Source organism: Algoriphagus hitonicola (assembly GCF_900113375.1).
Lineage (GTDB): Bacteria > Bacteroidota > Bacteroidia > Cytophagales > Cyclobacteriaceae > Algoriphagus > Algoriphagus hitonicola.
In genome coordinates, this window is the sequence record NZ_FOPC01000017.1 from 1 (window position 1) to 82,130 (window position 82,130).

Here is an 82,130-nt window from a genome sequence, read left to right on the forward strand (position 1 = left end):
ATTTCAAATCTCAAACAGCAGAGGTTTTACTGCTGATACCGCTAGGATTTCCTTTTCTTGTCCTTTTGGCTTAGCCCAAAAGGACCAAAAACCCAAGGCTTGGAGCTTTGTTATCTTTCCTAGGAAAGATTTTTTGGCAGGAAAGCTCACCTAAAAATACCCGGATCTCTGAGACAAGCTCAGAGCTAGGGTATTTTTTTGACGGCTCGCTAATCCTTCCAAAAACCACAAATCTCAAGGCCGGTCCAGGTTATGTCTATTCTGGGATAAATTCCGCCGTGGTGAGTAGACTATCCGTCCACGGCAGATCCCGAACAACCTAGCAAAATACCCTCCAAGGGTTCATCTCAATTGAAAAAAAGAATTTCAACTTTCACACAATCATCAGAAAAACCAATCCCTTGGAAGGTAGCCGAAGGAAACTAAAACTAAATTTTTTCAAACTCAACCATCATCTTTTTCCGAAAAAGTCCTAAATTAACTCATCGTTTATTTTTACCGCCATGCAGACGATTAGAGTCAAAAGCGCCGGAAGTAAAAAGAAACCGCTTGTCTATGTGCAGTTTAATTATGATCCGCTTTTGATCCGTACGATAAAAACCTTTTCGGGGGCTACTTGGAGTCCTGGCCAGCGTGCATGGATTCTGCCCTATTCAGATTCCATTATTTCAGACTTGCTTTCCGCTTTTAAAGGACAAGCTTGGCTAGATTATTCAGGGTTTAAGAAAATAGAGAAAGAGCCCTCAAATCTCCTCCCCCAACTTTCTGAAGATCGAAAATCGGATATATTGAAATTTATCGATTCCATGCGGATCAAAAGACTTTCCGAGTCCACCGTAAAACAATATGCCTACAGCCTTAAACTTTTATTCCGCTTTTTGGAAAATAAAAGTCCAGAGAAAATTGATCACCAAGATCTCAAACAATTTCAAAAAGAATACATCCTAAAACATGGCTATTCGTCCTCCTATCAGCGGATTATTTTGGGAAGTGTTAAGAAATATTTTGAAATGGAGGCCAACCGAAAGATCGATCCTGAATCCATTGATTTACCCAAAAAGGAAAATCCTCTGCCTCATGTATTAAGCAAAGAAGAAATCAAATCGATTTTGGAAGCACTCCCAAATATCAAGCACCGCACGGTCCTGTCCTTGATTTATGCTTGTGGTCTTCGTAGGTCTGAGGTCCTGAACCTTAAACTGGAAGATATAGATTCCAAAAGAAAAATCCTGCGAATCAATAAAGGCAAGGGGAACAAAGACAGAATTATCCCCATCAGCAAGAAAATAATTGAAATTCTAAGGGAATACTATAAAAGTTATCGGCCGAAAGCGTACTTATTTGAGGGGACAAAAGAAGGAAAGCCCTATTCAGCAAAAAGCTTGGAAAATATTTTAAACCAGGCAGTTAAAAAAGTTGGCATGAAGAAGAAACCGACCTTACATTGGCTCCGTCATTCTTATGCTACCCATTTGTTGGAAGGAGGCACAGATTTAAGATTTATTCAGGAGTTATTGGGACATAGCAGCAGCCGAACGACCGAGATTTATACCCATGTATCCAATCGATCCCTGAAAGACATAAAATCCCCTTTCGATGATTTATAGCAAAGTGATAAAGCGAAGTTTTACTGCATTTATCCCCCATATTTGGTGGGATAAGCGTAATAAAAGTGCGTTAAAAAGTAAGTTGTATGCCATGCTGAAAAAGCCAACGCACAAATAGGCACATTTGGTTTTTGCCGACCCACAATCCAAACGCAAAAAACCAAAAGAGCCTATTTTTTTGCCTACGCTCGGACAGACCAACAATGAAACGAACGAAATGTATATTGAAAAATGAGATAAACGGAAAATTCGAGCTATTTTAGCGACTTAAATTTATGCGGACATGAACCGAATAAAGGAAGTACTTGAAAAGAAAGGAATTAAACAAACTTGGTTAGCTGAAAAACTCGGAAAGAGTTACAACATGGTAAACGGATACGTACAAAACCGACAGCAACCAAGACTTGAAATCCTTTTTGAGATAGCAAGAATCCTTGAAGTGGAAGTAAAAGACTTAATCAAAGAAGAAAAAAAATAAATATATGTCAGAAGACCAAAAGAAAATACTTGAAAGCCAACTATGGGGAATCGCTAACCTGCTGAGAGGCAAAATCAGTGCGGACGACTATCGAGACTACATTCTTGGCTTTATCTTTTACAAGTATCTTTCAGAGAAGCAAACACTTTACGCCAATGAACTGCTTGTTGGTGAAGCGGTAACCGATTACAAAACTGTAACGGATAAAGAAACCTTAGACGCCATCAAGGAAGAATCTTTGCTGAAATTGGGTTATTTCTTAGAGCCTTCTCAACTCTTCTCTGTTTTAGCTGCCAAAGGAAATGCTGACATTGAAAGTGAAAGCAATTACATCTTGGAAGACCTCAAGTCTGTGCTTAATCATATTGAGCAAAGCACCATGGGTACAGAATCTGAAGAAGATTTTAATGCTTTGTTTGAAGACTTGGATTTGAATTCTACCAAGATTGGTAGAACCGTTGGTGCCCGTAATGAAATCATTGTTAAAATCCTGAATTACCTTGACAAAATAGATTTCAAATTAGAGGAAATTGATTCTGATGTCTTGGGTGATGCTTACGAATATTTGATTGCAAGATTTGCAGCAGGTGCAGGGAAATCGGCAGGTGAGTTTTATACACCTCAACAAGTTTCTAAGATTCTGTCAAAGATTGTAACCACAGGAAAATCTAAAATTAAATCAGTATATGACCCTACGTGCGGTTCAGGTTCATTGCTTTTGCGAGTAGCCAAAGAAGCAGATGTAAGCGAGTTTTACGGACAGGAATTAGGACGCACAACTTACAACCTTGCCCGAATGAACATGATTTTGCATGATGTTCACTTTCGTGAGTTTAACATTGTGCAGGAAGATACATTGGAGAACCCCCAACATTTAGACAAACGCTTTGAAGCGGTAGTTGCCAACCCACCTTTTTCTGCGCATTGGAAAAGTGATGCCAACCCCCTTTTTAATACAGATGAACGCTTTAGCCAGTACGGACGATTAGCACCCAAAACCAAAGCCGATTATGCTTTCTTAACCCACATGCTTTATCAATTAGCTGACAATGGTATTATGGCAAGCGTTTTTCCGCATGGAGTATTATTTAGAGGGGCTGCCGAAGGTCATATTAGGGAGTACATCATCAAAGAGATGAATGCCTTGGATGCCGTGATAGGTTTGCCTGCCAATATTTTTTACGGTACGTCTATTCCTACTTGTATTATGGTGCTGAAAAAATGCCGTGAGGTAGATGACAACATTGTGTTTATTGATGCAAGTGGTGAAGACCATTACATTAAAAATGGTAACCAAAATACTCTTCGTGATGAAGATGTAGAACGTATTGTAGACACCTATCGCAAGCGTGAAACCATTGATAAATACAGCTATGTAGCCACATTAGCGGAGATTGCAGAAAATGACTACAATCTGAACATTCCACGCTATGTGGACACTTTTGAAGCGGAAGAACCAGTGGATTTGGATGTTGTTTCTGCTCAACTCAAAGGAATAGAAACTGATTTACAAAGCACCAACGAGACCATTGCGGGTTTTTGTGCGGAACTAAATATCTCAACACCATTTTAGGCTATGGCAGAAGTTAATGTAACACCTGAGTTGAGATTCCCTGAATTTGATAACCCATTGAATTCAACAATACTTGGAGATATTGCTACTTTCAGCAAAGGAAAAGGAATATCAAAAGCAGATATTGATGAAAATGGAGCTTTAGAATGTATTCGGTATGGTGAACTGTATACACACTATTCTGAAATCATTAATGAAGTATATTCTAAAACAAACGTTCCAGCGAATGAACTTGTGCTAAGTGAATCAAATGATGTAATTATTCCTGCGTCAGGCGAAACCCAAATTGATATTGCAACTGCATCTTGTGTGCTTAGAGAGGGAATCGCCCTTGGTGGCGATTTAAACATTATTAAATCTGCTATTAGTGGGGTCTATTTGTCTTATTACTTGAACAATGCAAGAAAGACGGACATTGCAAGACTCGCTCAAGGTATCTCAGTTGTGCATTTATATTCAAGCCAATTAAAGACTTTATCACTTAAGATCCCTTCGCCAGAGGAACAAGAAAAAATCGCCAGCTTCCTTACAGCCATTGACGACCGAATCCAACTTTTGCAAAAGAAAAAAACCAAGCTAGAAGCCTACAAGAAAGGAGTGATGCAACAACTCTTCTCGCAAGAGGCAAGGTTTAAAGATGAAAATGGAAATGACTTTCCAGATTGGGAGGAGAAGCGATTGGGGGAAATTGGAATCACATTTAATGGGTTAACAGGTAAAACAAAAGTTGATTTTGGAGAAGGCATGCCCTATGTCCAGTACATGCAGATTTTCAGTAATTCTAAAATTAATGTTCAGGAATTTGGTTTCGTGAAAATTGAAGAAAACGAGAACCAAAGCAAGGTACAATACGGTGATGTTTTCTTTACTACTTCATCCGAAACGCCAAATGAAATTGGAACAGCATCTGTAATGCTTGAAGAGGTTGGTGATGTTTACTTAAATAGCTTTTGCTTTGGCTTTCGTCCAAATTCACTCACAGAATTAGTTCCTCAGTTTTCTCGCTATTTATTCAGAAGCGAACTGTTTAGACGGGAAATAATAAAACTAGCTCAAGGAAGTACACGGTTTAACATGTCCAAAGTGGAATTAATGAAGCTGCGAGTGCTTCTACCAAAGGAGGCTGAACAAAATAAAATAGCTGACTTCTTGACTTATTTGGATGATTCAATTGAATCAATCGGGGTTGAAATAGACGGTTCAATAGAGTACAAAAAGGGTTTACTTCAAAAAATGTTTGTGTGATATGGAACTTACCAAACAATCCATATCAAATCATTCCAGACTAATTCCAGGCATAGAGGGATATTTGACGCTCATTGATAAAATTGAAGAAAACAAGAGCATCCATCCTGATATTGCCATAGAAACTTGTAAATCCTTACTTGAAGGTTTGTGTCTTAAAGGACTTTCACTATTAAGCGATAAGTACATCAACAGCAAATCCTTAAGAACCAAGTGCAAAAATGATTTGAAGATACTCACAAACACGGCTTTTGATGAAGTTTACACTGATTATGTAGAGTCACAAGTCCATGAATCACTCGCCAATATGCTTATTGACATTTCTGTGACTCAAAAAATCAAAGACAACGCCAAAAGAAAGGTAAGAGAACAAGCCATTGAAGCTGTTGCAAAAGTCTCTGCTATTCGTAACGAGAGAGGTGATATTTCGCATGGTCGAGATTATCCAAAAACACAGGAGAGTAGTATCACTCTATCCAAATCAATCAGTTCTATCACAGATGGTATTTGCTCGTTTATGATTGAACAAATAGCAGAGAAATATTTACTAAAGCTAAAAACACAAGACAGGTTAATTTATCAAGACTTGACTGATTTCAATGATTGGCTTGATGAAATGCATCACGTTTCCACTATCAAAGTCGATTTTAGTAAAATTCTCTATGAAAATGCCTACGATAAATATGAAGAATACTACTACACAGAATATATAGACCTTGTTGAAACAGAAGAAGAGGCAACTAAAGAAATTTCTGATACACTTGAAGAAGAAGCTAAAGAAGTGATTGCTGAAGCTATTGAGGCTGAAACTTCTATAGAGCAACCAGTTCCTGAAAAAACCGAAAAATCTACTGAAAAGAAAGTTGAAAAACTTGTTACCGACTTTGACGAAGAAACCTTTTGGACTGAGGACAAAATTCAAGCACTTCAAGAATTTGCAGAGGCAGAAAATTTAAAAGTTGAGGAACTAAAAGTAGTGGTTAATGAATATCTGTTTAGTGAGAAACCACCATTACGAGATGATGTTGCGAAAACAATGCTCGAAAGACCTAAGTTGTCGGAACTCAAAACAGTAGTTCCCAGTTTGACCGAGAAAATAATGGCTTTTGCCAATGACCTAAAAAATCCAGAAGCAGAAGCATGACCTCACAACCCGAACAAATATTAGAAAACAATTTAGTTTCCCAACTTGAAAGGCTTGGCTATCAAAAGGTGGTCATTCGTGATGAAAATGAGCTTTTAGCTAATCTCAAAAGTCAATTAGAGAAGCATAATAAGGTACAATTAAGCGAAAACGATTTTAAGCAAATACTCAACTACATCAACAAAGGCAATGTGTTTGAACGTGCTAAAATATTGCGAGACCGAGTGCCATATACCAACGCCCAAGGCGAAACCAAAACTGTAGAACTCATCAACCAAATTCATTGGTGCCAAAATGAGTTTCAGGTTACGCAGCAAATCGCCATGGAAGGCACGCACAAAAACCGCTATGACGTAACTATTCTCATCAATGGTTTGCCATTGGTTCAAATTGAATTAAAACGGAGAGGTTTAGAACTCAAAGAGGCATTTAATCAAACCAATCGCTACGAAAGACATTCCTATTGGGCAGGTCATGGTTTGTTTCAATTTGTGCAGGTTTATGTGATCAGCAACGGAGTAAATACAAAATATTACGCAAACGCACCGTTGAAAGCCCGCTCATTCAAACAAACTTTTTATTGGGCTGATGAAAAAAACCGCCTAATTACTCAGTTAGCGGCATTTTCGGAAGTGTTTTTAGAGCCTTGCCACATTTCTAAAATGATAACCAAGTACACCGTTCTAAACGAATCGCAAAAGATTCTGATGGTGCTTCGACCATATCAATTTTATGCCGTTGAAAATATAGTTGAGCGGGTAAAAACCACAACCAAGTACGGCTACATTTGGCATACAACAGGTTCAGGTAAAACCTTGACTTCCTTCAAAGCTGCTCAAATTCTTACAAATTTACCGCAAGTTCACAAGGTGGTTTTTGTGGTGGATAGAAAAGATTTGGATTACCAAACCACCAAAGAGTTTAACGCATTTAGCAAAGGAAGCATAGACGGAACAAACAATACAAATACTCTTGTTAAGCAACTTTCAGGAGATAACAAACTCATTGTTACCACCATTCAAAAACTCAATACGGCTATCAGTAAAACTCGCTATTTGGGGAAAATGGAAGCTTTGAGAAATGAGCGTATCGTTTTCATTTTTGACGAGTGCCACAGAAGCCAGTTTGGGAAAACTCACGAAGAAATTAATAAATTCTTTGCCAATTGCCAGATGTTTGGGTTTACGGGTACACCCATCTTTGAACCCAATGCAGGTAAAAATGAATATGGCAAACGAACAACCAAAATGCTTTTTGGTGATTGCTTGCACAAGTATGTGATTACAGATGCCATTAGAGACGAAAACGTTTTAAAGTTTTCAGTGGAGTACATCAGAACTTTCAAAAAGAAAGACCATATTCTCGATATCAATGTAGAAGCCATTGATGAAGCAGAAGTAATGGATTCCCCAATTCGCTTAGATAATATTTCGGAATACATCATTGCTAATCACAATCGAAAAACCCATAGCCGAGAGTTTACAGCCATTTTCTGTGTTTCGAGTGTTCCCATTTTGATTGAGTACTATAAATTGTTTTTGCAGAAAAAAGAAGAAGGAAAACACAACCTTCGGTTGGCAACCATATTTTCTTATTCTGCCAATGAAGAAGACAAAGATGCCGTTGGCTTTGTAGATGATGAAGAATTTTTAATGGCAGCAGAACCACAAGCAGAATATAATACCCAGCATACGAGGGACGAATTAGAAGATTTCATCATGCACTATAACAAGCAATTTGGAACAAACTACACCAGCAAAGACAATCAATCATATTACAACTATTACAATGACATAGCCAAACGAGTAAAACACCGCCAAATTGATGTTTTGGTTGTGGTAAATATGTTCTTGACAGGTTTTGACAGTAAGCATTTGAACACGCTTTATGTTGATAAGAATTTGAAATATCACGGACTTATTCAAGCTTATTCCCGAACAAACCGAATTCTGAATGAAGTCAAATCGCAAGGAAACATAGTTTGCTTTAGAAATTTGAAAGAAGCAACGGATGAAGCCATTACCCTATTTTCAAACAAGAATGCCATTGAAGAAATCATCATGCAGCCTTATGAAGAGTATGTTGCGAAATTCAACCAGGCATTTATTGCTTTATTACAGATTGCGCCCACGGTAAACAGTGTTAACGATTTACCAAGCGAAGAAGAAGAATTGGCTTTTATTCAAGCCTTTCGTGAATTGATGCGTTTGAAGAATGTGCTTTCCACATTCACTGAATTCAAGTTTGACGACTTGTCCATGACAGAGCAGTCTTTTGAAGATTACAAAAGCAAATACCTTGACTTGTACGACAAAGCCAAAGGTCACAACCAAAAAGAAAAGGTTAGCATTTTAGGAGATATTGATTTTGAATTGGAGTTGATACACCGTGATGAAATCAATGTAGCTTACATTTTGAAGTTACTCGCCAAATTGAAAGATGCAGCACCTGAGGAACAAGAGAAACAGAAGAAAGCATTGATTGAAATTGTAGCAGGTGATGCACAATTGAGAAGCAAGAGAGAATTGATAGAGAAGTTCATCCAAGAGAACTTACCTCATATTTCAGATTCGGACGACATTCCAGACGAGTTTGAAAGTTATTGGAATGAAGAACGGAAAGAAGCCCTCAAGAAATTAAGTGAAGAAGAAAGCCTTGACAAGGAAAAACTTCAGGATGTAATTGGTAAATACCTTTTTACAGAGAAAAAACCTTTGAGAGATGATGTAATTGGGCTTTTGAATAAAAGACCTGTTCTTAAAGAACGAGCGAATGTAGCAGAAAGAGTAACGGACAAGATTTTAAAGTTCGTTGAGACCTTCATAAATGGAATAACAGGATGAACATAGTTAATTTATTTTTTAGGCTATTCTTAACCTTCAATGCAACATCATTGATTCTAGTAGTGTTCTTGGTTAAAGAAGAGGTTACAGTCAATAAGCTAAGCCCGTATCTCGATAGCTTGCCAGCTTTTGTTTCCTACATTATCTATTTTCTTGTGCCAGTAATTTTTACCTTTTTAAGCGTGTTGCTTGCAAAAGGATTGGGTGATGATAGCATTGAAAAAGAAGGAGAAAACAACTCACCGATAACAGCGATAGAGCAGGCGAACAATGCGTATTTACCTAGCTATTTGGGGTATTTTTTTGTCGCTCTAAGTGTTCCGTTTTATGACACATTGATTTTTGTTTTTGCCATTTTGTTCATTTTCACGTTTTTGTCTCAAACATTATACTTCAATCCTCTTTTCCTTTTCTTCGGATTTCACTTTTACTATCTGACTACAGAGAATAACATCAAAATATTCCTCATAACGAAAAGAATTCTGAAAGACCCAAAAGGCTTGGAGTTTCCAGAATTGAAACGAATAAACGACTTCACGTTTATTGAAATTTAAAAATATGAATCATCTATTAGCTAGAACAAAAGGAAAGAAGGGAAAGCTTTATAAAGTGCTTTCTAAACAGGACATATATAGTTTACCAGATGATCTTGATAGTACTGTTGTCTTTGATTCAGATTACAAATTAGAAGATGATGAATGGTTTGCCATTGCAAACTTTTCAGAAGAAGAATACTGCTTAGATTTTTTAAAGAACAAGTTTGTGTCTGCTGAATATGTTCAAATCCCTAAGTCTGAATTCACAAAGATGGAATTTTTATGTGCCTATCAAAGTGGTGTGTTTTATTTTCAAAAAGTGACCTCTAGCCAAATTATAAGACGCAAATACTTTTCAATATCAGATGACCCTGTATTGAAAGACCAAGAGCCAATTGTCATCATAAACAGTATGGCTGATGCAATTTATGTGAAGGACAATGATACATTATATTTCAAGAAGCTCACCTCAATAACAACTATTTTCAAAGGCATCTATAAACTATACAAAGAAGCAACTCAAGAAGAAACGGAAGAGTTTTTACAAAATGACTTCATTAATTTATCAGAAGACTATTCGGCTGATTCAGTCAAAAAGGCAAACAGGAAGAGAATTGCAATGGCTATGGAAACATTGCAAAAATTTAGTCCAAAGGAGAAAAAGAGTATTTTCCGTTATATCCGAGAATATTGTGAAGACTTAGACTATGATGAGAAAAAGGGAGAATTCAACATTTCCAAGGAGGATGAATTGAAGAAGTTGCTTTTCGGAATAGAAGAACGTTATTACACAACAAGACAAGGAAAAGAAAAAAGATTAGCAAACTCTGTAACGAAGCTATGATGCCACCGCTCAACAGCCACACACATTGCCAAGCCGCTCAAACCAGCCGCACGAGCCAAAGCTTGTCAATAAGTGTGTCTAAGCCAACGCACGGACGAAAAGAAAGCACGGGCATACAACATTGTATAAGCGTAATGCGGGCTGAACGGCTAAAAATAAGCATTTTTGCTTCTAATAAACATTGCGGTATGCGGACAGTGAATCGCTCCGAAACCCCGCACTACGCTTATACTTGGCCGTTGTGTTTAATAGCCGCCAAGACACTTTGGTACTTTTAATGAGCGACAGAAAAAAATAAAAATAAAATGACTGACACGGTTTCCATAGGACAGTTTACGGTTGACAACCAATCTGTTGCTCAAAATCAACCTCGGTGGACTTGGACTATTGGACGATTCCGTGCAAACCGACATCTTTATAGCACAGAGACGATGAGGACTGACCAAGAAGAAAAAATAAAAAGCCCCTGCTTCGCATTTTTGAAAATTCCTGCAACCGCACATTGCACACATTTGCAAAGCCTCACAAGCCAATACACCACCCAAGCTTTGCAAAAGAGTGCAATTTTGCCAGCCCAACTTGTGTTATCGAGTTATTAAACGCCATGAATATGATGAGTTTTGAAAATCAGGTTAGAGCACTTATAGAAGATACAAGAAAGTTTTGCAAAAACCACTCTGACCGAATGGTGAGTGAATACAAGAAGGAAAAAAGTACAGCGAAGGAGTACAAGGGTAGAGAAATATTAGAATTAATTCAAAACGCAGATGATGCTAAATCAGATTCTATTCTGCTGAGTCTCGATACAAAAAGAAACACCTTAACAATAGCAAATCAAGGGGATCCTTTTACCATCCAGGGGGTGCGTTCCCTCATGATTCCCAACCTTAGTCCTAAAATCAAGAAATCCTATATCGGAAACAAGGGCTTAGGATTTAGAGCTATTCTTAACTGGGCCGTCAATATTAACGTTAAATGCAACGGAGTAGCACTAGAATTCTCAGAAGAAATTGTTAAAGAGGAATTTAAGACAATATTTGAAGATAAAACAAGAGAAAGAATATTGCAGGAATGGGAATTTAAAAAAAAGGTTATTCCAATTCCAATTTTAGCTATCCCCAAAGTGGACAAAGAAAGCGAAACAAATAACGACTGGACCACAAAAATTGAAATCAAATTTGACCCATCAATAATTAATCAAATTGAAAAACAGATTAAAGAACTTCGTGACGAAGTATTGCTTTTTTTAAATAATATCAATTCCATTCGGATTAAAGGAGCTACAGAAAAAATGATTCAAAGGGAACCGATAGGTAACGGGTTCAGGATTGCAGAAAAGAAATGGAAAATATACTCTGAGGAAAATGAACTGCCTAAGAAATATCAAGATAAAGATCAACAAGAAAAAGAACATTATTCTCTAAAACTTGCGCTTCAAGATGATTTAACGGATAACGTAAATGTCCTGTTTAATTATTTGCCGACCAAAGTTAATGTTGATTTCCCTATGGTAATTCACGGGACATTTGAGTTAGACGATTCCAGAAATCAATTAATTGAATCAGATAAGAATGAATTTGTCTTAGATAAACTCATTGATTTAATCATAGCAACTGCAAAGAAAATTAAAGAAACCGGTAGAATAGAGGCTACTTGGAATCCGTTAAGATTGTTGATTTATAAAAACACCAACAAGGTTTTAGAAGACCTGTCATTCTATAATAAAATTGAAGACAAGAAAGACAATCTTGAAATTTACCCCTGTCTTGACGATCAATATCGTTTAAAAAAGGATGTGTATTTTTACTCTAACGCATTTTCAGAATTTATCATTGCGTCAAAGCAAACAAGGCTTTTCCCAGAGATATTAAAACCAATCCCTAAAGGCATACCTACAGACGATATCATTTTCTCCCAATATCAGGATTCAGTCTTTGCTGAAAAGATTGATGCACTAAGTCGTGAGTTGAAGACCATAGAACAGAGAGCAGAGCTAATTTATTTACTATCATCTGATAGCATCTTCGCAAGAGAAAATAGGAAATATGCACTGTTGACAAATCAAAAAAACAAACTCATTTCCAAGGATACAGTTGTATATACCCCTAAAACGAAAGATGAAGCAAAGTTTCCATTACCAGATTTCATCAAACTTGATTTCATCAACAATTCTTTGTACGAAAAACTCCTTGAGAAATTTGAGCTTGAATCTAGCCACGGACAAGCGCGTGAACTACAGAGAAAAATAAGATCAATAATCAATATTCAGAGTTATGAACCGGTTCCCGTGCTCGAAAAAATCATTACTGGTACGAGAGGCGAAATCAAAAAATATCCCAAACGGAAGCAGGAGTTCGTTATTTCGATGATTCAGTCTTTGTTTCACATTAGAAAGAATAATCTTGATGAAAAAACCAAGTTGCCAGAAAACGTGAAAGTTGATATAATCAATAAGAATGGAGCGTTGGCCAATATTAAACTTTGTTATCTGAGTAAGGATTACCCGTCAGGAGAATTAACAGAGGATATTTTTGATAACATTTACAAGCGGAGTGAGTTTATTGCTAATAGGAAAAAATTTAAGCTCCAAGATGAAGATCCCCAAGAGGTTGAAGACTTTTTCATCTGGATGGGAGTAAATAAGCATACACAGTTTGAGAAATTGAAGAATCCAGTTGATTATCAGGATTTTATTTTTAAAAAAATAGAAAAGCCTGCCGGATATCACGAGGGAGAAACAGAGGTTAGTACTATAAAGGATTTTGGAGTTATTATTGAAAAACTGTCCCGGGAGAAAGCTGTACTCTGGATATTAAAGGACAATTTTATTAAGCAACAATTCGATCTTAGCGGAAACCAAGACAACCTACGTTGGAAGAAAAAGAGCGAATGGTATTTTCATTATTCTATTCACAATAAACCCTCCTACATCTTATACCAATTTCATCGGACAGAATTATTTAAAGATTTCATTATAGACGATTATAATGTGCCTTTTCTGAACCCCTTTGAATTTAACTTTAACCACCCATTATATGCGAAATATGGTGTTCAAAGAAGGGATATAGAGAACATAGTTCTTAAAATTGGTGCTAAAGAGTCATTTGAAAGTATTAGCATCGACAGGGTCATGAATATTTTGAAAAATCTTCCAGAAACAAATCATGATGGTAGGTTTACACAGAAGATTTATCGTCTCTCTCTTGAACATTACAAGCGAAATAAATCTGAATTGCCAGAAAAGGACTTTCCTCTGTATGCCCAAAACGGGAGTTCAGGAAAGTATGAACCGAATTCAGTGGTGTATTATTCAGATAACATTACTCTGCCAAAAAAAATTATAGATAGTAAACCTTTATTGAATCTTCCTCCTCGATCAGGGGAAGATCAAATATCAAAATTCTTTAGGACGAAGACATTTAAAGATATTACACTAAAAATTAAAAAGCCTATTGAAATTAATAAATCGCTAACTGATAATTTTTCCACAGAATTCAAAAAAATTCTTCCATATCTTTTTTGTTTTAGGCTGAATAAAATTAACAGCCAAAAACAAAAGGAAAAGGAAGCGAAGACACTCAAAGGGATTGGGATCAATATCTACCATAAATGTCATTATACAACGGGTGCATCTAAACTTGAACCACTTGAAATTAATGACTTTATCAATGAGGGGAGTAATTTTCACATCCGAGCAAAGGATGTAGATGTAAATGGTCTAAAATCGGATTCAGGATTTTGCGATGCCTTCGCTGAAATAATGTGCATTGTTCTAAATGTAAATGATCATAGAAACGAATTCCGCTTTGCGTTTAAGAATGACAGAAAAGATACAGAGCATTCGATATTACATGATTTGGGTTCGGAAATATTAGATGAAGCTAAGCAACTAATGGGTGTATCCAATTACGAGAGAAATTTCTGGCATACAATTTTCATGCTCAAGCAAATTGAAATTGAAGGAATTAGAGATACTGATCACATTATAGAAATTGCTCAAACTAAGTTAAACTTAAATATTACCGATTGTCTTAATTATATAGATTTTGAAGATCTTTCTAACAAATCGAATTATGAATATCTGAAAGAACTGTTCAATATTTTACGACTTTCACCTGCTGATTTTAACATTATTTCTGAAATGGAGATTAATCTCACAAATTACCATCTTGAAAAAATAAGAATGGCAATGTTAAATTATGAAAATGACTTTAAAAATATTCTTTGGCATAAGCTATCCAAAAATAGAAATGAGCAGGAATTATTTCTTAATAAGATTTTTTCTTTTACTAAAGATTACCCTGAGTATCTAACCGAGGAATTAAATAAATACAATACCCTGTTTGAGTGTCCTTATGCTGAAATAATAAATGATTATGCACGAAGCATTTTTTCTATAAACCTTGATGATCCAATAGAGGCAAAAGATTACGAATCAATTCTGAAAAGCAACTTAAAAAAAATAGGTTGCGAAAAGGAAGATTTAAGCAATAAACATATTAGCTTGCTGTGTTTCGATGGTAATATAGATGTAGTAAAATCGGACTTGGAAAATGAAACTCAAACTGAAAATGATGATACTGGTTCAGGTAACGATGAGCCGAATGATAATGAACTTCAAGTAAGTGTTTCATCATTAAAGAAGCCTGTATCAACAAACACCGGCAAGAAAAAGCGTAAAGGAAGTGGTGGTACGTATAGTGCAAAACGAGATAGAGAAAACAATAAAAAAGGTGAGCTGGCCGAAAAGAAAACTTATGCCCATTTGCTAAAAGAGTATGGTGAAGATAATGTAGTTTGGGTATCAAAATACTCCAGGAAAGCGGATGCAGATGATGAAGCTGGTTATGATATGAGATATAAACACCAATCAGGTGTATGGAAATATGTTGAGGTAAAGTATGTTTCATCTAACTACTTCTTTTTGTCAAAATCTGAAAAAGAATTTGGACTTGAGCACAAAGAGAATTACGAACTTGCACTAATGAAAGACGGCACCATACATTTTATTAAGGATTTTCTGATCTTCGAGCATCAACAAGAAACATTTGAAAACAACACTAAATATAAGATACAAGAAAATGACTATTTGGTATATTTTGAATTAAAACAAGATGACGAAGGCGATAACAGTCCGGCAACATCGGACAAAGCACACACATTTGCAAGCCGCTAAAAAACAATCGCACAAACCAAAGCTTGCAAAAGAGTGTACTTTAAACGACTGAATGGAAATTTTCAAAAATGCCCCACGCGCAACAAAAAAAGAAAAGGACAAAGTACTATAAAGAAACAGTAGGGAAGGCGGCTACTAAAACACAACAAATGCTTTAGGCAATGGCGGCTGACACGGTAAAAATGAACATTAAAACACATAATAAACATACGGTTTCGGTTGACAGTGACGAACTTCTAAATCGCCACTGCCCATAGCCAGAGCCGTTGTAGCACATTTAAAAAGAACCCACATGAGAGTGATTATTGCCATTTTGATTTTAATAACACCCACAATTTCATATTCACAAGACTATGAAGAACATGATGTGGAAGAATTTTACAAGAAAATTGAACTTGAAAGCGGAACCCTTGACGAAGATGGAGACGAAATAGATTTCATTTTCGTTGAGACTGAACTCGACCAAGGACAATATGAAATTGAAATAACCGATGGACCGGGAGACTTGTACGAAATAAAGGGAACGGACTACTTTATCAAGTTCAAGTTTTACTATGGATATGCAGGTTATGGAGAAGAAGGAATATTAGATGTTGGCACTTCTGCTTGGTCAAGTACATTTTATAAAAAAGAATGAAGGAAAAATCTCCAGAAGAAATTTTCGTAAAGGAACTTGAAAGACTTCTTCTTGCTGCAAAAGAAAAGGACGAGTTTGAATATGTGTGTGCGTTAATGAATTTTAGTGGCATGGGAGACGCAAGAGCTCTCAGTCATATCTATGAAAGTCAAGAACTTCTATTTCAGGTAAGTGAACAGATTAAAGCAGCAAAAAACCTAAATGAAGCCACTAGATTTTTCCTCTTATTGTATTGCCACATTTTCGAGATGGATGAGTTTTATAATATCATTGGCAATATGCTCAGAATTACTCTCGGTGAGAGATATGGTGTCTTACTTTACAACTCACCAACTATAAAACCAGAACTAAAACCCGCAAATAAGATTGATAAGTTGGCAAGTCTTGCTAAAAAGGCAAAATTCGAGTTATTAACTGACACTGTTTATAGCCTTTATTCAAGTCCTTTAAGAAATTCTTTTTTTCACTCCTCATATTCATTAAGTGGAGACAACTATCACATTGTTTCAGGTAAGAATTTTAAGATTAATGGTGTTATGACACCAATGGCTAGTATTAGAGATTATGTAATACCCATGACACAATCGACAGTAAACATGGGCGGAAACTTTTTTAACGTACTTAACCAAGCCAGACTGTCATATAAAGAGAATAAAACTGTAATTGGCAGACTGCAACCCGATGGTGTTAAAATTGAAATTATGGGTCACCCAGAAAATGGACTAAGTGGCTTTAGAACAATAAATGAATAAAAACGTGCTACAACAACTAGGTTTTCGTCGCGTGCGAAGCACAGCCCGTCCCGATGATAATCGGGAAACGATGAAACCGCTGTTGCACGAAACCGGTGAGGTGCCTATGGGGATTGAGTCGGTATTTTTGGAGGCAAACGAGGTGTCCACTAAGATTGAAAAGTAATCCCTGCCATCAGATTCAGTATCGAATCAAAAAAATTAGATCATTTTGAGCCCTTCCAGACCTGTTTTGGAAGGGCTTTTTTGTGGCATTGGCATAGCTTCGCCCCTCCTGCGGCGGGCAGGCACCCTGATCAAAATCAGGAATTAAAATTGGGTGGCTACAGAAGAAAAGTTCGCCTTTGGCGGGCCACGCTTAGGCAAGCGCTGGATGCTCACCATGCTATCCTCCTGACAGCAAGGGCAGTATCGCGGGTTGTAGCTTTCCAGAATTCTGGGCTCTTTTTTCGGAATCGGAATCCCAAGTTCCCGATGGATCAGGGGAATGGTGACCTGATTGGCCGAACTCCCTAAGATTCCAAAATGTCGGATCCGTACCAATCCTCTGGGTAAAATCCCGATGCTCGGGACAGGTAATGCATGGAAAATCTTCTGATAAACTCCAGATTGTCCAGACTCATTTCCAGCTTTTGAGCACCCTGCCGGTAGTCTTTGTAGCTGAACCTGGTCTGTGTTGGACCAATATCCAGAATCCGGTGGTTGGAGATCGCTACTTTGTGGGTGTATCGGCCCAGGTATTCCAGCACGGCCTTGGGATGGCCAAAGGGCCGCTTGGCATAGACCACCCACTCCTTTTGGAAGAGCTGATCGATCAGTTCCTTTTCCGGTTTGATCCGGGACTTGAGTGCTTTGACATACTTGGCCCGAAAGACTTTGCTCATCGCCTTGACCGGAAACAGGTATTTCCCCTGGGTTTTGGCCATCTTCCACCTTCCGCTTTTAGTCAGTCCGTCTCCCGGCACAATGCAGTGCAGATGGGGATGAAGGCTAAGGCTCTGTCCCCAGCTGTGCAGAATGGCGATCATTCCGGCTTTTGCCCCTAAGTGTTTGGGGTCTTTGGCAAAGCAACGGACCGTCTGCCATGCAGCTTCAAACAGACTGTCATAGACGGCCTTGGGCTGGCACATCGCCAGTTGGTTTACCGTGTCTGGCAAAGTAAAGACTACATGAAAATACGGTACGGAAAGTAATTCCGCTTCTCTCTTGGCGATCCAATCTTCCCTATTTTTCCCTTGACACTTTGGGCAGTGCCTGTTCCGACAACTGTTATAGCTGATCCGAGTATTCCCGCAGTCTTTGCAGGCATCTACGTGTCCACCCAAGTCAGCAGTCCGGCAACGCCTTAATGCCGAAAGCGTCCGCACCTGCCAACGGTTGATCTGGGGATGATGCTCCACCTCGGCCCAGTGCTGTCTTAGCACTTGAGCTACTTCAAAGCGGGGCTTCACTTTCTGGACAGATACAGTCGGTCCAATGGACTGAAGGCCCGATACTTTTCTGTCTGGGCGACGTGAAGGTAGATCATGGTGGTATCGATACATTCATGCCCCAGTAAGTCTTTAATGGTCAGGATATCCAGTCCTTCCTCCAGTAGGTGGGTGGCATAAGTGTGCCGAAGCGTATGGACGTTCATCGGCTTGAGAATACCGGCTTTCTTTTTGGCTTCGTTCACAGCCCATTGCACCCCTCGCTGGGAGTAACGTCCGTCAAAATCCCCTCCTGCACGACCGATGATCTGTTCGCCTTTACTGTTGAACAGCCACTCAATGGGCTGTTCGGATTCAAGGTAAGTCTTTATTCCACGGATCAGGATGTCTGCCAAAGGCACATAGCGGTCTTTCTTTCCTTTGCCGTCTTTTACATGCAGGACTTTCCGATCAAAATCCAAGTCCTCGATTTTTAGATTCCTTACTTCAAAACAGCGAAGTCCGCACCCATAGAGCAGCCCGATCAGAATTCGATGCTTAAGCAACTTGGGAGCTTTAAGTAAGCGACGGACCTCTTCTTTACTGAGTACAACAGGGAGTTTTTTGCTGCGCTTGATAGTCGGAAGTTCGATCCGCTTATCTTTCATGCCTTCTATTCGATAGGCGAACCGAAGTGCATAAACAGTAAACTTAAAGTAGGAATCAGAAGGAGTATTATGACTCCGCTTGACCAGATGTAGGTAATCATTGATCCGATCAGGATCTACCAGAGTTGGAAGTTCATTGAAATGGATGGCCAGCTTGGCCAGATGTCTGGCATAGTTTGATAAAGTGCTTTTACTTTTGCCTGCCACTACAACTTTATGCTCAAACTTGGCTAATAGTTCGCTAAAACCTGCTACATTAGAACAGGCAGTCTGGATGAGGTTTTCCTTTTTTTTTCATGATTAAAACGAGATTAAAATTGATCTAAAAAGTTACCTCTTTCTGGCTGCTCTTGAAACTACCACAGGTTTAGTGCAACATCGGTTAGCGAAAATTGAAAAAAACCATGGAAAGCAAAAATTTATATCACAAAACTTTGAAATACTTGTTTCTAGGCTTAGGAATAATAATGTTAATAACGTCCATTTTGTCTTGGTTCTTTCCGGAGTTATTCTGGGTAAATGGTGAGAAAATGGAACAAAGCATCGTTACCACGTTAGTTTTTGGAATGATAGGAATAGTTTGCTTTCTAATATTTATTGCTGTAAAAGATAAATTTGTGACAGTTAAATTGGGAGGTCAAACATTAACCATAAAAAATGGGGATGGGGAGAAAAAAGTAAATTGGATGGAGGTTGAATCCCTTTCTCTTATGCAGTTTTTTTATCCTCCCTTATATAAATTAAAAGTTAAAGGAGACAATAAAGTCTATTGGTTTAACACGGAAAACATATTTATCATGGCATCAGGATTTATTAAAGATTTAAGTGAAATGGGAGATTTAATTCAGAAAAAGAAAAGAGAATTAGGAATTTAAATTTTACAAATCATTTGACCATCAATAAATTATTTCCGTAAATTGAAGAAAAAAAACATGGCAAACCTTACTTTAAATAATAGGACTTTGGAAAAGTATTTTGGTATGTTGCGAGGTCTAGATAATCTTTCCAAGAAAAAGCTGATCATAAAATTGACTGAATCTCTTGAAATAAAGGAAGAGAAAGTTGACTTGAAAACTCTTTTTGGAGCATGGGAAGACAACAAAGATTCTGATGAAATCATCAAAGAAATTAGAGAATCAAGAGTTGAAAAAGCAGAAGATCTTGGTTTCGAATGAAATATCTTTTAGACACAAATATCTGCATCCATTTTTTAAGGGGAAAGTTTGGGATGATAGAAAAGTTTCAGGAGTTAGGAACGGAAAATTTTGCTATTTCTGAAGTTACGTTTGCTGAACTGGTATTTGGAGCCGAGAACAGCACTAATCCCAAGAAGAATCTTGAGTTAATAGAAGTTTTTACCGATCAAGTTCTGATCCTCCCTATTTTCAGTGCCATTTACCTTTATGGAAAAGAGAAAGCCCGATTAAGGTCAATAGGACTGATGATAAGCGATTTTGATCTATTAATCGGTTGTACTGCAGTGGATAAAGATCTGATTATGGTGACCGAAAATCAAAAAGAATTTGAAAGAATATCTGGAATCCAACTAGAAAACTGGGTAAAGAGATAAGATAAACTTTCGCTAACATCACCTTGGATACAGCGGGCGGTTCCGGGTAAATTGAAAGTTTAGAATCTTTAAGAAGTTAGGAGTAGGCTGGAAGAGAACGGCTCCGAATGCCTGCCTGGCGTCAGACAGGCCCGCCATCTCCAAGCTGAATCCCGTTACCTGCAAGCTTAAAAACACAACCTGAAAATGAAGACTTCCCCTTTTTTTGACAATTATAAACTAAACCTATTACCGCTAAATCCCGACAAAAAAACCACCCCGACCAAACCTTTTCAGGTCTAATCGGGGTGGTTTGATTTTTAGGCTAATCCGGCAATCTACCGGCTTCTCCAAAGATCTTTCAGCTGTCTTCCATTGATCAGCATGACAAATCGGGTGGGATTGGGCACCAAGACAATCCGAACATCCTGTCGGTCAAACTGATCGGACTCGATCGGGACTCCCTCCTGTCCTCCGACTTCATAACTCACGACTCCATTGGCATCCGGAAGCATGGGCTTATAATTATTGGCGATATAGGCCGTCGGCAAGAGAATATCGGTATCAGACTTGAGCATACTGTAGATTTTCTCCAGTTCCTTCTCCAAGACATCCTCGTAATCCTCATTAAAATCGTCCTCTAGATCGTGGATTTCCTCCTCCAGGTCATCGTACTGCTCATCACTGTAATCCATGGCTGCGAGTTGATTTCGCTTTTCTACGATTTCGGTTAGCTCCTTATCCAGCTTTTCCCAATTCATTATTCTGATTTTTTTGATTTGGTTTAAGAAAATACAAAGATGGGCATTCCCTTTTGTTTACCCGAATGAATGCCGAAAAATTAACTAGGACTGCCGAAAAACGCTAGAATAGATCAATTGCAGCAAAATAACTGGTTACCCAATCTTCCTTTTCAGCAGTTTTTCAGCAAGGGCATAAAACCGGATAACTTAACTAATCAACAGGATTTTCCCGTTTCGGCCGGGAAGATTATAAGCGGTCAAGGCCTCTTTGAAACTGACCAGGGGAAACTTGCCGGCAATGTCAATCTGGGAATCTTCTTTCATCAAAAAGCCAAACACATTCAAAAAAGCCTGTGATCGGCTTTTGGAATCAATCTCTTCCATCCAGCTACTCAACCAAAAACCTTCGATTGTCAAGCCTTTGAAAATCAACAAACCACTGTTGACGGGCATATTTTCCAAAGCCAAAGCTCCGAAGACCAGCATCTTTCCCTTGTTACGCAAACTCGACAAGGCCCGGGCTCCCAAAGCGCCTCCCACGGCATCAAAAACTACATGAACTCCCCCAGCACAATGCTTAGCGATGACCTTCTGAAGCTTTTCCTTTTCGGTATTGATTACGAGATTTGCTCCGATTTTTTTCAAATAATCTTTTTGATCATCATGTCGGACGGTTGCCGCTACCTTGATCCCCTTTTCTTTGGCCAGTTGGATGGCAAATTTCCCAAATGCCGAAGCTCCCGCAGTGATCAGGAGCCATTGTCCTTCTTCCAAACCGGATTTCTCAATCATTCCATAGGCAGTCATCGGATTGACAAAAGCCTGACAGGCGATTTCATCGGGCATTTGCTCGGGAACCGGAATGGCTACCTCTGCCGGCACGGCAACATACTCTCGCCATGTTCCGATGGTAGTAAACATCACGCGGGTTCCCTCCTCGAATTTTCCCGTAGCATCGGCTTTTTCGACCACTCCACAGGCTTCGAATCCCGCACTACTCGGTAACACCGGAGTGATCCCATACAGGCCTCGGATAAACATGATGTCGGATGGATTGATATTTCGGGCCGTCACTTTGACCAAAATCTCATGATCCTTAGGAATGGGCCGGTCAGATTCTCGGATTTTCAATACCTCTTCCGGCATCCCGGTTTCTTCAAAAATGAGCTCTTTCATTTGAAATAGAATTACTTTTATTGATTAAACTATAAATATATTTTTTATTTGATCCCCGATCAGCAAAATTTTTTCCTATCTTAAGCAGACAATCTAATTTAGCTATTCGATGGATTTATCAACCGTTTTTTCGCTTCAGGATAAAGTAGCATTAATCACCGGAGCTAGCAAAGGAATTGGTTATGCAATTGCAGAAATTTTTGCCGCCGCCGGTGCCAAAGTAATCATCAGCTCCAGAAAACAAGCACTATTGGACGAAAAAGCTGACCAATTGAACGCTAAAGGCTACGAAGTCTGCGGCATTGCCTGCAACGTGGGAAATATGGATGAGCTTTCTGGATTGGTCGAAAAGGCCGTTGCCAAATATGGCCAAATTGATATTTTGGTCAACAATGCCGCTTCCAATCCGGTTTTCGGTCCCGTTCACGAGACCAGTTTGGAGGCTTTTGACAAGATCATGGATGTCAATGTCAAGGCACCTTTCGAACTGACACGACTTTGTTTCCCGCATTTGCGCAAATCTTCCCAAGCTTCTGTCATCAATATCAGTTCGATCGGCGGGATCTCTCCCGAACCCGGTCTTGGAATCTATTCTGTCAGCAAAGCGGCGCTCATTTCGCTGACCAAAGTCTATGCAAAAGAATGGGGAGATGCCAAAATCCGGGTGAATGCAATCTGCCCGGGTTTGATTCAAACTAAATTTTCGGAAGCGCTCTGGTCCAATGACAAAATCATGGCCATGATCATGAAGCAACTCTCCATCAAACGAGCCGGAACCGCCGAAGAAATCGGCGCCATGGCTTTATTTTTAGCCTCTTCTGCTTCTTCCTATACCACGGGGGGAGTTTTCACCGCTGATGGAGGATTTACGATTTGATCATGAGCCATTCCAATCTCCTTTCCCAAAGACCTAATCTTCCGACATTGATCGAAAAATACCAACGATTTGTAGTAGATGAACTTTTCCCCATTGATCTTCAGGTAGTCAATGGCCCGTTTAGGACTTTTCTCCCTCAATTACAGGAGCTGCGGGAAAAAGCAAAATCTGAAAATCTATTTACCCCCCACCTACAGGAAAGTGAAGGTGGATTGGGGCTGAACCTGGTTGAATTTGCGGCAGTTTCGGAGATTTTGGGGCAAAGTCCCATCGGTCACTATGTTTGCAATTGCCAAGCTCCCGATATCGGTAATATGGAATTGCTCGCTCATTTTGGGTCTGATTTTCAAAAAGAACAGTTTCTTCTTCCACTCCAAAAAGGAGAAATCCGAAGTTGCTTTGCGATGACCGAACCTGAAAATGCGGGCAGCAATCCGGTGAACCTGAGTACCACGGCAGTTTTGGAAGGGAACGACTATGTGATCAATGGCCGAAAATGGTTTACCACCGCAGCGGATGGCGCCGATTTTAACATCGTCATGGCGGTAACTGATGCAGAGGCTAATTCCCCCTACGAGCGGGCCAGTATGCTCATCGTCCCCTTGAGTACTCCCGGATACCAACTGGTCAGAAATATCCCGATTATGGGAGATGAGGGAGAGGATTATCTATCGCATGGGGAAGTGCTTTTTGAAAATTGCAGGGTATCAAAAGCGTATCTTATCGGTGAAGAAGGAAAGGGATTTAAACTTGCCCAAGATCGTTTGGGTCCCGGAAGAATTCACCATTGCATGCGTTGGATCGGAATCTGCGAACGGGCTTTTGACATGATGTGTGGCCGTGCCGCCAATCGAATGCTCAGCCCCGGTAAGCCGCTTGCCGAAAAACAAAGCATTCAAAACTGGATCGCCGAGAGCCGTGCTGAAATCAATGCCAGCCGGCTAATGGTCTTGGACACGGCCGAAAAAATGCAGCTTCATGGCGCCAAAGCCGTCAAAGAGGAAATCTCCACCATCAAATTTTTTGTAGCAAATGTACTGATGAATGTCATCGATCGGGCGATTCAAGTGCATGGAGCACTGGGGATTACCGACGATACTTTACTTTCATTTTGGTACCGACATGAGCGGGGTGCCCGGATTTACGATGGTCCGGATGAAGTCCATAAAGCAGCTTTGGCAAGAAGTATTTTGAAAAAATACAGCCAATGAATACCGAGTTACCCATCGAACCACTGAAATCCCGGTTGAAAGAACAATTGGACTGGGATCCCGATCACATCGAAATCAAGCCCCTGTCCGGAGGCTATTCCAACCTGACTTTTTTATTGATCTCGGGTCAACAAAAGTTGGCTCTGCGAAGACCTCCTCATGGCTACAAAATCAGCACGGCTCACGATATGGTGCGGGAATACAAAGTGCTTCAATCCCTAGAAAAAGCAGCTTATTCCAAGAGTCCCAAACCCATTTACTTGGATGAAAATGAAGCGATTGTCGGAGCGCCATTTTTCATCATGGAATTTATCGAAGGGAAAATCCTCCGCCCGCAGTCATCCTTGGCAAAAGAACTAAAACCTGCGCAGTTTCAATCCCTTTCGATCCAATTCCTGGATTCCCTTTTGGAACTTCATCAACTGGATCTGCAGCAATCCGGACTGATCAAACTCGGAAAGCCTGAAGGCTATGTCGAAAGACAAGTCTCGGGCTGGAGCAATCGCTACAAAAATGCCAAAACCCAGCCTATTGGGGAAATGGAAAAAACATCTGATTGGCTGCTCAAAAATCTCCCAAAGAGCTCGGCTACGGCCTTTATCCATAATGACTACAAATACGATAATCTAGTCCTTCAAACCGACCCATCGCTTCAGATCAAATCGGTATTGGATTGGGAAATGGCTACGGTCGGAGATCCCTTAATGGATTTGGGAACAAGTTTGGCTTACTGGGCCGAAGCGGATGATCCAGCTATCCTCAAACAGTTTAATGCCAGCTACCTTCCGGGTAATTTGAGCAGATCCGAAATCATAGCTTATTATGAAAAAACAAGTGGTTTTAGCACGGAAAACATGCTGTTTTACTATGTGTTTGGGCTTTTCAAAGTGGGGGTAATCGCACAGCAAATCTTCAAGCGATTCCAACTCGGTCAGGCCAAAGATCCGCGTTTTGCAGCATTAATTGAAGTCGTCAAAGCCGCGGGAAAATTGGCAGAATCAAGCATTCAATCCGAAAAAATTTAAAATGGAAATTAAGAACGTGTGTATTTTGGGAGCCGGCACACTCGGCTCACGAGTCGCTTTGCAAGCGGCCATTTCAGGCTATCAGATCGGTATTTTTGATATTCATGAGAAAGCCCTGACGGATTCATTTCAGGTGATGAAGGGCATTTTACTCCAACTGGAAAAGGCTGAGAAAATTCAGGAGCCTATTGAAAAAATCCTATCTCGCATCCATTTTACCACTGAAATGGACAAGGCTGTCAATCAAGCCGATATCATCAATGAAAGTGTCACCGAAGACTTGAATATCAAACTTGAAGTCTGGCGAAAAATCGGAGAGATCGCCCCGAAACACACCATTTTCACCACCAATACCTCCTACCTCCTCCCCTCTCACTTGGCAGAAGCTTCGGGTCGGGCTGAGAAGTTTTGTGCTTTTCATTTTCATGATGTGTTTTACGCCCGAGTGGTGGATATCATGCCTCATCCAGGAACTGATCCAAGTTTGATTCCACTTTTAGAAGACTTCGGAAAATCTCTCAATCAGGTTCCTGTTCTGGTCAAAAAAGAGAACCCGGGATATATTTTTAACAGCATGCTGATTGCCTTGATCGGAGCTGCAGGCAAACTTCTGACCGGGGAGGTGGCCAGTATAGAAGACATTGACAAATCCTGGATGGTTAATTTCCACATGCCGATGGGTCCTTTTGGGATCTTGGATTCGATCGGATTAGACACGGCTTGGCATGTGACCAAATCCCGAAAAGACACTGCTTCCAAGGACTTTGCTAGTCTATTAAAAACATATATCGATCAGGGAAAGTTAGGTGAAAAGTCTGGAGCAGGATTTTACTACTATCCCAATCCCGAGTACAAACGACACGATTTCTTGAATTAATCCAAAATGGGTGTTGACTTCGTAAGTGAGATATCGCCCTGATCACCCAATATGAAAAAACTGATATTCTCACTTGCTGTAGTTATTCTCTCGGCTAATTACTGTCTTGGACAGCAGTCAATTGACACGTCGACTAGCTATCCGATATCGATTTTCCAACATGCCGAAATTCTTGACCTTGGTCAGGAAAACATCGATTTGGAGGATTTGCTTTCCAGACAAGAAGATTTCAAGTTCAAAAAATTAACCACTCCCAATGAAAATTTAGGCTTTACGGACCATACCTACTTTGTCAAATTTGAACTCAAAAACGAGCAGAATCATCCTCAAAAACTGTTTCTAGAAACAGCCAGACCCATTACCGACCGGGCAGATTTGTTTGAGGTTTTGGATAATCAAATCATCAGCAATCAAAGCAACGGAGATTTGATTCCATTTTCGGAAAGGGCTTTTGAGCATCGGAAAATAATTTTCCCGATAGCATTGGAGGCGGGAGAAAGCAAGGCTTTTTACCTCAAACTGCAAAGTGACGGAGAAGTCATCAATCTTCCGCTCAATCTTTATGATGACACGGCCCTCGTTTTGGCGACATATCAAGATCAGTTGATTTTTGGGGTGTTCTATGGCTTACTAGTTTTGGCAGCGATTACCTATTTGTTCTTTTATTTTGGAATCAAAGAGCGAAGTTTTCTCCTGTATTCCGCTTATGTAGTTTCGGTCGGATTGCTTCACTCTTCACTGGATGGCTACTTTTTTCAATACATTCTCCAAGAACCCGGATGGTTTGCAGACCGAAGTCTATTGCTGTTTGCGGCGCTCTCAGCTTTGCTTTTTGGTCGATACACGCAAGCTTATATTCGGATGCGAAGTTTTTCGCCATTACTCAACCGGATTTTCAATGGAGTCAACGTCAGCATCTTGGTCTTAATAGCAGGCGTCCTCATTTTTGATCCGGGAAGACCGCTGTATTACCCGCTTGTCAATGCCTTGGCTTTCCTCCTCATTCTGCTTTGTCTGATTGGTGTCGCCATTAGTTATTACAAAAAGCAGCCTGCGGATCCATTTTTTACGATAGGTATATCCATGCTGATGATTGGATTTGTGACCTTTATTTTGAATAATTTCAGTTTGATCGAAAATTCCTTTATCACCGAAAATTCTGCCAAACTCGGAACGGGTATCGAAATCCTATTTCTGTCTCTTTCCATGGCAAACCGTATTCGGATTCTGAGAAATGAAAAGGAAAAGGCCCAAAATATAGCCCTGCAGCAATCTGAGGAAAGTAATGAATTGAAGTCCTTTTTTCTTTCCAACGTGAGTCATGAATTGCGTACGCCTTTAAATGCGATCCTGGGACTTTCCCAATCCATCATGGGGGAAATAAAAGATCAGACGATCAAAGAAAACCTCGAGGTCATCAAGTATTCCAGCCTGTCTTTGCTCTCCTCCATTGACGATATTTTGGATTATTCGAAAATCGAAAAAGGAGAATTGGTACTCGAAAAGCGCGTATTTTCTACCCGAAAAATCATTGGAGAACTCAATGCCTTGACTTTCCAACAGGCAAGGGATAAGAAAATTGCTTTTGTCTACGAAGAACGTGCCCCGCTTCCAGAAAAGCTCTTGGGAGATGCCAACCGATTCCGTCAGATTCTGGGAAATGTACTGAACAATGCCGTAAAATTCACCCAAGAAGGGGAAATCAAATTGCAGCTATCGTCAGTTCAAGAAAATGAACATTCGATCGATCTAACCTTTGAAATTCAGGATACCGGAGTGGGAATCAAACCCGAGAAGTTGGACCGGATTTACGCTTCTTTTATTCAGGAGCAATTGGATGATAAGCGGAAATTTGGCGGTTTTGGTTTGGGTTTGTGTATTGTCAAGGCTTTGGTGGATCTGCATCAGGGAAAAATAAATGTCGAAAGTACTCCACAAAAAGGAACTCGGGTTTCTATTCAGCTAGCACTGGAAAAAGCTCCCATGGATAAACTGGAGTCGATAAAGCGAGATGCGGATCGGATCCTAAAAGGAAAAAATATTTTGGTCGTCGAAGACAATCGCGTCAATCAGCTGGTGATCAAATCCATCCTGAAAAAATGGGATGGGGTGACTTTTGCCTTTGCCAATCATGGAATAGAGGCTTTGGATAGGCTCAATTCAGAAAATTTCGACGTTGTCTTGATGGATCTTCAAATGCCCGAAATGGACGGATACGAAGCCACACAGGCGATTAGATCGGGACAAGGCCGCAAAATCCATCAGGGAATTCCGATCATTGCGGTAACTGCCGATACTACCGAAATCAGCAAAAATAGAGTGCAGGCCGTCGGAATGGATGATTACATGAACAAGCCGGTGGATGCTGAGCTATTAAAAGAAAAGGTGGCCAAAGCGCTATACCTCGAGACAATCCAATTAGAAAAGATTTAAGTAAGGAAGTTTTTCAATCAGTTTTCGAATCGGAATTTGAGGTATTTGATCTTTTCTCCTTTATCTGAAAATATCTTCTCGTAGCGGGTTTGGATCCCAAAATGATCATCTTTCCATTCACTTTGGTAGAAATCATGCGTAAAACCCAACACCTCAACATCCGATCTTGACTGAAGAAGTTCCAAGGTATAATCAAACAGCCCCGTGTTGTCAGTTTTAAAATGAACAATCCCTCCGGACTTGATTAAGGACTTGTACATTTCCAGAAATTTTGGGGAAGTCAATCGTCGCTTTTCATCTCCATCCCGTGGAAAGGGATCCGGAAAAGTAATCCAGAGTTCAGAGATCTCTCCCTGATCAAAAAACTTGTCCAATTGCTGAATTTGGGTTCGGAGAAAAGCTACATTTTGGATTCCCTCTGCCGTGGCAGTTGAGCTTCCTTTCCAGATTCGGCTTCCTTTGATATCGACTCCGATAAAATTGAATTGCGGAAAAACCCGGGCCAAACCCACCGTGAATTCTCCCCGTCCACAAGCCAATTCGACAACGATAGGATTTGAATTGAAAAATTGCGCCTCATTCCAGTTCCCTTTGATCGTTTCAAAAATCGGTTTTCCATCCTGTACGATGTTGGGATTGAGTTCGTTTTCTCTGAAACGAACCAGTTTTTTTCTACTCATGCTAAAGTCCTTCTATTTCTGCGACCACAAAAGTACTCCCTCCGATAAATATCAAATCATCTTTCGCTGCATTTTTTCGGGCAAAATTCAAGGCATCGTTGACATCGGGAACGACCTGACCGGAGAGACCAAACTTCTGGGCCTGTATGGAAAGTTCTTCAGCTTTGAGCGCTCGTGGGATTTGAGCTTCGCAAAAGACATAGTTTGCGTCCTTTGGAAGAAGTTGAAGAATCTTGCTAATGTCCTTATCCTGAACCATTCCCAAAACCATCCAGAGTTTTTGAAATGAATAGGTTTTCAATTGACTGAGAATTTCCCGAATTCCCGGTTCATTATGACCGGTATCAGCAATTACAGTCGGGCTTTCACCGAGAATCTGCCATCTTCCTTTCAAGCCCGTAAGTTCGGAAATGGAAGAAAGCCCCATTTCGATTGCTCCGCTACTGATTGCCCAGCCTAGCTTATCCAATTGGTCAAAAGTCTCCAGAATTCCCGGCAGATTATGGCGCTGATAATCCCCCATCAAACCAAAAAGCAATTCCCGCGAATTCTCGGATTTTTCTATTCGAAAAAGGGCTTTTTGTTCTTGATTTCCTGTTTTATTTACCTTCCAAAACTGATCTGCAAAGAAGATTGGAGCATTTTTTTCGCTAGCCACTTGATTAAAAACCGGAGTAGTTTCAGCCTGGGTTTGACTGATGACCACCGGCGTTTTATCTTTAATAATTCCTGCTTTTTCGAGTGCGATTTTCTCCAAGGTATCTCCGAGAAACTGCATGTGATCCCAACCGATATTGGTAATCAGCGAAAGCTCGGGACTCAGCACATTGGTACTGTCGAGTCTTCCCCCCATCCCCACTTCCACTACAGCGATATCCACTTTTTCTTTGGCAAAATACCAAAAAGCCATTCCCACGGTCATTTCAAAAAAGCTGGGTTTCAACTCCTCTAAAAACTGCTTGTGAAACTTGACAAAAGCGATTACTTCATCTTCAGGAATTTCTATTCCATTGATCCGAATCCGCTCGGTAAATGATTTTAAATGGGGAGAGGTGTAAAGTCCGGTTTTATATCCGGCTGCTTGCAAAACCGCGGCTATGGCATGGGAGGAACTTCCTTTTCCATTCGTGCCAGCGATATGAACAGACTTGATTTCGCGCTCAGGATGTCCGAGATATTCGCACAAAAGCAGGGTATTGGACAAATTCTTTTTGAATGCCGAGGCACCTACGCGCTGAAACATAGGCAGCGCCTGATACAAAAAATCCAGCGTTTCCTGATAATTCATCAATTAATCGACCTTGACGATAAAGGTAATTTTACCGGAAGAAAAATCAGCTACCGCTCCGCCTTGTTTTTTGAAAGAAATCTGATTGACCACTTGACGGTAGTAGGCCAACACATCATTGGAAACATTGTATTCCAAAGGAACTGCCTGCACGACACGTCCGCTATCATCTACGGTAATTTTAAATACGATTCGGCCATTCCGGGTAGAAACCCGGTCATTGATATTAGGACGAGATGCAAAATCCCATCCTGCCAGATCCAAGCTATAACCCGAACCGGAATTTACTCCTTCACCCGAACCTTGTCCCATGATCGCACGGCCATCTACGGTGCCTTTGGGATCACCGGCATCGCCTTTCTCCTTGGAGCTTCCTTCGGCTCCGCCTGAGGCAGGTTGAGTCCCTTTTCCTTTTGTCCCTCCGGCACCCATCAGAGCACGCTCATTAATTTTGAGCTTTTCGGGTGCTTTCTGTGTGGTTTCCTCTGCTTTGGATTCAGCAGGTGTAGTGACCGTTTTGGTCGGTTCTGATTTTTTGGGCTCCGGGGTTTTGGTGTTTTCTGTGGCTTTTTCTTCCCCTCTTATCGGAGAAGGTTTGGTAGTCACTGCCTGATTAACTGCTGGAGTTGGATTACTTTTGGGTTGTGCAGCCTCCGTTTTGGGTGAAGGCGTGGGAGTAGCATCTTGTGTGGGTGTTGGAGAAATTTCACCCGGAGCAGCACTTTCAGTGACTGGGGTGACGGTTTCAGAGGGAGGATTCTCACTGCTGACATCTCCCGATCCGGTGGGTGTAAAACCTAAATTCAACTCCAAACCAAAGGTTGGCAATGGTGGAATAGGCTGCTGCCAAACTACGATAAAGTAGAAGGCAATCAACAAAAGCACATTGAAGATCAAGGTAATGATCCCTGCGCGCTTTTTGTTTTTTTCTTCTACTTGATCTGCGTTCCAGAATTCCATTCTTAAAAAGGTTTTGTGGCGATGGAAACATTGGCTTCCAAACCAGCGGCAATGCCTCCGATTTCTACCAAATACTCCACCGGTACTTCTTTATCTATATGCAAGACAACTTGTCCCTGTTTACCGGATAGCAAGCTGGTTAATTCTGCTTTGATCTGATCCCGATTTACTACACGGTCATTGACAGCATACTTGAGATCTTTGGTGACAGAAACAGTCACCTCCTGCATCGCTATATCAGACGTTTCGCTGGACGGAAGGTTTACCGGCAATCCAGAAGGAGTTATAAACGAGGAAGTTAACATAAAGAAAATCAGCAGCAAGAAGATGATATCAGTCATCGAAGACATGCTGAAATTTGAATCTACTTTATATTTTGATTGAAGTGCCATATTATTTTTCCTGAAGCAATTCGATGAATTCTATGGTCGCATATTCCATTCGGTGAACCAACTTCGAAACCTGAGTTACCAAGTAGTTATACCCTAAATAAGCTAAAATCCCCACCACCAGACCGGCGGCAGTCGTAATCATGGCTTCGTAAATCCCTTCTGACAGGAGTTTTGGAGAAACCATTCCTTCTTCCTGGGCAATGGCGATAAATGCCTGAATCATCCCGGCAACCGTTCCCAAGAAACCAATCATCGGTGCCGCACCGGACACCGTAGCCAAGAGGTTCAGATTTTTTTCTAGTTTATAGATTTCGATTTTCCCGACGTTTTCGATCGAAACTTCAATATTTTTCAAAGGGGAACCGATACGATCCACTCCTTTTGCAATCATATTGGCCACTGGGGATTTTTCATCCGCACAGAGCATTTTGGCTTTTTCTACCTGACCGCTTGAGACCAAAACTTTCACCTGATCCAGAAGATAGGCAGGGGTTTTGGATGCTTTCTTGAGAGTCATTAATCGCTCCACAAAAATAAATATCGCTAAAATAAAGAGCAGATATAGTGGAATCATCATGTATCCGCCTTTGATCAGCAGATCCAAAAGACCTATACTTTCGTTTTGGGCATTCATTGAAAGACTATCCATAGCCGAAAGGCTATCGGTAGAGAGGGTTTGAAGAAGAATCATATTAATATTTCAAAATCCAAAGTGCTTCTGTGTATTGATCTTTGATTTGCTCCAGCTGATTATTGGCTTGGGTGAAAGAATTAAACCTTCCGATAGCCAAACGATAGTTGGGTACATCTTCGTATGGCAAGATCAAAAAGAGCTCATTTACTCGATCATAATATTGACTGGATTCTTCAATGGCTAAGCGCTCGTTTGGTAAGCTACCCACAACGATAAAATATTGGGGCCGTGTTGCTTTGCTGTCAACACGAATCAAAGAATCTACAGCTGATTGCTCAATAGTTGTACCAGATTCTTCGATTGGAGCACTTTCTACTACAGGACTGGATTCCTGTATGCTAGAGTCCTGATTTACAACACCTTCCTCTTCCTCATTTAAAGAAGTATTAGCATCATTTTTCCCAGGCGAAGGTTCCGCTTCAGAAGAGTTTTCGGCAAGATTGTTTTCAATCGGCCGAGGATCCGCTGTATCCTCCTTCATCAATTGCCAAACGACAGCTGAAATCAACAAAATCCCAATGAAAACTGCATAAATCGCCCAATTTGATTTTTTCTTAGGCTCTTTCACAGGAGCGTCTTTCGGCGTCTCTTTTATCTTTTCTTGAATTGGCTCCTTTTGGGGAAAATCATCCTCTTCCTCAAGCAACTCATGGGATACTTTTGGCTTAACTGTTTGAGCCATTTTTGCTCTCAGAGCCGCTGCAGAAAGGTCTTCTCCTTCTGCCTCCTTGGATTCAGTTTCCTCGGAAATAGAGGGAAGCCCTACTGCATCAGCCAAAGGTTTGACTTCTACATAGGGAAGTCCATAATCCTTAGGATCTAACCATTGTGATGTATGTGATTTTTTGTCAGCCATTTGTTAAAAAAGATAGCTACGAAACTAATTGATTTGAAGGGAAAGGCAAACCGATTATCAGAATTTCAGCCATGCTCCTCCGATCAATTGCACTCCCCGGACTGGATAATTCAGCCATCGTTCGTTTCTACCATTGAGCAGGTTATTCCCTTCGGCAAAAATCCCGAATTTATCCGTGATTTTATAATCCGCCTTGAGTTGTAGATCGGCTATGGTTTTGAGATTTACCGTTTGAAAAACCTCCGTTGTTGGTAAAGTTGCTCTTCTTGCTTTTATCCCTCCCATCACATTGATATTGGCCTGAACCAAAAGCTGATCAAGCGGAGTAATTTGGTTGTTGATTCCCAAAACCCAAGTGGGTCGATGCCAAGCTTCCTCCTGCGTGTTCATCGCATAGGAAAATAGATCCAAGCGAGAATTAAGTTGATATTGATCGGTAAGCTGCAAGCCCAATTCAGCATTGATATTGACCACATTCACCTGATCATCATAGATTAGGGTAAATCGGGTGGTGTCAGTCGGTGAATTGACAAAGAGATGAAAATTATTGTATCGGCTGACATCGATTCCAGCTTTGTAATTGACTATTCCTTGCACCTGACCTTCGATTCCTCCGGCGACTTTGTAATTATTGACGGTATTCAGGAGCCTGGTAGATGGCCCCAAAAACGGATTTTCTAATACAAAACCATGATAGGTAGTTCGATTGACATCACCTGAAAATTCCCCATAGAACCCAAATTCCTCAGCAAACTGATAACTGAGTGCAAGATTTGGGAAAATCCTGAAATCACTTGCTTTATCGGGAAGTGAATCATTTTCAGAAATAATATTGATCCCCGCACTGATCAAAAAGTCCTCGTATTGATAGCTTACTTTTGGACGAATACCCAGATATGTCCTGTTCAAATCATAATCTTCATCTTCAGGCGTAGTCATAAAATAGCTCAATCCAACAGTACCTGTCCAATTATCTGCTGGTCTAAACGTTCCTTTTGCCTGTACTCCCAATTCGTTTTCGACCACTAAATAGCTGTCCTTGAAGTTTCTGAAATTCAACTTCGCCTCATAGGAAACGGGACCTGTTTTTTCAATATCTCTTATTCCTGCTTCAAATCTGATTGTATTCAAGACATTCCCTTCGATTCCCATAAATTCCAAATTGGGATCATTGACTACGGAAGTATCTATTCCATAAAACGAATAAGAATCCTGAGCCCAGTTTAACCCACCAAAAACCTCTACCTGATCCAGAAAATAGCTCACCGCTCCACCGGCTGAGGAGTGGGATTCTTTGGACTGTTCGGCCAAAACCGGTCCTTTCCCAAAACTCTGATGCTTGAGATAGGCCGAATAATTCAAATCATAGATTTCCGAAGCCATCAGTCTAGCCTCAATAAGCGGACTGGCAAAATTTCCATACCCCGCTTTTAAAAATCCGGGATAAATATCCATTCGCTCCGGTCGATAAACTTTTTCCACCGGAGTAGCTTCCAGATTGACAGGCGGAAGATTCAAATCATAAAAATTGACCTGATAGTTGAAATCGCTCAAGCCTTTTGGTTGGGGCAAGACCGGCAACTTTTCAAAGATTCTGGGCTGAGTAGGCAGGGTCAAGACCCGATCCTTTCGAATCACAAATTCCTGATCCTGAACCTCACCCCTGGATTGAATTTGAGCTATAGATTGCGCAGCAAAGCCCAAAAAAAACAAGACAAAAGAGAATATAATCAGCTTTTTCATAATCAATTGAGGCTTTGAAGTTTGGTTTCTGCCAGTTGGCGGATTTCGTCATTCGTGGTGTTTTCTACGATGGATTCCAGCGTGGCTTTGGCCTGGAAGTCCTCTCCTACCGTGATGTAATTTTCGGCAAGCAGTAAAAACATCCGACCATACCAATAGCCAAAATCTGCAAAGGGAGCCGATTGATCGAAAATAGCATCGTTGGATTGATCGATTGATCCATTTTTCTGATAGTTTTCTGCGAGTAAAAAGAGACCTTCGGCACCCTGCTCGGTTTTATATTCGTCCACCAGAACTGATAGTGTAACTTCTGCGGCATCATTGCGATTCAAGGCAAACTGGGCCTTGGCTTTTGCCAAAAGTGCTTTAGGGGTGGATTCTGGAATTATCCCGTCCTGTTGTTCCAATCGCTCAGCAGTGCTGATCACCTGATTGAATTTTTTGGTTTCCAAATAGGCTTGAAGCAAGCCTTGGAGCGCTTCCACTTCTTCTACCTTGTTCCGCGCGTTTTCAGAGGCCATTTCCAAATAAGGAATAGCTCCTTCGAAGTTTTCCCGACTCAATTCGATTGCACCAATCCGCTGCATGGCTCTTATGCGCTGCGGAGAGGCAGGTTCATTTTCCAATCGCTTGAATGCCTGAAGTGCCTGATCAAATTGCTCCTGCTGAAAATAAGAATCCCCAAGAAAATAAAGCGCATCGGCCTTTTGCCCCGACTGTGGATAGCTCTGGAGGTAATTTTCAAAGGCTTGAGTAGCTTGCTGATAATCCTTTTCGAAATACAGACTTTTTGCAGCTTCAAACTCCAGCGACTGCACAGAGCCTCCATCAGGATTCGCTTCCTTGTATTCGGTTAGGTATTCCGAAAATTCCCCTGAGCGACCCTGTAATGCCAACGTTTCCTGCAGACCTTTTAAAGCTGTCTCAGCATTTTCCGAATTGGGGTGCTGTGCTAGAATAATGCGATAATCCTCGATGGTTTGATCGTAGTTTTGCAAGCTGAAATTTGCCACGGCTCTACCTTCCAAGGCAAACGGAACAAATGGACTATTGGGGCGTCTTCTAATCAGATCTGTAAATCCAGCCGAAGCATCCTGATAGCGGCTTTCTTCCATGTAAATTTGCCCGCGTTGATATAATGCATCCTCTATGTAAAGCGAGTTGGGATAGTTAGAGACCAACTGATTGAGATTGGCAATTGCATTTTCATTGGAGGATTGGAAATTTTGGACCACAGCCAATCGGAAAAGGGCATAATCGATTCCTGAGTTTTGGTCATTGATAGCTTGCTGAAACACCGATTCAGCTTCTGTAAATCGCTTTTGAACGTAGTAACAATCCCCTAATCGAAGCATGGCATCGTCGTAGTTTTCTTTGTCTTGACGAGTTCGCATGCGGTCCGTATAGGTTTTGAAATATTCTTCGGCCTGGGAATATTGTTGGGAGTTGAAATAGGCATACCCCAAGCCATAAATACTTTTGTTTAAATAGGCACTGGAGGTAGTTCGGCCCATGTCCAAAGCTGCCTCATAGGATTTGATCGCGGATGGCAAATCATCCGAGGCGGCATAAATTTCTCCTTTCCAAAAATGAGATTCTAAAACCAAATCTCTATTAACGGGATATTCAAGTGATTTATCCAAGTAAGAAATGGCTCCGGGAAATCGCTGATCGCGGTAATATACCATGGCCTGATAAAAGGCGACTCTCTGGTAAGCTTCCCGAATTCTCGGTGATTTATTGCTGATTCGGTCCATTTGCTCAATCGCCCGTAGGTAATCGCTGGTATTGATCAAGGCTTCGGAAAGTAAAGTTTCGGCTTCGGAGCGGAATTTTCCATTCGGGTATTCGTTTAGATATTCGTCCAAACCGGAAATCCCTGCCTGAAAACTCCCCTTTTGCAAATTGGCTTTGGCATAATTAAAAAGCGCTTCTTCTTTGATTTCTGTATTGAAGGAAGCATCGGCAGCGGCTTTAAATGATGTGCCGGCAAACTGAAAATTATCCTGCTCCAGATAGGCATGTCCCAAGTAATAACTGGAAGCCTGTCCCAATTCATCGGTAGAAGAGGCAGAAACTTTCAAGTAATCTGTAGCTCTGGGGAAATTCCCCAATTCAAATTGTGAAATCCCGCCCTTGTATACCTGCTCTCGGGTCAGTTCCCCTTTTCGGGCATTAACAAAGGCGTCGTAGTTTTCCGCTGCTTTCCCAAATTCCCTTTTGGCAAAATAGGCCTCTGCCAAGTACAAATGGACCATTTCTTTTTTGTCCAAATTGGGTGTGCCGGCGATTTTGGGCTCTGCATAGGAAATCAATTCCTCATAGCTGCCCTGCTGATAGTAAAGTGCTGCCAATAAATAGGGGACTTTGTTGGTATAAAACTGGGTTTTGCTAGCAGCTTGAAGATCCGAAATCGCTTTTTGATTTTCCCCATTTTCCAAGGCAATAAACCCGCTGTAATAATAGGAGTCATAACTGATGGGCTCCCCCAATGCTTTTGACTGGTCAAAATAAGGAGCGGCCTTCGCATAATCTTTATTTAAAAAATGAGCATATCCCTGCTTAAAGAGTATATCAGCTTTCGCGGCATTATCCAGTTGATTGGTATTGACCAGACTGTAGGCTTCGACTGCTTCCTTATAGTTTCGCTTATAAAAAAAATGATCCCCCAAATACAAGCCTGCGGTATTGACCGAGGGATGATTTCCATTTTCCTGGATATAGGCCTTCATCATTCCCGGACCATTGGGCGCTTCCAGGTTCAATGCCGACTTAGCCTCCAAAAGGGATTTGGCCTTTTGCTGCTCGTTAGAGAAATCAGCATTTTCTACTTCTTGAAAATTTAGCAACACGGCCGAAAACAGTTGCTTATCAAACAATTCAAACTGCCCGTCTAAGGGACGCTGAGACTGTGTTTGATACAGGGTAGATTGGGAAAAAGCTTCAATCGAAAGACCCAAGCTAGCGAGAATCACCAAATGGTATTTCATAAATTGGTTTAGGGGTTCAATGCAAGATCAGATACACCAGTTCTCGGAGGTTTTCAGCATCGCTCATGGCTCCGGAGTCAACTCCTTTGAAACGAAGATCAGCCTCTTTTAGGTATCTAAATACATCAATTACCTTGCCCAAATTGTAGTTTCGTGCTGCCACCACATATTCCTTAGCTACGAATGGCGGTAGTCCTATGATCCCTGCTACCTGGTATTCCGAGGTAGCTCCAGCTTGATGAATCAAGGCTATTTTGGTGAAATAATTATATATCAATGAGAAAAGCGGAATTATTGGATGAGCTTTTGGATTCTGGGAAAAATAATGAATAATCTTATTGGCTTTGGCGACGTCTTTAAAACCAATTGCTTTCAAAAATTCAAAATTATTATAATCCTTATTGATGCCAATATACTTGGAAATATGCTCAGTGGTGACCTTAGTGGGCTCTTTGAAGTTTAAAAACATCTTGCTCAGCTCATTGGTCAATACCTCCAGGTTGTTCCCAATCGAGTCAGCCAAAAGTTGACAAGCTCTAGTGTCTATACTGTGGCCGATTTCTTTGAAATAGTCTTCTATCCATTTGTTCAATTGATATTCGGGAACCTTATCTGAGCGAACGAAAACCGTTTTTTTATCCAATTCCCTGCCCAAGGCCGATCTCCCGTCGAATTTCTTGTGCATATGAGCCAAAACCAAAATGGTGCTTGGCAGCGGATTTTGAAGATAACCCAAGAGTAATTTTTGGGATTCCTCATTATTGAGATCCGGCAAACTCTGAAATTCTTTTACGATGACCACCTGTCGCTCTGCCATCATGGGAAACTTTCGGGCATTGTTCAGAATCACTCCCATATTGGAATCTTTGCCGTAAAGCACAATTTGATTAAATCCACGCTCATGCTCAGCAATCGCGTTTTTTTCAATAATACTGGTAATCAAATCTACATAGAATGGCTCCTCTCCATCGAGAAAATAAATCGGGGCAAATTTCTTTTCCTTTAGGTCCTTGAGTACATCCTGTGGCTTCTGCGGCATAATGATTGGGATTTAAACTTTAAAGATAAGAGCCTTCTGTACTTGCCTGCAAAATCACGGGAAAGATTATTCGATAAACTTATCAGGCCTTAACTTTGTATTATATAAAAACCGAGGAAAATGACATTTGAGCAAGGAATCATTCATTATAAAGAAGGGAAGTTTGATCAGGCATTGGAAATTTTTGATCTGTTGATCGAAAAAGAAAAAGGAAATAGCCAGTACTTTTTATACCGGGGCAGGATACGCTCCCGATTGGGAAAAACGGTGGAGGCTTTGGAGGATTTTGATATCACTGTCTCTTTGGAGCCCTACAATACTGACTTCATCTCAGACCGGGCGGTCGTGCTGCATCTTTTGAAAAGAAATGAAGAAGCCTTGGCAGAATTTGACCGGGCTGCCAACCTAGACCCTGCTAATCCCTATCGCTACAGCAGCCGGGCATTTTTCAAAGATAGAATCGGAGACCTCAATGGCGCGATCGCCGATTATGAAAAAGCCATCGAACTCGATCCAGAAGATGCTGTGGCTTATAACAACAAGGGATTGGTAGAAGAGAAAATGGGTTTTCAATCCAGATCCAAAAAAAGCTTTGAAAGGGCAGATGATTTGGTCGGTTACAAACCCACAACCCAGTCTGAAGAAGTTCCCTCAGCGGATCCCAAAACTCCCAGTGAACCCCTACCAAAGATTTCAAAATCTGTAGAAAAGCCAAAATTGACGCTATCCTATTTCATTCATATCGTCAAGTCACTTTTTACCGATCAAAAAACCCAATCGGAGTTTGTCTCTTTTCTGAAAGGAAAAAAACCAAAATCAGACGCCTAAGTCTATAAAGCTTTAAAATTTCTTGATGACCCAAAGTGGCTTATTGATAAAATAGGCCATTTTTTTTGAGATGGATTCTGTGAAAATGCGTTGGAAAAAGCTGCGTTTTTTGCTCAGCGTGATCAGCATATCTCCTTTGGCTGTTTGCAGGTGATTTTCAAGTCCCAGCGCTAAATCATCCCGAAAAGACTTCAATAAATAATTGACTTTACTGTATCGCACAAAAGGTTTCAACTCGTCAATCATCACCTGATGGAGGGTTTTGTCGATTAGCTTTTGTCGCTCCGTCACATGAACGATGTCGATTTCTGAGTCAAAAAAACTGGCAAATTCTGTGATTTTTTGGATGGCAAGTTTATCCTCTTCGTAATAATCGGTGGCATAGATCAATTTTTGGGGAGCTCTGAAAAATATCTTTCGTGGGATGACCATGACATCGACCTCAGAATTTTCGACAACTTCACTTGCCCGAGAACCCACGATGTTTTTTCGCAGTTCGTTCATGCCTTCCGTCCCAATCACAATCAGGTCCGCTCCCTCCTTTTTTGATTTATCTAAAATCTCACTGACAATCTCCCCTTCTTCCATATCCCATTCGGGTATTGGAACTCTTCCCGCTAATTCCTGCACTACGGCAGCGTGGATCTGGGTCATTTTGTCTTTCAAAAAATCGTTCTGATAAGTCCCATTTTCATCAAGTGGAGAGAGCTTAAGATAATCCTCCCGGTTGATGACATGAAAGAGTATAAGTTTGGCCTGATATTTCAACGCAAGATGGGTGGCATATTCCAGTGCATTGAGCGAACACTCAGAAAAATCCAAGGGGCAAATAATAGTATTGGGCTTAGTCATAATTAAAAGTTAGTAACCTCTTTTGCGATTAACGACATTCAAGAGGTCTTCGTTAGCATTTAGTCTTCTTATATTTTCCAAAACCTGTGGAGCGGCGGCTTCAGGATTGGTAACACTCGCTATATGCGGGGTTAAAATAATCCTTTCTTCATTCCAAAAAGGATGATCCTTGGGCAGCGGTTCGGTTTGATAAACGTCCAAAAGCGCTCCAGAAATCAAGCCGTCGTCCAAGGCCTGCAACAGGTCTTTTTCGACCAGATGTTTTCCTCTCGCCACATTGATCAGAAAGGTGCCGGGTTGACATTTTCCAAACAACTCACTGTTTAAAATCCCCTCTGTCTCCGGGGTCAATGGAAGCAAGCAAACCAGTACGTTGATTTCCTTCAGGAAGTCATCGATGTTATCCTTTGTAAAATAAGGAAATTTAAAATCTTCTTTTTCAGAAAAGCCGAGACCGAAAACAGGGAAATCCAGATAATCCAGCTTATCCAACACATCATAGCCCAAAGCCCCAACTCCCATCACACCTACTTTAACGGGGATTTCAGGATTGCTCATATCCCAAACTTTTCTTTTTTGATCGGTTTGATATCGGACGATCTGTCGGTGAAAATTCAGCACCCCCATGACCACGTAGTTGGTCATAGACCAAGTCAGGCGGTCGTCTACGATCCGTACAATCGGGAGATCTTTTGAGATGGATTTATCCCTCAAAATATGGTCCACACCCGCCCCCATGGAACTGACGAGCTTTAGATTTTTAAAATTTGACAAAATTCCCTCTGGATGCTGCCAAACTAAGACTACTTCGACGGCATCGGGGTCGGTGATTTCAGGATAAACTTGAATCTTTAAATCCGGTTCATTTCGCTGGATTACCTTAATCCATGGACTGGGATCTTTTCCGGGACAAATGATAGCTAAACTCATATCACAAAATTCATCATTTGAAATTCGACTTGGAAGAATTGGAAAGAAGCATTTTCCCACTAATCAAAAAACCCGCTTTTTTTCTCCTATTTTTGGATAAAAAAACATCAATTTGCGTTCCTAACAAACCAAAAGTTAATCAAATAATATGAAAAAAACATTTTCTATGCTTGCAGTGGCCTTGTTCCTAATCGGAACTGCAGCCTATTCTCAGCAATTGCAAATGCCTCAGGCATCCCCGAGTGCTAAAATTTCCCAAAAAGTAGGATTGACTGACGTGACTGTCGATTACTCCAGACCCAGCACCAAAGGAAGAAAAATTTTCGGAGAACTCGTTCCTTACGGTCAGGTATGGAGAACGGGCGCTAATGCTGCCACAATCTTGGATTTTTCGACAGACGTGGAGATTTCTGGAAATCCTATTCCCGCAGGAAAGTATGCGATGTATTCCATCCCGGATAAAGACAAATGGACGATCGTATTCTCCAAAAATACCGAACTCTGGGGAGCTATTGGATACAACACTGACGAGGATGTTCTTCGATTTGAGGTGGAACCCAAAAAACTCAGCCGCAAATATGAAACCTTTGAAATCAGCTTTAACAACATGACTGACGACGGGGCTGATCTTTCTTTAAAATGGGAAAATACCCGAATCGATTTTAGAATTTCCACGGAGGTAGAGCCAATCGTGATGGCTCAAATTCAGGAATTGGTCATTGACACCAAAACCGAAAACCCAAGCTTGCTTTATGCCGCCGCCAACTATTATTTTACTAATCAGAAGGACATGAATCAGGCCTATACCTGGATATCAAAATCGGTAGAATCAGACCCAAAATATTGGACCATGCACCTGAAGGCAAAAATTGAGGCAGCTCTTGGAAAAAATGAGGATGCTATTGCCTCAGCTAAAAAATCGATGGAAATGGCTGAAATCGCCAAAAACCCGGATTATATCGCACTGAATGAGCGCTTGATCAAATCTTTGAAATAACAAATATCAAAAACGAGGCTTTCTCATAAGCCCAGTTTTTGATATTGAGCTTTTGAGCAGAGGGAGTTGGGAAGTTCGAAATATGGCCCGAAACGCTAGAATAGGCAGTTGATTTCGAGCCCCCCCAACTCTCAAGTGCTACCCCTGACGAATTGTGTCTGCCTCAGGCTGAGCGTAGGCTTTGTCAGGCTGAGGCTTAAATATTCTTCGAACATACAAAAAGGAGATGACGAAAATTATGGTTTGAATCAAATTTTTGGTCACGCTGAGCACTTGAGAGACGGGAGTCTCGAAATCGAAGCGTCCTCGTACCTTCAGACTCCCGTCTTTCGGGTGCTCGGACTGACCCCAATTTTTTGATATTAAGCATCTCTGTCATCGGTAGCGTAGTCGTTGTCAGGCTGAGCGTATTTGTTGTCAGGCTGAGCGTAGTCGAAGCCCTAACTTCTTGTATTTCGAACCAATACACGTCCACTCTCTCGAAACAAGTTCGGGGCAGGCTATTAATAAACTATTTTTGAAACAGCTTTTTTATTTGCCTTGGATTAATTTCATCGTACTCTGAATAATCACTGCGAAAAGCATTACCGATAAACAGCCGATGGCATTATACCACAAAAATCCAATGTCCCAGTGAAAGCCAAATAGCCCTTCTCCATTTTTAAAGTGAATGATCAAAATCAATGCTTGAGAAAAAAGCGCCGCAATAAATACCCCTTGCCCTTTGATCCATTTCATCATAAATCCCACGATAAAAATCCCAAGGATGGTTCCGTAAAACAAGGAACCCAACAAATTAACGGCTTGAATCAGGTTTTCAAAAAGCGAGGCGTAAATAGCAAATAAGATAGCCCCTGCACCCCAAAGTGCTGTGAACAACTTGGATGAAATCACATAATGTCCATCGGTAGCCTCTTTTTTTATCGATCTTTTATAAAGGTCAATCGTAGTAGTCGAACCCAAGGAATTGAGCTCGGAAGCACTGGAGGACATAGCCGCCGAAAATATCACGGCAAACAAAAGCCCTACAATTCCCTCCGGAAGATGATCCATCACAAAGCGCATAAATACATAATCTGTATCCCGGGTTTCAGCTACCGGATCATTTTTGACAATTAACTCTTTTACCTCATCCCGAATTACTTCCTGCTCTTCCTTGAGTGATTGGAGTTTGGTGCTAAACTCCGATGCATTTTCATCATTTCCACTCTCAATCGCTTCTAGCATCGAAAGATACTCGGCCTTACTTTGCTCAAAATTCTCCGTATATCGATTTTCCAAGAGCGCAAAATCATCTGAAAACTCACTGTTTTTTAGCTTTTCGGTTTGAACCATATTAAAGACAACCGGCGGCTGATAAAACTGGTAAAAAACAAACACCATCACCCCGATAAAAAGAATGATAAACTGCATGGGGATTTTTAGAAATCCATTCATAATCAATCCCATTCGGCTTTGAGAGAGGGTCTGACCGGATAGATAGCGCTGAACCTGACTTTGGTCAGCTCCGAAATAGGAAAGGAAAAGAAAGACGGCAGCTGTCATTCCAGACCAGACATTGTAGCGATCGGAAGGATCAAATTCAAAGTTGACAATATTGAGTTTTTCCATTTTCCCGGCCACGTGTAGCGCCTCAGTAAAGGAAACAGGCAATAAATTGAGCACGATGATACCTGCTAAAATCATTCCGCCCATCATGACGGCCATTTGTTGTTTTTGCGTAATGGACACAGCTTTGGTTCCACCCGAAACCGTATAAATAATCACCACCGCCCCAATAAAAATTACGGTCCAGGTCAAATTCCAACCCAATAAGGTCGAGAGGATAATCGCTGGAGCATAGATGGTAATCCCCGAAGCCAAACCCCGCTGAATAATAAACAACAAAGCCGCTAAGGTTCTGGTCTTCAGATCAAATCGATTTTCCAGATATTCGTAGGCCGTATAAACTTTAAGCTTGTAATAAATAGGAATGAAAAAAACCGATATGATAATCATCGCTAGTGGCAAACCAAAGTAGAATTGAATAAATCCCATTCCACTTTCGTAAGCTTGCCCAGGAGTACTTAGAAAGGTAATCGCTGAGGCTTGTGTGGCCATGATGGAAAGTCCAATGGTCCACCAGTTCATCGAATTTCCTCCTCTTAGGTATGAATCCAGATTTTTTTTGCCTCGGGTTTTATAAATCCCGTAAATGGCAATGGTCCCCAGCGTACCAAATAAAACAATCCAATCGAGCGCGCTCATGAAAAAGCCTTCATTAACCAATAAAACAAGCCGATCTGAAGGACTAAAAGTCCCATGAGGCCCAAATAAAGATTTGTCCAGTTAACTTTCTTTTCTTCCATTAGGGTTGATCGATCATGTTGATGAATAATTTGATGGCTCCTGGCACTCCTGCCGGCAACTGCCTGAAAAACGACAATCCGGTATAAACATAAGTACCTTCTCCATACTTTCCATAAATCAGAGATCCGGTTTTTGGATCTTCCTCCGGGTCATTCATGACAAAGGGAGTACTGTATTGCTCATCAAGATCTCCTGCAAAATACAATCCCCGCTCCTGAATCCAACCTTCAAAATCCGCTGACTGAATGGGATTTGGTCCTTTTAGCAATGGATGCTCAAAATCAGCAGTCACCTCCGCTGATTCCACGGCTACTCTATCCCTCGTGATGCTAAATGGGAAAGGCCCAAGTTGCGTGGTCAAAAGCGGAGAAGATGTATTGTATTGGACGATCAAATTTCCTCCGGATCGAACATAGCCCATCATGGATTGCTGGTTGGTGGCCAAGTCTGAGTTGACATTGTATGCTCTGATGCCCACTATGATCGTTTTAAATTGAGAAAGATAATCCACAGTATAATCTGAGGGACCGATCATCGTGACAGAATATCCCAAGGCTTGGAGCACAGCAGGCACATCATCCCCTGCACCGGGAATGTACCCGATTCGCTCTCCGGAAATCTCCCAATCCGCTTCAATAAGCGAGATCAGTGCCGGCTGAAAATAAGTGAGATTAGGGATATGATCGTAAATGATCCGATTGGTAATCTGATCAAAAAGCCGACTGTCTTCTGTTTTATAAACCGCTCTGATTGATTTTTTGCCAGGCTTATCCTTTATAAATTGGACTTGATAAATCCGCTGCTTTCTATAGGAATCATCCCTTACTTCTAGAATTCTAAAATTTTCTGACTTTAATCCTTCAAAAACCAATTCCCCGTCTTTAATCCTATCCCGGAAGTTTACCGTGACGGTGACTTCTCCCGGTTTATCGGAAAGATTGAAAACGGTGAACTTTGATAAGGAAAGATCAATTTCGGGAACAATGGCAAAAGGCTGCTTTACCTCCCCGTTTACCTGATCATTGTATTTGAACATCAACGGAACCTTTACCAAAAACTCTTGTCCTTCAACAGTAAATGACATTTCTGATTGGATAGCCGCTGGATTAAAAGCATCCCCAATTTTGAGTTGATCGGTCACCGGATACATCGGACCATCAAGGTAATTTTCCAGCCAATAAGGCTGTGAAAAAGGGGTTTTCGGAGGAATGTTCGCTTTGACGGGAAGTCGAAGGGGTTGATTGTTGCTTACCGAGGCATTGCTCTCAGGGTTGAAAGTTTCCCCAAAAAGCTGAATCGAAAGATTAGAAACTTCAAAATCAGAGGGATTATTGAATACTAATTCTCCTGTGATTTCTGCTCCTGGAAATCCCGTTTCCTTTCGACTATTAAATTCAAAATCCAGCCCTAAGGCATGAATCACCAATTGGTCCAAGGTCTTCAATTTTTCTTCAAACCAAATCTCATCTACCGCTTCATTCAATAATCTTTCTCTTAATTTCAATAAATCAGATGCTATGGCTGAAGGATTTGTAAAATCGTAATCCTCGATTATCTGATCAATCGCAGCTTCAATTTCATCCCCGTTAGATAAGCTTTCCCAGCGGTTTTGAACCCCATCAAAAGGACTTTCAGAAAAGGGTTCTCCTTTGATAAATTGGATATGATCCACGGCCTCGCCGATTCCGGCTGTGGAACCGAAACCTTGAGATTTGTGCATAGTCCGGCTATCAGCAGCGATCTGAGCGTAACTTTTTCCCAAAATAGGATTGAAATTACCCGTCTGAAATTCATGATAAATTTTCCCTTCCTCGGGTTCAAATTCTCCTCGGAAATTATACGCATTCCAAAAAATCCGTTTGGGCGACCAGCTTTCCACATATTGAAGTTGTTCGGGAAAAGCATCCGAGTTACCGGCTAAGTCAAAGGCTTCTTCGGCCATTATCGCAGAAGTCGTGTGATGACCATGAGTAACGCCGGGAATGGTATTGAAGCGGGTGATGATAATGTCCGGGCGGAATCTCCGAATCACCCAGACCACATCCGAAAGGATCGTTTCCCGGTCCCAATTCTGTAAGGTTTCATTGGGATTTTTGCTAAACCCAAAATCCTTTGCACGGGTAAAAAACTGTCTTCCTCCATCCGTTTCCCGGGCTTTTAGGAGTTCTTGAGTTCTGATTTGCCCCAAGCCTATTCCTAATTCCGAACCGATCAAATTTTGGCCTCCATCTCCTCTCGTCAAACTCAAATAACCCACTTGGGCTTTGAGTTCATTTGCCAAAAAGGCGATTAAACGAGTGTTTTCATCATCGGGGTGGGCAGCTACGTAGAGAACTCGCTTGGTTTCTTTAAACTTTAATAATTCATGATAAATTTCAGCTGAGGAAAGGGACTGAGCAGAGATGGTATGAAAAATCGCCCCACAGAAAATCAGCAGGATCATTTTCATAGATTTCAGGTTTATCATAGATGGTTTAACTATTCTTCCCGAAACTAGCCGAAGCAGCATTCAAATAAAAATTTTTTGTGATCAGTGGAGACCTTTTCATTCTAAATCAAGGATTTAAAGGCTTTGGTATTCTCACAAGGATTTTAGAATAGCTAAATGAATCCTGATAATGGATTAAAGCTTTTAATAAAGCTGAAAAAACTTTTATTCTTCCATCATTAAAAAAGGCCGGGCTAGTTACTTGACCCGGCCTTTTTAATTAAAATATAAATTTGGTACTTAGGAAGTTTGACTCTTGATCGGTGATAATTTCATTCAAGAGATGTTTGTTTTCCTCCGTGAGCTTTGCAGCAACTAAGGATCGGATACTAAAAGATCTGAGTGCATCCGAAACGGAAAGTGTACCCTCGGCACTGTCTTTTCGACCTGTGAACGGAAACACATCCGGGCCTCGTTGGCATTGGGAATTGATATTTACCCGACTGACTTGATTCACGAGTGGATCGATTAATTTGGAAAGTTCCTCCGGGTCGCTGCTAAACAAACTCACCTGCTGACCATGTGGAGATTCTATCAAATATTCGATCGGTTCTTCGATCCTCAAAAAAGGAAGCACGGGAATAATCGGTCCAAACTGCTCTTCTCGGTAGAGTTTCATTTTTTCTGTGACCGGATAAACGACCGCGGGATAGACAAAGGATTCATTGGTTTCTCCCCCATGTTCGTTAAGGATTTTTGCTCCATGCTTTTCAGCATCTTTCAGACAGTCCTGCAAGTAATGAGGTTTTTGAGGCTCCGGAAGGGGGGTAATATTCACCCCATTTTCCCATGGCATTCCTACTTTTAGTTTGCCAATGGCCTCTACCAGTTTCTTGTTAAATTCATCCACGATAGACTTATGGACAAAAATGATTTTAAGTGCGGTACAGCGTTGACCATTGAAGGACAAGGATCCGGTAATGCATTCTTTCACGGCCAAGTCCAAGTCAGCATTCGCCGTGACGATTGCCGCATTTTTGGCATCCAATCCCAAAATAGCCCGAAGGCGATTTACTTTAGGATGGAGTTTTTTAAGTTGGTCGGCTACTTTGCTGGAACCGATCAATGTCAAAACATTGATTCGCCCAGACTTCATCAGTGGCGGGATAATATCTGCACCACGTCCATATACAGAATTGACTACGCCTTTTGGAAAACATTCTGCAAAAGCCTCAAGAAGTGGGAAATGCAATAATGAACCATGTTTTGGCGGCTTAAACAAGACAGTATTTCCCATGATCAAAGCAGGAATAAGCGTGGTATAGGTTTCATTTAGCGGATAGTTAAACGGTCCCATACAGAGCACCACCCCAAGAGGAGAGCGTCGAATCTGCGCTGCAATACCATCAACGATCTGAAATCCAGAAGATTGTCGATCCAGGTCTTTAAGAGCGTCTACTGTCGCATAAATGTACTCCACTGTCCGGTCAAATTCCTTCAAAGAATCTGAATAGGACTTACCGATCTCCCAGAGAATAAGTTTGGCTACTTCTTCCCGCTTTTCGATCATTCGTTGGGTAAACTTTTCGATGCATTTGATCCGGTCAGCTACCGACATCGTAGGCCATTCGCCTCTTCCATTGTCATAGGCATGCTCTGCGGCATCCAGTGCTTCCAGTGCTTCTTTTTCACCACAGACAGGATAGGAGCCTACCAAGACTCGGGTTGGTCCTGATTTTTTTTCAACGCAGATGGGAGAAAAAACATCGTGGGATTTTCCTTTCCAGACTTTCATGAGTCCATTGGACAAATAGGTTTTTTGTCGAAGTGGCTCCTTCAGGCGAAAGGATTCAGGAATTTGATCTTCCTTGGGGAATTGTAACTCTTTCATGAAATTAGCTTTGGTACAATTAGGCTTATTGGAATATTAATAGGTTTGAAAGAATAAAATTGCCTATTAATTCAATTAAAACCAATTAAACCCAAAGATTAGAAATTTGATGTGACATGGGGCACAAAAAAAGGTTGTCCCTGGAGAGACAACCTTTTTTACTAATGAATGTTTGTTAAAATCAACCTTCTTCCATCCAGTTTGGACCGAGAAGTTCGATCAGTTTTTGGTTATACTTTTCTGCCTCTTCGGCATTTTTCAAACGCGAGTGAATCTGGAACAAAATAGCCATGACATCGGTATCTTCTGGACGAATCTCCAATGATTTTTCGAAATATGGAACAGCGTCATCGTAATAGCCGTTAATCGTTGCTCCCATTTCGTCGGATCTTTTTTCCCATTCCTCATCAGAAAGTGCATTTAGCTCCGTCATCACCTCTTTGGCCATTTCAAGCAATAAAGCGCCCGTGTAATAGTTTCCTTCATAGAATTCCGGATCCACTTCCACTGACTTTTTGTAATCGGCCAAAGCACCTTCGATGTCACCAGACTGCTCTTTCAAATAACCTGATCTCAAAAGGATCGCAGTGTTTTCTGGATCTTTTTTCAATGCCTCATTGATTTGAGCCATCGCTTCGTCCATTTTATTCAATTGCAAAAGCAACTGAATCTCATATTCCGCCAAAACTTTATCCTCAGGATATTCTTCTCTTGCGTTTTTAACCAATTCGTAAGCACCTTCAGAATCCTCCTCAGCACTTGCGATTTGGATCATGGTGTAATACGCGTTGAGTTTATTGTATTCAGGAATTTCAAACAAAAGGTTGAAGTGTTTTTTCGCATCTTCAGTTCTTCCAAGTTCATTTGCCAAGAACCCGGCATTGTAATGAATAGTAGTATCCATTTGATCAATCTCTCCCGCTAGGTTGAAATATTCATAGGCCATCTCCAAATCTTCATTTTCATAGCTTCTGATGGCTTTGTCAAATGAAGTGTTTTTCAAGGTGAAAATGGAATACGGCCGTAAGTTGTCAGGAACGCCTGTCACATCGTCAGCATAAACATCTTTTCCTACTCCGTCTTCTTTATTGGAACCAGCCATTTCGAAGGTTTTGAAAAAAGTGGCTAATGAAGCCTCTCCAATTTCAAGGTTTTCTGCATTTTGAGTTGAATCTGAACCGAACATCTTGAGCTCGATTTGAGCTTTCAAGAGGTAAGTTTCTGGTTCAGCTCCAGTCTCAGGATCCTCGATTGCTGTATTGATATCAGTAAGTGCCGCTTCCAAATCTCCAGACTTGAAGTTTTTATTAGCAGAACGTACTACTTTCTTTTGTCCAAAAGCTATGGCCGTCACAGCGACCAAGGCCAACGATAGAATTAGCTTTTTCATCTAGTTACGTTTATCTTTAATTGTTTGGTTATTCGTTGTTTTCGGGGGTTTCTTCCGAATTATTATCTGCAATTTGTGAAGAATCTGAATTTTCTTCTACTTCTTCTTTAGAAATTTTTTCAACGGAAGAAATCTCATCTCCTTCACCAACTTTGATCAGTCTTACTCCCTGCGTCGCCCTACCCATAATCCGTAGCGCTTCGACAGATATTCTGATAATGATTCCCGACTTATTGATGATCATCAAATCATCGGTATCCACTACCTCCTTAATCGCTACCAAGGTCCCCGTTTTTTCGGTGGTATTCATGGCTTTAACACCTTTCCCGCCTCGGTTGGTGATTCGGTATTCGTCAAGATTGGAGCGTTTTCCGTAACCTTTCTCAGATACTACCAAGAGGGTGGCATTTTCCTCAGACGCACATACCATGCCAACGACATAGTCATTAACATCTGTTAAGGTTATGGCTTTTACACCAGTGGCAGTCCTTCCCATTGGTCTAACTGCTGTCTCAGGAAAATGTATCGCTCGACCTGATTTTGCCGCTATGACAATGTGTTGACTACCGTTTGTCATTTCTACATTGACCAGCTGATCATCTTCCCGAATATTCAAGGCAATAATGCCATTGGAGCGAGGTCTGCTGTATTGCTCCAGCGTAGTTTTCTTGATGATCCCCTTCTTAGTAACCATGACCAGGAAGTGATTATTTACATAATCCAGGTCATTGATATCATCCACCTGAATAATGGATCGGATTTTATCATCCGCCTGGATATTAATCAGATTTTGAATCGGTCTGCCCTTGGAAGTTTTGCTACCTTCTGGAATCGCGTAGGTTTTCAACCAAAACAGTTTGCCTTTATCGGTGAAAATCAATAAGTAATTGTGCGTAGAAGCCGTAAACAAATATTCGGTGAAATCATCCTCTTTGGTACTGACTCCTCTCGAACCTACTCCACCTCTACCTTGAGTTCTATACTCGGTCAAGGCGGTTCGTTTGATATATCCCTGATGAGAAACGGTAATGATCACTTCTTCATTTGGAATCATATCCTCATAGCTGAAATCTTCGGCATTATGCTCGATTTCAGTTCGTCGATCATCAGCATAACGGTCCTTCATTTCTGCAAGTTCCGTCTTGATGATTTCCATCCGCTTGTCTTCGTTGGCCAGGATTTCTTTCAATTCCTCAATCAATGCCATGATTTCCTTGTATTCTTGGATGATCTTATCCCGCTCCATTCCGGTCAAGCGCTGCAGTCTCATATCGAGAATAGCTCTTGCCTGAATTTCACTTAGTTCAAATCGCTCGATCAACCCATTTCTTGCCGTTTCCGGATCTGCTGAATTTCTAATCAAGGCAATCACTTCATCCAAATGATCTAATGCGATCAGATACCCTTCTAAAATATGTGCCCGCTTTTCAGCCTCCCGAAGTTCATATTCTGTTCTTCTGACCACCACTTCATGGCGATGACTTACATAATGAACTATAAGGTCCTTCAGATTAAGTGTCTGAGGGCGACCTTTTACCAAAGCCACATTATTTACTGAAAATGAGGTCTGAAGCTGCGTATGTTTGTACAGATTGTTGAGGACTACATTGGAGATCGCATCACGCTTTAATTCGTATACAATCCGCATCCCCGAACGATCAGACTCATCTCGGATCGCTGAGATCCCATCAATTTTCTTTTCGTTGATCAAGGCAGCGGTTTTTTCCACCATGTTTGCCTTATTGACCATATATGGAATTTCGGTGATAATGATCATCTCCCGGTTTCCATTATCCTTTAATTCGATATTCGCCTTGCCTCGAACTACAATTCTTCCCCGTCCGGTTTCAAAGGCAGCTTTTACGCCATTATAGCCATAGATAATACCTCCTGTCGGAAAATCGGGAGCTATGATATGCTCCATCAGTTCGGGGATGGTGATATCTCTATTGTCAATGTAGGCGATGATCCCATCAATCACTTCCCCTAGATTGTGCGGGGCCATGTTGGTCGCCATCCCCACGGCAATCCCAGAAGCACCATTCAGTAAAAGTGCTGGAACCTTGGCAGGAAGTACAATGGGTTCTTTCAGCGAATCATCAAAGTTGAATTGGAAATCAACGGTCTCTTTATTGATATCCACCAGCAATTCCTCGGCAATACGTCGTAGTCTAGCCTCGGTATATCGCATGGCGGCGGCATTGTCACCATCGACAGAACCAAAGTTACCTTGACCATCCACCAAAGGATAGCGAAGTGACCAAGGCTGGGCCATTCTGACCATCGTCTCGTAAACGGCCGAATCCCCATGCGGGTGATACTTACCGAGTACTTCCCCTACGATTCTAGCAGATTTTTTATAGGGTTTGTTATGTAATACGCCCAGTTCTTGCATTCCGAAAAGAATTCTTCGGTGAACGGGCTTCAGTCCATCTCGGACATCAGGAAGTGCTCTTGAAACAATAACCGACATCGAATAATCGATGTAGGCACCGCGCATTTCCTCTTCAATGTTAATGGGAATAATGTTCTCGTGTTCTCCTTGAGCCATAGTATGCTATTCACAGGGTATGATAAGGCCGCAAGATAGTAAAAAGGAGGTGCTTTTGAAAAGAGAATGTGATGGTAAAAGAAGCTTATGAAGAGATTAATACCACTGACCTATTTTTCGGTTTTGCAAATTAAAAATCCCACTGCCCCGATATTCGATACCATTGTGTGAATGTTTCATCACTACACCGCATCCACCGATTTTGCATCGCTTGGTGCCAGGAATCCGTAAGGAAAACCCAACTTGCATGGCATATACTTGCTGTTCAATATCTTGGAACTCCGAATAATCTGAGGAGGCATAGCTAAATCCTCGGAATTCAACTCCTCCTTTGACAAAAAACTTGGTGTATTCGGAAAAATCCCGCTCCAATCGCAGCCCAATACCATAATAGGGCTCGTCCGCCACAGCCAATCTAGGCGTGTAGGGAGTCCCATCGGCTACCAAAGAAGGATCAATGGCATTTTTCAAAGTTAACTGTCCAAATTCCGCTTCTGCGATTACCCGCCAGGGATAGACTTGCCGTACCCGCTGACGCAATTCGGATTGCATATAAAGATTTGCAGAGGCGTAGTTTCTATACCTCCACTGTAAATACTTCGCGCGTTTTCTAGCATCCCATAGAATCAATCCCACGGTTCCGTACAACTTACTGACTTGATAGGTACTTCCTTCAAAGGGTATTTCCCAATTCTGTCCTCTCATCGGACTCAGGTTGCCCCACTCCTGTCCATAGCCACCTCCGACGGTGATGATGTTGAAAACATTGATGCGGAGACCGGCATTGAAAACAGGAAACGTCCAGTCCTGACTGTTCATTTCCAAGGGATTTTCCTCTGAAATATCCAATGGCTCGTCGAAATTTTGAAATTGCGATAGGAAATAACTATCGGGCCTTTCGGAATAAAAACTTGTACCAAACTGATGATAGGCTCCTCCGGTGGAAAGTTCCAAGGCAAATTGCTCCAATACATTTCTAAAGATATTCCCAACCGCAGACTCGCTTTTTGGATTTTTGGCCTTGGTCGTTATGCCAAAAATATCATCTTCCTGAGCCAAAATAACTGTACTACTCAAGAGGAAAATTCCGCTGAAAATGAGGATTGATTTTTTCATGAATTAAAAACGTATCAAGTTTCGTTCCAGTGTAAAAGTATAAAAAAAGCCTCCCGTTGGGAAGGCTTTTGATTCAATCGCGAAAATGAATCGTAAAATTTATTTTCCGTCTTCAGCAGCTTCTGCTTCACCGTCCTCTTTTTCAGCAGCACGCTCAGCATCTTTTTCTGCTTTGATTTCTGTAATCATAGAATCCAGCTTTTCTTTCAAAGCAGGATCTTCTTTGGTTGCAGCTAAAACCTTATTATAAACTGGAACACTTATTACATCACTTTCAGTAATCAATTCAGTTTTATAATCCACCATGCTTTGTTGAAGGGAATTCTGAAAATCCAAAATAGCTTGATATGCTGCTTTTTCTTCTTCTGTTACTTCAGCTTCCGCCATTTTTGCATCATCTCCCCACGCTGCTTTGATTTCATTATATCGCGCACCGCCATCGATCACCTCATTCTCGAGAACCATATTTCTCAATTCCTCAGTTTTATCATCTTTATATAATAAGGTCATTGCCTCCATGGTTGCATACTGAGTAAGCTCCTCATCAGTTACTGGTTCAGCAGCTTCTTCTTCCTGCGCATAAGCGGACATCCCGAACAAAGCGAAAAACGCTCCAAATAGCAATACTTTTTTCATAATCAATCGTGAGTTTAGTTTTTTCTAAGATTGCAATAAACTAGCCAATGCCCAATTTATCAAGGATTTTCTCGCTGAATTAAGATTTTTTAGGATAAGTGGTCAAGAAAATAAGCCTATTTACAGTCTTTTCAATTCTGCGATCGTCTCTATGGGTTTTAAAGAACTAAAGACAAAACTTCCCGCAACCAAAACATCTGCTCCAGCTTCAATCAATTTTGGTGCATTTTGCAAATTCACTCCTCCATCAATTTCAATTTGCGTTTTTGCTCCTTTGGATTCAATCAGCTGTTTTAGCTTTCTGACTTTCTGATAGGTGTTTTCGATGAATTTTTGACCACCAAAACCCGGATTAACAGACATCACACAGACCAAATCGATATCCTGAATCACATCTTCCAAAAGATCAACCGAAGTATGGGGATTGATCGCAACTCCCGCCTGGGCACCCAATTGCTTAATCCCTTGCAGCGTGCGATGGAGATGGGTACAGGCTTCGTAGTGAACCGAGATAATTTCTGCCCCGGCATTTCGAAATGCTTCGAGATAGCGATCCGGGTCCACAATCATCAAATGGACGTCAAGTGGCTTTTTGGCATGCTTGGCAATGGCTTCTGTCACCGGAATACCAAAGGAAATATTGGGAACAAAAACACCATCCATGATATCCACATGAATGTAATCTGCTTCGGAAGCATTGAGCATTTCTACTTCTTTTTGCAGATTGGCAAAATCAGAAGCAAGAATAGAGGGAGCAATTTTAGCTGGCATAAGGGGGAAAATTATTCACAAAACAAATAAAATTTTGCTCCCAAGCCAAAAAGGTTTAATACCTAAAAAGCTTGGTTCTTTTAATCGACTTGGAGTCTTGGATTTGTATGATGTACAATCCCGGATTAACGCTCGAAAAATCAACTCGGAAAGGAATCTTGGAATCCTCTCGTTGAACCTCAGTTTTCAAAATGATTTTTCCGCTCATGTCCAGCAATTCGAATTCATAAATTAATCCTGAGCTGTATTCAAGCAAAAGCTCATCTCCATACAAAGGATTGGGATAAACCTTCCAGATTAGTTCCTCTTTTTCATCCTCCACATCTAATATCTCTCCGTAGTATGCATCCCAAAAATTGGGGATGCCATATCCGATGATGGTATCCGGATCATCTGAATTTGTAGCAGATCTCAATAAATTCTCTACCAACTGAGCTCGTGTCCATTCTGGCCGAGCTTCCCAAAGACCAGCGGCCAGAGCGGTAATCTGCGGAGCGGAAAAGGATGTTCCACTTGCAAAACCCACATTATCGTTGGACCGAATGATCGCTGTACCATTTCCAAAAGTGACCAAATCAGGCTTGATTCGATCATCCGCTGTAGGTCCTCTCGAACTGAAAGAAGAAGGCTCCAAATCCTGATTGAGCGAACCGATCGACAAAGCCATAGGAGAATCTGCCGGAGGTGAAATTGAGCGTTCCCCAGGACCTTCATTACCGGAGCTCGCCACGACCAAAATCCCTTTTTCGGAAGCAAAATTGGCCGCTTGGGTCACAATTGCTGTTTTTCCGTCAATTTGCTCTGCGGTATAATTCATATTGGGATCATCGAAGAAATTATTATACCCCAAGGAGCCATTAATAATATCCGCGCCGAGAGAATCTGCATATTCTGCAGCTCTTAGCCAATTAAATTCCTCGATTCGGTATTCGGTAGCCACCTCTTCAGTGATCGCCAAAATGTAATTGGCATCAGGCGCTCCAGCTATAAACTTTTCGGGATCATTGCTGGCAATGACCGATAGTACATTGGTGCCATGCTGATTATCGATAAAGACATTATCATTCCACGGCCGGACTACATCGATAGATCCGACGATTTGATTATTATCCACCAAATGACCAAGTGCCGAACTGGTATTGACCCCGGGATAGCCTGCATCAAAAACCGCAACAGTCACCCCCGCCCCCTTAAAGCCTTCTTCGTGCATCAGATTGATTCCCAATAATTCATTTTGAAAATCAGTGGGAAATTCCATCGACTTGAGCATTCTTGCTGCTTTTCTTCGCTCAGTATTGAATGAAAACTTAGCGTTTAACATCGACCCTAAACTCGTTCGCTCATTCAGCGGAGGCGGATTATACCCGTATCCAATCAGTTCTACCCGTTCCACAAAAGGAAGGGATGATATAGGTTCGATTTGATCTTGCTCCAAGACTACCACAGATGCGTTGAGCCATTTGGTATGATATAAAATAGCAACTGCTTCTTCTTGGACAGCTTCCACATATTTGGGTGAAACAGGAAGATCCGTACTGTCAACCGGAACAGCTTCTCTCAGTCTTCGAAGCAGAGCTTTTTCGGTCAAAAAAGTCTCCGGGTCATCCAAACTTAAATTTTCCTGAGGTTTGAATTTGTAAAAAACTGCAAAACGATCCTGCGCTTGACCCGATGAGCCCAAAAATAAAAACATCAATAATCCGATAAGTAACTTATTGACGCTCATAAGACAGTAAATTCATGTGTAGTTTACTCCCTGAATCAATCAATTGTTCACCTAAGCAATCATTTCTAGAGCAATAGGTCAAAACCTCAGCGTATTTTTCGACCAACCCTACTCCCTTTTGGAATACTTCATATCGATTGTCCCGAAAGGTAATTTCATCGTCACTTTCTTCCTGAAGGATTTTAACCTGCGCATCCGATTCCGATGAGGAAATCACCTGAAGCTCGTATTCATCGCTATTTGCATTTCTGAATAAATTTCCATCCCATTTTTTCCCTTCAATCAAAGGAAAATCCAAGACAACTTCAGGCTGATTATTGACCGTTCGGATCAATTTGTCCTCTCGGACTAGCAGGGTATATTCTTGGTCAAATTCCCAAGATTCCTGATCGGGAGATCGATACCTTGCCAGGACGAAAACCTGTTCTCTTGCATCATTGACATAAATAGTCCGAATATGATCCCGAAGAAAATACGAAGAGTCTTCCGAATCATTTTCCCCAAAGTAAATGGTTTCATCCACGGAATAGGTCCAGGTACTACCCACCAGTAAGGGTTGAAAATCATATCCCTGCTCAAAAGTCGGAACCTCTACTTCCCGATCACAGGAAGCAAAAAGCATCAAAATTACAAGATAAAAGAGAGCTCTAAATCGATCCATAGTTCAATAGCATTTTTAAAAATAGAAGGATTAAATGAAAAAACCGAAAAGAATAATCGGCTCAATTTTCAATTTTATTAGGACTGGTCATGTTTGAGTTTTTACATTTGCGACAAATTCGATCCTATGGCACTCAAGACTTTTGTAAAAATAAGTGGAATTACCAATCTCAGTGACGCCAGATATTGTGCGGGAATGTACGTGGACCTGTTGGGTTTTGAGCTCGAGGAAGACTCGCCTAAATATGTCAGTCCCTCTCAATTTTCCGAAATCACCGGATGGGTTTCAGGTCCTGATTTCATAGGAGAATTTGACAAACTGGAAGCCAATCTGGTTCATCAGGTGATCGAAAACTACCCGGATCTAAACTGGGTGGAGCATTCGGATATTCGTACACTTTTTACCTTGGTAAAATCTGGAAAAAAGGGAATTTTAAAAATCCCGGTTGCAGATATCAATAAATTGGACGAAGCCATCATCAATGAAATTCAAGATCACGAAATTTCCCTTCATGTGTTCACCGAAGACAGGGTTTTGTCTGAATCCGAGATGGCTGATCTCCATCGATTGGCAGCCGAAGTTCCAGTTTTAATCGGCGGTAATCTTCAGCCGGATTTGTTGGTCAACCTTCCCGAAAAGCTCGGATTAAAAGGAATCGCTCTTGATGGCGGAGAGGAAATCAAACCGGGCCTGAAAGATTTTGACGAATTGGCAGAAATACTCGAAGCACTAGAAATTGAGGATTAAGAAGCAAATAAAAAGCAAATCCCGCCCTAATATAGAGCGGGATTTATTTTTTGAGCGGACTTTTCTCTTCGGATTAACTATCCCAAAGATCAGATGGCTTATAGGGACTCTGAGGTCCTGTGAAAAAGCTCCCATCTACAAAGCGATGGGAAACTCCTATATTTTTGAGCGCCTCAAGATCCTCTTGATCCAATTCCAGTTCTGCAGCTTTTAGATTTTCTTGAATTCTCCCTTGGTTTACTGATTTTGGGATGACTACAATATCCCTTGAGATGGACCAGGCAATAAGGACCTGTCCCACGGATGCATCATGCTTTTGGGCAATGTCTTTAACTACTTGATTTTCCAATAATTTGGGGTCGTCTTTGTGTCTCTCTGCCCTGCTATCCGGCGAACCTAAAGGACTATAAGCAGTCATCAAAATTCCATTGCTTTTGCAAAACTCCACCAACTCCTCTTGCGGTAAAAAGGGATGCATTTCCACTTGATTCATTTCTGGCTTTTGACCGGAGACCGACATGATTTCGGTTAGTTTTTTCTGATTAAAATTAGAAACCCCGATATGTTTGGCTTTACCATGAATTCTCTGCTCTTGCATGGCCTGCCAGGTTTGTGTCAACGGCACGTCCTGATAAGTATAAAATTCCTCCCGGTGTGAGGCAAAACCTACCCCGTGCTTGAAAGAAATTGGCCAGTGAACCAAATATAAATCCAAATAATCCAGTCGGAGATCATTCAAAGTCTTATCCAATGCCGGTCCCACGTCCTCATAGCGGTGCGAGTCATTCCAGAGTTTGGAAGTAATAAATACCTCAGAGCGCTTGACCAATCCATCACCGAAAGCATCTGCCAAACCTTGGCCTACCTCCTTCTCGTTCTGATAGATGGCAGCACAGTCTATGTGTCTATATCCGGCTTCCAATGCCCAATAAACTGCCTTTCGGACTTCTCCTGGTTTACTTTTCCAAGTGCCCAAACCGATAATCGGCATGGTATCTCCATTTTCAAATCTGACTATATTCATTTTGGATTTAGGTTTTTTATGGTTGGGTTTAGATTCTGATTGATTTCTCCAAAAGTTAATCAATCTACTTTTCTTTCTAAGTATTTTTTAAAACGATTCATCACCCAAAGGTGAAATCTTGCCTGAGTAGTAACGTATACGTACCAAGGCAATCTCGGAACAAACTCATGAATGGCAGATAAAATATAACTGCCACCCAACACACCCCTAAACTCCAGCCATCCATAATCAAATCGCTTAACCAGCCATCCTCCTGTGATATAAAAAAGCTGACGGTCATTGTCACTTCGATCCGGAATCATGGTCAATTGAAGCATGGGTTTCTTGCCCCATAAGAGGTGAAATCCGATATCTCCGGTTTCCGTTCGCTTTCCATTGATGAGGAATTTGAAAAAGCTCGGCAACCAAATATTGTAGCGATTTGCCACCCAGGTAGCCGAATGTCCACTTCTATTACTCATTCGCTGAATACTACGAACGGTATTTCTCACGCCTTTATTCTTGTAAAAAACCGGTAAAACAGGATTTTCCTTTGAGTTCAGCGCGATATCCGCAGCTTCTTCATAGCTGAGATAATCGATTTCTTTTTCTTTAAATGCCAATTCAGGGGTAACTGTCAAGGTATGGCGTAGACTTTCTACCAAAGGCGAAACCAGCTGCGGAGGACTTTCTCCGAATATACCCACCCATAATTTACTTAACCCTAAAGAAAAAACAGGAACAGAGAATACGAGCCTTTTTTTACCCATTACTTTGGCAGTACGTTCAAGCATATTCCGGTAGGTCATCACCTCAGGATTTCCGATTTCGATCACTTTGTCAAAAACCTGGGCATTACCAATACAGGTATCCATGATATCCAAGGTATCCCTCAAAGAAATCGGCTGAGTTTCGGATTCAGTCCATTTAGGACACATCAAAACAGGCAGTTTTCTAACCAGATTTTTGATCATATCAAAACTCGAGCCTCCAGGTCCTACAATGATAGATGCTCTCAAAGCCGTGAGTTTGGCGGATCGAGATCCCAAGGTTCTCTCTACTTCCAAGCGGCTTCTCAGATGGCGAGAAAGCTTACTTTCAGGCTCCTCTGGAAGCAAGCCTCCCAAATAGATGATTTGCTGAACTTGGTTCAATGCCGCTGCCCTACTAAAATTATCTGCCAGCAATAAATCCGTATCTTCAAAACTCCCCTGATTTAATCGCGTCGAGGCATTCATCGAATGCACCAAATAAATGGCAACATCCACTCCATTGAGCGCCTCCACGGTACTCGTAATCGAATACAATTCCACTTGCCTCCACTCTACTTCGGGATGAGGATTTTTTTTCACCTTTTTCCGACTGAGTGCTACAATATGATATTTATCTTTGAACTGATGAATAAACCAACGACCGATATATCCTCCAGCCCCAGCTATTGCTACGGTTGGTTTTCGTTGATCAAAGGTGCTTGAGACTGGCTTCATAAAAATGATTTCATAAATAATAACTCAAAAAGGAAAGGCCTGTTTGGAAATATCCTATGCAAAAAGTTATTATCAGCCCAATTTAGAGACTTAATCCAACATTTGCGGATCAAAACCGATAATAGTTTTCTCCTTTACCTCTCTACAACAAACTCCCCCATCAATAATTCCCCAAGCTTTCCACATAGCTAGACCAATATGCGTCTGCCTCCTCAAAACTAAGCTCCCCGTCAAACACAATAAGTCGATAGTTCAGCTTGTATTTTTGACCAAAATCCAATTTCCATTCTTCTTCTCTAATGGGTGTAAAGCCCAAAAAAACATTACCTTTTCCTCCATTGGAATCTGAAGGCCAAACCCGTAAAGGCTCGGGATGAGAGTGGTTTTTTGGATTGCTCAAAATCAAAATTCCACTTTTGCCGGAGGCATGTTGACTTTCACCAATGAGCATAATCCATCGCGCTCTTGAAGCATCCGCTTCATCTCTAGATTTGGACTCAGAGGTCAGAATTTGGCTGGTAGCTGAGCCCCAAGTTTCCACAGCTCGGATGAAAACTCCTCCCCCATATCGATATTGATCCAAAACCATTCCCGAAGGAATCATGGTCCAAAATTCACGCTGATAATCCAATACATAACGATTCGAATCAATCGGCTCTAGGGAGATCGTCAGCTCTTCTTCCATTGCCAAGTTACCCTTAGCCGAAGCTGTTAAATCGATGTGATTTTGGCTTACGGTGATCAGGGCACGGTTTGATTCCTCTTTTTTCTGTAAAATTTCTCCAAAATCCACTCTTCCCTTTTCATCTCCCAAATTCCAAAAATCAACTGACCTTCCCTCTATGGTCGCTCTCGTCCACGGTCCCCAAAGTCCATAATGATGATAATGGTCTTCTGGCTGAATCCGAGTCAAAACCTGTCCGCTTAAGGTTCTCAGTGGATGAATAAACCCCGACATGGCAAAGGATTCATTTATACCTTCCGGAACTTTGGCGGTTGCAGTTTGATAGCTGAGTACTGTATTGGAATTTATCAGAAAATCAATACCAGAAGAAGATTCCCGTAATTCCACTTGTTGGCCGAAGGCGGAAAAAGAAACCAGGATCAAAAATTGCAATCCAAATAAAATTCTTTTGATAGACATAAAATTTTCAAGTTATTGGGTGATGCCTATGAAGTTATGACTTTACTGAACAAATTCCTTCTACTAACCCACTTGTTACCCATGAAACCCTCTTTAATCTACGGAATCCTTTTCCTTTTTTTCTGCGGTATTTCCCAAGCCCAAGACCTTCAGGAAGTGTCCTTGGATGATAGCTGGAAATTGAAAATTCAAAATTTAGCCCCAGAAAAATCAACCTTTAAAAGCTCCGGAAAAAAGAAGGTTTTGATTTTTTCACTGCATACCGGATTTGAGCATTGGGTCATTCCGCACACCGAAGAAATGCTCAAAATCATCGGTCAAAAAAGCGGGATTTTTGAAATGGTTGCCAGTAAAAATATTGAGGAATTTGAGGCGGGAAACTTAGAAAACTACGATGCAATTATCCTAAATAACACCTGCTCCAAACCCGATCACCGCAATTTATTTTGGGACAAACTCCGAGAAGAATCAAATGAGGACTCGGTTATTCTGATGAAAGAGGCTTTGCAGTTGGAAAAAAATCTGCTCGATTACGTAGCAAATGGAGGCGGATTGATGGTACTACATGGAGGAATAACCACTCAAAATTCCTCAACTGAATTTGGTAAACTGATCGGAGGAAGCTTTGACTATCATCCTCCACAGCAAAATTTCCGGGTTTATCTCGAGGATCCCGAGCATCCGCTCGTTCAGGCTTTTCCCAAAGAAGGATTTGAGCATATCGATGAGCCTTATTTTTATAAGAATGCCTACGATAAAGGTGATTTCAAGCCTTTGCTTTATTTCAAAAATTCAGAAATCGAAAAACAGCGAAATGGTCAAACCGACCCAAGAGAAAAAATCTACGTCGCATGGATTAGATCAGAAGGTGATGGAAAAGTTTTTTACGCTTCCCCTTCTCACAATGCGCAGAGTTTTGAAAACCCCGATTTGCTCCAATTTTATTTGGATGGAATGCAGTATGTCATAGGTGATGTGGAATGCGATGAAACGCCTGTCGGTCGCTGATCAAAGAATCTCTTCTAATCGAAGAAGTCTATTCATGGCTTCTTCCAGTTCCCTTTCTTCCTTGGCAAAACAAAAACGAATAAACTGATTATCCGTCCCATTATGATAAAAGGATGAAACGGGAATACAGGCCACTTTCAGTTTTTTGCACATGAGTTCGGCCAGCTTTTGATCGCTGATCTTGGATAAATGACCATAGCTGGCCATTTGAAAAAAGCTTCCTTGAGTTGTGCTGAATTTCAGTTTGGTTTGTTTCAATCCTTCCAAAAATAGGTTTCTTTTTTTCTCATAAAATTCCTGAATCGATTGATAGTGATCCGGATTTTCCAAATATTCTGCCAGAGCAAATTGAATCGGAGTGACTGTACTAAAAGTCAGAAATTGATGGATTTTACGAAATTCCTTTGTCAATTCCTTTGGCGCGATACAATAGCCGACTTTCCATCCTGTGACATGAAATGTCTTTCCAAAGGAACCACAAACAAACGTTTTCTTTCTCAACTCCTCATTCCCAAGTAGGGATAAATGGGCTCGACCATCGAAAGTAATATGCTCATAAACTTCATCGCTAACCACAAAAATATTCCGGTCCCGGATCAAGTCCGCCAAGATCTTTAAATCCTCAGCTGTCCACACATATCCGGTCGGATTATGAGGCGAATTGACGACAATCAATTTGGTCTTAAAGCTCACCGCAGATTTGATCCGATCCCAATTCACGGAGAAATCAGCTTCATTGAGTGAGATATGGATCGGAATTCCTCCATTTAGAATAATAGCCGGCTCATAGCTATCGTAAGCAGGCTCTAAAATCAAAGCCTCGTCGCCAGGGCGGATTACGGTGCTGATTGCGGCAAAAAGTGCTTCAGTGGCTCCGGAAACGATCGTCACTTCCTCTTGGTAGTCCGGCAAAAAACCATAACATTTTTCTGTTTTTATTGCCAGATTTTTTCTCAAGGACTCAATACCGCTCATCGGAGCATATTGATTGTGACCAAGTTTGATGTATTTCGCAACCAAATCCAATAATACCGAATCCGCATCAAATCCCGGAAAGCCTTGCGAAAGATTGATCGCCCCCTGATCCTTGGCCATTTGAGACATGATCGTGAAAATAGTGGTTCCGGTATTGGGGAGTTTTGATCGGATATTCATCGGTGGAAATCGTATTTTAGTCGCAAGAAAGAAGGGAAGATAGACACTTCATTAAGTAATATCAAAAATGCAATGGAAAGCTTTCAAGCAAAAATCCAGAAGTTTGACTTTAATCACTGGCAATATCACGTAGCGGTTTCGGATGAAATTGCCACAAAATTCATTGACGTAGATCATCGAAGAGTATTGGTTTGGATCGATTCCCTTGGTCCTTTTCACATGGCCTTGATCAAGTCAAAACATTATTGGTACCTGATGGTCAATCGGCAGATTCGTGAAAAACTCGGGCTTGAAGACGGCTCAACTGTTTCGGTCCAATTGGAAAAAGATCAAAGTGAGTTTGGACTGGAGCTCCCCGAAGAATTTGAAGTTTTGATGGATCAGGATGAGGAAGGTCGTATTTATTTCAATGGATTGACCCCCGGAAAACAGCGAAGTTTGATTCATTTGGTAGTCAGGGTAAAAAATCCTGAAAGTCGGATGAAAAAATCTTTGGCGATCATGCATCATTTGAGATTGGCAAAAGGAAAGTTTGATTTTAAGCAGTTGAATGAGTTGATCAAGTACTACAATAACTTATAAAAAAAGGGAGTCGAAACTCCCTTTTCTTGTCAATCCTTTTTGTCCAGTCCCATCCGCTCGCGGCGAGTCTTTTTATTGGCTGCTGTTTTTGGTCTACTTGCTCCGAAAGTTCCGCGGTTAATCTTTCCTCTTTTGGTTTTCAAATCTCCTTTTCCCATATAGATTATTGATTTTGGTGAAACATGTCACTAAATTAAAAAATCGTAAAATTCAAGTCAAATCCTGTTTTTCAGCCCGATAATCAATGCTCAATCAAAATCTTTTGTAACTTGAATTAATAGATTAATCCTCTACCATTTGTGTTTGAAATCAACTGTGACTTAGGCGAAGGAATTGCTAATGAAGATCTAGTTCTTCCATTTATCGATGCGGCAAGTGTAGCTTGCGGAGGCCATATTGGTGATGCACATAGCATGCGAAATACGCTCAAACGCTGTATCGATTTTGGCAAAAAAGCTGGGGCTCATCCCTCCTATCCGGATCCTCAAAATTTTGGACGAAAGTCTTTGATCATATCCGACAAAAAATTACTCGAAAGTCTTCAAAGACAAATTGACGTTTTTTTGACTATCGCCGGGCAACTTCAAGTCCCCATAGATCACATCAAGTTTCATGGTGCCTTATACAATGATGCAGCAAAAAAAACCGAGTTGGCAGAAGTTCTGTGTGAGTTTATATCCGAAAATTACCCTTCCGTTCCTTTGTTTGTTCCGCCCCATTCCGCTATTGAAAAAGTGGCTAAGGAAAAAGAAATTCCTATCAAGCGTGAGCTATTTGGCGATCGGGCTTACACGGACAATTATTTACTTCTTTCACGTTCAAAAGAACATGCGCTCTTTACTGAATTAGCCGAGGTAGAAAGTCACTTGAAAGCAATCATCGAGGATGGAATAATCGAAAGTAATTCCGGAAAAAAACTACCCATAACTGCCGAAACGATTTGTTTTCACGGAGACAATCCCGGAATCCTTTCTTTCCTCCCCATAATCCGACAAAAATGGTGGCATTAATCCCATCGATAAGAACCATCAGTCCCAGACTTACGGAGTTGTTTTGGGATGTCCCAGTTTCCGACGAGCTGTTGGAAATGAAAATCTATATTTTATCAGAAATCAGTAAGAATTTCGCACCCTCCATCGAGGATATTAGAAGCGGATTCAAAACTATTTCTATCCAGTGGAAAGAGCGATATGGTAATTTTGGCTTTGAAGAATTTTTGGCTAATCTGAGTTTAAAGCCAACTAGTCTTGACACAAAAACCTGGGAAATACCCGTATGCTACGATCTTGAATTTGGATTTGACCTAGACCGACTGGCAAAATTAAAACCCATAACTATTGAGGAGTTTATCCATCTTCATTCATCTCCAACCTACCGAATTCACTTTATCGGATTCTTGCCCGGTTTCCCCTATTTATCTGGCTTGGATCCGAAATTGACGACCCCCCGAAAATCACAACCTGATCGGGCGATTCCATCAGGATCCGTGGCAATTGGCGGAAATCAAACAGGGATATATCCTCAGCAGAGCCCCGGAGGCTGGCATGTCATTGGTCGTACCCCAATTCGTGTTTTCAATTCCAAAGCTAGTCCACCTGTTTTTTTTGAAATGGGTGATCAGATTAAATTCAAACCTATTTCCAAAGAAGAATTTGAAGGATTAAAGAATTTTAACCCTTTGCAATTATCATGATCCGAGATCCAGCTTTTGCAAAAATTATCAAAACAGGACCGGGCACGAAGGTGATTGACCTAGGTCGAAAAGGATGGGGAAAATTCGGAATACCAAGCGCTGGACCTATGGATATCTTAGCTTTTCGATGGGTAAATCACATCCTGAGGAATCCAGAAAACTCGGCGGTTTTGGAAGTTCAACAGCCTGGACTTGTACTCAATTTTGAAGCTCCTACGCTGATCGGACTAGCGGGAGCCCAAGCTGAAATAAAATTGAACGGAGTTCAAAAAAATAGTGGTTGCCTACTGGAAATCCCAGCAGAAAGTGAGTTGAAAATCGGAGGTTTTGATAAGGGTTCCATTTTGTATTTGGGAATCAAACAGGGAATCCAAAGTGAATCGAAATTGGGTTCCAAAAGCTTTTTTGAAGGAATCACCGAACAAATTCAATTTTCCAATGGGGATAAATTCATGTATTTCACGAATCAGGAGATCCCTACCTTTAAGGCAAGGGCAAATCCTGTGTTTTCTACCAGCTATCAGGACAAAACCCATATCAGAGTCTATCCGGGACCGGAGTGGGATTTGCTCCAAAAAGAGATGCAAGACCAATTATTAAACCATACTTTTTTAATTACTCCGTTTAAAAACAGAATGGGTGCGCAAATAGACAGTCCTTTTAAAAATGAGTATTCATCAATCGCCACCGCAGCCGTTTTTCCCGGAACTGTCCAATTAACTCCGAGTGGCAAACTGATGATTTTGCTTCAGGATGCCCAAGTGACGGGAGGTTATCCAAGAATTTTACAACTGGAAGAAAATGACCTTCCAGCGTTCAACCAACTGAAAACTGGCCATGAATTTAGATTTGAGCTTCAATCTTTCACCTAAAAATTGAAATAATTAAGCAGAGAATTGAGATAGACACTTAGGTCAATTATATTAGGTTTTTATAACTAATCAGCCATGAACAAATCTCTTGAATCACAAATAGCAGCCCAAGGCATGAATCCGGAAACGGTCGCCAAACAGATCGAAAATTTCAAATCCGGTTTCCCATTTTTAAAAATAACCGGTCCAGCTACCCCCACAGATGGAATCAAAGTCCTGAGTGAGGAGGAAATCCAACATCATCTGGAAACTTATCCTCAAAAAGCAGCAAAAATCGAGGTAGTCAAATTTGTCCCGGCATCAGGTGCTGCTTCGCGCATGTTCAAAGATTTATTCGCCTTTCTGGAGGGAAACGGGGATTTGTCCTCTAGTAGCTTCGTTCAGAAATTTATTGATCAGATCGAAAAATTCGCTTTTTACCCGGAATTGGATCAGGCCCTTCGGGAAAAGAGAAGCAGTATAAATGACTGTTTGGATCGGCAAGATTATAAGGAAATCATCGCCACTCTTCTTCAGGAGGATGGTTTGGGCTATGGGAATCTTCCTAAGGGACTTTTACGCTTTCACAGCTATGGAGATACCAAGCGAACTCCAGCCCATGAGCATTTGATCGAAGGAAGTCAATATGCCGTTGGAAAAAATGAAACGGTAAAAATTCACTTTACCGTATCTCCCGAGCACGAGGAAAAATTTAAAAATGAAATTGCCTCAATCCTTCCGGGATTGGAATCTGAAACCGGGCTGAGGTTTGAGGTGACTTATTCCCAGCAAAAGAAATCCACCGATACAATCGCGGTGACCACAGAAAATGAACCATTTATCGAAGAAGATGGAAGTATTTTATTCAGACCTGCGGGACATGGGGCTTTACTGGAAAACCTTAATGACATCGAGGCCGACCTGATTTTTATCAAAAACATTGACAATGTCGTTCCTGATCGATTGAAGGAAACGACGAAAAATTACAAGGCTGCAATCGGAGGAGTTCTTTTAGCTATCCAAGAAAAGGTGTTTGCGATTCTCGAAAAACTCGAAACAGATATGTCAGGGGAAAATCTAGCCCTTGCAAAAAAATTGTATTGGGAAGAATTAGGCGGAAAATTACCGGGTGATTTCGAAGCTCAACGTGAAATAGACCAAGCTAAATTTATAAAGGAAAAACTCAATCGACCGATTCGCGTCTGTGGCATGGTCAGAAATACCGGAGAACCCGGAGGTGGGCCTTTTTGGGTGCTTGAAGAAGATGGAAGCCAATCGCTACAAATATTGGAAACCGCACAAATTGATCTCAATGATCCCGATTCCAAAAGCCATTTTCAAGCAGCTACCCATTTCAACCCGGTGGATTTAGTCTGTGGAACCAAAAACTATAAGGGGGAAAAGTTTGACTTATTGGAGTTTCGTGATCTGAAAACGGGCTTTATTACTGAAAAATCAAAAAGTGGACGCGAATTGAAAGCTTTGGAACTGCCAGGCCTATGGAACGGATCCATGGCAAACTGGAACACGATTTTTGTGGAAGTCCCCTTGATTACCTTCAATCCGGTAAAAACCGTAAATGATTTACTCAGGGATGAGCATCAATAAAAATTAGAAAGCTGAAGTGAGAAAGATGAAAAAAATCAGTCTTCAGCTTCCTAATTTATTTCACTCAGCTTTAGGAAGCCCCTTAAAAAACCCTGTGTAGCATTTTCGAATTTAATCTATCAATCTAATAGAATCTCTGCTGGAATTTTTAACCCTTTATATAATGACTTAATCATACCCAAAGTCAAACCTCTTTTTCTATTAAGAATCTCACTTACTCTACTCTGACTACCAAGGTATTTTACCATATCGGCTTTAGTCATTCCCATTTGGTCCATTCGAAATTTGATAGCATCAATCGGGTCAGGCGGAGCAATAGGATAATGTTTCATCTCGTAGGACTCAATCAAAGTCACCAATAAATCTAGTTCATCGCCTTCAGGTGTATCTTTTCTTGCTCCCCATAATTCTTCAACCCTGCTGAGAGCAGAATTGTAATCTTCTTCTGTTTTTATTGGTCGAATATTCATAATCAAATCGTTTTTACATCAATTTTATCATATTGTTTATGCGTTCCTATGAATCTTATGAAAATCACTTGAAACTCATAGTCAATCGCGACAACTAACCTATAATCATTGCCTTTGACATTGAAAACTACGCGTCCCTCTCCAATAATACTTGCACTTTTAAATTGTTCTTTTAGCTCGTTTGAAGTTTTCCACTCAGCTGCTTTAGCATCATGATACCAAGCCCTCAATGAGGCTTCAGAATCTGAGTATTCTGGCTTTTCAAAGAACTCTCTTAAAGTTCTGAAGGCAATGATTCTCATGATTCAAATATACAAAATCAATCTATTTTTTCCCAATTTGGGATATTCTATTCTTCTGACTGTCTAGCAGCTAAGCGGAATAGGCTTGCCATTGAAATTTACAAGAGCGATACAAAATTTCGAAAAAATTAAAACTCCCAAATTTATTAATCCCGGTGATGGATAATTTTTTCTTCTAACTTTAACCCTCTCTAGTCCCCTGATAGAGTTCATATTTCAAAAGGCGACAATCAATCGTTCCATTCCAAAATTCAATTCTCCGGCTGGCTTTGAGTCCTACTTTTTTGGCTAATTCCATATTTCCCGTAAAAATATAACCTCGATAGCCCGCACATTTTTGTTTCATAAAATCCCCTATTCGCTTATAAATCGCCTCCAGCTCTGCTTCCTCACCCAGCCGCTCTCCGTATTCGGGATTAAACATGATGACCCCACGCGGCCTTTCGGGAATCGGCGTTTCGGCAAAGTCGCATACTTCAAACTGTATCATATGATCCACTCCTGCTGTGGCGGCATTTTCTTGTGCAAATGAAATTGCCTGAAGGGAAATATCCGAGGCAATGATTTTGAGTTCGGGGATTTCAGTGATTTTACTTTTCAGCTTGGTTACTTTGGCTTCATAAGCACTTGAGTCATATCCCAAAATAAATTGAAAAGCGTAATGATCCCGATAGAGTCCAGGATATCGTTTGGTAGCCATCAAAGCAGCTTCGATTGCCAAGGTACCCGATCCACACATGGGGTTGATAAAAGGCACACGGGTATTCCATTCAGTAGCATAAATGGTAGCCGCTGCCAAATCCTCCATCATGGGAGCTTTTCCTGGGATTTTTCGATAGCCATGCTTGGCCAGCGTCTCACCTGAGGTGTTGATGTATACGTTAGCGTGGTTTTCTTTCCAAAAAACCTGAAAAACCAAGCCGTCAAAATCAGAACCGGAATCAGGTCTACGTCCAAATTTTTCACGAAACCGATCTACGATGGCATCTTTGACTTTTACATTGACGATAAGCGGCGTAGTCACGGATTCATTATCCACGACCGAATTGACTGAAAAATACCCGTCCACATCCAGATAATCCTCCCAGGGGATCGATTTCATCCGACGATAAATATCATCGGCATGCCTGAGATAAAAGGACTTAATTTCATAAAGCACATGTGAGGCGGTCCGAAGATGGAGGTTTAGATCCATACATTCCTCAAGAGAGGCTTTGATTTCCACGCCAGTTCTACCGACAGATTCCGGCACAAAACCCAATTCACGGATTTCTTTTTCCAAGTATGAAACAGAGCGGTCCTTGCAAGTGACAAAAACTTTTTCCTTCTGATTAAAATCAAGCATGTGCAAAAGTAGGGATTTCGAACCAATCCCTGCTAAAAGCCCAATCTGTGAAATCTATAATTTTTTTGGGGAAAGCCGCAAACGATTGCGTAATTTCAAGCTGTGACTATTTGTTGCAGTGAGCCAAAATCTTGAATTTAGAAAATGAATTAGCAACCCAAAACATGAAAAAGCATTACTCTAAACTATTCCCCACACTTGCCTCGGCCCTTATTTTAGCATGCTCCGCGCCAGAAAAACAAAATGATGGTTGGCAGGAATTATTCAATGGTGAGGACCTGACCGGATGGAAAGCCGTCGCCGGAACTGCTGAATTTTCTGTAGAAGACGGCGTTATTGTCGGAACAGCAGTCGCCGGTTCTCCCAATACTTTTCTGATCTCGGAGGAAAGTTATGGTGATTTTGTCTTAGAACTCGAGCTCAAAGTGGAGCATGAAACCTCAAACTCGGGAATTATGGCAAGAGGGCAGTTTGACCCGGAAGCCCGAGACGGAAATGGGCTGGTTTACGGATATCAAATCGAAGCTGACCCAACCGATCGCGGATGGTCAGCAGGTGTTTACGATGAAGCAAGACGGGGATGGCTTTATCCCCTGGAGCTCAATCCTGAAGCAAAAACGGCCTTCAAACTAGGTGAATTCAATCAATACAGAATCGAAGTCATCGGCGATGAAATCAAAACCTGGCTCAACGGTCAGGAAGTTGCCTATGTCGTGGACGATATGGACAACAGTGGATTTATCGGTTTACAAGTCCATAGCATTTCCAATCCCGAGGACTCGGGGAACAAAACCTATTTTAGAAACATCCGCATCAAAACCGAAAACATTGAGCCAACACCTTTTCAAAAGGATCTTTTTGTAGTCAATAATCGACTCAACGAATTGACCGATTATGAAAAAAATCAGGGATGGCGATTACTCTTTAATGGTGAAAATGCAGAAGGTTGGGTGGGTGCTTATAAAGACAGCTTTCCCGATTTTGGCTGGTCAGTCAATGAGGGGATTTTAACCATTGCCGAGTCCGACGGTGGAGAATCTACCAACGCGGGAGATATTGTGACTACCGAGGAATTCAGCGCATTTGACTTTGCTTTTGAATTTAAGCTTTCCGAAGGAGCCAATAGTGGAGTTAAATATTTTGTCACTTTGGAAGAGGAAAATACCGGATCGGCAATCGGACTGGAATATCAAATTCTTGATGACGAAAGACATCCTGATGCCAAAATGGGCCGGGAAGGGAATCGTACCTTGGCTTCTTTATATGACCTGATCAAAGCTGAAAAACAGGATCGATTCCTCAAACCCATTGGGGAATGGAATAAAGGAAGAATCGTCGTACACCCAGACAATAAAGTGGAGCATTACCTAAACGGTATCCAAGTCCTGGAATATGTTCGTGGATCTGAGGAATTCCGGGATTTGGTCGAAATCAGCAAATATAAGGTTTGGGAAAACTTTGGCGAGGCTCCTCAAGGACACATTCTCCTGCAGGATCACGGCAATGAAGTAAGCTTTAAAAACATCAAAATCAAAACCCTGAATTAACCACCTGAATAACCATGAAAAATCAAAACAGAAGAGATTTTCTCAAGAAAAGCACGGCAGCCACATTAGGGCTTTCCGCACTCGGTGCCGTTGGATTTTCGGCTAAATCATACGGTAGAATCTTAGGAGCCAATGACCGACTCAATGTCGCTATCGCAGGCTTGGGAAGAAGAATGGGCGCTTTTTATGAGCCCATAGCACTGCAGTCCTCAAATGTAAATCTGCTTTACCTGTGCGATGTCATGCAGCGGCAAATGACCAATGCAGCCAATAATTTCAGCAAGCATATTGACTATCAACCTACTCTTGAAGGGAATATAATTAAAGTATTGGAAGACAAGGATTTGGATGTATTGATCAACGCTACACCAGACCATTGGCATGCACCGGGAACCTGGCTTGCCATGGAGCGTGGAAAACACGTCTATGTAGAGAAGCCCTGCTCCCATAATCCCCGCGAAGGCGAACTGCTGATCGCTTTGCAAAAGAAATATAATAAGGTGGTTCAAATGGGAAATCAGCAGCGATCAGCGCCAGAAAGCAGAGAAATCATCACTGCAATTCATAATGGCGAAATCGGAAAAGCTTATAAGGCGGTAGCCTTTTATTCCAATGCCCGAGGTGAAGTAGTCAACCCCTCACCTGCCCCCGTTCCGGAAGGCTTGGATTGGGAACTATTCCAAGGACCTGCTCCACGGAAACCTTACATGCACGACACTTGGGATTACAACTGGCACTGGTACGGATGGGATTATGGAACCGCCGAGACGGGCAACAATGCCACACATGAACTCGATGTGGCAAGATGGGCGCTACAGGTAGATTATCCGGAGCAAGTATTCGTCGATGCAGCAAAAGAACATTACCCCAATGACGGATGGACCATGTACGATACCATGGAAGCTACTTTCAGATTCAAAAATGGTTCGACTATCATTTGGGATGGAAAAAGTAGAAATGCCTACAGCACCTACGGTTCAGATCGGGGAACGATCATTTTTGGGACAGAAGGAAGCGTTTTTGTCAACAGAAATGGCTACAAACACTACGACCGAGGTGGGAAGTTGATCAAAGACAGTACGTCTGGAGGGTCGGAAGCTGGGACAGCCCTTGGTGGCGGAGGAGACATGAGTACTACCCACGTGGTTAATTTCTTCAATGCTGTGAGAGGTACGGAAAAGCAAAACTCCAACATCGAGGAGGGTGCCATCAGTTCACTGATGTGTCACTTGGCAAATATCGGCTACCGAACCGGAGAACTACTGGAATGCGATCCTTCATCAGGACGAATCACCAATTCTGAGGAAGCCATGAAGCTGTGGTCCCGAACTTATGAAAAGGGCTGGGAACCGCCACAGGTTTAAAATTTTTCAGAGCCGCTTCTGAGAAGGGGCGGCTTTTTTTCACCTCACAAGGGTAGATTCTCTGATTGTCAATTGGCTGGGTAATGAAATTACTTCATTGGGTAAATCCGGCTGACGGGGTTTGGTCAGTTTTTTAATTAGGATTTTGGCGCATTCCTGTCCTATAGCCTCGGCGGGTTGAGTAATGGTGGTGAGTGATGGATTCAAAAGATTTGGAATGCTCATATTCGAAAAAGAAATCACTTTCAAATCATCCGGAATCGAAAGATTGTTTTTTTTGACTGCATGATAGGTAGATAGGGCCAGCTTTTCTACTGAAGCCAAAATCCCATCCGGACGATCGCTCGACTGAAGCAATGCTTTGATCAATTGAATATTTTCCTCATCCTGATGACTACAGCAAATACTTAAGTTGGAATCAGCTTCAATACCCTCCTTTTTCAAGGCATCCAAATAGCCCCGATATCGCTCTCGGGTGATGGAAAGCTCCTTGCTGAGCATCAAAAATGCAATGCGTTTACACCCCTGCTGGATCAAGTGCCTGGTTCCTTCAAAAGCACTTTCGTAGTCATTGGTGATAAATTTGGTTGTCGGAATTTCCCCGCAAACCCGATCAAAAAATAAAATGGGAAGACCTCGATCATAAAGATTTTTCAAATGGGAAATATCACTGGTTTGGCTGGAAACCGACATCACAATGGCATCCGCTCTTCCATTTTGCAAAAGGGAAACGATTTTTTTCTCCTTTTCCACATCTTCATGGGTGCTGTATACCAATAGATGATAGCCATGCTCAGAGGTGATCGACTCGATTCCATCGATGACTTGAGCAAAGAAATTATTGATCCGCTCGGGAATAATCACAGCAATGGTTTTACTTTTATTTTCCCGAAGACTTCGTGCAAACGGATTGGGCTGATAGTTCAAATGCTCAGCCATGGAGATGACTTTTTTCTTTGTGGCTTCCGAAATCTCGTAACTATCGTTCAACGCTCTAGACACGGTTGATGGGGCAAGATTGAGTTTTGAAGCCAATTCCTTCAAGCTGATACCGTTTTTCATAACGTTTTTGGGAATAATGGTTTAAAAATCAACAAAATCAGTTTGGAATTAAAATGGATTGGGATAAATGGTCTGAAATATTCGCAAACGATTTCGTAGTTTAATGTAATAAAACCTGTAATTCGAGGTAAATTCAAGGGTACAAAACATTAAAATTTCAGGACTCTAAACTCCATGAATTCACCAAATCAGCCCACTTTCTTTTTATCTGATGACTTTCTACTCCAATCGGATTTTGCCAAAGTTTTATATCATAGCTACGCAAAAAACCTCCCGATCATCGATTATCATAACCATCTTCCTCCATCGGAGGTAAATACCAATAGACAATTTTCAAATCTCACCGAAATCTGGCTGGCAGGAGATCATTACAAATGGCGGGCAATGCGAACCTTAGGGGTTTCCGAACGATTCATCACTGGAAATGCTGAAGCAAATGAGAAGTTTGAAAAATGGGCTTTCACGGTGCCATACACCGTAAGAAATCCACTCTATCATTGGACCCATCTGGAGCTGAATCGCTATTTTGGTTTAGAAGAGTTATTGTCCCAGAAAAATGCAGCAGAGGTTTATGCTCATTGTAATCAATTCCTCCAAACTCCGGATTTTCGTACGGTCCCTCTATTAACTAAAATGAATGTGGAGATAATCTGCTCAACGGATGATCCGGCAGATTCCCTAGATCATCATGTGGAGTTTGCTCAAAAAGGAAATTCCCTTCAGCTTTACCCCGCTTTCCGACCGGATAAATCCTATGCGATTGAAAATCCCGAAAGCTATCTTTCCTATTTGGAAAAATTAGGAGAAGCGGCCAAGTTGAAAATCGACTCTTTTGAAAACTTATTGGCTGCGCTTCAGGATCGGGTAGATTATTTTCACCACCGAGGATGTCGGCTTTCTGATCACGGATTGGAGCAGCTTTATTTTTTTGAAAAAGAAGACTTTCAGATCGAGGAACTATTCAGAAGGATTCGATTGGGGAAAGAGCTCAGTAAACCTGAAACTCAATATTTCAAGTTCAAAACCCTCCAATCCCTATGTCGCATGTACCACAAAAAAGGCTGGGTGCAGCAATTTCACTTGGGAGCGCTGCGCAATACCAATACGCATCAATTGCGGCAATTGGGTCCAGATACGGGATTCGATTCAATTGGGGATTTTGAACAGGCCGAAGCACTTGCGGGATTTTTAAATTCATTGGAAAAAAGCGAGCAGCTATCCAAAACTATCCTCTACAATCTAAATCCACGGGACAATGCCATTTTTGCCGCGATGATTGGTAACTTCAACGGAGGAGAAATCAAGGGCAAAATCCAGTTTGGTTCGGGTTGGTGGTATCTCGACCAAAAGGAAGGAATGGAAGCGCAAATCAATACGCTTTCGAATATGGGACTGATTTCTTGCTTTGTGGGAATGCTAACAGATTCCCGTAGCTTCCTTTCATTTCCGAGACATGAATATTTCCGAAGGATTCTCTGCAATCTTTTTGGGCAGGATGTACAAAACGGAATCCTCCCTTGGGATGAAAAATGGCTCGGAAAAATCATCGCTGATATTTGTTATCACAATGCAGCAAACTATTTTGACTTTTCACCCTCAAACTTTGATCTTAAATAATGAACACGAACCTATTTGACCTTACAGGAAAAAAAATCGTCTTTTCCGGTGCCACAGGAGTATTGGGACATACCATGAGCCTACACTTGGCCAAGGAAGGAGCGGAAATCATTATACTCGGTAGGACCGAAAGTAAAATGACCCAATTGCTCGCGGATATCGAAGTGGCTGGTGGAACCGGCAGCGGCTACCGCTGCGATGTGACCGATCCCATCAGCGTGGAAAATGCAGCTAGACGAATCGAAGCCGATTATGGAACAATCGATATCCTGATCAATGCGGCCGGTGGAAATATGCCCGGAGCGGTCATCACTCCCGACCAAAATTTTCTTGACTTGGATACAGCATCTTTAAAAAATGTCATCGATCTAAACTACATGGGGACAGTTTTACCCATCAAATTTATCCTTCCATTGATGCTTAAAAAGAGAAAGGGTAATATACTAAATATCAGCTCAATGGCAGCATCTCGTCCGATGACCCGAGTAATGGGTTATGCATCTGCAAAAGCAGCGATCGACAACCTCACCAAATGGCTATCAATCGAACTTGCATCTAAGCATGGACCGGATTTTCGAGTCAATGCTTTAGCCCCCGGATTCTTTCTCACGGAGCAAAATCGCACGCTTCTCACCAAATCAGACGGAGACCTCACGAGCCGTGGACAGCAGATTATCGCACATACTCCTATGGATAGATTTGGAAAACCGGAAGATCTACTCGGCGCATTGCAATGGCTCTGTTCCGATGCTTCGGCATTTGTCACCGGTACTGTGATCCCTGTTGATGGCGGATTTAGTGCTTATTCCGGTGTTTAATAAAACTCAAACCCAAAAAACATAACCTATGGCTTTTAAAATGGAACAAACCATGCGATGGTATGGCCCCGGTGATCCGGTCAGCTTAAGTGATATTCGACAAGCTGGCGCTACGGGTATCGTCACCGCACTTCACCACATTCCCAATGGAGATATTTGGACCCAAGAGGAAATTCAGCTTCGCAAAAAAACTATTGAGGACGCGGGGTTAACCTGGTCTGTGGTGGAATCCGTTCCGGTCCATGAACAAATCAAAACCCGAACCGGAGAATTCGAAAAACTGATCGCCAACTATCAACAAACGATACGAAATTTGGCTGCTGAGGGGGTTTTTACAGTTTGTTACAACTTTATGCCCGTTCTGGACTGGACCCGAACCGACCTCTTCAAAGAACTTCCCAATGGCGCCAAAGCCCTTTTTTATGAGAAAAAAGCCGTCCAGGCATTTGATCTCTTTATCCTAAAAAGACCAGCTGCATTTGAAGAATACACCAAAGAGGAAATCGAGGAAATAAGAAAGTATTACGAAGCTTTGAGTCCGGAGAAGCATCAATTGATCATCGATAATATTCTAAAAGGGCTGCCCGGTTCTGAAATTGGTTATACGCTGGATGAATTCCGGACAATGCTTCAAACCTACGATGGCATTGATGTCAAAAAACTTCAGGAGCATTTGCGTTTATTCCTAGACGCCATTGTGCCGGTAGCTGAGGAAGTGGGAGTATATATGACCATCCACCCAGATGACCCACCATTTTCACTTTATGGCTTGCCTCGGGTAGTATCCAGTGCAGCTGACGCCCGAAGAATCATCAAGGATAATCCCAACCCGCACAATGGACTTTGCTTTTGTACGGGAAGCTATGGTGTAAGGCCAGACAATGATTTGCCTGCCATGATGGCTGAGTTTGGTGATCACATCAATTTTATCCATCTCCGAAGCACCAAGCGGGATGAAGTCGGTAACTTTTTCGAAGATAATCATTTGGAGGGCGATGTGCCGATGGTGGCGGTGATTGATGAAATCCTCAAGGTGCAGGAAAGACGAGGCAAAAGCATCCCCATGCGTCCAGACCATGGCCATCAAATGCTGGATGATTTGAGCAAAAAAACCAATCCAGGTTACTCTGCCATCGGAAGACTCAAAGGACTAGCGGAAATCCGAGGTGTGGAAGAAGCCTTGCTATACACCAGAAAAAAATGAGCGAAAAGGAAAAAATGCTTTCCGGCCTACTCTATCAAGCCGGAGATCCCGAATTGACAGCAGATCGGATTAAAGCAAGAAAGCTACTGAAAGCATATAATCTCTCGGATCCTGAGGAAATCGAGGAAAGAAAAGGGCTTCTGAAAAAATTGATTGGTAAAAGCGGAGGGAATTTTTGGATTGAACCACCCTTTCAATGTGATTACGGGTATAATATCAGCGTTGGGGATGATGTGTTTATCAATTTTAACTGCTTGATTTTGGATGTCGTGCGAGTGAAGTTGGGGGATCGTGTGCTGGTAGCACCCAATGTTCAATTTTATCCAGCCACTCATCCTATCGATACCAAAACACGAGGTGAACTTTGGGAATTTGGAAAGGAAATTCATGTGGGTTCCGATGTCTGGATCGGAGGCGGAAGCATCATTTGTCCTGGAGTAAAAATCGGAAACGGATCAATTATTGGAGCCGGATCTGTGGTGACGAAAGATGTCCCCGAAGGAGTAATCGTAGCCGGAAATCCTGCAAGAGTGATTCGGGAGCTAGAAAAGTAGACTGAATCGCCGATCAACATCTACGATTAATCAATCAAATCTCATTTATAAAATTAGATTTCGGCGACATTTGCCTATTTTTGACCAAATTGATCTGAAAACCCTTTTAAGACAGAATGAAAAGAATTTTAGTAAGCGGAGGGGGTGGATTTTTAGGAAGCCACCTTTGCGAAAGATTGCTTCAGGAAGGCAATGAAGTCCTTTGTGTCGATAATTTTTTCACAGGAAACAGAAAAAATATCCATCATTTATTGGATGACAAAAACTTCGAATTGCTCAGACATGATGTCACCCACCCACTTTATGTAGAAGTGGACGAAATCTACAATCTGGCTTGTCCAGCCTCCCCTATCCACTATCAGTTTGATCCTGTTCAGACTACCAAGACTTCGGTGATCGGAGCTATGAATATGCTGGGCTTGGCAAAAAGACTTAAAATCAAAATTTTACAGGCTTCCACTTCGGAGGTCTATGGTGATCCGGAGATCCACCCCCAACCCGAATCCTACCGGGGAAATGTAAATCCAATCGGGCCTCGAGCCTGCTACGATGAAGGAAAGAGATGTGCAGAAACCCTGTTTTTTGATTACAACAGACAGCACAAGGTGCCAATTAAAATCATGCGTATTTTCAACACTTACGGGCCTCGAATGCATCCCAATGATGGACGTGTGGTCAGTAATTTTATCGTGCAGGCCCTAAAAGGTCAGGATATCACCATCTACGGCGATGGAAAACAAACCCGCTCCTTCTGCTACGTGGATGATAATATCGAGGGTATGTACCGACTGATGAATTCCAGAGATGGATTTACGGGACCGGTCAATATTGGAAATCCCGGTGAATTCACCATGCTGGAGCTGGCAAACTTGGTGATTGAGCTGACCAATTCAAAAAGCAAACTGGTATTCCTTCCCCTACCCCAAGACGATCCCATGCAGCGAAAGCCAATTATTGACTTGGCCAAAAAAGAATTGGGTTGGGAACCTACCGTACCGCTCAGAGAAGGCTTGATTAAGACCATTGAATATTTTGAGGGAGTGATTTAAAAAAGCCACCAAAAAGTAAAAAAGCGCGAGAAGATTTCGATTTTCTCGGGTTTTTTATGGGTTAAAGATTAATTTCAAAAATTGAAAACGTTTTGCATATACCCGAAGGTGGCGATTTCGAAGCTCTTCACTGTCATCCAAGCAGAAACTTTGATAGAAGTACGACTTCTCCCGCCAAAGCGGGAAAGCTTGATTTAACCACTGAACCGCCACTTTTGGGTGGGTGCTGTTATGCACAGGGCTTTATTGTCGTCTGTGTCTTGCATTTCTTGAAATATTCCAATATTTCTTCTTTGGTCATTTTGGATAACTTCTCGCTCAATTTGTCTCTTTGTTGACGCATAAATTTTACAGCGTCAAACCCGCCTGCCGGACGGACAGGTGTTTTTTCAGTCGTCTTCATATTTTTCAAATTCTCTTGATGAACGTATTTCTAATTGTTTGTAGCCGTTTTTTATGTTGATAGAGTTGTAACCCCTTATTCTTTCAATGTTAACTATGTGTTTGAAGTTCCAACTAACTAAAAAATCAGCACGGTTTATAGTCGCTAAGGCTATGTGTAAGCAGTCCGCATAACTTGTCTGTCCCACAACTTTTTCAGTAATGTATGTACCCACCCCGCCAAGTACATCTTCCAAAAATCCCTTACCAGCTATAGGTTTGCATCAAAAACAAACCTATGAAAAGAGCAAGTCAACAACAAATGGAAGCAGCAGTAGCTTCCTTCAAGTCCAGCGGCCTTACCCAGCGGGAATTCTGTCTTCGTGAGAACATCAAGCTGCCCACCTTTTCCTATTGGTACCGAAAAGTCAATGTTTTTTCAGCAACTCCTGTTGTCCGATTTACAGAAGTAACTGCCCCTTTACCCTCCGTTGGACTGGAAGTGGTGTTTCCCAACGGAGTGACGGTCCGTGGCATACAGGACCTTTACCAGATCCGCCAACTGATC

At 41.4% G+C, this 82,130-nt stretch carries 71 protein-coding genes and 1 pseudogene; 37 read left to right on the forward strand and 35 right to left on the reverse strand.

Going from position 1 to position 82,130, the window contains the following annotated elements:
* The first annotated feature begins 503 nt into the window (after nucleotides 1–503).
* The 12 genes from xerA to BM043_RS19575 all read left to right on the forward strand — a co-directional run bounded on the left by xerA (nucleotide 504) and on the right by BM043_RS19575 (nucleotide 17,001).
* Entirely contained in the window at nucleotides 504–1,607 is a 1,104-nt protein-coding gene (xerA, locus tag BM043_RS17550; RefSeq protein ID WP_092794043.1) for a site-specific tyrosine recombinase/integron integrase, read from the forward strand.
* A gap of 283 nt (nucleotides 1,608–1,890) precedes the next feature.
* Complete coding sequence (locus BM043_RS17555) at nucleotides 1,891–2,085, forward strand: helix-turn-helix transcriptional regulator (RefSeq protein ID WP_092794045.1); 195 nt, start codon at nucleotides 1,891–1,893, stop codon at nucleotides 2,083–2,085.
* A gap of 4 nt (nucleotides 2,086–2,089) precedes the next feature.
* Complete coding sequence (locus BM043_RS17560) at nucleotides 2,090–3,658, forward strand: type I restriction-modification system subunit M (protein ID WP_092794047.1); 1,569 nt, start codon at nucleotides 2,090–2,092, stop codon at nucleotides 3,656–3,658.
* 3 nt (nucleotides 3,659–3,661) lie between these two features.
* Nucleotides 3,662–4,903: a restriction endonuclease subunit S gene (locus BM043_RS17565; RefSeq protein ID WP_092794049.1), complete on the forward strand. Its 1,242-nt coding sequence runs from the start codon at nucleotides 3,662–3,664 to the stop codon at nucleotides 4,901–4,903.
* 1 nt (nucleotide 4,904) lies between these two features.
* The gene (locus BM043_RS17570) at nucleotides 4,905–6,047 is read left to right on the forward strand and encodes a type I restriction endonuclease subunit R, EcoR124 family (protein ID WP_092794051.1); all 1,143 of its coding nucleotides are present in this window, start codon (nucleotides 4,905–4,907) and stop codon (nucleotides 6,045–6,047) included.
* Complete coding sequence (locus BM043_RS17575; protein ID WP_092794053.1) at nucleotides 6,044–8,890, forward strand: type I restriction endonuclease subunit R; 2,847 nt, start codon at nucleotides 6,044–6,046, stop codon at nucleotides 8,888–8,890. Before BM043_RS17570 ends, BM043_RS17575 begins: the two co-directional genes overlap by 4 nt.
* Nucleotides 8,887–9,444 (forward strand): hypothetical protein, encoded by a 558-nt coding sequence (locus BM043_RS17580; RefSeq protein WP_218144166.1) that lies wholly within the window; start codon nucleotides 8,887–8,889, stop codon nucleotides 9,442–9,444. Before BM043_RS17575 ends, BM043_RS17580 begins: the two co-directional genes overlap by 4 nt.
* Nucleotides 9,445–9,448: 4 nt before the next feature.
* Nucleotides 9,449–10,270 (forward strand): hypothetical protein, encoded by an 822-nt coding sequence (locus BM043_RS17585; RefSeq protein ID WP_092794055.1) that lies wholly within the window; start codon nucleotides 9,449–9,451, stop codon nucleotides 10,268–10,270.
* Between the two features lie 502 nt (nucleotides 10,271–10,772).
* Entirely contained in the window at nucleotides 10,773–15,446 is a 4,674-nt protein-coding gene (locus BM043_RS17595) for a sacsin N-terminal ATP-binding-like domain-containing protein (protein WP_143189573.1), read from the forward strand.
* 292 nt (nucleotides 15,447–15,738) lie between these two features.
* Nucleotides 15,739–16,083: a hypothetical protein gene (locus tag BM043_RS17600; RefSeq protein ID WP_092794061.1), complete on the forward strand. Its 345-nt coding sequence runs from the start codon at nucleotides 15,739–15,741 to the stop codon at nucleotides 16,081–16,083.
* The gene (locus BM043_RS17605) at nucleotides 16,080–16,835 is read left to right on the forward strand and encodes a hypothetical protein (protein ID WP_092794063.1); all 756 of its coding nucleotides are present in this window, start codon (nucleotides 16,080–16,082) and stop codon (nucleotides 16,833–16,835) included. The genes BM043_RS17600 and BM043_RS17605 overlap by 4 nt, the downstream gene beginning before the upstream one ends.
* Nucleotides 16,836–16,839: 4 nt before the next feature.
* Entirely contained in the window at nucleotides 16,840–17,001 is a 162-nt protein-coding gene (locus BM043_RS19575; RefSeq protein WP_177188515.1) for a hypothetical protein, read from the forward strand.
* Between the two features lie 143 nt (nucleotides 17,002–17,144).
* On the opposite strand, the pseudogene BM043_RS17610 reads toward BM043_RS19575, so the two are convergent.
* Together BM043_RS17610 and BM043_RS17615 are read right to left on the reverse strand one after the other, a co-directional pair.
* Nucleotides 17,145–18,379: pseudogene (locus BM043_RS17610) on the reverse strand (IS91 family transposase).
* A complete protein-coding gene (locus BM043_RS17615) occupies nucleotides 18,283–19,119 on the reverse strand; it encodes a tyrosine-type recombinase/integrase (RefSeq protein ID WP_245753073.1) in 837 nt (278 codons plus the stop codon). Before BM043_RS17615 ends, BM043_RS17610 begins: the two are co-directional and overlap by 97 nt.
* 197 nt (nucleotides 19,120–19,316) lie before the next feature.
* Here BM043_RS17615 and BM043_RS17620 point away from each other — a divergent pair, with 197 nt between their 5' ends.
* The 3 genes from BM043_RS17620 to BM043_RS17630 are packed head-to-tail and all read left to right on the forward strand — an operon-like array spanning nucleotide 19,317 to nucleotide 20,482.
* Entirely contained in the window at nucleotides 19,317–19,787 is a 471-nt protein-coding gene (locus BM043_RS17620; RefSeq protein WP_143189574.1) for a hypothetical protein, read from the forward strand.
* Between the two features lie 57 nt (nucleotides 19,788–19,844).
* The gene (locus tag BM043_RS17625; RefSeq protein WP_092794070.1) at nucleotides 19,845–20,087 is read left to right on the forward strand and encodes a hypothetical protein; all 243 of its coding nucleotides are present in this window, start codon (nucleotides 19,845–19,847) and stop codon (nucleotides 20,085–20,087) included.
* Nucleotides 20,084–20,482, forward strand: a complete 399-nt coding sequence (locus BM043_RS17630; protein ID WP_024281878.1) for a type II toxin-antitoxin system VapC family toxin — start codon at nucleotides 20,084–20,086, stop codon at nucleotides 20,480–20,482. The genes BM043_RS17625 and BM043_RS17630 overlap by 4 nt, the downstream gene beginning before the upstream one ends.
* 317 nt (nucleotides 20,483–20,799) lie before the next feature.
* Here the strand turns inward: BM043_RS17630 and BM043_RS17635 are convergent, their stop codons facing one another.
* Together BM043_RS17635 and BM043_RS17640 are read right to left on the reverse strand one after the other, a co-directional pair.
* Nucleotides 20,800–21,222, reverse strand: a complete 423-nt coding sequence (locus BM043_RS17635) for a hypothetical protein (RefSeq protein WP_092794072.1) — start codon at nucleotides 21,220–21,222, stop codon at nucleotides 20,800–20,802.
* Nucleotides 21,223–21,411: 189 nt separating this feature from the next.
* Nucleotides 21,412–22,380 carry a zinc-dependent alcohol dehydrogenase family protein gene (locus BM043_RS17640; protein WP_092794074.1) on the reverse strand — a complete coding sequence of 323 codons (969 nt, stop codon included), beginning with the start codon at nucleotides 22,378–22,380 and terminating at the stop codon, nucleotides 21,412–21,414.
* 109 nt (nucleotides 22,381–22,489) lie between these two features.
* On the opposite strand from BM043_RS17640, the gene BM043_RS17645 reads away from it, so the two are divergent.
* From BM043_RS17645 to BM043_RS17665, 5 genes are read left to right on the forward strand one after another with little or no spacing between them, the layout of a single operon-like run.
* Nucleotides 22,490–23,257 (forward strand): SDR family NAD(P)-dependent oxidoreductase, encoded by a 768-nt coding sequence (locus BM043_RS17645; protein WP_092794077.1) that lies wholly within the window; start codon nucleotides 22,490–22,492, stop codon nucleotides 23,255–23,257.
* A 2-nt stretch (nucleotides 23,258–23,259) separates the two neighbouring features.
* Nucleotides 23,260–24,468, forward strand: coding sequence for an acyl-CoA dehydrogenase family protein (locus BM043_RS17650; RefSeq protein ID WP_092794079.1), 1,209 nt, complete (start codon nucleotides 23,260–23,262; stop codon nucleotides 24,466–24,468).
* Complete coding sequence (locus BM043_RS17655; RefSeq protein WP_092794082.1) at nucleotides 24,465–25,493, forward strand: phosphotransferase family protein; 1,029 nt, start codon at nucleotides 24,465–24,467, stop codon at nucleotides 25,491–25,493. Before BM043_RS17650 ends, BM043_RS17655 begins: the two co-directional genes overlap by 4 nt.
* Nucleotide 25,494: 1 nt before the next feature.
* A complete protein-coding gene (locus tag BM043_RS17660; protein ID WP_092794084.1) occupies nucleotides 25,495–26,370 on the forward strand; it encodes a 3-hydroxyacyl-CoA dehydrogenase in 876 nt (291 codons plus the stop codon).
* A gap of 51 nt (nucleotides 26,371–26,421) precedes the next feature.
* The gene (locus tag BM043_RS17665) at nucleotides 26,422–28,803 is read left to right on the forward strand and encodes a hybrid sensor histidine kinase/response regulator (RefSeq protein WP_092794085.1); all 2,382 of its coding nucleotides are present in this window, start codon (nucleotides 26,422–26,424) and stop codon (nucleotides 28,801–28,803) included.
* Between the two features lie 17 nt (nucleotides 28,804–28,820).
* Here BM043_RS17665 and trmB read toward each other — a convergent pair whose 3' ends face one another.
* From trmB to holA, 9 genes are read right to left on the reverse strand one after another with little or no spacing between them, the layout of a single operon-like run.
* Nucleotides 28,821–29,483 carry a tRNA (guanosine(46)-N7)-methyltransferase TrmB gene (gene trmB, locus BM043_RS17670; RefSeq protein ID WP_092794087.1) on the reverse strand — a complete coding sequence of 221 codons (663 nt, stop codon included), beginning with the start codon at nucleotides 29,481–29,483 and terminating at the stop codon, nucleotides 28,821–28,823.
* Nucleotide 29,484: 1 nt separating this feature from the next.
* Nucleotides 29,485–30,771, reverse strand: a complete 1,287-nt coding sequence (locus BM043_RS17675) for a bifunctional folylpolyglutamate synthase/dihydrofolate synthase (protein WP_092794090.1) — start codon at nucleotides 30,769–30,771, stop codon at nucleotides 29,485–29,487.
* 3 nt (nucleotides 30,772–30,774) lie between these two features.
* Nucleotides 30,775–31,731, reverse strand: a complete 957-nt coding sequence (locus BM043_RS17680; protein ID WP_092794093.1) for an energy transducer TonB — start codon at nucleotides 31,729–31,731, stop codon at nucleotides 30,775–30,777.
* Nucleotides 31,732–31,733: 2 nt separating this feature from the next.
* The gene (locus tag BM043_RS17685; RefSeq protein ID WP_092794096.1) at nucleotides 31,734–32,123 is read right to left on the reverse strand and encodes an ExbD/TolR family protein; all 390 of its coding nucleotides are present in this window, start codon (nucleotides 32,121–32,123) and stop codon (nucleotides 31,734–31,736) included.
* A 1-nt stretch (nucleotide 32,124) separates the two neighbouring features.
* A complete protein-coding gene (locus tag BM043_RS17690; RefSeq protein WP_092794100.1) occupies nucleotides 32,125–32,814 on the reverse strand; it encodes a MotA/TolQ/ExbB proton channel family protein in 690 nt (229 codons plus the stop codon).
* A 1-nt stretch (nucleotide 32,815) separates the two neighbouring features.
* On the reverse strand, nucleotides 32,816–33,673 hold the full coding sequence (locus BM043_RS17695) for an SPOR domain-containing protein (RefSeq protein WP_092794103.1): 858 nt from the start codon (nucleotides 33,671–33,673) through the stop codon (nucleotides 32,816–32,818).
* Nucleotides 33,674–33,730: 57 nt separating this feature from the next.
* The gene (locus BM043_RS17700; RefSeq protein ID WP_092794106.1) at nucleotides 33,731–35,416 is read right to left on the reverse strand and encodes a TonB-dependent receptor; all 1,686 of its coding nucleotides are present in this window, start codon (nucleotides 35,414–35,416) and stop codon (nucleotides 33,731–33,733) included.
* A gap of 2 nt (nucleotides 35,417–35,418) precedes the next feature.
* Complete coding sequence (locus BM043_RS17705) at nucleotides 35,419–38,406, reverse strand: tetratricopeptide repeat protein (protein ID WP_092794109.1); 2,988 nt, start codon at nucleotides 38,404–38,406, stop codon at nucleotides 35,419–35,421.
* A gap of 16 nt (nucleotides 38,407–38,422) precedes the next feature.
* Entirely contained in the window at nucleotides 38,423–39,445 is a 1,023-nt protein-coding gene (holA, locus tag BM043_RS17710; RefSeq protein WP_092794112.1) for a DNA polymerase III subunit delta, read from the reverse strand.
* A gap of 120 nt (nucleotides 39,446–39,565) precedes the next feature.
* Here holA and BM043_RS17715 point away from each other — a divergent pair, with 120 nt between their 5' ends.
* Entirely contained in the window at nucleotides 39,566–40,273 is a 708-nt protein-coding gene (locus BM043_RS17715; protein ID WP_092794115.1) for a tetratricopeptide repeat protein, read from the forward strand.
* Between the two features lie 12 nt (nucleotides 40,274–40,285).
* Here the strand turns inward: BM043_RS17715 and BM043_RS17720 are convergent, their stop codons facing one another.
* Both BM043_RS17720 and BM043_RS17725 read right to left on the reverse strand, forming a co-directional pair.
* A complete protein-coding gene (locus tag BM043_RS17720) occupies nucleotides 40,286–41,125 on the reverse strand; it encodes a universal stress protein (protein WP_092794118.1) in 840 nt (279 codons plus the stop codon).
* Between the two features lie 9 nt (nucleotides 41,126–41,134).
* Entirely contained in the window at nucleotides 41,135–42,055 is a 921-nt protein-coding gene (locus BM043_RS17725) for a 2-hydroxyacid dehydrogenase (protein ID WP_092794120.1), read from the reverse strand.
* A 148-nt stretch (nucleotides 42,056–42,203) separates the two neighbouring features.
* Between BM043_RS17725 and BM043_RS17730 the strand changes: the two genes are divergently transcribed.
* Complete coding sequence (locus BM043_RS17730; protein ID WP_092794123.1) at nucleotides 42,204–43,052, forward strand: DUF2911 domain-containing protein; 849 nt, start codon at nucleotides 42,204–42,206, stop codon at nucleotides 43,050–43,052.
* Nucleotides 43,053–43,583: 531 nt separating this feature from the next.
* Here the strand turns inward: BM043_RS17730 and BM043_RS17735 are convergent.
* The 10 genes from BM043_RS17735 to BM043_RS17780 form a co-directional block, all read right to left on the reverse strand.
* A complete protein-coding gene (locus BM043_RS17735; RefSeq protein ID WP_092794126.1) occupies nucleotides 43,584–45,299 on the reverse strand; it encodes a sodium:solute symporter family protein in 1,716 nt (571 codons plus the stop codon).
* Between the two features lie 100 nt (nucleotides 45,300–45,399).
* A complete protein-coding gene (locus tag BM043_RS17740) occupies nucleotides 45,400–47,850 on the reverse strand; it encodes a PIG-L family deacetylase (RefSeq protein ID WP_092794218.1) in 2,451 nt (816 codons plus the stop codon).
* Nucleotides 47,851–48,109: 259 nt separating this feature from the next.
* Complete coding sequence (locus BM043_RS17745) at nucleotides 48,110–49,720, reverse strand: NADP-dependent glyceraldehyde-3-phosphate dehydrogenase (RefSeq protein WP_092794129.1); 1,611 nt, start codon at nucleotides 49,718–49,720, stop codon at nucleotides 48,110–48,112.
* A 181-nt stretch (nucleotides 49,721–49,901) separates the two neighbouring features.
* A complete protein-coding gene (locus BM043_RS17750) occupies nucleotides 49,902–51,110 on the reverse strand; it encodes a tetratricopeptide repeat protein (RefSeq protein ID WP_092794132.1) in 1,209 nt (402 codons plus the stop codon).
* Between the two features lie 28 nt (nucleotides 51,111–51,138).
* Complete coding sequence (gene gyrA, locus BM043_RS17755; RefSeq protein ID WP_092794134.1) at nucleotides 51,139–53,661, reverse strand: DNA gyrase subunit A; 2,523 nt, start codon at nucleotides 53,659–53,661, stop codon at nucleotides 51,139–51,141.
* Nucleotides 53,662–53,757: 96 nt separating this feature from the next.
* Nucleotides 53,758–54,777: a hypothetical protein gene (locus BM043_RS17760; protein ID WP_092794137.1), complete on the reverse strand. Its 1,020-nt coding sequence runs from the start codon at nucleotides 54,775–54,777 to the stop codon at nucleotides 53,758–53,760.
* A gap of 99 nt (nucleotides 54,778–54,876) precedes the next feature.
* Complete coding sequence (locus tag BM043_RS17765; RefSeq protein ID WP_245753074.1) at nucleotides 54,877–55,413, reverse strand: hypothetical protein; 537 nt, start codon at nucleotides 55,411–55,413, stop codon at nucleotides 54,877–54,879.
* Nucleotides 55,414–55,533: 120 nt separating this feature from the next.
* Nucleotides 55,534–56,184, reverse strand: coding sequence for a ribulose-phosphate 3-epimerase (gene rpe / locus BM043_RS17770; RefSeq protein WP_092794142.1), 651 nt, complete (start codon nucleotides 56,182–56,184; stop codon nucleotides 55,534–55,536).
* Nucleotides 56,185–56,239: 55 nt separating this feature from the next.
* The gene (locus BM043_RS17775; protein ID WP_092794145.1) at nucleotides 56,240–57,910 is read right to left on the reverse strand and encodes a S8 family serine peptidase; all 1,671 of its coding nucleotides are present in this window, start codon (nucleotides 57,908–57,910) and stop codon (nucleotides 56,240–56,242) included.
* Nucleotides 57,897–58,571, reverse strand: coding sequence for a hypothetical protein (locus tag BM043_RS17780; RefSeq protein WP_092794147.1), 675 nt, complete (start codon nucleotides 58,569–58,571; stop codon nucleotides 57,897–57,899). Before BM043_RS17780 ends, BM043_RS17775 begins: the two co-directional genes overlap by 14 nt.
* A 126-nt stretch (nucleotides 58,572–58,697) precedes the next feature.
* On the opposite strand from BM043_RS17780, the gene BM043_RS17785 reads away from it, so the two are divergent.
* Nucleotides 58,698–59,318, forward strand: coding sequence for a beta/alpha barrel domain-containing protein (locus tag BM043_RS17785; RefSeq protein WP_092794150.1), 621 nt, complete (start codon nucleotides 58,698–58,700; stop codon nucleotides 59,316–59,318).
* 73 nt (nucleotides 59,319–59,391) lie between these two features.
* Here the strand turns inward: BM043_RS17785 and BM043_RS17790 are convergent, their stop codons facing one another.
* The 3 genes from BM043_RS17790 to BM043_RS17800 all read right to left on the reverse strand — a co-directional run bounded on the left by BM043_RS17790 (nucleotide 59,392) and on the right by BM043_RS17800 (nucleotide 62,952).
* Nucleotides 59,392–60,342, reverse strand: coding sequence for an aldo/keto reductase (locus BM043_RS17790; RefSeq protein ID WP_092794220.1), 951 nt, complete (start codon nucleotides 60,340–60,342; stop codon nucleotides 59,392–59,394).
* 59 nt (nucleotides 60,343–60,401) lie between these two features.
* Nucleotides 60,402–61,808: an NAD-dependent epimerase/dehydratase family protein gene (locus BM043_RS17795; RefSeq protein ID WP_092794153.1), complete on the reverse strand. Its 1,407-nt coding sequence runs from the start codon at nucleotides 61,806–61,808 to the stop codon at nucleotides 60,402–60,404.
* Between the two features lie 160 nt (nucleotides 61,809–61,968).
* The gene (locus BM043_RS17800) at nucleotides 61,969–62,952 is read right to left on the reverse strand and encodes a DUF6807 domain-containing protein (RefSeq protein WP_092794156.1); all 984 of its coding nucleotides are present in this window, start codon (nucleotides 62,950–62,952) and stop codon (nucleotides 61,969–61,971) included.
* 81 nt (nucleotides 62,953–63,033) lie between these two features.
* On the opposite strand from BM043_RS17800, the gene BM043_RS17805 reads away from it, so the two are divergent.
* Nucleotides 63,034–63,960, forward strand: a complete 927-nt coding sequence (locus BM043_RS17805) for a ThuA domain-containing protein (RefSeq protein WP_092794159.1) — start codon at nucleotides 63,034–63,036, stop codon at nucleotides 63,958–63,960.
* Here BM043_RS17805 and BM043_RS17810 read toward each other — a convergent pair whose 3' ends face one another.
* Nucleotides 63,961–65,115, reverse strand: coding sequence for a methionine aminotransferase (locus BM043_RS17810; RefSeq protein ID WP_092794162.1), 1,155 nt, complete (start codon nucleotides 65,113–65,115; stop codon nucleotides 63,961–63,963).
* Nucleotides 65,116–65,187: 72 nt separating this feature from the next.
* On the opposite strand from BM043_RS17810, the gene BM043_RS17815 reads away from it, so the two are divergent.
* On the forward strand, nucleotides 65,188–65,697 hold the full coding sequence (locus BM043_RS17815) for a YdeI/OmpD-associated family protein (RefSeq protein WP_092794165.1): 510 nt from the start codon (nucleotides 65,188–65,190) through the stop codon (nucleotides 65,695–65,697).
* A gap of 29 nt (nucleotides 65,698–65,726) precedes the next feature.
* On the opposite strand, the gene BM043_RS17820 is transcribed toward BM043_RS17815, so the two are convergent.
* Nucleotides 65,727–65,855 (reverse strand): 30S ribosomal protein THX, encoded by a 129-nt coding sequence (locus BM043_RS17820; protein WP_092794168.1) that lies wholly within the window; start codon nucleotides 65,853–65,855, stop codon nucleotides 65,727–65,729.
* Nucleotides 65,856–65,996: 141 nt separating this feature from the next.
* Between BM043_RS17820 and BM043_RS17825 the strand changes: the two genes are divergently transcribed.
* The 4 genes from BM043_RS17825 (at nucleotide 65,997) to BM043_RS17840 (ending at nucleotide 69,849) form a co-directional block, all read left to right on the forward strand.
* The gene (locus tag BM043_RS17825) at nucleotides 65,997–66,707 is read left to right on the forward strand and encodes a LamB/YcsF family protein (protein WP_177188516.1); all 711 of its coding nucleotides are present in this window, start codon (nucleotides 65,997–65,999) and stop codon (nucleotides 66,705–66,707) included.
* A complete protein-coding gene (pxpB, locus tag BM043_RS17830) occupies nucleotides 66,695–67,390 on the forward strand; it encodes a 5-oxoprolinase subunit PxpB (RefSeq protein ID WP_092794174.1) in 696 nt (231 codons plus the stop codon). The genes BM043_RS17825 and pxpB overlap by 13 nt, the downstream gene beginning before the upstream one ends.
* Nucleotides 67,387–68,262 carry a 5-oxoprolinase subunit C family protein gene (locus BM043_RS17835; RefSeq protein WP_092794176.1) on the forward strand — a complete coding sequence of 292 codons (876 nt, stop codon included), beginning with the start codon at nucleotides 67,387–67,389 and terminating at the stop codon, nucleotides 68,260–68,262. Before pxpB ends, BM043_RS17835 begins: the two co-directional genes overlap by 4 nt.
* Nucleotides 68,263–68,337: 75 nt before the next feature.
* Nucleotides 68,338–69,849 (forward strand): DUF4301 family protein, encoded by a 1,512-nt coding sequence (locus BM043_RS17840; RefSeq protein ID WP_092794178.1) that lies wholly within the window; start codon nucleotides 68,338–68,340, stop codon nucleotides 69,847–69,849.
* A gap of 119 nt (nucleotides 69,850–69,968) precedes the next feature.
* Here the strand turns inward: BM043_RS17840 and BM043_RS17845 are convergent, their stop codons facing one another.
* From BM043_RS17845 to BM043_RS17855, 3 genes are all read right to left on the reverse strand, one after another.
* Nucleotides 69,969–70,319 (reverse strand): helix-turn-helix domain-containing protein, encoded by a 351-nt coding sequence (locus BM043_RS17845; RefSeq protein ID WP_092794180.1) that lies wholly within the window; start codon nucleotides 70,317–70,319, stop codon nucleotides 69,969–69,971.
* 2 nt (nucleotides 70,320–70,321) lie between these two features.
* Nucleotides 70,322–70,621: a type II toxin-antitoxin system HigB family toxin gene (locus tag BM043_RS17850; protein WP_092794183.1), complete on the reverse strand. Its 300-nt coding sequence runs from the start codon at nucleotides 70,619–70,621 to the stop codon at nucleotides 70,322–70,324.
* 181 nt (nucleotides 70,622–70,802) lie between these two features.
* Entirely contained in the window at nucleotides 70,803–71,966 is a 1,164-nt protein-coding gene (locus tag BM043_RS17855) for a THUMP domain-containing class I SAM-dependent RNA methyltransferase (protein ID WP_092794189.1), read from the reverse strand.
* 164 nt (nucleotides 71,967–72,130) lie between these two features.
* Between BM043_RS17855 and BM043_RS17860 the strand changes: the two genes are divergently transcribed.
* Nucleotides 72,131–73,513, forward strand: coding sequence for a 3-keto-disaccharide hydrolase (locus tag BM043_RS17860; protein ID WP_092794223.1), 1,383 nt, complete (start codon nucleotides 72,131–72,133; stop codon nucleotides 73,511–73,513).
* Nucleotides 73,514–73,527: 14 nt separating this feature from the next.
* Complete coding sequence (locus BM043_RS17865) at nucleotides 73,528–74,877, forward strand: Gfo/Idh/MocA family protein (RefSeq protein ID WP_092794192.1); 1,350 nt, start codon at nucleotides 73,528–73,530, stop codon at nucleotides 74,875–74,877.
* Nucleotides 74,878–74,916: 39 nt separating this feature from the next.
* Here BM043_RS17865 and BM043_RS17870 read toward each other — a convergent pair whose 3' ends face one another.
* The gene (locus tag BM043_RS17870) at nucleotides 74,917–75,939 is read right to left on the reverse strand and encodes a LacI family DNA-binding transcriptional regulator (protein ID WP_092794194.1); all 1,023 of its coding nucleotides are present in this window, start codon (nucleotides 75,937–75,939) and stop codon (nucleotides 74,917–74,919) included.
* A 174-nt stretch (nucleotides 75,940–76,113) separates the two neighbouring features.
* On the opposite strand from BM043_RS17870, the gene uxaC reads away from it, so the two are divergent.
* The 5 genes from uxaC to BM043_RS17895 all read left to right on the forward strand — a co-directional run bounded on the left by uxaC (nucleotide 76,114) and on the right by BM043_RS17895 (nucleotide 81,181).
* Nucleotides 76,114–77,556, forward strand: a complete 1,443-nt coding sequence (gene uxaC, locus BM043_RS17875; RefSeq protein WP_092794197.1) for a glucuronate isomerase — start codon at nucleotides 76,114–76,116, stop codon at nucleotides 77,554–77,556.
* Nucleotides 77,556–78,374 carry an SDR family oxidoreductase gene (locus tag BM043_RS17880; protein WP_092794199.1) on the forward strand — a complete coding sequence of 273 codons (819 nt, stop codon included), beginning with the start codon at nucleotides 77,556–77,558 and terminating at the stop codon, nucleotides 78,372–78,374. The genes uxaC and BM043_RS17880 overlap by 1 nt, the downstream gene beginning before the upstream one ends.
* A 28-nt stretch (nucleotides 78,375–78,402) precedes the next feature.
* Entirely contained in the window at nucleotides 78,403–79,578 is a 1,176-nt protein-coding gene (gene uxuA / locus BM043_RS17885; protein WP_092794201.1) for a mannonate dehydratase, read from the forward strand.
* Complete coding sequence (locus tag BM043_RS17890) at nucleotides 79,575–80,132, forward strand: sugar O-acetyltransferase (protein WP_092794204.1); 558 nt, start codon at nucleotides 79,575–79,577, stop codon at nucleotides 80,130–80,132. Before uxuA ends, BM043_RS17890 begins: the two co-directional genes overlap by 4 nt.
* Nucleotides 80,133–80,248: 116 nt before the next feature.
* Nucleotides 80,249–81,181, forward strand: coding sequence for a UDP-glucuronic acid decarboxylase family protein (locus BM043_RS17895; RefSeq protein ID WP_092794206.1), 933 nt, complete (start codon nucleotides 80,249–80,251; stop codon nucleotides 81,179–81,181).
* A 229-nt stretch (nucleotides 81,182–81,410) separates the two neighbouring features.
* On the opposite strand, the gene BM043_RS19580 is transcribed toward BM043_RS17895, so the two are convergent.
* Nucleotides 81,411–81,584: a hypothetical protein gene (locus tag BM043_RS19580; protein WP_177188517.1), complete on the reverse strand. Its 174-nt coding sequence runs from the start codon at nucleotides 81,582–81,584 to the stop codon at nucleotides 81,411–81,413.
* Nucleotides 81,585–81,860: 276 nt separating this feature from the next.
* Here BM043_RS19580 and tnpA point away from each other — a divergent pair.
* The coding region (gene tnpA, locus BM043_RS17910) for an IS66 family insertion sequence element accessory protein TnpA (protein ID WP_092794212.1) at nucleotides 81,861–82,130 on the forward strand (270 nt) is incomplete at its 3' end.

Bases quoted from the DNA above. Each gene is read 5' to 3' on its own strand.
- BM043_RS17870 (WP_092794194.1), bottom strand. From the start codon at position 75,939: ATGAAAAACGGTATCAGCTTGAAGGAATTGGCTTCAAAACTCAATCTT.
- BM043_RS17560 (WP_092794047.1), top strand. From the start codon at position 2,090: ATGTCAGAAGACCAAAAGAAAATACTTGAAAGCCAACTATGGGGAATC.
- BM043_RS17835 (WP_092794176.1), top strand. From the start codon at position 67,387: ATGATCCGAGATCCAGCTTTTGCAAAAATTATCAAAACAGGACCGGGC.
- gyrA (WP_092794134.1), bottom strand. From the start codon at position 53,661: ATGGCTCAAGGAGAACACGAGAACATTATTCCCATTAACATTGAAGAG.
- BM043_RS17675 (WP_092794090.1), bottom strand. From the start codon at position 30,771: ATGAATTATCAGGAAACGCTGGATTTTTTGTATCAGGCGCTGCCTATG.
- BM043_RS17640 (WP_092794074.1), bottom strand. From the start codon at position 22,380: ATGAAAGAGCTCATTTTTGAAGAAACCGGGATGCCGGAAGAGGTATTG.
- BM043_RS17730 (WP_092794123.1), top strand. From the start codon at position 42,204: ATGAAAAAAACATTTTCTATGCTTGCAGTGGCCTTGTTCCTAATCGGA.
- BM043_RS17775 (WP_092794145.1), bottom strand. From the start codon at position 57,910: ATGAGCGTCAATAAGTTACTTATCGGATTATTGATGTTTTTATTTTTG.
- BM043_RS17600 (WP_092794061.1), top strand. From the start codon at position 15,739: ATGAGAGTGATTATTGCCATTTTGATTTTAATAACACCCACAATTTCA.
- BM043_RS17680 (WP_092794093.1), bottom strand. From the start codon at position 31,731: ATGGAATTCTGGAACGCAGATCAAGTAGAAGAAAAAAACAAAAAGCGC.
- BM043_RS17720 (WP_092794118.1), bottom strand. From the start codon at position 41,125: ATGACTAAGCCCAATACTATTATTTGCCCCTTGGATTTTTCTGAGTGT.
- BM043_RS17750 (WP_092794132.1), bottom strand. From the start codon at position 51,110: ATGAAAAAGCTAATTCTATCGTTGGCCTTGGTCGCTGTGACGGCCATA.
- trmB (WP_092794087.1), bottom strand. From the start codon at position 29,483: ATGAGTAGAAAAAAACTGGTTCGTTTCAGAGAAAACGAACTCAATCCC.
- BM043_RS17855 (WP_092794189.1), bottom strand. From the start codon at position 71,966: ATGCTTGATTTTAATCAGAAGGAAAAAGTTTTTGTCACTTGCAAGGAC.
- BM043_RS17700 (WP_092794106.1), bottom strand. From the start codon at position 35,416: ATGAAAAAGCTGATTATATTCTCTTTTGTCTTGTTTTTTTTGGGCTTT.
- BM043_RS17565 (WP_092794049.1), top strand. From the start codon at position 3,662: ATGGCAGAAGTTAATGTAACACCTGAGTTGAGATTCCCTGAATTTGAT.
- BM043_RS17895 (WP_092794206.1), top strand. From the start codon at position 80,249: ATGAAAAGAATTTTAGTAAGCGGAGGGGGTGGATTTTTAGGAAGCCAC.
- uxaC (WP_092794197.1), top strand. From the start codon at position 76,114: ATGAATTCACCAAATCAGCCCACTTTCTTTTTATCTGATGACTTTCTA.
- BM043_RS17705 (WP_092794109.1), bottom strand. From the start codon at position 38,406: ATGAAATACCATTTGGTGATTCTCGCTAGCTTGGGTCTTTCGATTGAA.
- BM043_RS17575 (WP_092794053.1), top strand. From the start codon at position 6,044: ATGACCTCACAACCCGAACAAATATTAGAAAACAATTTAGTTTCCCAA.
- BM043_RS17695 (WP_092794103.1), bottom strand. From the start codon at position 33,673: ATGGCTGACAAAAAATCACATACATCACAATGGTTAGATCCTAAGGAT.
- BM043_RS17785 (WP_092794150.1), top strand. From the start codon at position 58,698: ATGGCACTCAAGACTTTTGTAAAAATAAGTGGAATTACCAATCTCAGT.
- BM043_RS17735 (WP_092794126.1), bottom strand. From the start codon at position 45,299: ATGAGCGCGCTCGATTGGATTGTTTTATTTGGTACGCTGGGGACCATT.
- BM043_RS17660 (WP_092794084.1), top strand. From the start codon at position 25,495: ATGGAAATTAAGAACGTGTGTATTTTGGGAGCCGGCACACTCGGCTCA.
- BM043_RS17850 (WP_092794183.1), bottom strand. From the start codon at position 70,621: ATGAGAATCATTGCCTTCAGAACTTTAAGAGAGTTCTTTGAAAAGCCA.
- rpe (WP_092794142.1), bottom strand. From the start codon at position 56,184: ATGCCAGCTAAAATTGCTCCCTCTATTCTTGCTTCTGATTTTGCCAAT.
- BM043_RS17690 (WP_092794100.1), bottom strand. From the start codon at position 32,814: ATGATTCTTCTTCAAACCCTCTCTACCGATAGCCTTTCGGCTATGGAT.
- xerA (WP_092794043.1), top strand. From the start codon at position 504: ATGCAGACGATTAGAGTCAAAAGCGCCGGAAGTAAAAAGAAACCGCTT.
- BM043_RS17765 (WP_245753074.1), bottom strand. From the start codon at position 55,413: ATGAAAAAAGTATTGCTATTTGGAGCGTTTTTCGCTTTGTTCGGGATG.
- BM043_RS17605 (WP_092794063.1), top strand. From the start codon at position 16,080: ATGAAGGAAAAATCTCCAGAAGAAATTTTCGTAAAGGAACTTGAAAGA.
- BM043_RS17650 (WP_092794079.1), top strand. From the start codon at position 23,260: ATGAGCCATTCCAATCTCCTTTCCCAAAGACCTAATCTTCCGACATTG.
- holA (WP_092794112.1), bottom strand. From the start codon at position 39,445: ATGCCGCAGAAGCCACAGGATGTACTCAAGGACCTAAAGGAAAAGAAA.
- BM043_RS17810 (WP_092794162.1), bottom strand. From the start codon at position 65,115: ATGAATATCCGATCAAAACTCCCCAATACCGGAACCACTATTTTCACG.
- BM043_RS17685 (WP_092794096.1), bottom strand. From the start codon at position 32,123: ATGGCACTTCAATCAAAATATAAAGTAGATTCAAATTTCAGCATGTCT.
- BM043_RS17745 (WP_092794129.1), bottom strand. From the start codon at position 49,720: ATGAAAGAGTTACAATTCCCCAAGGAAGATCAAATTCCTGAATCCTTT.
- BM043_RS17805 (WP_092794159.1), top strand. From the start codon at position 63,034: ATGAAACCCTCTTTAATCTACGGAATCCTTTTCCTTTTTTTCTGCGGT.
- BM043_RS17570 (WP_092794051.1), top strand. From the start codon at position 4,905: ATGGAACTTACCAAACAATCCATATCAAATCATTCCAGACTAATTCCA.
- BM043_RS17645 (WP_092794077.1), top strand. From the start codon at position 22,490: ATGGATTTATCAACCGTTTTTTCGCTTCAGGATAAAGTAGCATTAATC.
- BM043_RS17890 (WP_092794204.1), top strand. From the start codon at position 79,575: ATGAGCGAAAAGGAAAAAATGCTTTCCGGCCTACTCTATCAAGCCGGA.
- BM043_RS17715 (WP_092794115.1), top strand. From the start codon at position 39,566: ATGACATTTGAGCAAGGAATCATTCATTATAAAGAAGGGAAGTTTGAT.
- BM043_RS17665 (WP_092794085.1), top strand. From the start codon at position 26,422: ATGAAAAAACTGATATTCTCACTTGCTGTAGTTATTCTCTCGGCTAAT.
- uxuA (WP_092794201.1), top strand. From the start codon at position 78,403: ATGGCTTTTAAAATGGAACAAACCATGCGATGGTATGGCCCCGGTGAT.
- BM043_RS17820 (WP_092794168.1), bottom strand. From the start codon at position 65,855: ATGGGAAAAGGAGATTTGAAAACCAAAAGAGGAAAGATTAACCGCGGA.
- BM043_RS17655 (WP_092794082.1), top strand. From the start codon at position 24,465: ATGAATACCGAGTTACCCATCGAACCACTGAAATCCCGGTTGAAAGAA.
- BM043_RS17630 (WP_024281878.1), top strand. From the start codon at position 20,084: ATGAAATATCTTTTAGACACAAATATCTGCATCCATTTTTTAAGGGGA.
- BM043_RS17815 (WP_092794165.1), top strand. From the start codon at position 65,188: ATGGAAAGCTTTCAAGCAAAAATCCAGAAGTTTGACTTTAATCACTGG.
- BM043_RS17620 (WP_143189574.1), top strand. From the start codon at position 19,317: ATGGAAAGCAAAAATTTATATCACAAAACTTTGAAATACTTGTTTCTA.
- BM043_RS17740 (WP_092794218.1), bottom strand. From the start codon at position 47,850: ATGAAAATGATCCTGCTGATTTTCTGTGGGGCGATTTTTCATACCATC.
- BM043_RS17840 (WP_092794178.1), top strand. From the start codon at position 68,338: ATGAACAAATCTCTTGAATCACAAATAGCAGCCCAAGGCATGAATCCG.
- pxpB (WP_092794174.1), top strand. From the start codon at position 66,695: ATGGTGGCATTAATCCCATCGATAAGAACCATCAGTCCCAGACTTACG.
- BM043_RS17860 (WP_092794223.1), top strand. From the start codon at position 72,131: ATGAAAAAGCATTACTCTAAACTATTCCCCACACTTGCCTCGGCCCTT.
- BM043_RS17625 (WP_092794070.1), top strand. From the start codon at position 19,845: ATGGCAAACCTTACTTTAAATAATAGGACTTTGGAAAAGTATTTTGGT.
- BM043_RS17725 (WP_092794120.1), bottom strand. From the start codon at position 42,055: ATGAGTTTAGCTATCATTTGTCCCGGAAAAGATCCCAGTCCATGGATT.
- BM043_RS17865 (WP_092794192.1), top strand. From the start codon at position 73,528: ATGAAAAATCAAAACAGAAGAGATTTTCTCAAGAAAAGCACGGCAGCC.
- BM043_RS17760 (WP_092794137.1), bottom strand. From the start codon at position 54,777: ATGAAAAAATCAATCCTCATTTTCAGCGGAATTTTCCTCTTGAGTAGT.
- BM043_RS17780 (WP_092794147.1), bottom strand. From the start codon at position 58,571: ATGGATCGATTTAGAGCTCTCTTTTATCTTGTAATTTTGATGCTTTTT.
- BM043_RS17880 (WP_092794199.1), top strand. From the start codon at position 77,556: ATGAACACGAACCTATTTGACCTTACAGGAAAAAAAATCGTCTTTTCC.
- BM043_RS17790 (WP_092794220.1), bottom strand. From the start codon at position 60,342: ATGAATATAGTCAGATTTGAAAATGGAGATACCATGCCGATTATCGGT.
- BM043_RS17800 (WP_092794156.1), bottom strand. From the start codon at position 62,952: ATGTCTATCAAAAGAATTTTATTTGGATTGCAATTTTTGATCCTGGTT.
- BM043_RS17580 (WP_218144166.1), top strand. From the start codon at position 8,887: ATGAACATAGTTAATTTATTTTTTAGGCTATTCTTAACCTTCAATGCA.
- BM043_RS17585 (WP_092794055.1), top strand. From the start codon at position 9,449: ATGAATCATCTATTAGCTAGAACAAAAGGAAAGAAGGGAAAGCTTTAT.
- BM043_RS17635 (WP_092794072.1), bottom strand. From the start codon at position 21,222: ATGAATTGGGAAAAGCTGGATAAGGAGCTAACCGAAATCGTAGAAAAG.
- BM043_RS19580 (WP_177188517.1), bottom strand. From the start codon at position 81,584: ATGAAGACGACTGAAAAAACACCTGTCCGTCCGGCAGGCGGGTTTGAC.
- BM043_RS17555 (WP_092794045.1), top strand. From the start codon at position 1,891: ATGAACCGAATAAAGGAAGTACTTGAAAAGAAAGGAATTAAACAAACT.
- BM043_RS17795 (WP_092794153.1), bottom strand. From the start codon at position 61,808: ATGAAGCCAGTCTCAAGCACCTTTGATCAACGAAAACCAACCGTAGCA.
- BM043_RS17845 (WP_092794180.1), bottom strand. From the start codon at position 70,319: ATGAATATTCGACCAATAAAAACAGAAGAAGATTACAATTCTGCTCTC.